Origin of the sequence: Arenibacter antarcticus (genome assembly GCF_041320605.1) — a bacterium.
In the GTDB taxonomy this organism is placed as follows: Bacteria; Bacteroidota; Bacteroidia; order Flavobacteriales; family Flavobacteriaceae; genus Arenibacter; species Arenibacter antarcticus.
This window is the reverse complement of the sequence record NZ_CP166679.1, coordinates 865,072-980,414: the sequence shown is the minus strand read 5'-3', so window position 1 is coordinate 980,414 and position 115,343 is coordinate 865,072. Positions and strand designations below refer to the sequence as shown.

The 115,343-nt window shown below is 39.7% G+C and carries 80 protein-coding genes (2 of these 80 only partly in view); 55 read left to right on the top strand and 25 right to left on the bottom strand.

Annotation, left to right across the window (positions count from 1 at the left end; all coding sequences use genetic code 11):
• The 3 genes from KCTC52924_RS04060 to KCTC52924_RS04050 all read right to left on the bottom strand — a co-directional run.
• Window positions 1–443, bottom strand: the 5' portion of a protein-coding gene (locus tag KCTC52924_RS04060; protein ID WP_251807059.1) for a PorP/SprF family type IX secretion system membrane protein. Its footprint begins 550 nt before the window's first position; 443 of the gene's 993 nt are visible here — the first part of the coding sequence; the start codon lies at window positions 441–443; its stop codon lies beyond the left edge, outside the window.
• A gap of 4 nt (window positions 444–447) precedes the next feature.
• On the bottom strand, window positions 448–7,434 hold the full coding sequence (locus KCTC52924_RS04055; protein ID WP_251807060.1) for a PKD domain-containing protein: 6,987 nt from the start codon (window positions 7,432–7,434) through the stop codon (window positions 448–450).
• A gap of 365 nt (window positions 7,435–7,799) precedes the next feature.
• Window positions 7,800–8,459 carry an RluA family pseudouridine synthase gene (locus KCTC52924_RS04050; RefSeq protein WP_251807061.1) on the bottom strand — a complete coding sequence of 220 codons (660 nt, stop codon included), beginning with the start codon at window positions 8,457–8,459 and terminating at the stop codon, window positions 7,800–7,802.
• Between the two features lie 304 nt (window positions 8,460–8,763).
• Here KCTC52924_RS04050 and KCTC52924_RS04045 point away from each other — a divergent pair, with 304 nt between their 5' ends.
• Window positions 8,764–9,600, top strand: coding sequence for a phosphatase PAP2 family protein (locus KCTC52924_RS04045; protein WP_251807062.1), 837 nt, complete (start codon window positions 8,764–8,766; stop codon window positions 9,598–9,600).
• A 105-nt stretch (window positions 9,601–9,705) separates the two neighbouring features.
• Here KCTC52924_RS04045 and KCTC52924_RS04040 read toward each other — a convergent pair whose 3' ends face one another.
• Window positions 9,706–9,849, bottom strand: coding sequence for a hypothetical protein (locus KCTC52924_RS04040; protein WP_370671507.1), 144 nt, complete (start codon window positions 9,847–9,849; stop codon window positions 9,706–9,708).
• A gap of 1,036 nt (window positions 9,850–10,885) precedes the next feature.
• Between KCTC52924_RS04040 and KCTC52924_RS04035 the strand changes: the two genes are divergently transcribed.
• The 21 genes from KCTC52924_RS04035 to KCTC52924_RS03935 all read left to right on the top strand — a co-directional run bounded on the left by KCTC52924_RS04035 (window position 10,886) and on the right by KCTC52924_RS03935 (window position 44,961).
• Complete coding sequence (locus tag KCTC52924_RS04035) at window positions 10,886–11,383, top strand: hypothetical protein (protein ID WP_251807066.1); 498 nt, start codon at window positions 10,886–10,888, stop codon at window positions 11,381–11,383.
• 463 nt (window positions 11,384–11,846) lie between these two features.
• Window positions 11,847–14,795, top strand: coding sequence for a TonB-dependent receptor (locus KCTC52924_RS04030; protein WP_251807067.1), 2,949 nt, complete (start codon window positions 11,847–11,849; stop codon window positions 14,793–14,795).
• Between the two features lie 18 nt (window positions 14,796–14,813).
• Complete coding sequence (locus KCTC52924_RS04025; RefSeq protein ID WP_251807068.1) at window positions 14,814–16,499, top strand: RagB/SusD family nutrient uptake outer membrane protein; 1,686 nt, start codon at window positions 14,814–14,816, stop codon at window positions 16,497–16,499.
• 280 nt (window positions 16,500–16,779) lie between these two features.
• Window positions 16,780–17,805: a LacI family DNA-binding transcriptional regulator gene (locus KCTC52924_RS04020; RefSeq protein WP_251807069.1), complete on the top strand. Its 1,026-nt coding sequence runs from the start codon at window positions 16,780–16,782 to the stop codon at window positions 17,803–17,805.
• Between the two features lie 143 nt (window positions 17,806–17,948).
• Window positions 17,949–18,890 (top strand): class II fructose-bisphosphate aldolase, encoded by a 942-nt coding sequence (locus KCTC52924_RS04015; RefSeq protein WP_251807070.1) that lies wholly within the window; start codon window positions 17,949–17,951, stop codon window positions 18,888–18,890.
• 10 nt (window positions 18,891–18,900) lie between these two features.
• On the top strand, window positions 18,901–19,782 hold the full coding sequence (gene iolB, locus KCTC52924_RS04010) for a 5-deoxy-glucuronate isomerase (protein WP_251807073.1): 882 nt from the start codon (window positions 18,901–18,903) through the stop codon (window positions 19,780–19,782).
• Window positions 19,783–19,785: 3 nt separating this feature from the next.
• On the top strand, window positions 19,786–20,799 hold the full coding sequence (gene iolC, locus KCTC52924_RS04005; protein ID WP_251807075.1) for a 5-dehydro-2-deoxygluconokinase: 1,014 nt from the start codon (window positions 19,786–19,788) through the stop codon (window positions 20,797–20,799).
• A gap of 10 nt (window positions 20,800–20,809) precedes the next feature.
• Window positions 20,810–22,669 (top strand): 3D-(3,5/4)-trihydroxycyclohexane-1,2-dione acylhydrolase (decyclizing), encoded by a 1,860-nt coding sequence (gene iolD / locus KCTC52924_RS04000; RefSeq protein ID WP_251807077.1) that lies wholly within the window; start codon window positions 20,810–20,812, stop codon window positions 22,667–22,669.
• 62 nt (window positions 22,670–22,731) lie between these two features.
• Window positions 22,732–24,327 carry a solute:sodium symporter family transporter gene (locus KCTC52924_RS03995; protein ID WP_251807079.1) on the top strand — a complete coding sequence of 532 codons (1,596 nt, stop codon included), beginning with the start codon at window positions 22,732–22,734 and terminating at the stop codon, window positions 24,325–24,327.
• A gap of 35 nt (window positions 24,328–24,362) precedes the next feature.
• Window positions 24,363–25,838: a CoA-acylating methylmalonate-semialdehyde dehydrogenase gene (locus KCTC52924_RS03990; RefSeq protein ID WP_251807081.1), complete on the top strand. Its 1,476-nt coding sequence runs from the start codon at window positions 24,363–24,365 to the stop codon at window positions 25,836–25,838.
• Between the two features lie 12 nt (window positions 25,839–25,850).
• A complete protein-coding gene (locus KCTC52924_RS03985) occupies window positions 25,851–26,756 on the top strand; it encodes a sugar phosphate isomerase/epimerase (RefSeq protein ID WP_251807083.1) in 906 nt (301 codons plus the stop codon).
• Window positions 26,757–26,799: 43 nt separating this feature from the next.
• Window positions 26,800–27,810: an inositol 2-dehydrogenase gene (gene iolG, locus KCTC52924_RS03980; protein WP_251807084.1), complete on the top strand. Its 1,011-nt coding sequence runs from the start codon at window positions 26,800–26,802 to the stop codon at window positions 27,808–27,810.
• 465 nt (window positions 27,811–28,275) lie between these two features.
• Complete coding sequence (locus tag KCTC52924_RS03975; protein ID WP_370671506.1) at window positions 28,276–31,716, top strand: SusC/RagA family TonB-linked outer membrane protein; 3,441 nt, start codon at window positions 28,276–28,278, stop codon at window positions 31,714–31,716.
• Window positions 31,717–31,729: 13 nt separating this feature from the next.
• Entirely contained in the window at window positions 31,730–33,211 is a 1,482-nt protein-coding gene (locus KCTC52924_RS03970) for a SusD/RagB family nutrient-binding outer membrane lipoprotein (protein WP_251807087.1), read from the top strand.
• 266 nt (window positions 33,212–33,477) lie between these two features.
• Entirely contained in the window at window positions 33,478–34,968 is a 1,491-nt protein-coding gene (locus KCTC52924_RS03965) for an amino acid permease (protein ID WP_251807088.1), read from the top strand.
• A 170-nt stretch (window positions 34,969–35,138) separates the two neighbouring features.
• A complete protein-coding gene (locus tag KCTC52924_RS03960; protein WP_251807089.1) occupies window positions 35,139–36,515 on the top strand; it encodes a glutamine synthetase family protein in 1,377 nt (458 codons plus the stop codon).
• Window positions 36,516–36,520: 5 nt separating this feature from the next.
• Window positions 36,521–37,906: an aldehyde dehydrogenase family protein gene (locus tag KCTC52924_RS03955; RefSeq protein WP_251807090.1), complete on the top strand. Its 1,386-nt coding sequence runs from the start codon at window positions 36,521–36,523 to the stop codon at window positions 37,904–37,906.
• Window positions 37,907–37,945: 39 nt separating this feature from the next.
• Window positions 37,946–39,118 carry an iron-containing alcohol dehydrogenase gene (locus tag KCTC52924_RS03950; RefSeq protein ID WP_251807091.1) on the top strand — a complete coding sequence of 391 codons (1,173 nt, stop codon included), beginning with the start codon at window positions 37,946–37,948 and terminating at the stop codon, window positions 39,116–39,118.
• Between the two features lie 2 nt (window positions 39,119–39,120).
• Window positions 39,121–39,918 (top strand): type 1 glutamine amidotransferase, encoded by a 798-nt coding sequence (locus tag KCTC52924_RS03945; RefSeq protein WP_251807093.1) that lies wholly within the window; start codon window positions 39,121–39,123, stop codon window positions 39,916–39,918.
• Window positions 39,919–40,250: 332 nt separating this feature from the next.
• Entirely contained in the window at window positions 40,251–43,394 is a 3,144-nt protein-coding gene (locus tag KCTC52924_RS03940) for a TonB-dependent receptor (protein WP_251807094.1), read from the top strand.
• Between the two features lie 25 nt (window positions 43,395–43,419).
• Window positions 43,420–44,961: a RagB/SusD family nutrient uptake outer membrane protein gene (locus KCTC52924_RS03935; protein ID WP_251807096.1), complete on the top strand. Its 1,542-nt coding sequence runs from the start codon at window positions 43,420–43,422 to the stop codon at window positions 44,959–44,961.
• Window positions 44,962–45,090: 129 nt separating this feature from the next.
• On the opposite strand, the gene KCTC52924_RS03930 is transcribed toward KCTC52924_RS03935, so the two are convergent.
• A complete protein-coding gene (locus tag KCTC52924_RS03930; RefSeq protein ID WP_251807097.1) occupies window positions 45,091–46,170 on the bottom strand; it encodes an AraC family transcriptional regulator in 1,080 nt (359 codons plus the stop codon).
• Window positions 46,171–46,726: 556 nt separating this feature from the next.
• Here KCTC52924_RS03930 and KCTC52924_RS03925 point away from each other — a divergent pair.
• The 5 genes from KCTC52924_RS03925 to uxaC all read left to right on the top strand — a co-directional run bounded on the left by KCTC52924_RS03925 (window position 46,727) and on the right by uxaC (window position 57,826).
• A complete protein-coding gene (locus KCTC52924_RS03925; RefSeq protein WP_251807098.1) occupies window positions 46,727–49,273 on the top strand; it encodes a phosphoenolpyruvate carboxylase in 2,547 nt (848 codons plus the stop codon).
• 365 nt (window positions 49,274–49,638) lie between these two features.
• Window positions 49,639–53,427, top strand: a complete 3,789-nt coding sequence (locus KCTC52924_RS03920; RefSeq protein WP_251807099.1) for a PAS domain S-box protein — start codon at window positions 49,639–49,641, stop codon at window positions 53,425–53,427.
• Complete coding sequence (locus KCTC52924_RS03915; RefSeq protein ID WP_251807100.1) at window positions 53,414–53,827, top strand: response regulator; 414 nt, start codon at window positions 53,414–53,416, stop codon at window positions 53,825–53,827. Before KCTC52924_RS03920 ends, KCTC52924_RS03915 begins: the two co-directional genes overlap by 14 nt.
• Window positions 53,828–54,053: 226 nt before the next feature.
• On the top strand, window positions 54,054–56,309 hold the full coding sequence (locus tag KCTC52924_RS03910) for a PVC-type heme-binding CxxCH protein (protein WP_251807102.1): 2,256 nt from the start codon (window positions 54,054–54,056) through the stop codon (window positions 56,307–56,309).
• Between the two features lie 110 nt (window positions 56,310–56,419).
• On the top strand, window positions 56,420–57,826 hold the full coding sequence (gene uxaC, locus KCTC52924_RS03905; protein ID WP_251807104.1) for a glucuronate isomerase: 1,407 nt from the start codon (window positions 56,420–56,422) through the stop codon (window positions 57,824–57,826).
• Between the two features lie 112 nt (window positions 57,827–57,938).
• On the opposite strand, the gene KCTC52924_RS03900 is transcribed toward uxaC, so the two are convergent.
• Together KCTC52924_RS03900 and KCTC52924_RS03895 are read right to left on the bottom strand one after the other, a co-directional pair.
• A complete protein-coding gene (locus KCTC52924_RS03900) occupies window positions 57,939–58,856 on the bottom strand; it encodes a ThuA domain-containing protein (RefSeq protein WP_251807105.1) in 918 nt (305 codons plus the stop codon).
• A 9-nt stretch (window positions 58,857–58,865) separates the two neighbouring features.
• Window positions 58,866–59,885 (bottom strand): LacI family DNA-binding transcriptional regulator, encoded by a 1,020-nt coding sequence (locus KCTC52924_RS03895; RefSeq protein WP_251807106.1) that lies wholly within the window; start codon window positions 59,883–59,885, stop codon window positions 58,866–58,868.
• Window positions 59,886–60,188: 303 nt separating this feature from the next.
• Between KCTC52924_RS03895 and KCTC52924_RS03890 the strand changes: the two genes are divergently transcribed.
• The 16 genes from KCTC52924_RS03890 (at window position 60,189) to KCTC52924_RS03815 (ending at window position 78,945) form a co-directional block, all read left to right on the top strand.
• Entirely contained in the window at window positions 60,189–61,415 is a 1,227-nt protein-coding gene (locus KCTC52924_RS03890) for a PmoA family protein (RefSeq protein ID WP_251807107.1), read from the top strand.
• A 63-nt stretch (window positions 61,416–61,478) separates the two neighbouring features.
• Entirely contained in the window at window positions 61,479–62,855 is a 1,377-nt protein-coding gene (locus tag KCTC52924_RS03885; protein ID WP_251807109.1) for a Gfo/Idh/MocA family protein, read from the top strand.
• A 199-nt stretch (window positions 62,856–63,054) separates the two neighbouring features.
• Window positions 63,055–64,434: a putative oxidoreductase C-terminal domain-containing protein gene (locus KCTC52924_RS03880; protein WP_251807110.1), complete on the top strand. Its 1,380-nt coding sequence runs from the start codon at window positions 63,055–63,057 to the stop codon at window positions 64,432–64,434.
• Between the two features lie 89 nt (window positions 64,435–64,523).
• The gene (locus tag KCTC52924_RS03875; protein WP_251807111.1) at window positions 64,524–65,342 is read left to right on the top strand and encodes an SDR family oxidoreductase; all 819 of its coding nucleotides are present in this window, start codon (window positions 64,524–64,526) and stop codon (window positions 65,340–65,342) included.
• 3 nt (window positions 65,343–65,345) lie between these two features.
• Window positions 65,346–66,554 (top strand): mannonate dehydratase, encoded by a 1,209-nt coding sequence (gene uxuA / locus KCTC52924_RS03870; RefSeq protein ID WP_251807112.1) that lies wholly within the window; start codon window positions 65,346–65,348, stop codon window positions 66,552–66,554.
• 157 nt (window positions 66,555–66,711) lie between these two features.
• Window positions 66,712–67,707 (top strand): TRAP transporter substrate-binding protein, encoded by a 996-nt coding sequence (locus KCTC52924_RS03865; RefSeq protein ID WP_251807114.1) that lies wholly within the window; start codon window positions 66,712–66,714, stop codon window positions 67,705–67,707.
• On the top strand, window positions 67,707–68,195 hold the full coding sequence (locus KCTC52924_RS03860; RefSeq protein ID WP_251807115.1) for a TRAP transporter small permease: 489 nt from the start codon (window positions 67,707–67,709) through the stop codon (window positions 68,193–68,195). The genes KCTC52924_RS03865 and KCTC52924_RS03860 overlap by 1 nt, the downstream gene beginning before the upstream one ends.
• Window positions 68,185–69,495 (top strand): TRAP transporter large permease, encoded by a 1,311-nt coding sequence (locus tag KCTC52924_RS03855; RefSeq protein ID WP_251807116.1) that lies wholly within the window; start codon window positions 68,185–68,187, stop codon window positions 69,493–69,495. Before KCTC52924_RS03860 ends, KCTC52924_RS03855 begins: the two co-directional genes overlap by 11 nt.
• A gap of 505 nt (window positions 69,496–70,000) precedes the next feature.
• Window positions 70,001–70,807, top strand: a complete 807-nt coding sequence (gene proC, locus KCTC52924_RS03850) for a pyrroline-5-carboxylate reductase (protein ID WP_251807118.1) — start codon at window positions 70,001–70,003, stop codon at window positions 70,805–70,807.
• Between the two features lies 1 nt (window position 70,808).
• Window positions 70,809–71,579: a glutamate 5-kinase gene (gene proB / locus KCTC52924_RS03845; protein WP_251807119.1), complete on the top strand. Its 771-nt coding sequence runs from the start codon at window positions 70,809–70,811 to the stop codon at window positions 71,577–71,579.
• Window positions 71,580–71,588: 9 nt separating this feature from the next.
• Window positions 71,589–72,809 (top strand): glutamate-5-semialdehyde dehydrogenase, encoded by a 1,221-nt coding sequence (locus KCTC52924_RS03840; RefSeq protein ID WP_353057485.1) that lies wholly within the window; start codon window positions 71,589–71,591, stop codon window positions 72,807–72,809.
• Between the two features lie 256 nt (window positions 72,810–73,065).
• Entirely contained in the window at window positions 73,066–73,593 is a 528-nt protein-coding gene (locus tag KCTC52924_RS03835) for a hypothetical protein (RefSeq protein ID WP_251807123.1), read from the top strand.
• A gap of 300 nt (window positions 73,594–73,893) precedes the next feature.
• Window positions 73,894–74,475, top strand: a complete 582-nt coding sequence (locus KCTC52924_RS03830) for a bifunctional precorrin-2 dehydrogenase/sirohydrochlorin ferrochelatase (protein WP_251807125.1) — start codon at window positions 73,894–73,896, stop codon at window positions 74,473–74,475.
• Between the two features lie 293 nt (window positions 74,476–74,768).
• A complete protein-coding gene (locus KCTC52924_RS03825) occupies window positions 74,769–76,256 on the top strand; it encodes a xylulokinase (RefSeq protein WP_251807126.1) in 1,488 nt (495 codons plus the stop codon).
• Between the two features lie 4 nt (window positions 76,257–76,260).
• Window positions 76,261–77,586 carry a xylose isomerase gene (gene xylA, locus KCTC52924_RS03820; protein WP_251807128.1) on the top strand — a complete coding sequence of 442 codons (1,326 nt, stop codon included), beginning with the start codon at window positions 76,261–76,263 and terminating at the stop codon, window positions 77,584–77,586.
• A 342-nt stretch (window positions 77,587–77,928) separates the two neighbouring features.
• Window positions 77,929–78,945, top strand: a complete 1,017-nt coding sequence (locus KCTC52924_RS03815; protein WP_251807130.1) for a LacI family DNA-binding transcriptional regulator — start codon at window positions 77,929–77,931, stop codon at window positions 78,943–78,945.
• A gap of 22 nt (window positions 78,946–78,967) precedes the next feature.
• On the opposite strand, the gene KCTC52924_RS03810 is transcribed toward KCTC52924_RS03815, so the two are convergent.
• The gene (locus KCTC52924_RS03810) at window positions 78,968–80,041 is read right to left on the bottom strand and encodes a phosphotransferase enzyme family protein (protein ID WP_251807132.1); all 1,074 of its coding nucleotides are present in this window, start codon (window positions 80,039–80,041) and stop codon (window positions 78,968–78,970) included.
• A gap of 12 nt (window positions 80,042–80,053) precedes the next feature.
• A complete protein-coding gene (locus KCTC52924_RS03805) occupies window positions 80,054–80,944 on the bottom strand; it encodes a sugar phosphate nucleotidyltransferase (protein WP_251807134.1) in 891 nt (296 codons plus the stop codon).
• 245 nt (window positions 80,945–81,189) lie between these two features.
• Between KCTC52924_RS03805 and hemN the strand changes: the two genes are divergently transcribed.
• Together hemN and KCTC52924_RS03795 are read left to right on the top strand one after the other, a co-directional pair.
• The gene (gene hemN, locus KCTC52924_RS03800) at window positions 81,190–82,551 is read left to right on the top strand and encodes an oxygen-independent coproporphyrinogen III oxidase (RefSeq protein WP_251807135.1); all 1,362 of its coding nucleotides are present in this window, start codon (window positions 81,190–81,192) and stop codon (window positions 82,549–82,551) included.
• 57 nt (window positions 82,552–82,608) lie between these two features.
• Complete coding sequence (locus KCTC52924_RS03795) at window positions 82,609–83,430, top strand: universal stress protein (protein ID WP_251807137.1); 822 nt, start codon at window positions 82,609–82,611, stop codon at window positions 83,428–83,430.
• Between the two features lie 175 nt (window positions 83,431–83,605).
• Here the strand turns inward: KCTC52924_RS03795 and KCTC52924_RS03790 are convergent, their stop codons facing one another.
• The 9 genes from KCTC52924_RS03790 to ccoS form a co-directional block, all read right to left on the bottom strand.
• The gene (locus KCTC52924_RS03790; protein WP_251807139.1) at window positions 83,606–84,520 is read right to left on the bottom strand and encodes a metallophosphoesterase; all 915 of its coding nucleotides are present in this window, start codon (window positions 84,518–84,520) and stop codon (window positions 83,606–83,608) included.
• 374 nt (window positions 84,521–84,894) lie between these two features.
• Complete coding sequence (locus KCTC52924_RS03785; protein ID WP_251807141.1) at window positions 84,895–85,764, bottom strand: PIG-L deacetylase family protein; 870 nt, start codon at window positions 85,762–85,764, stop codon at window positions 84,895–84,897.
• A 144-nt stretch (window positions 85,765–85,908) separates the two neighbouring features.
• Window positions 85,909–86,610, bottom strand: a complete 702-nt coding sequence (locus KCTC52924_RS03780; RefSeq protein WP_251807142.1) for a sulfite exporter TauE/SafE family protein — start codon at window positions 86,608–86,610, stop codon at window positions 85,909–85,911.
• A 39-nt stretch (window positions 86,611–86,649) separates the two neighbouring features.
• Entirely contained in the window at window positions 86,650–87,096 is a 447-nt protein-coding gene (locus KCTC52924_RS03775) for a FixH family protein (RefSeq protein WP_251807144.1), read from the bottom strand.
• 190 nt (window positions 87,097–87,286) lie between these two features.
• Window positions 87,287–88,705, bottom strand: coding sequence for a cytochrome c oxidase accessory protein CcoG (gene ccoG / locus KCTC52924_RS03770; RefSeq protein ID WP_251807146.1), 1,419 nt, complete (start codon window positions 88,703–88,705; stop codon window positions 87,287–87,289).
• A gap of 93 nt (window positions 88,706–88,798) precedes the next feature.
• A complete protein-coding gene (locus KCTC52924_RS03765; RefSeq protein ID WP_251807147.1) occupies window positions 88,799–89,680 on the bottom strand; it encodes a cbb3-type cytochrome c oxidase N-terminal domain-containing protein in 882 nt (293 codons plus the stop codon).
• 63 nt (window positions 89,681–89,743) lie between these two features.
• The gene (locus KCTC52924_RS03760; protein ID WP_251807148.1) at window positions 89,744–89,917 is read right to left on the bottom strand and encodes a CcoQ/FixQ family Cbb3-type cytochrome c oxidase assembly chaperone; all 174 of its coding nucleotides are present in this window, start codon (window positions 89,915–89,917) and stop codon (window positions 89,744–89,746) included.
• A 6-nt stretch (window positions 89,918–89,923) separates the two neighbouring features.
• A complete protein-coding gene (ccoN, locus tag KCTC52924_RS03755; protein ID WP_251807149.1) occupies window positions 89,924–92,122 on the bottom strand; it encodes a cytochrome-c oxidase, cbb3-type subunit I in 2,199 nt (732 codons plus the stop codon).
• 2 nt (window positions 92,123–92,124) lie between these two features.
• Complete coding sequence (ccoS, locus tag KCTC52924_RS03750) at window positions 92,125–92,334, bottom strand: cbb3-type cytochrome oxidase assembly protein CcoS (protein ID WP_251807150.1); 210 nt, start codon at window positions 92,332–92,334, stop codon at window positions 92,125–92,127.
• Between the two features lie 406 nt (window positions 92,335–92,740).
• Between ccoS and KCTC52924_RS03745 the strand changes: the two genes are divergently transcribed.
• Window positions 92,741–95,389, top strand: coding sequence for a c-type cytochrome (locus KCTC52924_RS03745; protein WP_251807151.1), 2,649 nt, complete (start codon window positions 92,741–92,743; stop codon window positions 95,387–95,389).
• Window positions 95,390–95,806: 417 nt separating this feature from the next.
• Here KCTC52924_RS03745 and KCTC52924_RS03740 read toward each other — a convergent pair whose 3' ends face one another.
• The gene (locus KCTC52924_RS03740; RefSeq protein WP_251807152.1) at window positions 95,807–98,185 is read right to left on the bottom strand and encodes a heavy metal translocating P-type ATPase metal-binding domain-containing protein; all 2,379 of its coding nucleotides are present in this window, start codon (window positions 98,183–98,185) and stop codon (window positions 95,807–95,809) included.
• A gap of 123 nt (window positions 98,186–98,308) precedes the next feature.
• On the opposite strand from KCTC52924_RS03740, the gene KCTC52924_RS03735 reads away from it, so the two are divergent.
• The gene (locus KCTC52924_RS03735) at window positions 98,309–98,995 is read left to right on the top strand and encodes a Crp/Fnr family transcriptional regulator (protein WP_251807153.1); all 687 of its coding nucleotides are present in this window, start codon (window positions 98,309–98,311) and stop codon (window positions 98,993–98,995) included.
• Between the two features lie 257 nt (window positions 98,996–99,252).
• Window positions 99,253–100,170, top strand: a complete 918-nt coding sequence (locus KCTC52924_RS03730) for a universal stress protein (protein ID WP_251807154.1) — start codon at window positions 99,253–99,255, stop codon at window positions 100,168–100,170.
• Here the strand turns inward: KCTC52924_RS03730 and KCTC52924_RS03725 are convergent.
• Complete coding sequence (locus tag KCTC52924_RS03725; protein ID WP_251807155.1) at window positions 100,157–100,375, bottom strand: hypothetical protein; 219 nt, start codon at window positions 100,373–100,375, stop codon at window positions 100,157–100,159. The two genes, KCTC52924_RS03730 and KCTC52924_RS03725, sit on opposite strands and share 14 nt — an antisense overlap.
• A 229-nt stretch (window positions 100,376–100,604) precedes the next feature.
• Between KCTC52924_RS03725 and KCTC52924_RS03720 the strand changes: the two genes are divergently transcribed.
• Together KCTC52924_RS03720 and KCTC52924_RS03715 are read left to right on the top strand one after the other, a co-directional pair.
• On the top strand, window positions 100,605–101,300 hold the full coding sequence (locus KCTC52924_RS03720) for an NrtR DNA-binding winged helix domain-containing protein (RefSeq protein WP_251807156.1): 696 nt from the start codon (window positions 100,605–100,607) through the stop codon (window positions 101,298–101,300).
• Between the two features lie 323 nt (window positions 101,301–101,623).
• Window positions 101,624–102,781 carry a homogentisate 1,2-dioxygenase gene (locus KCTC52924_RS03715; RefSeq protein WP_251807158.1) on the top strand — a complete coding sequence of 386 codons (1,158 nt, stop codon included), beginning with the start codon at window positions 101,624–101,626 and terminating at the stop codon, window positions 102,779–102,781.
• Window positions 102,782–102,797: 16 nt separating this feature from the next.
• Here KCTC52924_RS03715 and hutG read toward each other — a convergent pair whose 3' ends face one another.
• The 4 genes from hutG to hutH all read right to left on the bottom strand — a co-directional run bounded on the left by hutG (window position 102,798) and on the right by hutH (window position 108,971).
• The gene (hutG, locus tag KCTC52924_RS03710) at window positions 102,798–103,763 is read right to left on the bottom strand and encodes a formimidoylglutamase (RefSeq protein ID WP_251807160.1); all 966 of its coding nucleotides are present in this window, start codon (window positions 103,761–103,763) and stop codon (window positions 102,798–102,800) included.
• A gap of 307 nt (window positions 103,764–104,070) precedes the next feature.
• A complete protein-coding gene (locus tag KCTC52924_RS03705; protein ID WP_370671505.1) occupies window positions 104,071–106,083 on the bottom strand; it encodes a urocanate hydratase in 2,013 nt (670 codons plus the stop codon).
• 20 nt (window positions 106,084–106,103) lie between these two features.
• Entirely contained in the window at window positions 106,104–107,351 is a 1,248-nt protein-coding gene (gene hutI, locus KCTC52924_RS03700) for an imidazolonepropionase (RefSeq protein WP_251807162.1), read from the bottom strand.
• A gap of 39 nt (window positions 107,352–107,390) precedes the next feature.
• Window positions 107,391–108,971 carry a histidine ammonia-lyase gene (gene hutH, locus KCTC52924_RS03695; protein WP_251807163.1) on the bottom strand — a complete coding sequence of 527 codons (1,581 nt, stop codon included), beginning with the start codon at window positions 108,969–108,971 and terminating at the stop codon, window positions 107,391–107,393.
• Between the two features lie 78 nt (window positions 108,972–109,049).
• Here hutH and KCTC52924_RS03690 point away from each other — a divergent pair, with 78 nt between their 5' ends.
• Both KCTC52924_RS03690 and KCTC52924_RS03685 read left to right on the top strand, forming a co-directional pair.
• Entirely contained in the window at window positions 109,050–109,952 is a 903-nt protein-coding gene (locus KCTC52924_RS03690) for a LysR family transcriptional regulator (protein ID WP_251807166.1), read from the top strand.
• 53 nt (window positions 109,953–110,005) lie between these two features.
• Window positions 110,006–110,557 carry a nitroreductase gene (locus tag KCTC52924_RS03685; RefSeq protein ID WP_251807167.1) on the top strand — a complete coding sequence of 184 codons (552 nt, stop codon included), beginning with the start codon at window positions 110,006–110,008 and terminating at the stop codon, window positions 110,555–110,557.
• A 13-nt stretch (window positions 110,558–110,570) separates the two neighbouring features.
• Here the strand turns inward: KCTC52924_RS03685 and KCTC52924_RS03680 are convergent, their stop codons facing one another.
• Complete coding sequence (locus KCTC52924_RS03680; protein ID WP_251807169.1) at window positions 110,571–111,083, bottom strand: DUF456 domain-containing protein; 513 nt, start codon at window positions 111,081–111,083, stop codon at window positions 110,571–110,573.
• Window positions 111,084–111,556: 473 nt separating this feature from the next.
• Between KCTC52924_RS03680 and KCTC52924_RS03675 the strand changes: the two genes are divergently transcribed.
• The 3 genes from KCTC52924_RS03675 to KCTC52924_RS03665 form a co-directional block, all read left to right on the top strand.
• Entirely contained in the window at window positions 111,557–111,856 is a 300-nt protein-coding gene (locus tag KCTC52924_RS03675; RefSeq protein WP_251807172.1) for a GIY-YIG nuclease family protein, read from the top strand.
• 2,154 nt (window positions 111,857–114,010) lie between these two features.
• Window positions 114,011–114,373, top strand: a complete 363-nt coding sequence (locus tag KCTC52924_RS03670; RefSeq protein WP_251806464.1) for a BlaI/MecI/CopY family transcriptional regulator — start codon at window positions 114,011–114,013, stop codon at window positions 114,371–114,373.
• Window positions 114,370–115,343, top strand: the beginning of a protein-coding gene (locus tag KCTC52924_RS03665; RefSeq protein ID WP_251806465.1) for a M56 family metallopeptidase. Its footprint extends 1,207 nt past the window's final position; the window shows 974 of its 2,181 coding nt (coding positions 1–974); the start codon lies at window positions 114,370–114,372; the stop codon falls past the right edge of the window. The genes KCTC52924_RS03670 and KCTC52924_RS03665 overlap by 4 nt, the downstream gene beginning before the upstream one ends.

Sequence of the window (115,343 nt, the reverse complement as noted above, 5' to 3'; positions counted from 1 at the left end):
TTGATAGCACCAGTGCCTATATTAATTTGATCTGACAAAAGTAAATTTTGAAACCCATACGACTTCATCCCATAGCCCACCTCAATACCCGGCCTAAAATACCAATCCCTATTTAACTGTACCCGATACGCATAATTAGCATTCACTTGGGAAAGTCGGTATTTATTGGTGCTTTCGGTCTGATTTAGGACACTAATTCCATAGCCAGAGGTCATTGCATCGCTCCAAAAGTTTATAAAACCATATTGTGTATTGATCTTTAAATCGAGATTAGGCCATTGCGTACGGTGAATAATGCCAGCATAAGTAGTTTCCGTATAGCCAGAAAAACCAGGGTTAAGGGTTTCGGGCATTAAAAAATATTGGGTAAAAACAGGGTCCTGAGCCTTAACCGCAATGCTGAGTAATCCGACCGTTAAAAGAGTGATAATTTGTTTCCGCATACCGTTATTTTATGGTTATAAAACCACCTTCTTTTATAATAGTTTTATCGTAAAATGTCTTAGCTTTAACCTTATAATAGTAATTGCCGTTTTCTGTAGGACGATTTCTAACAGTACCGTCCCAGCCTTGGATATCATCACCGAATTCTGAATACACTAAACCGCCCCAAGTATTGTAAATCAATAGGCTTATTTCTTTTAACCCCTTAGATTTTGGTCTAAAGTAATCGTTAAGACCGTCGTTGTTGGGGGTGAAAGCATTAGGTATAATTAAAAGATATCCCTTATCTATAATCAAGCTGGTACTATATTTTTCCTCACACCCAAGCGGATAGCGAACAGTTTGAGTTACCATATAACTTCCTTCTGCCATATAGCTATGGGTGGGGGTTATTTCATTGGAATAATTCCCATCCCCAAAATCCCAACTAATAGTCTCATAATCGCCGGTGGCCTGGTTGTTAAAAGTAATGGGATCCATTATGGAATACTGCCCAAAGGTCTGGTAAGCATAAGAATCAGTATTAAAACCGGCATTACCCAATTTGGGGATTTCTACCTCAAAAGTATAGTTGGTCTTACACCCAGCGGCATCTTGTACCTCTAAGATTACCATCCCGTTGGTGTTGGTATGCATGTATTGGTTGTAAGCTCCCGTTTCAATGCTGTTAGACCAACTGTACTGGTAGGGGGGAACCCCTCCTGAGGCTTCTGCTATAAAATCTTGGCGGACCATTTTAGTATCACAGTCATAGGTAGTCTCTGTTGCAACGGTTACTTTTAAAGGAGAAGGTCTACTTATTGTGAAAATGGCACTCGTTTCACAACCACGTGCATCTACCACCTTTACCTGATAATCCCCTGGAGGCACTGCACTCAGGTCTTCCGAAGTTTCGCCGCTGCTCCATATAGTAGAGAAAGGTGCCGTTCCTCCGGTAATCATAAGGTTTATAGCGCCGCTATTAGGAGTATCACATTCCAAAGCATTTATAATCTGTGAAGAAAGCGCAAGGGGACCCGGCTCTATTAATGTAAATGTCTTAACAATCTCACAAGGTTTATCGTCCTTTATTCTAACCGTATACGTGCCTGGTCCTAAGTTGTTTCGCTGATTTCCTGCTGTAGGATTATCATCCCATTCTAGGCTAACGGGGGCTTCTCCTCCTACAATATTCAGGGTGATACTTCCATTATTAGCACCATAGCAGGATATCTCCTTTACTACAGGCCTAGTGGTGAAAATTGGCGCTTGAGGAATATCTACGACTATATCTTTACTACAATTACGGGCATCGGTGATGGTGATGGTATAGGTTCCTGCCGCTAAATTATCTTGGAAATTACCGGAGGCTAGCGTATTCCATTTTATATCATATGGCGCAGTTCCTCCATCGATGTCTAAGCTAATAGAAGCATCGTTGGATTCGTAACAACTAAGATCCGTAGTGGTGACTTTTACTGCAATGGCTTGTGGCTGACTTAAAGTAACCGAGAGATTTTCCATACAGCCTTGCTGATCTGTAACTACAAGGTGATAGGTGCCCGAGGCAAGATTGGATACATTTTTATCAGTACTATTAAATCCGTTGGGTCCAGTCCATCTATAGGTATACAGTTCTGTATTAGGGCCCAAAGGAAAAGGAGTTCCTCCTAGTGCCTCAATAGCTATACTCCCAGTTTTGGCACCATAACAATATATATTTGTGCTGTCTTCAAGGAATACCTCTAATAAAGGAGGTTCCGTTATCGTAAACTCTTGGGTGATTGCACTACAACCATTAGAATCACTTACGACCACTTTATACGCTCCTTGGCTCAAATTAGCAATGTCTTTACTCGTAGAAAAAGGTATATTGTCTTTTGTCCACTGAAAGGTATACGGCGTAGTTCCTCCTTGTATATGGAGACCTATACTTCCGTTATTTAACCCGAAACAGCTTATATCTCTATAAGAAATAGCATCAAACGCCAATACTTCAGGTTCAGTAACCTCATAAGATTCCACATAAGAACAACCTCCGTCATCTTCTATACTAAGGGTGTATGTCCCGACTTTCAAATTGCCAATTTCCGAGGTAGATGCCGTGTATCCCGCTGGACCAGTCCATAAAATTTTATAAGGAGCTCCTGTATTAAAAGGAATACCTACAGTGATGGTGGCGCTTAAAAAAGCATCATTAGTACTGTGACAACTCATATTTTTAGTAACCACATTGGCTGTAATTGCCGGATTTACGGTAATCACCACCTCAAAGGGAAGACCTTCACAGCGCCCCGATTTTGGGTATACCGTATAGGTTGCTGTAACGGGGTTTTCGGTAATATTGCTTAGGGTCTGAGTAATATTGTTTTGAGAGCCTTCGGAGGCTGAGGCCCCAACAATGGCTCCATCAGTACTGAAAACCGGAGCCGACCAGCTATAGGTAGTTCCTTGGGGAACAATTCCGTGGGTAGCATTTTCTGGTGTAATTTTAAAGGAAGCCCCACCACAAATAGTTTCGGTAAAATTCTGAATGTCAGGAATTGGAAGAATGCTGATTTTTGAAATCTCTGAAGTCACCTTAGCACAACTACCACTGGTAAAAACCAATTCGCAATAGTAATAAGTAGTGCCTACTGCACTTAGGTTTGGAGAAAAGCTTGCCGAAGTAGCACCCGCTATTAGTTTTCCATTACTACTGCTATCTACAGTATTACTATACCACTGGTATTGAGGCGTTCCAACCCCATTGGCAAAAGAAATTTTTAGATCATCTACGGTCTCGCCAAGGCAAAGTGTAGAAGATAGTGGTTGTTCCGTTAGGGTTGGCGCATCGTTTACCTGAATCATAGCCACAGTACTGCTTACGGCACACCCTGCACCGGCTGCCTGGGTTACTTCACAGTAATAATACGCAGTTCCTGAAACATTGGTGGAAGGAATAAAACTACTTTGTGTAGCTTGGTTAAGTAGCGTGCCTCCAGTATTGCTATGGCTTGTATTGCTATACCATTGATAGCTATAAGAGGTATGGACTCCTCCTGAAACCTCTATAGTTAAAGGAGCAGGGGTGGCATCTTGGCACAAGGTTTGGGTGGCCAAAGGTTGTTTGTCGATAATGGGATCGGGAACCACAGTAACTTGGGCCATTTCACTAACAATACTAGTACAACCACTGCCCTTAAAAGTGATAATACAATATAGATAATAGTCACCAGGACTGTTAAAAGAAGGCGGCTCATAGCTGCTAACTGTAGCACTTACTATTGGGCTGCCATTAGTAGTGTTGTTTTCAGTGTTTTGGTACCATAGGTATGTGGCCTCACCCGAACCTCCGCTATAAGCTACTTCCAATGGGTTCTCTAGTACGCCACCAACACACAATTGTTGTTGCGCCTTGGGTTGAGAAGTCACTATGGGCTGAGGGGTAACTTCTACCATCGCAGTTTGGGAGGTTATGGAGTTACAACCACCCTCCGATAAACTGATTATGCTGTAATAATAAGTAGTTCCCGGTTCGCTAGCCACAGGTTGGTAAGTTGGGTTAGTAGCTCCAGGAATTACAGCCCCTGTAGTGGTGTTGTTCTCTGAATTTTTATACCATTCATAACTGGCCGAGCCTAGCCCATTATTAAAACTTACTTCCAAAATAGTAGGACTCCCACCAACACAGACTGCACTACCTTGTGGTTGTTGGTCAATAATAGGGGATTCTTTTACTTCAATGGCAGCTACCTCACTATTTATGGCACACCCGGCACCGGCTGCCTGGGTTACTTCGCAATAATAATACACGGTTCCTGCAACATTGGTAGATGGGGTAAAGCTACTTAGTGTGGCATTGTTAAGCGGCGTACCAGTAGTGTTGCTATTGGTGGTATTGCTATACCATTGATAGCTATAAGAGGTATTGACTCCTCCAGAAACGTCTATGGTTAAAGGAGCAGGGTTGGCATCCTGACACAAGGTCTGGCTGGCCAAAGGTTGTTTGTTAATGACGGGATCTGGGACTACAGTCACCGATGCCACTTCACTGGTGACATTGCCGCATCCGCTTCCATCGAAACCAATTTCACAATAGTAGTAATAAGTGCCTACTGCTTCAAAAACGCTGGGTGTATAGCTATCGGAAGTAGCTCCAATAATTTTTTGGCCCCCACTGTTGCTATTATTGGTGTTTTTAAACCACTGAAACAAGGGAGTTCCCTCCCCGCCATTATAAGTCACCTGAAGTGCCTCCGTCAATGCTCCACCAATACACAATTCTTGGTTAGTCGCTGGTTGTCCTGTAATTACTGGTTGGGGCTGTATGGCCACCATCACTATATCACTTCTCTGGGCATCGCAGCTACCTTGGGCAAAGCTAATTTCACAAAAGTAGTACTTGGAAACTACCGCTGTAGTTGGTACCTCGTAGGTGCTACTGACTGCTCCGATAATTGGTTGCGCTCCTAGATAGTTTTCACTATCGTTTTCAAACCATTGGTATTGTACCGGGTAAATTGCATTGGCAACCCCAATTTCTAATATTGGACTAGGGCCATTTTGGCAAAGGGTTTCCCCTATGGGTTGCTGATTTATAGATGGACTAGGATTTACGGTTATAGAATAATCTACCGGTTGCCCAATACATCCTTCTCTTTCTGGAGTGATGGTATAAATTACCGAACCTACGGTATTATTGCTATTTGTTAAGGTTGCAGCTGGAATTTCACTTCCATTTCCCGAACTTTCATGTCCCGATATTCCAGATGTTGCTGTAGAGGTCCAGTTGAAGGTTGTAGTATCCGTGGATGATTCTAGTGCTATGGCTTCCATAGTATTGCCAGAACATATTTCCTGTTGTAGGGTGGTATTGGTAAGGGCGGGAATAGGGTTAATAATAAATTTTTCAGAGGTTGTTTCTGAACCACATGCGTTAGTAACGGTTAAAGACAGCTCGTATGCTCCCGGAGTATCATAGGTTATTTCGGGAGGGGTGGCCAGATTGGAGGTCGATGGATTTCCTCCTGGAAATTCCCATAGATAGGTGGTTTGGTCTATTAGAGGGCTACAGTGGTCTACCTCGGCTGTTGGCTTAATTACAGTAGTTCCACAGCTATCGGATATAGGGTTTATACTGACTTGAGGCGGGGCTGTAACTTGTACCTCCTTAACGTTTTTGAATTCCCCGCAAGAATTTTTAGCGGTTAGCCAAATGGTATAGGTGCCCGCGGTTTCAAAATTGAAAGTCGGGTTTTTGGAAGTTTTGTCGGTTCCGTTGGTAAAGTTCCAGATAGCCGGATCATTACCACAAAAATCATTCGAAAATTCTACCGACCATTCGTAGGTGGCTGGTTGGCATTGCCCATTATCGTCTGTTGTATTGGTTGTTTGGATCTCTAAAGGGCCACAACCAAGAGGGATGTCTATATTGAAGTCGGGTACCAAGGGAGCTTCAATACAAATTTCTTTTTCTATTTCTGTTTTCTGACACACCCCATTATCGGCGGTTAGCTTAACGGTATATGTCCCAGGAAGTTTATAATTATGTCGCCCATCTCCATTAGTAGCACCATCGGAAAATAGCTCTTCTACCGGGCTGCCGTCCCCATAGTCCCAAGTATACAAAATGGACTTATTACAACTTGCACCATAGCCTACCGAAGTGGTATTCTCCAGAATTGTTTCTGAATCGGTACAGCCCGCCGTTGGTACCATAAAATCGGCCTCTGGGGTTTGAAGCACTAGAATATTCGCAATTGTTCCCGTTGTTTCTTTACAGGCATTCCTAATCGTTATTTTTACAGTATACTCACCAGGACAAGAGGTTTCGGCATAGGAATGAAAAACGGGGTAATTTGCTGAATTATAGGGGTCTAGCGTATTGTAGAACTCTGAGTTCTGCATCTGCCTTTGGGTATATGTTGTAGATTTTCCATCGCCAAAATCTATTATATACTCAGTGTCTAAGGAATTAGCACCCCAATTGGAAATAAGGAATTCGATTACTTCGGTAGGAGCACAAATATTTTGTGTACCACCGGGGCTCGAAATCCCACCTGCTGGATTGGATACATTTTTAACCGTGTAGGTTTTTGTGCTTTCACAACCATTATCACCTGTAGCAGTTATAGTCATTTCAAAAGCTCCATAGCTGGTATAGGTGTGTTCCATAGGAAAACTTACATTTTCAGAACTACTGTTATCTCCCCAATCAATTTTATAAGAAGTGACACAATTCGATGTCGTTAAATTTTCTACTCCTATAGTGTAATTGGGATTGTTTGCTGAAATTTTTCCGCAATTGTTAAAATACTGTTCTGGAAAATAAGTGGTTACATCTTTAAAGTTAATTTCTGGTCTTTCCTTTACAGTAATTGTTCGCTGTTCACTTACGGCACAACCATTCTGATCTGTTACGGTTAAAGAGACCGTATACTCCTTCTGCCCACAGCCTAAACCGTTAAAGGTATGTTTCACATTTTGACCTGTAGCTGTTGTATTATCCCCGAAATTCCAAAAGTAAATAAGAGGCTCATCCCCGTCTACCAAAGCAGAGAAAATAACCTCTTCACCTGAGCAAACGTCTTGGTCAAAGGAAATTTCCGTAATCTGCGGTGCCGCCGTAATTTTAACGGTAACATCATCTTCATCAACTTGAAGCGTTTGAGGAGTTGGGGAAGTACTATCCTTTACCGATACTAAAGAATAAGTAAAGGACCCTAAGGAGCTGGTCTCAACAAAAATTGTATATTCAGGTTTGTGATGGGTTACAGTAAGTACCTCACCATTTACAGTATATACAATTTCGTAGGGAACTTCACCACCCTGAACAGTTATGGTCACCTTGGGACGGTTATCGTCTATACACACACTAGCTTCCCCAGATATAGAGGCTTCTAAAGTATTGGAGCTAACAAAAAGAGTCTTCAGTTTTGATACATCCGATAACTGAAATGTATTTGAAAACAATAGGGTATTGAACACCATGATAACACAAAGTGCACTTAAAAAGTAGGTTTTTCTCATGATTGTAACAGATCTACATACCATTCTAATTCAATGGGATATAATCACTGGGTAATTTGTATTGTACAATTTAATTTAGGGGCTACAAATTTACAGGAGTTTCTTTAGAAGCCGTCATATTTTGTTAAAAAAATTAAGATTTAACCCCTAAAAATGAGCGATTTCATTTTCTTTTTTTACAATGTTTTCAGTATGTTTTTATTAAATCTTACCTTTTTTTCGATGTTACCATCATTTAGTAACCGATTGTAGGCGTTAGGAATTGTGAGTATTACTTTGTTTATCACCCTTTTAGCAATCAGTAAGTCGAAACGGTAGCCCCTATTTAATAGGAGTTCCTTAAGCGGAGTAGCATTATAAAAGGACTAGAATTTCCAAAAATCATTTTTTGGAAATGGAGCTTCGAAGGTTTGCAATTCTTTAGGGCCAAATTCTTGAGAAGTTAATTTCCATGCGTGAAGGCAAACGGATAGCGGGACGTATTCTTGGTCTGATCCGTATTTTTCGTCTCCAATAATAGGGAGCCCTATATGTGCTAATTGAGCTCGTATTTGATGGAATCGGCCAGTTTTTGGTTTAATTTCTAAAAGATAACCAAAATCGTTTTTGCCAATCACTTTATAGGAAAGAATGCATTGTAGGGAGTCCTTGGATTTAGATTGGACTATATCGGCTCTTTTTTCTAGGTTGTTTTTAACGAGGAAATTAATTAAGCTTTCTTTGTCTTTTGGGGGCTTGTTTTTAACAATGGCCAAATAGGTTTTTTGAACTTTACGGCTACTAAATAGAGTATTAAATTCCACAAGAATACTTTTTTTCTTAGCAAAGATCAAGACGCCACTGGTAACGCGATCCAATCTGTGAATTACTCCAATATAGGGTTTTCGTTTATTTTTTAAAAGGTGGTTTAGAACTTGACTCTCAACTGTAGATTCCTCAAAAGGACTCTTCTCACTAATAAGTCCGGCCATTTTATTTACCACGATATAATCGTTGTTTTCATATACTATTTCAAGCTTCGGCATTAGTAGTTTTTTTAAATATTAAAATAGTATTAATATGTTAGTGTCCCTCCAATTCCCAAAGGTTTAGCCACTAAAATTAATTGTTGGCCTAGAAAACTGACCCTGCTCATTCCACTTTTATTTCTTTTTTGGAATAATGTATTGACGTAATTGGTGTCAAAAATAGTTTAATCTATTCACTTTAGTGCAGCTCGATTTAGCTACTAAAAATACTTACTTTTGTTAGAAGGATGGAACAAGGCGGTAATGAACAGTACAATCTAAAGGGATTGCTTTGTAATATCTAATTTTAATCTGTTGCTAAATGAATGGTATCCTATCTTTTAAGAGTTTGTTTTTTAGTCTTTTTTTTCTGCTTAATGCTTTTTTGGGAACTGCGCAGGATACATTAAGTACTAAGGAATTGCTAGTTGCTGATGCTAAAAGTGCTTTCGGGGGTTTAAAATATGCCTACTCACGTCCGCTACAATGGAAAAGTAAGGATTTTCTTAACGCAGGGGCCATAATATTGGGGAGTGCGGCATTGTATACCTTTGACGAGGATAGCTCCGATTGGTTTAGGAAGCAGGAAGATGATGTCCCCGGTTTGCTTAAAGAAACGGGGTATTACCTAGGTAAACCCTTGTACAATTATTCTATAAACGGTGGGGTGTATTTATTCGGTCTCTTTAGCAAGAATGAAGAAATACGACGGACGGGAGTACTCTTGCTTTCTGCTTCCGCAACCGTAGGGATAATTCAGAGCATAAGCAAAACTTTCGTAGGACGCGCAAGGCCTGTCGCTGGACTGGGAAAAGCGAGTTTTAAACCGTTTAGTAAGGAGGCGGGTTACCATAGTTTTCCCTCAGGACATACTATTTTGTCTTTTACTACCTTTTATGCCATAGGCAAGCAGTTTAATAACCCATGGGTCAAAGGCGGATTTTATACCCTTGGGATGATTTCCCCGGTGTCTAGATTGTGGAGTGGTGCCCACTGGCTTACCGATGTAGCCTTAAGTGTTGCGGTAAGCGTGGTAGTAGTGGATTCTATTGATAAATTCTTGAAAAATTCTGGGGAGGAAAATAAATTTTCCAAAAATAGGATTAGTTGGAACCTAGAAATGGGACCTGGTACCATAGGGTTTAGAGGTATATTTTAGAAGTGTGGTATGGTTTTCATTAGGTGAAAACGAAAGTCCGTAGGCTTGCTAAAGATCCCTAAGTTATAGAATGAAGGAGTAAGAGGGGGCTTCCCCGGTTTATGGCTAAACTTGGGGCTTATTAATTTTTTTCTGCATGATTTTATTTACTTCATGGGCAATCCCTCCAATGCCAATCAATAGGCAAAAAGCAATAGAGATAAGTGGATAATTATCCATAAAACGCATTATTGGTTCTAAAAATTCCATAACATTCATGTTCTCAATCAAATTTTTTTAAAAAAAAAGGACCAACAGTTTTCTGTTGGTTTATTGGGCAAAGATAAGGTAGAGAGGGGAATGTTGCTTTAAATTTTCTTAAATAAAGTTAACAGCGCTCCTAAATTTTGTTAAAGTTATAGGGGTGCCGTTTTTGTCTTGCTGCTACAGCAACTAGGCCGCTTTCACTAAGGTGAAGATACGCTGCCGGACGCCTTCCTTCGGCCAACGTTGAAACTCCTTGAATTACTAATAAAGGGAAAAGTAGGCTAAAACCCTGTATTGAAAGCTACTCGCCTGTCTTTCCTAATCCGTAGAATAGGTTTCAAAAGCTCCGAGATCCAGCTTTTTGTTTTTTAAAAAAGCCCGGAGTTTTGAAGCCGATTTTTAGATTTGATCTAAAAAATTCATAGGAGAAGGTGTCTTTTCTTTTGTTTCGTTTTCTTTGGACAAGCAAAGAAATCGGAGATTCACGAAAACCGATAAAAAAAATAAAAATCACCTTGAGTAAAATGAAAGAACAATCAAATGAAAACACTGTTAAATGTATTTGAAATGTAAAATTTGTATTTACACATAAATTGCATTTTTTTCCATAAACACAACAATTAGTCAAGATCCGATTTACCATTACCACAAACCACCCGTTACTTACTAGATAACTACCTTGGGGTATAAGATTTTTAAAGCCTTTAGGGCACAGTTTGGAGCTGTGAAAAATATAGAATTCTTCCTTTACAGATTAACCATAATTTTTGCATAAACACAATAATTGATCATGATCCATAGATAACTTATTAGTATATAGTTAATTGGGGTGTGAGTGTGGATCCATTTTTTAAGGGTTTGGGATCGTATCCCGTAAGAGCATCTTTTATCGCTTAAAATGCGCAGTAAGGACCAAAATGATTATCCCACCACTTTTTCTGTCCGTTTTACAACAAAAATAGTGTCCTGTTTAGCAAAGGTTTTAGATTTAGGGAAACCAATAGAATCTCCTTCAATAGGGATATGTAAACCACCAAACATGAAAAAAAGTATCACAATCCTCATTTTTTGTATCCTAGGAATGGGCCTTTATGGTCAAAGTGGAATGAAAATAGGAATTCATGGGGGCTTACCCATAAATGAATTTAAAGAAGAGGCGAGTATTGTGTTGGGGTTAGATGTAGGTTATAGATTTGCACTGGGAGAGGTGGTAGATTTTGGCGTAATGACCGGATTTGTACATGGATTTTCAGAAAAATATCATTTGGATTATGGAGCGGATTTACCCAGTATTCAGTTTGTTCCTTTGGCTGGTTCGGTGAGAATATGGCTCTCCAATTCCTTTTCCTTTGGAGCGGATGTTGGTCAGGCTTTAGGTATAAACGAGGGGAACAAAGGGGGATTCTACTACAGGCCTACCTTGGGATATTTAATGGGCGCACAGGCCGAAGCCCATGTTTCCTACACGGGAATAAAACTGGAAGAAAAATCTTGGAACACCATCAGTATTGGTATTATGTACACTTTTGACTTTTAACGGCACCTTGGGAAAGATCTTAAATTCCCAAATCTAATTTGGACACCCAGCATTGTAGTATTATGAAATGGTAAAGCCAATGTAAAGCTATCTAAATTGCCATTTTCATCTTGTTTTTAGTACTAGTTTTGACGCTAAATAAACAATAAAAAAGGAATATAAATGACGATTTATGTCAGTCATTGGCCATTTGATCGGGAGGCTTTTAGGTGGCAATACTTATTGCTGAATTCCAATGGCAATGTATTTTTATGGATTACTGGCAGACTTTAAGTGGGCAAGCTTAAGAAAAGAAACACTTTATAAAATCTTCAATGACTTGTATTAGGTCTCATAAATGTTAACGAATTAAGTAATAGCAACTTATGCAAACCTTTGCATAGAGTTTTATGATGGAATAATTCTGGGGCTTCCTTTTTTATTGTTAATTAGTTATTAAACACGCACTACTAAACCAACAATTATGAGGAAAATTAAATTTTTGATCCTATTTTTTGCGATGGTCATAACAATGACCTCATGGGCGCAGACAAAAGTTACTGGGACGGTATTCGATGACGGGAATGTTCCCTTACCAGGTGCAACCGTTTTAGAAAAAGGAACTTCGAATGGAACAACAACCGATTTTGATGGTAATTTCATTATTCAAGTGTCCAATGAAAACGCAATCCTTGCGGTATCTTTTTTAGGGTATGCCAGTAAAGAAATTTTACTCAACGGTCAGGCCAATGTGAGCGTAGTACTTCAAGAAGACTCATCCCAATTGGATGAGGTGGTGGTGGTAGGTTATGGAACGCAAAATATTAAGGATGTAACCGGTGCTGTTAAACGGGTGACTAGTGAAGACTTCAATAAAGGAGTGGTTAATAATGCGGGGCAACTTATTCAGGGTAAAGCTGCAGGTGTAAATGTCACCTCTTCAAGTGGGGAGCCTGGCAGTGGCCAGCGAATTGTTATTCGTGGACAGGGAACTATCCGTTCAGGGTCAGGACCATTATTTGTATTGGATGGTTTTCCACTTGGTTTGGCAGGTACAGGTTCAGGGGAAAGTCCTTTGAATTTTATAAATCCAGATGACATTGAATCCATTGATGTGCTAAAAGATGCTTCGGCAACAGCAATCTATGGTTCAAGGGGTGCTAACGGAGTGGTTATTATTACAACTAAAAGCGGTAAGGCCGGTGTTTCAAAAATATCACTTTCTACCAGTGTAGGTGTTTCTACACTTGCTCGTAAATTGGATGTATTCAGTGCTGATGAATTCCGTAAGCAAGTGGCGGCAATTCCTGGGAGTGAACTGATAGATGGAGGAGGCTCTACAGATTGGCAAGAGGAACTGACCCGGGCAGCGATTACGCAAAACTACAACCTAGTTTTATCTGGAGGCACCGATAAATTAAATTATTATGCTTCCTTAGGCCTTCAAGATCAGGAAGGGATCGTATATAATTCCGACCTAAAAAGAACAAGTGCCAGGATCAACGTAACCCAAAAATTATTGGATAATCGATTAAGAATTGATTATAATTTAAATACAACACTTACCGATCAATCCAGAAACAATAATTTAGGGTATTCCACCAATCCTACATTTAACGCGTATACTGCTGATGGGGAAATTAACAATCCGCTTAATTGGAACAATCCTTTATTGTCCAATAAATATAATGGAGACTTTTCTGAATCTCGAAGAATATTGATCAACATAGCACCTTCTTTCGAAATTTTGGATGGTCTAGTATACAAACTTAATTATGGCTATGAAAATAGATCTTCAGATAGGGATCAGCAAACTATCGCCAATAGTGATAGAAATGATTTAGGCTTTTTAAGACAGTCCTTTGGAAAATATGAAAATAACCTAATTGAGAACTACTTGACTTATACTTTTGATATTGGAAAGCACAACCTAAGTGTTCTAGGAGGTCACTCCTATCAAAAAACATTTGCAAGAAATAGTAGTTGGTCAATAGACGAATTTCCATCTGATACTGGTATAGACCCTCGTGACAACCCAGGTCTAGGTGGGGATACCAATATTACCGACCATAGACCTACTGGAAATACCTTTGAAGACGAATTACAGTCCTATTTTGGTAGGGCCAATTGGAGCTTTATGGACAGGTATCTCTTTACTGCAACGGTAAGAGCAGATGGATCCTCAAAATTTGGTAAAAACAACAAATATGGATTGTTCTCGTCTTTTGCAGGGTCTTGGAGAATAATTGAAGAAGACTTTATGAAGGGCTCCATCTTTAGCGATTTAAAATTGCGTGCAGGCTGGGGACAAACTGGTAACCAAGAAATTCCGGGGAAAATTACAAAAGCCTCCTTTAGAGTTAGTAACTCTAGTAATGTAAGTTATCCAATAGATCAGAATGGTGCTTATCCAGTGGGATCTGAGTATACTCGTTTTGCCAACCCAGACATTCAATGGGAGGTTTCAACCCAATCTAATGTGGGTATCGATTTTGGATTGTTCGATGGTAGTTTAACAGGTACGGTGGATTATTTCCATAAAGTCTCCGATAACATCTTATTGGAGGTTGTACCGGTAGATCCTATTGTACCAGCTCCAACCTATTGGACAAATGTTCCTGACATGACCATTACCAACAAAGGACTTGAAGTTGCACTTGATTATTCAAAACGCAATCCTGATGGCTTGTCATATGGCTTTGGAGGAAATGCCACTTTTATTGACAATTTAGTAGAGGATTCTCCTTTTACCATTGTAACTACAGGATCTGCATCTGGTCAAGGTCTTACGGATGCTACTATTAATGGGTTTGTAAGTGGGGAAGCCATAGGCGCATTTTATATGCAGACATTTATAGGAATTGGCGCTGATGGTCTTTCTCAATTTGCGGACACGGATGGGGATGGTGAGATAACCGAAAAAGATAGGACCATTGTTGGAAGCGCTTTGCCAGACTTGACTTATAATTTTTATGCAAATTTCAAGTATAAAGGATTTGATTTTAATGTGAATTTTAATGGAGTATCCGGGAATGAAATTTATGACCATACGGCAATGGGAAGTTTTTATAAAACCCTATTGAGCAAATCAAACAATACAACAGCTATAGCCATTCAATATCCTGAAGAAAGTATTATTAATTCAGCTGCCGTTTCCACACGTTATTTAAAGGACGGTTCTTATTTAAGATTGAATAATATGACCTTTGGATATTCGTTCGATACAAAATCCATGGCTTGGGCCTCAAACTGGCTTCAAGAATTTAGACTAAGTTTTACAGGTCAAAATCTATTTGTAATTACGGATTATGATGGGTATGATCCAGAAGTAAATACGGATAGTTCAGTTAATGGAACTCAATCCTCTGGTATAGATAAGTTCGCCTATCCAAAGGCAAGAACATTTGTTTTTGGTTTGAATGTATCCTTTTAATAAAAAATAAAATTAGATATGAAAAACAAGATAAAATTAGCATTGTTGTTTGGCAGCATATTATTGAATTGGAATTGTACGGATCTTGAAGAGAATGTTTTGGACGAATCTTTGAATCCTAGTACCGAAGGTATTGATGAAGCTGTTGCAGCTATAGCTCCTGTGTATGCAAATGCAAATAATGACATTTATAGGCACACTATATATTTTGCCATGCAGGAAATCTCTACAGATGAAGCAATATTGCCTTATAGAGGTGGTACCGACTGGGGCGATGGTGGAAAATTTTCAGATTTATACCGTCATGCTATGACTCCGGGGAATGCCATTATGAAGGACGTTTGGAACGGGGTCACCAAGCATATAGCCAGATCGGTAAGTGCAATAAATGCTTTGGCCCCTTTAACAGAAACAAACCCTCAGGCGGTGGTTTATTTGGCGGAAGCCAAGGCAATGAGAGCACTTTATAACCATATTTTATTAGACGCATTTGGTCTTGTGTTTGTTAAGGATAATATTGATGATCAATCGGTAATACTAAGAGGGAGTGAAGCGGTTGATTATTTAATAAGTGAACTGAAGGCAGTTGAACCGGAGCTGTCAACAACTACGGCAGTAGGGCCGGGTAGAATGACAAAAACAGGGGTGCAGGCATTATTGGCAAGAATTTATTTAAATGCTGCCGTATATAGAGATCCTTACGGAACACCTAATTTCAGCCCCGCAGATATGGATGCAGTAATTCAATATACCGACCAGGTAATTAATTCTGGTGAGCATACCCTTTCTGCAGAATATTTTGAAATCTTTGATGACGAAAACCATACCAACAAAGAACTGATTTTTGCTATCGACCAACGTCCAGATCTGGATGGTCATAATCGGATGGCTTATTTTTCTATGTCTGGAGACTTTTATCCGCTACCGGAATTTCCCAAAGCAAATGGAACCGATGGTCCTGCTATTACTTCGGATTTTTATCAAACTTGGGTAGATGCTTATGGCGATGTGGATCCAGCAGATGCTGATCCCCGATTTCATAAGGATAATTTAATAAATGAACCTGGATGTGTGAGTGCAGCAGATTTTGAAGCGGACAGAGGTATTTATAGGGGACTATTATACGGGTTGCAACATGATCAAAATGGAGATCCTTTTGAGCGATGTGAAGGTGATAAATATGTAGTTGATTTGGTGAAAAATCGTAGGTCAGATGTAGGTGATCCTGTTTTTCATACTTTAGAAGTTGATTTCACAACCAATAGCTCCCATAGTAATGGATATAGGGTAGAAAAATATGAATTCAGCAAAACTTCAGATTCTGGGAGAAATAAAGGACAGGCAGATTTAGTGGTCCTACGTTATGCGGATATATACCTAATGCGTGCAGAAGCGCAATTGCGGAAAGGAGATGCTGGCAGTGCTTTGGCCGATGTTAATTTCGTTAGGGCCTCCAGAACAGCAAGGCATACTGCTCCTGCACTGCTGACAATGGACCTCGATATTTTGTACCGTGAACGTGGCTTTGAATTTTATTGGGAATTTCAAAGGCGGACAGATATGATCCGTTTTGGGAAATATGAGGACTCATATACCGAAAAAACAAATTCTGATCCGCAAAAACGACTTATGCCAATTCCTCAAAGTGCCGTTGATGGCGCCTCTATTCTTGATGGTTATTTGATTCAAAATGCAGGATATTAAACAAGTTTTCGATTTATAATTTTATTAGTTTGAGATAAAAAGGCAGGTGTTCAAAACACCTGCCTTTTTATTTTCTTCAATTTCTTATTGCCAAATGTTTTTATTAGGAGTTCTTATCTTTTCCTTCTTACCTTGGGGTGGTATAAATTAGATCAATATTTTTTATTGTATTTTGTTTTGAAATGTACATCAGCCTTCAGTCAAATTGCTGCTTGGTTAGATATTAACCAAATAGGTTTGTAGTGTTAACCAAGGAAGGAGTAAAAAATAGCACCCCATTATGAACAAGAATCGCGTAACAATTACCGATATCGCAAGCGAACTCAATATTTCCCCTTCTACTGTTTCCAGGGCCTTAAAAGATCATCCCGGCTTAAGAAAGGAAACTAAGGATGCCGTTAGGGCATTGGCAGAGAAATGGGATTATCAGCCCAATTTATTGGCTCTGAGTCTCCTGCATAGAAAATCGAACACCATCGGCGTTATAGTGCCAGAAATTACCAGTCATTTTTTCTCAGCTATTATTACTGGAATACAGGACGTTGTGGGAAAATCGGATTATAATATTATGATCTGTTTGTCCAATGAATCCTATGATGAGGAGGTGGTTCTCGTTAAGAAATTAATGAATATGCAAATAGACGGGGTGTTGGTGTCAACTTCATCAGAGACGGAGAATTTTGATCATTTGCGCAAGCTTCAAAAAAATGGCATCCCCGTAGTAGTATTTGATAGGGATTGTCCCGGACTCGAAGCCGATAAGGTGTTGGTGGACGATTATTCAGGGGCCTTCCAAGCCGTAGAATACCTAATCGCTACCGGATGTAAAAATATAGCACACCTTGGTGGCCCCCTAAACTTGAGTACCACAGGGCATAGGCTAAACGGGTATTTGGATGCCTTAAAAAAGAATAATATGCCTATAAGGGAAGAGTATATTGTGCATGTTCCTGGATTCTCACATAAAGATGGATCTAAACCGGCCAAAAAATTGATCCAATTGGATAATCCGCCTGATGCAATTTTTGCAATGAACGATAATATTGCAATCTCTGCTATGCACGTAGCCAAAAAAATGGGACTAAGGATACCCGAAGATATTTCCATACTTGGCTTTGATGATGAACCCCATTCCTCCTTTTTTACTCCGCCTTTGTCTACTGTTTGGCAACCAGTTTATAGTATTGGCATGCTTTCCGCGAGAATTTTACTCAGCCATTTAAATAGCCCCGATACCGTTTTGGAATATCGCAAAGAAATCTTTATACCAGAACTCGTAATCCGCAGCTCTTCAAAAGCGAATTAACAAGGATGCAGGGCGGATAAGTTTGCCTTGTGTTATGCAAACCTTTGCATAGAGTTTTGAATGGGTTTTCTTCGGAGGGTCAATTATTTGTTGTTATTTGGAGAGGCAGTTATGGCTCTAATGGTCAATAAATAAGAATATAGATGCGGGTTTCTCCTAAAGTATTTTACGAAAATTGTTATGGCAAATACGCCATTCCCGCAGTAAATGTTTTTACGATGGAGCAGGTACATGCTCTATTTAGTGCCGGTGAAAAGGCCGATGCTCCTTTTATAGTACAACTTACCCCTGCCGCCAGGAATTACGCGGATCCAAGGATGTTGGAGGCTATGATAAAGGGGGCTGTAAAAATATATCCCAAAGTAAGTTATGCCGTTCATCTAGATCACGGGGATGAAACCCATGCGTTGGATGCCATCGCATCAGGTAACTATCAATCGGTAATGATCGATGCTTCCCATGAAGATTTCGTGACCAATGTGGCGAAAACAAGAACCGTAGTAAAGAAGGCTCATGCATCCAGCGTAGTGGTGGAAGCAGAGTTGGGAGTGCTTAGCGGGGTGGAGGACGATATGTCTGTCGCAGAGGAATTGGCAAAATATACCCAGCCGTCCCAAGTAGAGGAGTTTGTGGCGCTCACTGGTTGTGATAGTTTGGCCGTGGCCGTAGGGACCAGTCATGGGGCCTATAAATTTTCTGGAGGTAAAGGCATACAGTTTAACATATTGAAAGAGATTCAAAGTCGATTACCAAATTTCCCCATTGTATTGCACGGGGGGTCGGCGGTTAATTTAGTGGAAATAGACCGAATTAATAAAGCAGGTGGGGAATTAAGAGAGGATGCCTCCGGGGTCCCTGCTGATGAAATCGTACAATCTATCGCCTTTGGCGTGTGCAAAATCAATATTGCTACGGATACTAGACTTTTATGGACCCGAGTGCATAGGGAATTTTTCAGAGACATTCCAGAGCTTTTTGATCCAGTAATCCCAGGGAAGGTCTATATGGAAGAATATGAGAAATTTATGCTGGAGAAATTCGATCTGTTCAAAGCCACTGGAAAATCAAGTCAATTAAAACATTAAAAATAACACAATGGAACATCGGTCTTCTTTGCAGGTAAAAGCAAAATCCAATACACAAGTCTATCATCATATTACGCCAAAAACAGCAAATTGGAACTACCTTAATTTTGAGGCCAGGCTTATGAATAAAGGGGAAACTTGGCAACACAATACCCAAGATAATGAAATGGTGATCGTTCTATTGGGAGGGAATTTTAAGGTGGAAAGTGACCCAGGTAATTGGGAGACCAAAAACGGTAGAAAAGATGTTTTTAGTGGAATTGCCCACACACTTTACTTGTCTCGAAACACCACATTTACCTTAACGGCAATGAGCGATACTTTGGATATTGCCTATGGATGGTGCAAAACTAATGAGGATTTTCCGGCGAAATTTGTGACCCCGGAAGTAACCCCAGTAGTTATTTTCGGGGGAGACAATGCCACTAGGCAGTTTAATGACCTAGTTCCTCCAGGATTTGGTTGCAGCAAAATTGTAGTTCGTGAAGTATATACGCCTTCTGGAAATTGGAGTTCCTTTCCAGCTCATAAACACGATGAGCGAAGGTTGGACGATCAGGGAAATGTATTGGAACCCATCCAGGAGGAAACCTATTTTTATAAGTTCCAAAAACCGGAAGCCTATGCCATTCAACAAGTGTATACCAAAGACAGGTCTTTGGACGAGATTGTAAGGCCAAGACACAATGATGTGGTGATGATTCCCAAAGGATTCCACCCTGTGGTGGCAGAACACGGTTTTCATTGTTACTATCTAAATTTTTTAGCGGGTACTGACCAATGTCTCGCCAATACTACCGACCCCGACCATGAATGGATATATGATTCCTGGACCTCAAAAGATAAAAGATTGCCCTTGGTAACGGCTGAAATGAACAACACCAAAAATTGAAAAATGGACAAGAAAAAATTTGATGTCATCACTTTTGGGAGGTCGTCCATTGATCTGTATTCGCAAAATATAGGAGCTCCGTTCAGCGAAATTAAAGGATTTGATGCCTTTGTGGGAGGTTCTCCCCTAAATATTGCCGTAGGCTGTGCAAGATTGGGGGTTAACGCGAGTCTGTTGACAGCCGTTGGAAATGATAAGGTAGGCGATTTTATTCTCGATTTTTTAAATGAAGAAGGGGTAAATACCCAATTTATTCCAGTGAAAAATGGGACTAGGAGTAGTGCTGTTGTTTTGGGAATAGAACCTCCGGATAAATTCCCACTAGTTTATTATCGGGATAATGCTGCCGATAGTCAAGTTGATATAGATGATGTAGACAAGGCCCGCATACCCGAGCATAAAATATTATTGATAAACGGTACCGCGCTTAATGTAGAGCCTACAAGAAGTGCCACCTTTTACGCTACTGAAATTGCCAATAAGAATAAGGTAGATGTAGTGTTGGATCTCGACTTTAGAGCGGACCAATGGCATGATTATCGGGCATTTGGACTTACCGTTAGGGCAATTCTGCCTAGGGTAAAAATTGCGATTGGTACTGAAGAGGAAATTTTGGCAGCAACCATGAGCCATGCTTCCCAAGTTACGATTAAAGATCAGCAGATTTCTGCACCGGAAATTAAGGGGGATATATCGGCCTCCATAAAACAACTTCTTGCATCGGGGATAGAAACATTGATTGTAAAGCAAGGGGAAAAAGGGGCCACTATTTATCATAAGGATGGAGTGGCCCAGCAGGTAGACGGATTTCCTGTTGAGGTGCTAAATGTTTTGGGAGCGGGAGATGCTTTTGCAAGCGGATTTTTATATGGGATTCTTCAAGGTTGGGACCTATGGAAGGCGTGCCGAATGGGGAATGCCAGTGGGGCACAGCTAGTGACCAAAAAAGGATGTGCCAATTTTATGCCCACTTTAAAGGAATCTATGAGATTTATAGCTGAAAAAGGCGGATTTTAATAAAAAGATCATGAAAACAAAAAGACTTACTGTTAGCCAGGCAACTATAGAATATCTAAAAAATCAATATGTGGAACGCGATGGGGAACAAAATCGTTTTTTCGCGGGTTGTCTAGGTATTTTCGGACATGGGAATGTAGCAGGAATAGGACAGGCTTTACACCAAAACCCAGATTTCCCGTTTTATGTTTCCAGAAACGAACAGGGAATGGTACATACCGCAGCGGCCTTTGCCAAAGTGAAAAATAGATTGCAGACTTTTGTTTGTACCTCATCTATAGGTCCGGGAGCTACCAATATGATTACCGGTGCCGCCGCAGCTACGATCAATAGAATCCCGGTATTGCTGCTTCCAGGGGATATTTTTGCAACAAGACAGGTAGCTCCGGTATTGCAACAGCTGGAATCTGGCCATACACAGGACATTTCTGTTAACGATGCTTTTAAGCCTGTTTCCAAATATTGGGATAGAATTAATAGACCAGAACAACTTATTACGGCATTACCCGAAGTGATGCGGGTACTTACCTCCCCTTCGGAAACCGGTGCAGTTACCCTTTGCCTACCACAAGATGTTCAGGCGGAAGCCTATGATTTTCCAGAGGAAATGTTCAGGAAACGGGTGTGGTATATCGGAAGACCCATGCCCGATCAGAGACTCTTGGAAAGGGCCATTTCGCTAATTAAAAACAGCAAGCGCCCACTAATTATTGCAGGTGGTGGAGCCATTTATAGCGGGGCTACAGAAATCTTAAAAAAATTGGTCAATACCACTGGGATTCCCGTTGCAGAAACCTTTGCAGGCAAAGGATCCCTGGATTTTAATGAACCGCAGAACTTAGGTGCAGTGGGCGTAACCGGCACCCCAGGAGCAATTGCCATTGCCAAGGAGGCCGATGTGGTTATCGGTATTGGAACCCGATATAGCGATTTCACCACTATTTCCAAATCGGCTTTTCAAGACCCAGAGGTGCAATTTATAAATATCAATATTTCTGAATTCGACTCCTTTAAACACGGGGCTCTTCCATTGGTAGGGGATGCCAAGGCTATATTAGAAGTTATGGAAAGAGAGCTCTCCCAATTTAAGGTCGATAAAGAATATCGCCAAAAAGTGGAGGAGTACACTAAAAGTTGGGACAGTTTTGTTTCGGAAATTTATGCAGAGAAAAATGAGATTCCGGCTTTTCAAGGAGAAGTAATAGGCGCAGTGAATACCTTTTCCGATGCAGAAGATATTGTGGTCTGTGCAGCAGGTAGCCTACCCGGAGACCTTCATAAACTATGGCGCACCAGAGATCCTAAAGGGTTTCACCTAGAATATGGGTATTCCTGTATGGGCTATGAGATTGCAGGCGGTCTGGGAGCAAAAATGGCGAGGCCAAATAGCGAAATCTATGTAATGGTCGGTGACGGAAGCTACCTAATGATGTCCCAAGAAATAGTTACCTCTATACAAGAGAAACAAAAACTGACCATCATTCTATTGAACAACGACGGGTATTCTAGCATTGGAAGCTTATCCAGTTCCTTGGGTAGTGAAGGATTTGGGACCTATTACCGATACAGAAACGAGGATACCCATCAGTTAGATGGGGAGCTGTTGCCTGTAGATTATGCTGCCAATGCTGCAAGTATGGGTGCCCATGTTATTAAAACTAAAAACTTGAAGGAATTTAATGCCGCCCTAAAAAAAGCCAAAACCATAGAAACAACGACCTTAATTTATATAGAGGTGGATAGGAAAAAGGCAGTTCCGGGATTTGCCTGGTGGGATGTTGCCGTAGCAGAAGTATCGGAGAAAGATGCCGTTAAGCAGTCCCTAAAATCATACAGGGAGAATAAGAAGTCACAAAAATATTATTTGTAGAATTTAACAACCAAACAACCAAACAACCAAACAACCAAACAACCAAGCAACCCACCCACTCTATGGATACCAATCTGATGATTATTTTAAGCTCTTTCCTCCTTTTTACTGGAGGGGTTGCCTTCTTTACCTGGTATAGTCTCAGGAAAACCGACTTGGCCTCCTTAGATGGTTATTACTTGGGCGGTAGAAGTTTAACGGGTGTAGTGATCGCAGGGTCTATGTTGCTCACTAATATTTCCTCAGAGCACCTTATAGGGATGAACGGGAATTCTTATGTGAACGGTTTTATTGTAATTGCTTGGGAAGTTACCTCGTCCATAGCCTTAGTTATAGCCGCAATATTTTTTGTTCCCAAGTACCTGAAAATGGGCTTGACAACCATTCCACAGTTTTTGGAAAAAAGATTTGATGGCGCAACTAGGACCATGGTAGCAGCCATTCTTATTTTCTCCTTTGTGGTAACGCTGTTGCCCATTGTGCTCTATTCTGGGGCTATTGGTATAGAGAGCCTATTTGGGGTGTCTGAAGCTTTGGGAGTAGACAAAACGGAGGGCCTTTGGATTACCGTAGTGGTGATAGGAGTAATTGGATCCATATATGCCATTTTTGGTGGTTTAAAAGCAGTGGCCTATTCGGATACCATAAATGGAATTGGACTTTTGTTAGGGGGCTTATTGATACCAATTTTAGCCCTGATGGCAATTGGAGACAATAATATTGTGGACGGATTGGTAAAAGTATACAAATATGCCCCTGAGAAGTTTAATGTAGTGGGAGCCCGAGATTCTGTTTTGCCTTTTGAAGTATTATTTACAGGCTTAATTATTAATCAGCTTTATTTCTGGGGGATGAATCAAACAATCATCCAAAGGGCACTAGGCGCAAAAAATCTAAAAGAGGCCCAAAAAGGATTGTTGTTGACCGGACTTTTTAAAATTCTGATTCCCTTGGTAATTATACTCCCGGGAGTAATTTGCTACTACTACTTTCAAGACACCTATTTTGACCAGCAAGATTCCGTTTATCCCCAATTGGTAAAAAAAGTATTGCCTGTGTGGTTAATCGGGTTTTTTGCCGCGGTAATCTTGGGAGCAGTTCTAAGTACTTTTAATTCTGTACTGAATTCGGTGGCTACTTTGTTCAGTATGGATATTTACAAGAAGCATATTGCAAAAAATGTCAGTGATATTAAACTGGTGAGAATTGGGAAGCTTACTTCTGCAATATTGGCCGTAATAGCCATTTTTGCAGCCCCAATGGTGGCAAATGCTTCGGACGGATTGTATCAATTGCTACAGGAGTTGAACGGAATTTTCTTTATTCCCATCGCGTCCATTCTTTTAGCAGGCTTCTTTATGAAAAAAGTGTCCGCCACAGGAGCAAAATCGGCGCTGATATTCGGACTGTGTTTTTACACATTTATGACATGGGGCTATACGAGCCACGGGATTCATTTTGTACATCTCTGGGGAATAGAATTTGTATTGAATGTCGCCATTATGTATGCAGTTTCCCATTTTTATCCCAATTCCAATACTTACGAAATTACAGATGTTGGGGCAGTGAACCTAACTGCTTGGAAGTACACTGTTCCTGTGTCTATTGGTTTGTGTGCTGTTACCGTTCTAATTTATGTGTTGTTGTGGAACAACTAAATATTGATGATATCTAATTTTAAAATACTAGGAAAATGAACATATTAAAAAATTATATCGATGGAGTTTGGACCTCAAGTGACTCCAAGGAAACAAGAGAAGTGGTGAACCCTGCAACACAGGAGGTTTTGGCAAAGGTACCCTATGGTGCTGGTACCGTTAAGGATGTGGATCTGGCCGTGCATGCTGCTTCCAAGGCGTATAAGGAATGGAGTAAGGTTCCTGTACTTAAACGGGTGCAGGTATTGTACAAATTAAAAACTTTGATGGAAGAAAATACGGAATCCTTGGCCGAAACCATTACCAAGGAATCCGGAAAGACGTATGGGGAATCGGTCGGAGAAATCCAAAGGGCCATAGAGAATATTGAGGTTGCTTGTGGGACTCCAATGTTGATCGCCGGGGACGTAATAGAAGATATCGCCACAGGAATAGATGAAATGATGATAAGGCAGCCTTTGGGAGTGGCAGCCTGTATTACTCCTTTCAATTTTCCAAGTATGATCGTTTTTTGGTTCCTTCCTTATGCCATAGCTACAGGGAATGCCTTTGTCGTAAAACCTTCGGAGAAAGTGCCGCTGACTATGATGAAGATTTTCGAATTGATCGATCAATTAGACCTTCCAAAAGGACTCGTTAGTTTGGTTCATGGAGGCAAGGATTCTGTAGATGCTATTTTGGAGCATCCAGCGGTAAAAGCCATAAGTTTCGTAGGGAGTACCCCAGTAGCCAGATATATTTATTCCAAGGGAACCGCAAACGGAAAAAGAGTTCAGGCACAGGGCGGGGCTAAAAATCCTGTAGTAATACTACCCGATGCCGATATAGAAATGTCTGCAAAAATCATTGCGGATTCCGTTTATGGCTGTGCTGGCCAAAGGTGTTTGGCGGCCTCCACCATAATAACCGTCGACGATCATAAAAGAGAAATAAAGGATGCCCTTTATGAAGCGGTAAAATCCCGGACCACTGGGTATGGCCTAGATAAGGATATAAATATGGGACCGGTCATTACTCCTGAGAGCAAAAAAAGAATCCAAGGTCTAATTCAGAAAGGGATTGATGAAGGGGCCAAATTGCTTTTAGATGGTAGAAATACCAGTATTTCCGGATATGAGAACGGAAATTTCCTAACCCCTACCATTTTAGAAAATGTGGCCTTGGATAAAGAGCTCATTAAAACAGAGATTTTTGGTCCAGTGATGAGCTTGATATCGATGAAAAATATTGATGAGGCACTACAATTTGTTAACAGTGGAAGTTATGGAAATATGGCTTGTTTGTTTACGGGAAGTGGGGCCAATGCCAGAAAATTCAGGAACGAGGCCGATGCAGGGAATATTGGTATAAACATAGGTGTAGCCGCTCCAATGGCACAATTCCCTTTTAGCGGATGGAAGGACAGCTTTTTTGGGGATCTGCACGGGCAAGGGAAACACGCTATTGAATTCTTTACCCAGACCAAAGTAATCATTGAAAGATGGCCGAATATTTGGTCTAGAAAATTTTAATTGGAAAATAGGATGATGAAAATCGCGAATGCTCCTTGTTCATGGGGAGCCCTGGAATTTGATCTAGAGGAGAAATCTGAAGAAATAGGTTTTAAACAGGTTTTGGATGAAATAAAGGAAACTGGATATATAGGAACTGAACTTGGGGACTGGGGGTTTATGCCCACAGATCCAAGTAAATTAAAAGCGGAACTACACAACAGGAAACTGTCGCTTTTAGGAGCCTTCGTTCCTGTTGCTTTGGTCGACGAGACCATGCACAACAAAGGGGTAGATACGGCACTAAAAGTAGCTCAGCTGATGCATAATGCCGGATATAAAGATGCCTTTGTGGTATTGGCGGATGATAATGGATCTGTAGCCGAGCGGACTAAAAATGCGGGGAGGATAACCCCTAAAATGGGACTCACTAAAGCGCAATGGCGCGTATATGCTTTAGGGGCGGAAAAGATTGCCAAGGCCGTTAAGGAGGCTTATGGAATCCGCACCGTTTTTCACCATCACTGTGCTGGGTATGTTGAAACTCCAGAAGAAATAGATCAATTGATGGCCATGACCGATCCTAAATTGCTAGGACTGTGTTTGGATATGGGACATTATGCGTTTGGTGGAGGTGATCCAGTAGAGGCTCTAAAAAAGTATGGAGAAAGGATATGGCATGTACACTTTAAAGATTATAGTCCAGTTGCAGCCAAGGCCTCAGAAGCTGTTGATGGCGATTATTTTGATGCTATTAAGCGAGGGGTGTTTTGTGAACTGGGGAAAGGAAATGTAGATTTTAAAGCTGTAGTAAGTCTGTTAAAGGAAAAAGGATACAAAGATTGGATCGTAGTGGAACAGGACGTATTGCCAGGGATGGGCAATCCCAAAGAATGTGCCCAAGCCAATAGGAATTATTTAAAAACCTTAGGGCTCTAATTGAAGGAAAATTGAAGAAATAATCATAAATAAAATTAAACCTATGACGAAAGTTAAATTTGCCTTGGCAGGGATGGGGAGAATTGGGAAGATTCATTTGGAGAACCTGCTTCAGATGGAACAGGTTGAGGTGGTTGCAGTAATGGATCCAATGGAAGAATGTAGGGAATATGCCAGGGAAAGGAATATTTCTAATATAACAAAGACCTTCGAGGACCTGTTGACCATTACCCCATTCGATGCTGTTATCATCTGTTCGCCCACGGATACCCATGCCAATTATGTTGAATTGGCAGCAAAAGCGGGGGTCCATGTGTTCTGTGAAAAACCTTTGGACCTTTCCTTGCAGCGAGTAATGGAAGTTCTTGATGTCGTAGAAAAAGCAAATATTAAATTGATGCTGGGTTTTAACCGCAGATTTGATAAAGAATTTAGAAAGGTACATGAGCTGGTAAAGGAAGGAGCCGTAGGACAACCCCATTTGGTGAAAATTACTAGTCGAGATCCTGGAGCACCCCCTATAAGTTATATAGAAAAGTCTGGAGGTCTTTTTCTGGATATGACCATCCATGATTTTGATATGGCCAGATATGTGGTGGGTAAGGAAGTGATTGAGGTCTATGCGAAAGGGGCGGTTCTTATAGATCCATCCATTGGAGAGGCCGGCGATATAGATACCGCAGTAGTTACTTTGACCTATGAGGATGGAACTATGGCCATTATAGACAATAGTAGGAAGGCGGCCTATGGTTATGATCAACGGATAGAAGTGTTTGGATCTGAGGGCATGGTGCAGGCCAATAATAATTTTATGGATTCCCATCGTCTTTATACAAATAAAGGTATTCAGGCAGCCCTGCCCTTGCATTTTTTCTTAGAAAGGTATGCAGCAGCTTATAAAACGGAAATGCTCGATTTTGTGAACAGCCTAAAAAATGGAGCGCTAGTCCCGGTTGGTGGTAAAGATGGACTTATGTCTTTACAAATTGGCTTGGCAGCCATAAAATCTATCAAGGAAAATAGGCCGGTTCGGATTGATGAAGTAGCGATTTAATACATTCTTAATTATGGTTGTACTAAATCAATATTATTTTAAAATAACTGATTATAAATTCCGATTAAAACTTAAAATTTTGTTAAATTGTAAGATATTATAAAATATAATTAAAAATTAAACCAAGAATTATTTACGGCAAGTTTTGAGGTTGAAGCCATTGATTACGTGTTTATAGCGGTCAATGAGACCTGCAAAATGGACTTTAAAATTAACGAAGGACAAATAACAATTAACTAAACAAACCAACTGCTAATGAAGTAGACTTTCTAAGATTTAAGTAAATCACATTCTTGGGCTAACCACCTATTTTATAGGATGTGACACAAAGAATTCGGAATGTGAACTAACACTTCCTAATAAAATGTGATTAAAGTTATTAACCACCAAAACCATTTTAAAAATATGAAAAACCAAATTAAGTTGGGGAGGGAATCCCATTTTCGGCTACACTATCATTTAAAAATGAAACTTTTTACACTGTTACTGTTGACTGTTTCGATTTTTCAAATTCATGCCATCGAACCCTATGGTCCGAAGACCAAAATCACTTTGAATCTTGAGAATGTAAGTCTCGAAAATGCATTGAACAAAATTGAGTCGCTTACAGAATTCAAATTCACATACAATAATAAGGAGGTGAATTATAAAAAAATTGTCTCTGTAAGTGCTGATAAAGAATTGGTAACTACAATTTTGGAAAGACTTTTTTTAAAGATGGACATTACCTATGAGGTATTGGATAAACAGATTGTTCTTAAGCCTGAAAAAAATGATTCTTCCAAGACCAATGATGATGTGAGAAAAATAGATGCTTATCAGCAGTTTAACGTTGATGGCACCATCTTGGATAGTAATGGCAATCCTTTGCCAGGGGCAAACGTTCTGGAAAAAGGAACCACCAACGGGACACAATCCGATTTTAATGGTAATTTTTCTATAAATGTTAGTAGTCAGAATGCTATTCTAGTGATATCCTATATTGGATATACAGGTAAGGAATTCGCTGTAAATAGTCAATCAAATGTTTCGATTAGCCTAGAAGAAAGTGCTACGGGCTTAAACGAAGTTGTGGTAACGGCATTGGGCATTACCAGAGCTGAGAAGAAGATTGGTTACGCCACCCAAAAAATGGATGTAGAGATTATTGAGGAAATAAATGCTCCCAACGTGGGAAATTTATTTACTGGTCAGGTAGCCGGATTAACTGTAAGCAATCCCACCGGTTTGTTTCAAAAGCCGTCTTTTTCCCTTAGGGGCAAATCACCCTTAATTGTTATAGATGGTATAGCTGTTGAAACCGATTTTTATGATGTTTCTGCCAATAATATAGCCAATATAAACGTCTTAAAAGGAACAACGGCCTCGGCACTTTACGGATCTAGAGGTAGAAATGGTGCCATATTAATAACGACCAAGAATGCCAAAGTAGATGGTTTAGAAATTTCGGTTTCCCATAATACTATGGTTTCTGCTGGCTTTACTGTTTTTCCAGAAACGCAAAGTGAGTATGGTAATGGCTCTAATGGAAAATATGAATTCTGGGATGGTAAGGATGGTGGTATTTCCGATGGGGATATGATCTGGGGTCCTAAGTTTGAACCTGGAGTTATGGTCTCTCAATGGAACAGTCCTATATTGGACAATGTTTCTGGTGAATCTATTCCTTGGTGGGGTGATGTCTATGGAACTCAATATGATGATAAATCACGTTATTCCAGAGTGCCGACCCCTTGGCAATATCATGATAACCTTAAGGATTTCATGGGAACAGGATATATTTCCAGCACTGATTTTTCTATTGCAAGCAAGTCCGAAAAAGGGTCGTTCCGTTTGTCCGGAAATTATTCCGACCAAAAGGATAGAGTGCCCAATTCGGGACTTAAAACAGGAGGGTTGACTTTTAAATCGACGACCAACCTTTCCAAATCACTTACTTTGGATAGTAAATTATCCTATAATAAAGTGTATTCCCCTAACTATCCTAGGCATGGATACGGTCCAAAAAACCATATGTATACCATTCTAATTTGGATGGGAGATGATGTTAACGGTAAAGAATTAAGAGATCATATGTATATTCCTGGACAGGAAGGATATAGGCAAGCCAACTATAACTACGCTTGGTATAATAACGTTTATTTTGCTGCCAACGAATTGAATCAAAAATACGATGCAGACTTGATCAATGCCCAGATGGTGTTGAAATACAATATAGCCGAAGGGCTTAATTTGCAAGGAAGAGCTTCAGCTGTAATGCAAGATATTTTTGAGGATAGACAAAGCCCTAAGACTTATTTAAACTATGGAGACGCTAGGGAAGGGGATTACAAAACGTGGAATTCGAAAAGATTGACTGTAGATTATGATATCTTGGCCTCCTATACAAAATCCTTGACCGAAGATATTTCCTTCGATGTTAACGCCGGTGCTTCTACATTTTATAGAAAATACCACCAAGAATATAACTCTACTGATGGCCTTGTTGTTCCATTTGTGTATAGTCTTAATAATACTAGTGGAAATATTGCTGGGACCACCTATTACGAGGAAAGAGCAACCAATAGTGTCTATGCTACTTTGGGGTTAGATCTTTATGATGCAGTATTTTTAACCGCAGCTGCGAGAAACGACTGGTCTTCCACTTTGCCGAAGGAAAACCGTTCTTATTTTTATCCATCGGTTTCTTTAAGTACAGTGATTTCCAATTATTTAACCATGCCAAAAGCCGTGGATTATTTAAAGCTATATGGGTCATGGGCAAAAGTGTCTAGTGATTTAAACCCGTATAGTATATCATCATACTATACCAATAGTGGGGTGTTTGGAGGAAATATAAGATTGCAATATCCCAACGGATTGGTAAATTCCAATATAGAGCCCGAAAGTTCAAACTCGTTTGAGCTTGGTTTAAGTTCAGCATTTTTAAAGAATAGGATTGGTTTAGATCTAACTTATTACAATGTAGTAGACACCAATCAAATTATAGATTTGCCTATTTCCAACACCTCGGGATTTGAAAACAGAAAGGTAAATGGTAATGAATATACGACCAATGGTTTTGAAATGGTCCTTAATGCCAAGCCAATAATTACGGATAACTTCTCCTGGAACGTAACGGCCAACTGGAGTAGACAGGTTAAGAAACTTACGGAGATATATGAGGACAATACCACTTATAATAACCTTAGGCTAAACGATAGGGCAGATAGTTATTATGCTACAGTGTGGCAAAAGTCGGCTGATGGCGATTTAATTTTAGGGACTAATGGAATGCCTATTAGAGATAGTTACCCACAGCTTTTGGGACATAATGATCCCAGTTGGACCTTGGGTCTGCAAAATAGTTTTAAATATAAAAAGTTAACTGTTAATGTTGGTATAGACGGTGTTTGGGGTGGTTTAATCCGTTCATTGACCGTTGAGAAAATGTGGTGGGGTGGTAAGCACCCTTATTCTACCGAATTTAGAGATGCAGAATACGCTGCCGGGGTACCAGTTTATGTTCCGGAGGGGGTACAGGTTACAGGTGGTGACTTGGTGCAGGACGTAAATGGGGAGGTAATTTCAGATACTAGGACATACGCCCAAAATACAACTGCGGTTAGCTGGCAATCCTGGTCTCAGCAATATCCCTACAGAGCAGCTGTGACTTACAAGGAAAATAAAAAGTTTGCCAATATTTTTGACAGAAGCTTTTTTAAATTGAGAACGCTATCCTTCAAATATGATTTTACCGATTTGGCCAACATCAATGGGGTTAAGAACTTAGATGTGACCTTTAGTGGATACAACCTGTTGGAATGGAAGAAAGCTGATATTATTGATCCAGATTTTGGGAACGATAACAACTTACAAGATCCTTCCACGAGATACATAGGTATAGGCGTTAATGTTAAATTTTAGAAAAAGACAAAAAATGAAAAAAATAGGAATTTTATTCAGCCTAACTGTATTGATGGCACTTACAGGATGTCAAGATCTTGCAGATTTAAACGAGAACCCCAATAATGTTAGTGAAACACATCCACAACTATTATTGACCAATATTGCAGCTAATGCTTTTAGCGTAAATGGTACAGGGTCCTTATATGCTACACGAATTTTGGTGCAAACCGATGGTGAAAACAGCAATCAAATTTATAGCTGGGACCGCGCTAGTTTTAATGATTATAATATGCTCGGGGAAGTTACTAAAATGATGCAGGAGGCAGAGCGGATTGAAAGTGATGAATACATAGCCTTGGCCAAATTTTTTAGAGCATATTACTTCTACAACCTTAGTCTTACATTTGGGGATATCCCTTATAGTGAAGCTCTTATGGGAGAAGTGGAAGAGAAATATCTGCCTAAGTACGATACCCAAAAGGAGATTTTTGTTGGAATCCTAAATGAGTTGTCAGAAGCCAATGATCTTTTGGAAGGCAATACAAACATTATCGCTGGAGATGTTATTTTTGGAGGTAATACGGCTAAATGGCAAAAACTTGTTAATTCTTTTAGGCTAAAAGTCCTTATGACCTTGTCTAAAAAAGAAGGGGATGCGGACTTGAACGTACAAAGTACCTTTGCCAGTATATACAATAGCCAGCCCATAATGGTTTCCAACGAGGACAATGGTCAGTTGGTCTTTCTAGATGAGGAAGGAAGTAGATATTCAGAATTTAACTCCAGTAGTTATGGGTCAGGAATGTATATGTCCTCTACCTTTATAGAAAGGTTACAGGATAGACAAGATCCACGATTATTTATTTATTGTGGACAGACTAAAAATGCCAAGGAAGCCGGACTCGAAATTGATGATTTCTCAGCCTATGAAGGCGGTGATCCTTTAGCGCCTTATGCTGAGGTAAATGACAAGGCTGCAGCAGGTGATGTCTCCAAAGTAAATTTGAGATATACGACAGATCCTACAACCGAGCCTCACAATTTAATGGGGTATTGGGAATTGGAGTTTGTATTGGCCGAAGCCTCCGTACGCGGATGGATAACCACTGATGCAAAGGAGCATTATGAAAATGGGGTAAAATCTTCATTTAGTTTTTATAACGATTTTGCTAAGAATTTTGAATCCTATGTAGAGCCTGCGGATGCGGATGCGTATCTTTTGGGAACTGAAGTTGCTTTCGATAATGCGCTTTCCACCGAGGTTAAGCTAGAGCTTATTTTAACCCAGAAGTATTTTACTTCCTTTTTGCAATCAGGATGGAGAGCTTATTTTGACCATTTAAGGACAGGATACCCCACCTTCTCTTATTTGCCAGGTGCTACTCCTCCTACCCGATGGATGTACCCAAATTCAGAGTATCTCAACAATACTGCAAACGTATCCGCAGCCATTGAAAGACAGTTTGGGACGGGGAATGATAATATTCGTGTAATACCATGGTGGTTGGAATAATTTCTGACACCATATAAATTTGAATACCTATAGGGAAACTAGGTCATAGGGAAATTTTAAGTGTCTATAGTGGATGTCACCATTAAGAATTAAAAGGACAATTACGTTTATGTAGAATTTAATAGATCATAGGGATCCTTTCCCTATGGTCTTTTGATTAAATTATATTTCTATTCCCAAAAATAAGAGGTGATATATTTCTTATTTCATAGAATATAAGCTTGAAATTTTAGATATACAACCAAACCAAAACCAAGTAAATAGTTATGAGTAAAGGAGTTAAGTATAAGAAAATGGATAAATCCTATTTTGAATCCAGGGAACTAAAGCGTCATGCTGGGGTCTGGTCGCTATGGGCCTTAGGAGTAGGGGCAGTTATTTCTGGGCATTTCTCCGGATGGAACCTGGGATTGGCCTCCGGCGGGTGGGGAGGTATGTTTGTCGCCGCTTGTATTGTAGCGGTAATGTACGTTGGTCTTACCCAGAGTGTTGCCGAGATGTCTCCCGCCCTGCCACATACTGGGGGAGCATATTCTTTTGCAAGATCGGCCATGGGACCCTGGGGTGGATTTTTCACAGGACTGGTAGAAAATTTGGAGTTTATCCTTACACCAGCCGTTATCGTTTTTTTTCTCAGTAACTATATGCAGGGAATCTTTGGTACTGACCCAGATATGCTGCCTTTTTGGTGGTTTGGATTCTATACTGTCTTTACCTTATTGAATATTGTAGGTGTAGAACTTTCTTTTCGATTTACCGTGGCCCTAACCTTACTGGCTCTGGGATGCTTGGTTGTATTTTGGGTGTCATCTATCGGTAGTGCCGATTTCACGACGTACGCGTTGGACATAAAAATGGGTGCCGATGGTAATGCCGAGCATTTACCAGGAGGAGGTGGCTCCTTATTCCCTATGGGATGGGAAGGAGCGCTCAAGGCTATGCCTTTTGCAGTATGGCTGTTTTTGGCTATTGAGCAATTGCCCTTAGCTGCCGAAGAATCTGTGGATCCCAAAAAAGATATGCCCAAGGGACTGACTTATGGGATTATCACGTTGATCATTTCAGCCTTTTTAATTATTTGGCTCAATGCCTCTATACCTTTGGGGTCTTTTGCCCTTTCTCAATCTGGAGAACCCTTATTGGACGGATTTAAAGTACTGTATGGGGATAATATAGCTAAGCTCTTGGCCTTGGTCGCATCAATTGGCCTATTGGCATCTTTCCATACTATAATTTTTGCTTTTGGTAGACAAATCTATTCCTTGTCCAGGGCAGGATATTTTCCGGTAATGCTATCCTTGACACATAGTAAAAGAAAAACACCCTATACCGCTTTGATTCTGGGCTCGTTAATTGGATTTGTGGTTTTAATGGTCACTAAATTTCTGGCCGGTAATGAAAGCGAGGTTTTTATTGGAGGTGCTTTGCTTAACATTGCGGTCTTTAGCGCCATGTTATCCTATATTCTTCAGTGTGGTTCCTTTTTGTTATTAAGGAAGAATAAGCCAGATCTGGAAAGACCTTATGTTAGCCCATTTGGGAAATTCGGCGCCTGGACCACTATTTTTCTCGCCAGTCTAATCATTTATTTTCAACTGCAAGATCAATCTTATAGAACTGCCGTTTTTATATCCATGGCTTATTTGGTAATAGGCTTGGTTTACTTTGGGATTAAAGGTAGGCACCGATTGATACTCTCTCCTGAGGAAGAATTTGCCTTAGAACACGAAACTAAAAAGTCATTGGTAATTAAATAAGTTTTGTGACGTTAATTGGACATAAATAAATAATTTTATAGAAGAGGTGGGATTAGAATATGTATTCGCAAATGCTCATAAACTACTTATAAATATACAAGGGAGAGAGGTTAACAACTGTTCCTGATAGGTATAGAACCACCTTTTTAAAACCAACTAAATACAACCAGATGCATAAGGATGAACATAAAATGACCATAGAATCGGTTAAAAGTTATATTAAAGAACATCAAATTGAAAATATAAAGTTGGCCGTTGTCGATGTTGATGGCGTTCTCCGAGGGAAATACGTACATTCAAAAAAGTTTCTTTCCGCATTGGATAAGGGATTTGGATTTTGCAGTGTTGTCTTTGGTTGGGATTCCAATGATGTTTTATATAAGAATGATTCCTTTACCGGTTGGGCAGATGGCTTTACAGATGCAAAAGCTACAATAGATGCGTCCAGTATGAGGATTTTACCGACGGAAGATTACAAGTCCGTCATTTTGTTAGTAGATTTTTCGGAGAGCAAAGCCGCCAGTGTTTGTCCTAGATCCATACTTCGTAAAACCTTGGATAGATTGGAGAAGATTGGATTTAAGGCCAGTGCATCCTTTGAGTTTGAATTTTTCTTATTCACTGAAACCCCGAAATCCATTCGCGATAAAAATTACCATAATTTGGAACCTATGACGCCTGGAAATTTTGGATATTCCATATTGCGGAGTTCTACCCACGCCAATTATTATCATGAAATAATGGAGCTTTCCCAACAGATGGGTATGCCTTTGGAAGGACTCCATACCGAGACGGGTGCGGGGGTGCTTGAAGGTGCACTTGAATATTCCGAAGCGTTAAGGGCAGCTGATAATGGTGCTTTGTTTAAAAACTTTGTGAAGGTTTGGGCACAGCAACATAATTTAATGGCCTGTTTCATGGCCAAGTGGTCTTCAAATTATCCAGGGCAATCTGGACACATCCATATTTCATTGCAAAATAGGGACGGCTCATCTGCATTTTATGATGATAGTAAGTCCGAAGGCATCTCCGATGTTATGCGATGGTTTATTGGGGGACAACAAAAATTAATGCCCGAATTATTGGCCATGGTGGCCTCTACATGCAATAGTTATACGCGTCTTATTCCAGGTTTTTGGGCTCCTACAGCTGCTTCCTGGGGTATGGACAATAGAACATGTGCCCTTAGGGCCATCACGGGATCGGAAAAATGCCAAAGAGTGGAATATAGGGTGTCTGCCGCTGATATTAATCCATACTTGGCACTTGCTGCTGCTATTGGTTCTGGCTTGTGGGGCATAGAGCATAAAATAGAACCTACCAAGGCGGTAAAAGGAAACGCCTACGATGTAGATTTCTCTCAGGAGCTTCAGTTGCCTAGGACCTTATCCCATGCTGCCGAAAAACTTAAGAATTCTAAAATTGCTCGAGACTTGTTTGGCGATATGTTTGTAGATCATTATTCCTATACCCGACTTTGGGAAGATCAACAGCAGCTTGGAGCTATAACAGACTGGCAATTAAAACGTTATTTCGAAATAATATAAAAAAAATGATACATACTATATCACCGATAGACGGATCTATCTATTATACAGCCGAGGAACATGGTCCTAAAGATATTGAGCAGGCGTTAAATTTGGCCGAAAGTGCTTTTCCTATATGGGCCGATCTATCTATTGCTGAACGTGCAACGTATATAACATTGTTCGTTGATGCCATTGTTCAGGACAAAAATGATATTGCTCTTGAAATAACCTGGCAAATGGGGAGGCCCTTGGGGCAATCCCCCGGAGAAATAAAGGGCTTTGCGGACCGAGCTCATTATATGATAAAAGTGGCGGAAGAAGCTTTAAGCGACTATAGGTTAATTGATAAAGACAATCCAGATAAAAGATGGGTAGAGCGTGTTCCAATCGGCGTCGTGAGTGTGTTGAGCCCTTGGAACTATCCTTTTTTGACCTCTGTAAATGCAATTGTCCCAGCTTTAATGGCGGGGAATGTGGTGATTTTAAAACATTCATTCCAAACTCCTTTAGTGGCGGAAAGATATGCTGAAGCCGCAGCCAAGGCCGGATTGCCAAAAGGAGTTTTTCAAATAGTGCACTTGAACCATAAAAATACGGCTCAATTAGTTGGCGATGGTAGAATTAAGGGGGTATACTTTACGGGTTCTGTGAAAGGTGGAATAGCAATTCAAAATTCATTATTGAACAAATTTATTCCCTGTGGTCTGGAACTGGGTGGAAAAGATCCTGCTTATGTAATGGCCGATGCCAATGTAGAACATAGTGTAGAAAATTTGGTGGACGGAGCATTCTTTAATAGTGGTCAATCTTGTTGTGGAATAGAAAGGATTTATGTGCACGAGTCCCTTTACGATAAGTTTGTGGATGGATTTGTAGCCGCTACAAAACAGTACAAGTTAGGGAATCCTTTGCACGCGGAAACCAATCTGGGGCCAATGGTAAAGACCGATGCTGCCAATTACGTAAGAAAACAAATAGCGCAGGCAATGGCTAAAGGTGCAAAGTCGTTGGTACCCGAATCTTTGTTCGCGGCATCTAAAAAAGACAGTCCCTATTTGTCCCCTCATGTACTGGTGAATGTAGATCATAGCATGGAAGTAATGACCGAGGAAAGCTTTGGACCAGTGGTAGGGATAATGAAGGTTAAGAACGATGAGGAAGCAATACGATTAATGAATGATTCCCAATACGGACTTACCGCTTCTTTATGGGGCACCGACATGGATAGGGCTATTAGTTTGGGAAAGAAAATTGAAACAGGTACTGTGTTTATGAACCGCTGCGATTATTTGGACCCAGCCTTAGCATGGACAGGGGTTAAAAATTCTGGCTCTGGCGTTACCTTATCAAAAATGGGCTACGACCATGTTACTCGGGTAAAGTCATTTAATTTTCGAAAAGGGGAATAAAATTTATAAATCAATTTATTGAATTAAAAATAAGAAGTAATGCAGTTAGCAAATACAAATTGGAATTATCCTACCACAATCTGGTTTGGAAATGGTAGGATAAATGAAATAGCACAGGCATGCCAAAAACTGGGAATCAAAAATCCTTTATTTGTGACCGATGATGGTCTGGTGAAATTGGATATAGTAGAAAAAACTATAAACATATTAAAAAAGGAAGGGTTTAGTTTTACGGTATACAGTGATGTACAAGGAAATCCTACCGAAAAAAATGTGGTAAATGGAGTGGCCCACTACATAAAGAATAATCATGATGGGGTCATTGCTTTTGGGGGTGGTTCTGCTATTGATGCCGCCAAGACAATCGCTTTTATGTCTGGACAGACAAGGTCTCTTTGGGATTTTGAAGATGTGGGCGACAATTGGAGTTATGCCGACCTCTCCGGAATTGCTCCCATTATAGCGGTCCCAACTACTGCCGGGACAGGTTCTGAGGTGGGTAGGGCATCGGTGATTTTGGATGAAAAATTACACACTAAAAAGATCATTTTTCATCCTAAAATGTTGCCGGGAATAGTGATATCCGATCCCGAATTGACCTTGGACCTGCCTTCACACATCACCGCCTGGACAGGGGTAGATGCTATGGTACATGCTATTGAGGCCTATTGTGCTCCGGGATATCATCCAATGGCGGAAGGTATTGCTATTGAAGCCATCCGTATAATTGCCAACTATTTGCCGATTGCAGTGAAGGACGGAAACAACCTAGAGGCTCGTGGACAAATGCTGGTAGCTGCCTCTATGGGAGCAACGGCCTTTCAAAAAGGACTGGGTTCCGTGCATTCCGTGGCCCATCAATTGGGAGCCATTTACAATAAACAACACGGCTTGCTCAATGCCATCATATTGCCATATGCCTTAAAACAGAATAAGGCGGTTATAGAGGATAAAATGGTGCATTTAAGCAAAGTGCTGGGATTGGAAAAGTGGGGTACAGATGCAATTATCAACTATATAATCAGTCTGAGAAAAGAACTGAATATTCCACATACACTTAAAGAAATCGACATTAATGCTGATAATGCTATTGAAATTGGGGAGATGGCCTATAAAGACCCGTCCACTCCTTCCAATGCTAAGCCAGTAAATGCAAAGGATCTGGAACAGCTTTTTAGGGCTGCGGTATCAGGAAATCTAAATGGATTGTAAGCGTGAAACTATTAATAGTAGAAGGGAATAACGAACAAACACGCCTGCAAAGGGAAGCCTTTGGGATAAGGCCCTATCATCTGATCTTTCAGGAAATGCTAAAGGTTTTGGTTCCTAGGGCGCAGACAGATTTTGCTTTTCCAGCAGATGTGGCAAGTGAATTGCCCACGATATCACAATTGGAAAAATATGATGGTGTGCTGTGGACTGGCAGCTCTCTTAGTGTTTTAGATGATATTCCAGATGTTCAACGGCAATTGAATTTTGCCGATGAGGTTTTTAAAAGCGGCGTACCCTTTTACGGTAGTTGTTGGGGCATGCAGATAGCCACGGTTGTCGCTGGGGGCAAAGTGGCGTTGAGCAAGAAGGGTTTGGAGTTTGGAGTCTCCAAGCCAATAGAAATCACCCCTATTGGAAGGAAAAGTCCATTTTTATCGCACCGTAAGAAGCCGTACTCGGCCCTTTGTATCCATTATGATGAAGTGGCACAAGTACCTGAGAATGCCCTTATTTTGGCTAGTAATTCCCATTCGAAGGTGCAGGCCATGAGCTTCGACTTTAAAAAGGGATCGTTTTTTGGAGTGCAATACCATCCTGAATTTAATACTTCGGAAATGGCGCTGATCGCTACCTTTCTATCCCAAAAATTAATCGATAGTAAGGCTTTTGGATCTATGGAAGACGTTCAGGAATTTTGTTTACTACTGAGAGAGCAGAATGGAATACCAAAAGAAATTATCGATTATCAACTCCATACTCAAGAAATTATGGCTTGGTTGAAGCATTATTTATCAAAATAGTAAAAATGGCGCTGAACAACGGTTTGGGATACCCCAATGGATAGCTGTTTATTTTTTCACTGAAAATCACTTTAAATTCTTTATTTATATTTCTGAAACCTTATTCATGGAGTGATTATGACTATCATCTACCCTAATAGGTTGTTTATTTCTGTTAACCTAACAAGAACCCTAAAATTCATGAATTTTAGGGTTCTTTTCGTTAGAAGCTAGTGCTGTTTATTTTCGTTGGGATACATTTAATACTTCGTGTAACAGGTATTCTAAGAGCCTTGTTTTAATTTTTGGCTTTTAGCGCCATACATTAATTAACCAACTAAATTCAACTCTTTATGAAGATTAAACTAGGTAAATGCCTTTTGCTTGTTGGAGCATTTTTATGTTTTGGGATGGCAGCGGCACAAACGGTTACTGGAAGTGTTTCGGACCAATCCGAAGCCTTGCCAGGGGCGAATGTATTGGTAAAAGGAACGACCAATGGGACCCAAACAGATTTTGATGGTAATTATAGCTTGGACAATGTTAATAGCAATGCGGTATTAGTTTTTAGTTATATAGGGTATAAAACGTTAGAACTACCTGTTAATGGACAATCTACCATAAATGCGGTAATGGAAGTGGATGCTAGTGAATTGGATGAGGTAGTACTGATCGGGTACGGTAGTCAGCGGAAATCCGATCTTACGGGAGCCGTTGGTCAGGTAGGAGCAGAACAGTTGCAGGAGCGTCCGGCTACCTCCCTTAATGAAGCATTGTCCGGGAAGATTGCAGGGGTACAGGTAAACACCAATTCGGGTCGTCCGGGTGGTAAGTCGAATATTAGGGTTAGAGGGTTTAGTTCTATAAACTCTTCAAACAACCCGCTATATGTCATAGATGGAGTGCAGCTACCACAAGGTAATCAGGCTCAGTTTAGTTCAGCTATAGATTATTTAAATCCTAATGATGTAGTATCTATAGAAGTGTTGAAGGATGCTTCCTCAACGGCTATATATGGTGCACGTGGTGCTAACGGTGTTATACTTGTGACCACTAAAAGAGGTCGCGCAGGACAGGGTAGGGTTACTTACGATGTGGATTATAGCGTAAATCAATATGGTCCTAATAGGGCGAAGGCTTTAAATTCCGAACAGTATGCCATGATAGAACAACTTTCTTGGGAGAATACACAAAAATTTGACCCTGACGGATGGGCCGCTGGGGAATATGCCCAATACGAGCCTCGACTAAAAAGAGCTAATCCCAATGTGGCTTATCTGTTCGATAGTAATGGTAAGGCAATCTATGATACCGATTGGTCTAAGGAAGTAGTGCAACATAAATTATCGCAAAACCATCAATTGGGTTTCTCAGGGGGTAATGAAAGAACAACCTATGCCATCTCACTTGGAATTAGAGATGACCAAGGTCTTTTCAAAAATACCTACCTGAAGCGTTATTCAGGAAGGTTTTCTATTGATGATCAGATTAAGACTTGGTTAAAAATCGGAGGTTCTCTAAGCTATAATAACCAGACAGAGAATTTGGCAGATACCAATGACCAAGTACCACGTAGAATGGTTGAGGATTATCCGTTTTACCCTGTTAAGCATACAGGAGGACCATTGGAAGGGTTGTATGCCAATAACAGGGACTATCCCTTTGCGGAGGGTACCCGTAATTCGGTGAACTGGCTTGTTAATAATGAATACATTTTAAATACTCAAACAACGGCTGGAAGTTTTTATACCAATCTTAACTTTACGAAAGAATTGGAAATGAGAACGGTTATTGGGACCAATATACTTACCCAGGAAAACAATGAATTCCGAAATAGTGTTCTAGATAATAATGCGGTAGCCAGAGCACAATCAAGTAACGAAAAGCAAACCTTCTGGTCCATTGAAAACTACTTGACCTATACAAAGAAAATCAATGATAACAATTCATTGACCGCCTTGCTAGGTTTATCTTGGCAACAGTCCAATCAATTCTTTGTCAACGCAGATTCTAGAAATTTCCCTACTGATTTTTTTAAATTCAACAACTTAGGGGCAGGATCAGATAATATAGCGGTACAATCTTTTGCAGACAGGGAAGCCTTAAATTCTTATTTTGGAAGGGTGAACTATAACCTTATGGGCAAGTACCTGTTCACCGTGACGGGTAGGGCCGATGGTTCTTCGAAATTTGGAGACAACAATAAATTTTCCTTTTTCCCATCCGCAGCTGTTGCATGGAGGATTTCGGATGAGGATTTTCTTGTGGATAACGATCTGATTTCCAACCTAAAACTTAGAACAAGTTATGGGGTTACAGGTAACTCCGAAATTCCACCCTATTCTTCCTTATCACTATTGAGTTCCAATTATGCTGCCATTTGGGGCGATAACCGAGTGGGTGGAACTGGGTTAAACCGTTTGGCAAATCCGGATTTGAAATGGGAAAAGACCGCGCAGTACGATGTTGGTTTAGAATTAGGCCTCTTCGATAATAGAATTAGCTTGGAAGCTGATTATTACTACAGGAAAACTACCGATATGCTCTTGGATGCCCCTGTACCACAATCAAGTGGGTATGCCACCATAAGACGGAATGTTGGTTCCATGGAGAACAAGGGTCTTGAACTTGGGTTGTCTACCAAAAACATAGTAACCCCTGATCTAACCTGGACTTCCTCATTCAACATATCCATGAATAGGAACAAGGTGCTTTCCTTGGCCACACCCTCCGATATCTTTGGTGTAGGTGGTCCTGGAATAACTAACGAAACCAGTATTATTAGGGTAGGTGAACCAGTAGGTGCTTTCTGGGGCCTTACCCGTTTGGGAACTTGGGGTACCGACGAAGCTGCAGAAGCTGCAAAATTTAGGAGTTATAGAAACGGACTCACCATCTTACCAGGTGATATAAAATACAAGGATTTCAATGGGGATTATATCATTAATGATGAGGATAGGTCCATTATAGGTAATGGCTACCCAACAGCTTGGGGGTCGTTTACAAATTACGTTTCCTATAAAAATATAGATCTCACCTTGGAACTTCAATATTCTTGGGGTAACGATGTAATGGATATGAACCTTCACTCAAGTGAGGACAGACAAGCGCTAGCCAATAGTTATACTACGGTATTAAATGCTTGGACTCCGGACAATCAGAATACAATGATCGCCCAGGTTAGGGATACCCGTGCAGGTTATGTAACCAATGTGGATTCTCATTGGGTAAAGGATGGCTCATTTGTCCGTGGTAAGAACATTATGCTAGGATATACTTTCAGTCAAGCGTTAGTAGATCGTATTCATTTAAATAGATTGAGACTGTACGCTTCGGCACAGAATTTCTTTTTGTTGGTGAACGACGAGCTTCTCGGTGATCCAGAGGTGACCCCCATTCGTGGTGGTGAGGGCAATAATGTATTCTCACAAGGGATGAAGTGGCATGAATATCCTAAATCGACAACATTCGTAATTGGTTTGCAAGTCGGTCTGTAATTAATAAAATTTAAAATAAGATACTATGAAATTTGATATAACAAAACACATTGGAAAGTTTTGCCTCTGTTCGCTAATGTTGTTAACAACAGCGGGTTGTTCCGATTTTCTGGATGAATCCGACCCGTCCAACCTTACGCCCGACAGCTTTTATACTACAGCCAAACATGCTGAATCGGCTATAGCTGCGGTATATGCAGATGCTAGGTTCGTAGGAGATGGCGCAGGTATTTTCTCGTCCAACTGGCAATTGTTAGAAGCAGTTACTGGAACTTCTACCACTCAAACGGCACAGAATTCAGATTTAAACAACTTGTATTCCTTATCCTATGATGCAAATACGCTACATATCAGAAATTGGTGGCGTGGGGCATACAAGGTGATAGCCAATGCCAATCTGGTACTTGAAAACGTACCTGGTATTGAAATGGAAGCGGCACAAAAGAACAAAGTATTGGGAGAAGCACGGTTTTTTAGGGCTTGGGCTTATTTTTACGTCGTTAGACTTTGGGGTGATGTTCCTTTGATTACCCTGCCTCAAAGTGCTAATTCCGAAGATTTTAATCCTACTCGTAGCCCCCAGAAAGCAGTTTATGATCAAATTGTAGCCGATTTGGTGGAGGCCGAAGGTGCTGGGTTACCATGGACTGATGAGAGTGGTAGGGTGTCCCAAGCTGCTGTTAAGTCCTTATTGGCCAAAGTATATCTTACCATGGCCGGAAATCCACTTAATGAAACCGCACGCTATGCGGATGCAGCTAGTAAAGCTAAAGAGGTGATAGACAATGCGGGCCCTATAGATCTTTTTAATACCTATGGTAAAATTCATGATGAAAGCTTGGGGAATAAGGTAGAGCATGTCTTTAGTCTTCAATATAATGATGAAGTGTCTGGAAACCCTATGGGAAACATGTTTCCTAATTTCCAACCGGTAACTTATCGCGGACCATCTGGAACAGGAAGTACAGTGCCCGAAATTGAATTTTATAACTCCTACGAGGCCGGCGACCTTAGGGCAGTAGACCGTGAAGGATGGTTTTATACCAGTTACTATACCAATGGGGATGGTGTGTTGTTCGACTTAGGAGCCCCTTTTATCTTTAAACATTTTAATGTGACGGCAAACGGTACTTTAGGTGTACCTGGAACGGCTAAAGACAACCTAAATATGCCCATCATTCGCTTTGCCGAAGTATTATTGCTATACGCTGAGGCCTCCAACGAAGCCACAGGACCCAATCAGGCCGCTGTAGATGCACTGACTCGGATAAGAGATCGCGCACAGTTGACTACCCCTGCCTTGGGGGCATTTACCCAAGCATCATTGCGGGAAGCTATTTGGAAAGAAAGATGGCATGAACTCAGCTATGAACAGATAACATGGTTCGATATGATTCGTATCAGAAAAGTACTGAACAGTACCACAGGCGGGTTCGATGATTTTGTTGGGCATATAAACCTAAGCTCCGATCAGGCGCTGCAAGAGAAGCATTTATTATTTCCACTACCAGAACAGGAAATGATTAACAATCCAAATTTAACACCACAAAATCCAGGGTATAATTAAAAAAGCCATTTCTTAAATAAAGAAGCTTTTTAGAGGTATTGAACAATTTAGTTTGGTTGATTATTTTTACAGTTGTTTAGAATGCAGTGTTTGTAAACGGGATACTGCATTCTATTTCTAAAAGAAAATTCACCTATGATTCTCCTTTAATTGAAGGGAATTGTTCAGTTCGTTTATGAATTTGGAAGGAAGAATACCCATTCTCTTTTTAAATGCCGCATTAAAAGTATTCAGATTATTATAACCTAAGGATACGGCGATATAACTTAATTTACTGTTCCTGTATTCTTCGTCCTTGAGTAATTTGGGCAAAAGGTGGTTTATTCGCAACTCATTGATATAGTTGTTGAAATTCAATTTTTTTTCCTGATTGATCACCTGTGAGAGGTATTTGGGATTGGTTTTTAATTGTTCCGATAACAAGTGTAAACTGCAATTGGGATCTATGAAAAATGTTTCTTTTTCCAATTTCTCCAGTTTAGTCATAATTATATCCTTAACATCCTCGTCTATTAGGGTTTGAGTTTTATGTAAATTGGGGTCGGTGCCATTGGTATTCCTATTGTTTTCGGTTTTTGGATAACTAGAAATATGTTTTTGCATTATTAATTGAACTTTGGCAAGTTCAATGGTGCGCATAATCAATAAATTGTTTTTGTGCCGTACCTTAAGATAAGAATAAACGGCGAGGTTGCTTATGATAAACAAAAGGACGAGCACTATGATAATGGAATTCAATTTGTCGTTTTGAGCCTCGTTTTTCAATTCTAGGATTTTTTTTTCCTGGATAATTTCCTTAATGTTTTTTTTGGTTTCTAAAAGCAGAATTTTTTGTTCCGTCTCTTTAGTGAAACGGGAGTCGCTCATGGTCTTGTTTAAGGCACTATATTCATCAGCTTTGGGCTGTTGGTGTTTGCTAGAATATAGGTCGCTCAGGAGGGGGCTATTGTGTTTATTAAGATCGAAAGCTTTAATTTCTTTAGCAGCTTCGATGCTCCTTCCATAATTAAGTAGTGCATTTGTAGTATCCTTCATTTTTAAACGCAACTCGGACTTTAAGGTGAATGCAGGCGGTATCTGGAATAGATATTTGTTTTTATAGATCATTTCCGAGGCATTAATAGAATCCATTTGAGATTGCGGTGCCCGTATAAAGGCACTGCAAAGAAAAATGGTAAGTAGCAAGGTTATTTTTGATAAGGTATGCATGCCTGGATTTATTTAGGTGCTCCTAGGATTATTTGTCTGATAGTAAATACGAGGTGGGGATAACAAGTAGTTGTCGGAATACTAAAATAAAATATCCTTTAACACTTTAGGAAGGAAAAGAAATTCCTCTTTTAAAAATAGTAAGATAGTGATAATAATGTGGTTAAGGCGATAATTCTTATGCAAAGGTTTGCATTTTAAGGTTTAGATTGGAATTGAGAAATTGTTGTAGGTGCAGAATTTTTGCCAACCTTACTATATTCCTAAATTTCAAAGCGCCTTTTCCAAGCGGAGAAGGCGCTATTACGAGAACACTTTAGAAAAATGAAAAAATCGCTTTTGTGTTATAAGGGTCAATCTAAGTTGAGCGATGGTGTTTTTAAAATTTATATTGGGAATCGGGTTAATTTTAAAGCATCCCTTATTAAATTTGTTGTTTAGATAACAATTGGCACATATTGAATAAAAATATGCCGATATTTATTTTTTTAAAATTGATTTGGTCATCATTGCACAAATTTGGACCATAGAAATACAATAATACTTAAGGATACATATGCATCAATCGGAAAGATTAGAGGAGTTTAAAAAATCGGTCAACAATAAATTCAATATTTACAATAGCCTATTTCTTAATTTACCCTATCAGAATATAGAAAATGTGGGAATGTTGATTCCCTTATTGCTAGATCAGGCGGATCGTGGATTAAAATCTGGAAAGAATCCAGAGGAGATTTTGGATACGTTTTTTCAGAAATATGCCAACCTTGGTTCTGAGCGGGAAAGGATAGATTTTATGTTCCGCATCATACAGTACGTGGAAAGGCAGGTAGTATTGTACGACAGTGTAGAGGATGCCGCTTTCCCTGAACTGCAGAAGCACAGTAATTCCCTTACTATTAGGGATTATTTTCAGTTGGTGGACAAGAATAAAAAATGGGAGAAGGTGTCGGAAAAATTATCCACCTTTAGTGCCCGTATCGTATTAACTGCACACCCCACGCAGTTCTATACCCCTGCGGTCTTGGATATTATTAGCAATCTTAGGAGCTTAATTTTAGATAACAAAATTAACGATATAGACCTTGTTCTGCAGCAATTGGGACTTACTTCTTTGATAAATGCCAAGAAACCGACCCCTTTAGATGAGGCGAAAAATATTATATATTTCCTTAGGAATGTATATTACGAAGCTATTGGTAACCTTTATGCCTATATCAAGGAGAATATTGGGGATGTGGAATTTAACAACCATAATATAATGAAATTGGGCTTTTGGCCCGGTGGGGATAGGGACGGTAACCCTTTTGTTACTTCTAGTATCACCAAGGATGTGGCCAACGAACTGCGAACCACCCTAATGAAATGCTATTACCACGATCTAAAGAATTTACAGCAAAAACTAACTTTTAGGGAGCTTCAGGACGAACTTGGCCTTTTAAGAGATCGGCTGTACAAGACCATGTTCCATGCCGATAAGTATTTGGAATATGATGAAATTTTAGCCCCCTTGCAAAAGGTGAGAACCATTTTGGTGGAGAAATACCATAATCTGTACCTTAAGGATCTAGATCATATGATCGACAAGGTGAAAATATTTAAAACGCATTTTGCAACTTTGGATATTAGGCAAGATCATAGCGTGCATTATCAAGTAGTAGAGACGATATTAAAGGCTAACGGAGTTATTCGTGAAAATTTAGAGGAACTAACTAAAGAGGCATTAATAGATGTTCTTCTAAATAAAGATATAGACCTACAACAGCAAGATTTTGAATTGGATATTGTTCAGGAAACCATCCAGAACATCCTTCAATTAAGGTCTATACAGGAAAAAAATGGAGAGGAAGGCTGTAACCGCTATGTAATTAGTAATTCGGAAGATGTGTTCTCTGTTCTCTTTGTATTTGGACTATTTAGATGGTGTGGTTGGGACGCTAAGAAAATAACCTTTGATATTATCCCACTTTTCGAGACCATGAAGGGAATGGAAAGTTCAGGTGAAACCATGGAGGAATTATTCAATATTCCCTTGTACCGTGCTCATGTGGATCAGCGCAAACTAAAACAGACCATAATGCTCGGTTTTTCTGATGGTACCAAGGACGGTGGATATGTTAAGGCAAATTGGGAGATCTTTAAAACCAAAGAGAAATTGTCTACAATTTGTGAAGAAAGAAACATTAAAGCGATATTCTTTGATGGTAGAGGAGGTCCACCAGCAAGAGGTGGTGGAAAAACACATCGTTTTTATGCGGCACAGACAAAAGAAATTGCCAATAACGAGATTCAGCTTACCATTCAGGGGCAGACCATAACCAGTACTTATGGCACCAAAGAACAGTTCATACACAATTGTGAGCAATTACTTACAGCAGGACTCTCCAATAACCTTTTTGGGGAGGAGAATGTTATATCAACAGCGTCTAGGGAATTGTTGGAGCAGTTATCGGATCTTAGTTTTGAAAAGTACGATGCGCTCAAAAACCATGACAAGTTTATTTCTTATTTAGAGAATAAGAGTACTTTAAAATATTATCAAAAAGCAAATATTGGAAGTAGACCAGGGAAACGCGGTCACAAGAAAAAGTTAGAGCTTTCAGATTTAAGGGCAATCTCTTTTGTTGGGTCGTGGAGCCAGTTAAAACAAAACGTTCCAGGATACTTTGGTATTGGAACGGCCATAAAAACGATAAAGGACCAGGGCAAATTAGAAGATCTAAAGCAATTGTTTCAGGATGTGCCCTTGTTTAGGGCCCTAATGATGAATAGCATGATGTCATTGGCAAAATGCTATTTTGAATTGACCAGTTATATGAAAGATGATAAGGAGTACGGGGAGTTTTGGACGATCCTCTACGAGGAATACTTGCTTTCCAAGGAAATGCTATTGCTTATTTCTGACTCCAAAATTCTAATGGAAAAGGAACCCATCTCTAGAGAATCGGTAAAAATTAGGGAAAATATTGTGCTGCCATTGTTGGTCATACAACAATATGCCCTTCAGAAAATGAGCAAGGATTCAGAATTTAATGATCTGTATGAAAAGATAGTGATCAGGTCCTTATACGGTAATATTAACGCAAGTCGAAATTCGGCATAACTATCGGTTGTATTACATTGTAAATTACTTTTAATAAAGGCTCCAGAAATTTCATTTTGGAGCCTTTATTTGTTTTTCAACAGGTTTGTCTCTATAACTCAGGCGAAGGGCCATATGTAATATAAATTCATCTTCATGGTGTGGAGAAGCTATTTTTCTGATTTATAAAGATATTTTGTCTAAATATAGTTATCCCTTTTAATGGTGTCGATATTATGATTGCCAATATTTGATGGAGCTCAACGATTAAATATAACTGGTTGTCGATAAGGATAACTAAAGGTATACTGGATTATTATAATTGAAACTATTTTGATTAAAATTCAATATATTTATGAACATAGGTTTATTTTTATGATGCGCATATGAATGGTTTACAAGAGGAGTTTAATGCCTTGACAGAGAATGAAAGTCTGTTTTTTAATTTAATGGGCCAGGATATTCTTGATGGATTGTGGTATTGGAATCTTGAGAATCCAAAACATGGGTTTTTAAATACTAAATTATGGCAACTGCTAGGTTTTGATCCAGTACCTACACAGCAACAAACATTTGATTGGTATTCCTTAATAAACCAAGAAAATCTACAAATCATTATTGATGCCTATCATAGCCATCTTTCCGATCCAAAAACATATCCTTTTAACGTAGATATAGAATGCAAACACAAAGCGGGCCATACCATAGCCTTAAATTTAAAAGGGGCTATCGTATATGATGAATTCACCAAAACTAATCGCTTATTAGGCATTGCAATCTGCTTGGATAAATATGTGGAAAGTGGAAAACAGCTCAAGCAGAAAAAGGAACGCTTCAAAAATGTCATTAAAGGTGCAAACCTTGGAATTTGGGAAGGTAATCTAAATACAGGTGAGGTAATTTGTAATGAAAGGTGGGCAGAGATGATAGGTTATACCTTGGCCGAGTTACCTCCGATTACCATTGAGGTATTCTATGACTTCGTGCACCCTGATGATAAAAAGGCAATTCAACTTTGCCTAGATAATCATATTGAAAAAAGGGAATTGTATGAACTTGAGTTTCGTATGCGACATAAAGACGGACAATGGATCTGGGTTTTATGTAAAGGTGAAATTACAAAATACGATGATAAGGGGTATCCTAAGGTAGTTTCTGGGATGCATTATGATATTACCCATAGGAAGACAAGTGAACTACTTCTTACTAAATATAAAGACCTCTTGGAACGGTCCAATGAGGCAGCTAATATTGGCCATTGGGAAGTAGACCTTCAGCGAAATAGTATTTTTTGGAGTAAAATGACCAGACAAATACATGGGGTGACAGCAGATTTTAAGCCCACATTAGAACGTGGATTAGAGTTTATTGTGGACGATGAAAGTCGGGCTCATATTCAAACACTTTTTGAGGAAGCGACTCTTAGGCCCATGGAATTTAAAGAGTTGATAAAGATAAAACCGAACAATGGGGATGTAAAATGGGTTTGCCTATCAGGTTTGTCAGAGTTTCTAAATGGACAGTGTATTAGGTTATATGGCCTTTTACAAGATGTAGATCAGATAGAGAAGTCACAACTAAAAGTTATATTAAAGGAAGAGCAGTTTAGGCAGACTTTTAACCACTCCGCGGTAGGAATGGCTTTTTTGAGTAAGGAAAATAGACTATTGCAGGCAAATGCCAGTTTTTGTAATATTTTGGGTTACTCCGAAGCAGAATTGCAGCAAATAGATCTGGCTGCAATTTCCCATTCCGGGGACTTAGAACTAAATAGGGGGTGTATTGAAAAATTGTTGCAAGGTAAACGTCAACATTTAAGGATGGATTACAGGTTTATTCATAAGAAGGGATCTGTTATCTGGACAAATACCACCCTGTCTGTCATATATAATGAAGAAGGTGAGGTTATACATTATATTTCACAAGTGCTGGATATTACGGAACGCAAACAGAATGAAATGGTATTGCAGCATAATGCAGCTCTAATAGGGCGAATTAATGATGCAGCACAAATAGGAATCTGGGAGTTAGATATGGCAACAAATACCGCTCAATGGAGCTCCTTGATCAAAGAAATGGCAGGTGTGCCAGAAGATTATTCCCCTGCTCTAGATGATATATTTTCCTATTTTAAGGAAGGAGAAAATCGTGAAATAATGAGGAATGCCATGAAATTGGCGATGGAAGAAGGGGAAGATTTTAATCATGTTTTACAAGTAGTCAATACTGCCGGAAGAACATTTTGGTCTCGAATTATAGGGATATCCGATTTTAAAAATGGTAAATGCACAAAGTTGTACGGGTTTTTTCAGGATGTGGATAAGGAAACGCAGGCAGCACACGAATTGGCCGTAAAAGAAGAAGAGTTGCGCCTCACCTTTGAACATTCCCCTTTTGGAATGGCCGTTATCGATTTAAAGGGAAAATTGCAAAAATCGAATATTAGGACAACAGCTATTCTTGGCTATTCTGAAGAGGAGTTACGTAAATTGTCTTTTTTTGATATTACCCATCCTGACGATTTAGAGGAGACTGAGAACTTAATGTCCCAGCTTATGGATAGGAAAAGGGATTTCTATACCCTAGAGAAGCGGTACATCCATAAAAAAGGACATATTATTTGGGCTCATGTTTCATTATCGGCCGTAAAGAATGAAAAAGGGGAGTACCTTCATTTTGTCTCCCAAATAGAGGATATTACGGAGCGTAAGAAAAACGAGCTTCTTTTATTGAATTATAAAGACCGACTAGAACAGTCTCACATAATTGGGAAATTGGGATCTTGGGAAATAGACCCCGAAACAAAAATGGTAGAATGGAGCGATAATCTAAAACGAATATTGGAGGCAGATAATTACCAGCCACACTCTCTCGATTTTTCTATTCTCAATTTCGTACAGGAAAAGGATCGTAAAGCCTTAACCAATGCCATTCAATATGCTATTGATTATGGGGAGAAGTTCGACTTTGAGATAGAGATAATTACCATGGTAAAAAATTTAAAGTGGATGCGAATGATCGGTGTGCCCGAATTTAAAAATGGTAGATGCGTTCGCTTGGCAGGGCTTATACAGGATATAAATGAAAGCAAAATAATGCAGTTAAATCTTGGTTTTAGCGAGGAAATATTTAGACGGACTTTTGAAGATGCCGCAATCGGGATGATGGTAATTAATTTGGAAGGAGAATTGCAAAAGGTAAATCCTAGGATCTGTGAGATTTTAGGATATTCAGAAATGGATCTCCTCAAAAAATCTATTTTCCAACTAACCCATCCCGAGGAAAGAGAAACAACCTTTAATTTGTTTGAGGAGATAGCGGTAGGCAAGCGGGAAAATTTTAGAATAGAGAAGCGATATATCCATGCCGATGGCAAATACGTATGGGTCCAGATTGCTTTGGCCGCTGTTAGAAATGATTCGGGCGAGTTTACGCACTTGGTATCTCAGATTCAGGATATTTCGGATAAAAAAATGCTGACAGATAATCTTTCCGAGCATAATAATAGATTGATCAATTTTGCACATATAGTTTCCCACAACCTAAGGTCCCATACAAGTAATATTTCAATGCTCCTAGATTTGGCACAGCAGGATTATCCCAGAGTGGTTAAAAATGAATATTATAAGAATGTAAAACAGGTTTCGGAAAATATGAATGAAACTATTAATCACTTAAATGAAATAGTCGAAATAAACTCAAAAGTGAGTTCTACTCTAAGTTTTCAAAACCTGTTGAAAAATGTGAAAAATGCGGTTAAGTCAACAGAACCCTTGGCCAAACAATCAGGTTCAGCTATAGAAATCCACGTCGATAAAGATCTTAAAGTGCTTGTGGTCCATGCTTATTTAGAAAGCGTAATCCTTAATTTGTTAACCAATGCCATGAAATACAGGTCTTTAGATCGAGCTCATAAAATAATTATTTCTGCTGGCATAGATGGTGATTTTGTCTTTTTAAGTATTAAGGACAATGGGTTGGGGATCGATTTAGAACGATATGGTTCCAAGATATTTGGGATGTACAAGACCTTTCATGAACATCCAGATGCTCGAGGGATAGGGTTATTTTTATGTAAGAATCAGGTGGAGGCTATGGGGGGTAAAATAGAAGTAGAAAGCGAAGTAGATAAGGGGGCGAATTTTACAACTTATTTTAGGCATGAAAACAATTAAGCAAGCCTGCATAATAGATGACGATACTATATTTGTCTTTGGCATTAAAATAATGCTCAAGAAAAATAATTACTGCTCCAATGTGGTGGTGTATAAAAATGGGAAAGAGGCCCTTGAGAATATGGTGCTTGCAAATAGTACTATTACAAATTTGCCCGACCTTATATTTTTAGATATTAATATGCCCGTAATGGATGGCTGGGAATTTTTGGATGAGTTCAGTAAATTTCCCAAGGCCAGTGAGGTGGCCATCTTTGTGCTGAGTTCCTCCATAGATGCTAGGGATCTGGAAAGGGCCAAATCATATGAGGTGGTCAGGGATTTTATTGAAAAACCCCTTTCAAATACAAAATTAAAGAATTTGATCCATCAATTGGAGACAGATGATAGCCGCCTTTAAAATTAATAAATCCATTCCCACAACCTCTATGTCCATAAATTAAAAATCGGATGACTCTTTTATTCCCTTTATAGCTTAAAAATATTTTATTAGGTTAGCATTTTCAAAGGTACTGTGCTATTTTAGTGTTCTTTAATTTATTGGTGCTTTTATAGCTTGTTGATAGAGCCTTGTTTACTAGTAAGTAAATTGTTCTATTCCGGCAGGATACCTATAAAAAAGTACTATGTCATTACTATTTATGGGATTAACACGATATTTTTTTTTGCTGCTGCTTATTGTTTCTTGTAGCCCTTCTTTTGATGAGCCAGTGGTTTTGTTGGAAGATTATACCATAGAAGATGGATTTGCTTTAGAGGTTGTTGCCTCAGAACCGCTTTTGGTGGCCCCCGTTGCCATGGATTTTGATGATAAAGGGCGAATTTGGGTGGCCGAAATGCCCGGATTTATGCGGAATTTGGAGGGCACAGGGGAAGCACTTCGCACTGGGTCTATCAAGATTTTGGAGGATTTGGATAGGGATGGGGTTATGGACCATGCCAAACCTTTTTTGGATAGCCTAGTGATGCCACGCGCATTGGCCTTAGTTTATGGGGGACTATTGTATGTGGAATCACCCAATTTATGGTATGTGGAAATTGAAAATGATAAACCTAAAAACAAGGTGTTGGTAGATTCGTTGTATGCAACCGTAGGCAACCCAGAGCATCAGCCCAATGGTCTAATGATGAATGTGGACAATTGGATCTACAATGCAAAATCGAACTTTAGATATCAGCGAAAAAATGGTGTTTGGAAAAAGGAACCCACAACCCTAAGAGGACAATGGGGAATTTCCCATGATAATTTTGGCCGACTCTATTACAACAATAATTCCACCCAATTAATGGGAGATCATGTGTTGCCCAATAGATTGGTTCGAAATAAATTTATGGTTCCAAAATATGGGGTGGATCAGGTACTGACCAAAGATCAACGCGTTTACCCACTACATGCCGCATCGGTTAATAGGGGTTATGAGAAAGGTGTTCTGGATCAGGATAGTTTATTGACCAGAGTAACTGCTGCCTGTGGCCCTTTGGTGTATAGAGGAGGGATGTTCCCTGATGATTATGATCAAAACGTATTTGTATGCATCCCTGAGATAAATGCAATTAAAAGAAATATCATTTCATTTAAGGACGGTCTTGTAGAGGCCAATCAGGCATGGCAGGGTAAAGAATTTTTGGCTTCTACCGATGAAGGGTTCCGTCCTGTAAACCTTTCCAACGGACCAGATGGTAATATGTATGTGGTAGATATGCATCGAGGGGTTATTCAGCATTATGCTTTTTTAAGTCCTTACTTAAAAAAAATATCGGCCCAAAAGCAATTGGATACTATTGTGGATTACGGTAGGATACTGAGAATTAAAAATTCCAATGTACCAGAAAGGGAAGCTATAGATCTTAGTGTATTATCAGGGAAGGAACTTGTTACAGCCTTATTGGATAGCAATGGATGGATTCGCGATCGCGCCCAACAATTATTAATCCATAAAGGCAAACTAGAGGTCGTTCCCGAAATACAGAAATTGGCTATAGATAGCAATAATCCTTTGGGCCAAATACACGCTTTGTATGTCTTGCATGGCTTAGATGCCTTAACCTTTAACTTTTTATACAAAGTGGTACAAGATTCTAGTGCTGAGGTGGTGGCACATGGGCTTGTTTTAATGGAAAACTTTGTGGAAAAGGAAAATCTGTCCAAGGCCCATGATATTTTTAAGAAGTTGCTTGGTCGCAATGAGGGAATGATAGATCTATACTTATCATCAACTATTGGGGTTTGGGCAGATTTGGATCAGGAATTATTTTTTCCTGTTGTATATCAATTGGTTCAAAATTATCACGACAATGAAATAGTCCAGGAGGCTATTGTAAGCGGTGCTGAATCTATTTTAGAGCCACTGGATATTTATCTAAAGAAGAGGAGAGATAATGAGAATTCGGGAGAACTCACCTTGTTAGCGACAAGTATAGATCGTAAAAATAATGATAAGCCTAATTTTATCTTTTCTCAAAAAATAGCAAAAGCAGATTCAAGGACCAATGGAGCAACCCTGTTCAGGCAGATATGTGCATCTTGCCATTCCCCCAGTGGAGAGGGAATTACTGGATTGGCGCCATCGCTGGTTGGTTCCGAGTATATTTCCACACATTTAGAACAGTTAGGCTTAATAATGCTCCACGGTTTAAAAGGGCCATTGCTAATACATGGGGAATTATACGATTTGGATCATCAAATGCCTGGTCTTATGAATAATAGGGATATATCCGATCAAGATATTGCTGATATAATTTCATACATAACCAATGCCTTTTCCAATCGGTCCCGCTCTTTGAAAGCTGCGAAAATTAAATCGCTTCGCGATCAAAAGTCGAAAAGCGGTATGGAGTACACCGAGGCAGAATTAAAAGAATTGATTCAACCCGCTCCCTAAGGAAAATGGCTGATTTTACCACTTTTACTTGTGGATGTTTTATCTTGTGGATGTTAAATATAGTATAGCAATTACCAGACGTACCATAATAACCTAAATGCATTTAAATCATGAAGAATTTTCTAGATGAAAACTTTCTATTGCAAAGCGATTTTGCCGAGCGGCTATATCACGATTATGCCAAAAGTTTGCCTATCATAGATTATCACAACCATTTATCTCCTAAGGAAATAGCGGTAAACCATCAGTTTGAAACTATTAGTGAAGCTTGGTTGGCAGGAGATCATTATAAATGGAGGGCAATGCGAAGTATGGGGGTCAATGAGAAATATATTACGGGAAATGCTACCGATAAAGAAAAGTTTGTTCAGTGGGCCAATATCGTCCCTTATACCGTAAGGAATCCTTTATACCATTGGACACATTTGGAATTACAGCGTTATTTTGGTATCCACGAATTGTTGGGGCCTAGTACGGCAGAAGATATTTATGAAAGAGCCAATGCTAAATTGAAACAAGAATCGCATTACACCTTGGGGTTGTTGCAGCAGCAGAACGTAGAATCTTTGTGTACTACAGATGAGCCAATATCTTCTTTGGAACATCATAAAAGTATTTTAGAGCAAGGAATTTCCCCTAAAGTCTATCCAACATTTAGACCAGATAAAACTTTTGCGATAGAGGGAGGTAAGGCCTATTTGCAGTATATGGACCAATTGGGGGAAGCCTCCGGAGTAACGATCAACAGTTATGAGGATTTGTTGGCTGCTTTGGAGAATAGGATCCATTATTTTCATGAACGCGGCTGCAGGTTGGCGGACCATGGGTTGGAGCAATTGTATTTCTTTAAAGAGGGCGCCTTCAACGTGAAAAATATATTTTTAAAGGCTAAGGATGCTATTGCTCTTTCTCAAGAGGAAGTGCACTATTTTAAAGCACAAGTGTTATTATTTTTGGGGACAAAGTATCATGAAATGGGGTGGGTGCAACAGTTTCACCTTGGAGCCATACGCGATAATAACAAAAGATTATTGACCCAATTGGGTCCAGACACGGGATTTGATTCCATAGGCGATTTTTCCCAAGCCAGGGCTTTAAGTGGGTTTTTAAACAAACTGGATAGTTCCGATCAGTTGGCGAAAACCATAATCTATAATCTTAATCCCTCAGATAATCCAGTTATAGCCACTATGGTGGGAAATTTTAACGATGGTTCGGTAAAAGGAAAGGTGCAATTTGGATCTGGCTGGTGGTTTTTAGATCAAAAAAACGGTATGGAAGAACAGATGGATACCTTGTCCAATATGGGGCTATTGAGCTGTTTTGTAGGAATGCTGACCGATTCTAGAAGCTTTTTGTCCTTTACCAGGCATGAATATTTTAGAAGAATATTGTGCAATCTAATCGCAAAGGATGTGGTTAAGGGCGAATTGCCCGCCGATGAAAAATGGTTGGGCAAGATTGTTTCGGATATCTCCTATTATAACGCCAAAACCTATTTTGATTTTAATAAATAATTCACGTTACAGGAAGCCCTTATAGAGCGACTAGATATGGAATACAACAATAAATGCGCATCTATTTAGGATGCGCATTTTTTATAAATAAATTTTTTTTGAGAACAATAGGTTAGGGTTTACCTATAGGACTGTCATCAACCTTTAAGTCTCCTACAACATACTGCATGCCATCCAAGAAGAACTGGAGTAATTCTGGATTCTCCATGCTTTGGGCATTATGGGATGGGGAGCTGTAAAATACTCTCCCCTTCCCATGTCGCTTTATCCAAGAGACATAAATGGTGTTATTGCTAACCGCCTCTTTTACGCCTTCCAGTTGGTCCGCTTCTATATACAAAAGGGGTCGAAAATTGTAATCGAAATAGGCGTTCTTAAAAAAATAGGGTTCGTCTACATGCGTAAGGCCCTTACCTTTGAAAGCCTCGACCAATGGATGGTTGGGGTCTACTTCCTTTAGGTGCATTTTTTGTTGTTTGGGGTGATAATCAAAACTTCCGCCGGTCATTTTACTGAATTCTATAGAAATGTTCTGTACAGTAATCGCTCCGTGTAATATCATTAGACCCCCTCCCTTTGCCACATAATCCATTAGATTTTGTTCGTATTCAGCTGCCAACTTTACAATAGCGTCTTCAGAAAGGCTGCTGTTCTTTTTTAAAAGGTCCCAGAACAAATCGCGCTTAGGTCCTGCTGGATTGGAATTGTTCAATATAATGGCATCATATTTTTTAAGATTTTTTCTATCGAAGCTGTTGATGTCATAGGCAATGTGAACCTCGAATGCGCCTGTTTTTTTAGCTAATATTTTTAGCATTTCATTGTTGTGTGGTGCCGTCCAATGATAAAATCCAGTGTGCTGCGAAAAGACAAGTACTTTCTTTGTGTTTGCTTTTACGCGTGGAGCGGAAGGGGCGCTACTCTCTATTTTTGCAAGCCATTGGTCTGTTACTGGAAAAGATTCTATGCTCTGGGCCCAGATGGTTCCAATAAAGAGAAGGGTCAAGCTGCTTAAAATTGTTTTTTTCATGAGTTGTATTTATGATTTATAAGTTGATTCCCGCTTAATTAATTTGTGCCTTAGAGTGATGGAATTGGCAGATTGAAAATTGATACTGCCGTTTAATTGACTAATTACACTCTGGCCTGCCAAGACGCCCATTTCGTACCCAGGGTAGGCAATGGTACTTAAGCTGGGCGTCACCAATTCCGAGATGGGGTCATTATTAAAACCGACTATTTTTATGTCTTCCGGAATTTTATATCCTGCCGTGATTAATGCCTTAATAAGGTGTGCTGCAAAATTATCATTGGCCACGAAAAGTCCGTCCACAGAATGTTCTAAAGTCCTAATGTGTTGTACTACTGAGTCCACATCCCCGGAACTAAGGTCGGATTCCAAGACGGGATTGTTATTTAACGGCAATTGGTGTTTAGTAAGAGCCTCCTTGAACCCTTCTAGTCGCTCCGAGTATACATTGCGTTTTAAGTTTCCCCCTATATAAAGTAGGTTTTTGCAACCCTGTTGGATCAAATGCTCTGTAGCTTCATATCCTGCCAATCTATTGTCGATTATAAAGGTAGAGGAGTTGGGTAAATTGTGTACCCGATCTAAAAATAATAATGGAATTTTATGGTGTATAAAAGGTGTGAAATGATCATAGTTGGAAGTGTCATATGCCAACGATACCAGTAAGGCATCAACCCCACTATTGTATAAGGTCTTGGCATTTAATTTTTCCTTCTCCATAGATTCCAAGGATTGACTAATAATTAAATTGTAGCCAGCTTCATTGACTGTTTTTTCTATGCCCGCTAATATGGTAGACATAAAGTTGGAGTTAAGTTTGGGTACTATGACGCCTATGGTATTGGTCTGTTGCTTGCTGAGGTTGGCGGCAAATTTATTGGTCTTATACCCCATTTCATTGGCTTTAGCGACCACTCGCGCTTTGGTTTTGTCACTTATGGAAGGATGGTTATTTAGGCTTCTGCTCACCGTTCCAGCGGAAACACCTAGGGTTTTGGCTAAATCGTATATAGTAATTTTTTTATTCATGTGAGTATTTGTTGCGCAAATGTTGCGATAAAAGTAAGTAATAATTTTATATCATAAGCTTGGTGTAATATTATATCATTAATGTTATTAGGTCTTTTCAGTGTTTTTTGAATATTTAGTTGATGTTGAGGTCGCAATTTGTTGTAGCGTTTTTGTTGCAATCGGTTGCATAATTAATCTTGATTAATTAGATTTGATGTTAAAGCGATGATAATTTACAGTTTAGATCAGAAAAACCAGATGATTGTTGCAATATAAAAGTTTACTTTATGTAAATTTTATTTACCAAACCAAACCAAACCAATGAAATGTATTTTTTACTGCTATGTGCTAATTTTGTCTTCGGCGTGTTCGGAACAGGGAAGTTATAAGTTTCAAATCGCCGGAAGTGAGGGGGCCTCTGTGGTTACCCCTATTGCATTGAATGTTGAGGCCTTGGGGAATGGTGATTTGGATTGGGAAGAGGATTTAGTGCTATCCTATGAAGACCGTAAAGTTCCATTTCAAATCGATATAAATAAAAAAAAGCTTTGGTTTATCCATTCGTCCAATAATAACAGTTCTTATGAAATAGTAAAGGAAGAAGGAAAGGACTATAGTTCTGAAGGGGTGAAAATAGATAAGAATAATGGTAATCTTCATTTGTCAAAAGCTTCCATTCCCTTGCTTACCTATAGGTATGGAATGACTTATCCGCCAGAAGGAGTAGATTCCATTTTTAGGAAATCCGGATACATTCATCCTTTGCTTTCTCCCTCGGGAGACACCCTTTCTCGTATTCAACCTCCAGATCATTATCATCATTATGGTATATGGGGCCCTTGGACGCATACACAGATAGAGGGAGAGCGGGTCGATTTTTGGAATTTAGCAGAGCGACAAGGGACCGTACTTTTTAAGGATTTTAATGATACTTATTCTGGACCAGTCTATGGCGGTTTCAATGCCCATCAAGAACATATTAACTTAAAAGCTTCGGAGGATAAGCGAATTGCTTTAAACGAAGACCTAGAGGTTAAGGTATGGGACTTGGGTAGGTCAGATCGATATATGGTAGATTACACCAGCACTTTTAGCACCCCATTAAATTCTGGAATCTTGTTTGAAGCCTATCGCTACGGGGGTGGCCTTGGAATGCGTTTTACCGAACGTTGGCATAGGGATAATTGCACGGTACTTACTTCTGAGGGTAATGACCGACTCACAGCAGACGGGACTAACGCCCGTTGGTGTATGGTAACGGGGGAAGCTGCCGATGGTAAAGGGACCAATGGCATTTTGTTTTTGAGCTACCCAGAAAATAGGTCGCACCCAGAACCTATGCGCGTTTGGCCTATTGATGGCAATGGTGGCCGTGGGGATATGTTCTTCGAATTTTGCCCTATTCGCCATGAAGAATGGCAGATAGAACCTAATAAGGAATATGAGTTAAAATATAGAATGGTGGTTTTTGATGGTAAACTTACGGCCGATGAAGCGGAATCGTATTGGAAGAGTTTTGCCGTGATGCCTAAAATAATTAAAGAGTAAATAATAAAGCGAGGCGATAAGCTAAGCTTTCCACTGAATAGTTAATTAATAAAAAACCAAAAAATGCAAAGAAGAAAGTTTATTAATAAATCACTGTTGACCACGGCTGCCGTGGTTGGATTCCCAACTATTGTACCAGCAAGCGTATTCGGGAAAAATGCCCCCAGTAACAAAATAAATATAGGACAAATCGGTTGTGGAAGAATAGCTCGTGGTCATGATATTCAGGATACCATCCGTTACGATCAAACCCGATTTGTAGGGGTCTGTGATGTTGATTCCAATAGGGCTTTGGATGCCCAGCAATTGATAAATACCTACTACAAAGAAAAAACCGGGAAGAATAATTACGTTGATGTAAAAAAATATGACGATTACCGTGAAATGCTTCTTAACAAAGATATAGATGCGGTAATTATAAGTACCCCCGATCATTGGCATTCCCAACCTGCAATGGAAGCGGCCTTGGCGGGGAAAGATATCTACCTGCAAAAACCTACTTCCTTAACCTTACGAGAGGGACAACAATTACGTGAGGCGGTTGAGAAATCCAACGTCATCTTGCAAGTAGGTACCCAACAGCGTTCTATGGCGCAGTTTCGGGTAGCGGCAGAATTGGTACGTAACGGGAGGATCGGAAAAATCCATACCGTAAAAATAGGATTACCTGGAGATCCATCCGGACCGGAAGCTGCTCCTATGCCCATCCCTTCAAATCTCAATTTTGACGCATGGCTGGGGTCTACGCCAGATGTTCCCTATACCGAAATTGGGGTGCATCCACAACAGGGATATAGTAGGCCGGGTTGGTTACGGCAGAGGAGTTACGGCGCTGGGATGATCACCGGTTGGGGACAACACCATTATGATTCCGCGGCGTGGGGTATGGATACTGAGCTAACAGGCCCCATATCCGTGGAGGCCTTGGCCGAATTTCCGAAATCAGGATTGTGGAATGTACATGGCGATTTCTTTGTAAAACAGGAATATAAAAATGGGATAACCGTATATACCAGTGGAGGCTATACCAACGGTATTCGCTATGAGGGTACGGATGGTTGGATCTTTGTATCACGTGGCAATTATATTGCGTCAGCATCAGATCCAGTGGATAAAGAAAAGAGTAGTAAAGCCTTGGATGCTTCCGATCCAAAAATATTGGAATCTATAATAGGTGAAAATGAAATCCACCTTTACAAAAGCGATGATCAGCACGGGAACTGGTTAGATTGCATAAAAACAAGAAAGGAACCTATTTCTCCAATAGAAAAGGGTCATAAAGCCTGTGCAGTTTGTTTGATAAGTGATATTGCGATGCAATTTGATCGAAAACTGGAATGGGACAATGAGAAGGAATTGTTTGTCAATGACGATGAAGCAAACGCCATGTTGAGTAGGGAGCAAAGAGCACCCTATGGAACCAACTATATTAAAGTTTAATAGATAGAATTATTGGCTTGTGAGCTTAATTTATAATTCAGGATTTCGGGCACCAATGTTACTTGGGTTTGCGCTTTAGCCCAACTATTGGAGTCGAAAAAAGTCGGGCCTATTTATGAAGTGCCAAGGTTAATAGAATTAATGGGTTATTTTAGTGGGGACATTATCAATTAATACCGTTTTAAATTAGTAATTAAAAATGAAGAAATTAGTAGTTATTCTTTTGCTTTCTATGTGCTTTTCTTGTGCTGAAAATTCCAAAAAAGTAAAGAACGATCAAATGGAAGATAAGGGAAAAGTAAAATTAATGACTCTGGATCCCGGACACTTCCATGCCGCCTTGGTACAAAAAATCATGTATCCAGAGGTAGATTCCACAATTTATGTTTTTGCACCCAAGGGGCCGGAGGTAGATGACTTCTTAAATAAAATTGAATCCTATAATTCAAGATCCGAAGCACCTACCCACTGGAAGGTGGAAACTTCCTTTGGGAATGATTATTTGGAAAATATGATTGCCAAAAAGCCAGGGAATGTCATGATAGTAGCGGGTAAAAACTCGAAAAAAATAGATTATATCCTTGCAGCTGTAAAAGCTGGAATCAACGTGTATGCGGATAAACCATTGGTCATCAATCCAGAAGGATTCCAGAAATTAGAGGAAGCCTTTAAGGTTGCCGAGGAAAAGGGGGTGTTGATCTATGATATAATGACCGAACGCTTTGAGGTTACTACTGATATGCAGCGACTATTGTCTGCCGTGCCGAATGTTTTTGGGGAATTAATGGAGGGGACTCCATTGGAACCTGCTATTAGCAAGGAAAGTGTGCATCATTTTTTTAAATATGTGTCCGGAGAACCATTGGTAAGACCCGCCTGGTTTTTTGATGTAAATGAAGAAGGGGAGGGCATTGTGGATGTGACCACCCATTTGGTAGATTTGGTGCAATGGGAGCTTTTTCCAGAACAAGTGATAAAGAGGACCGATATAGAAATGATTAGTGCCAAACGATGGTCAACGGATCTTTCGTTGGAAGAGTTTAGCAAGGTTACCGGATTGGATGCTTTTCCCGATTACCTAAAAAAAGACATTGAAGGAGATAAGTTAAAAGTCTACTGTAACGGAGAAATGGTGTATAAGATCAAAGGAAAATATGCCAAGGTTTCAGTGATATGGAACTATAAAGCACCGGAAGGGACTGGGGATACCCATTACAGTATTATGAGGGGGACCAAGAGCGACCTAGTCATTAAACAGGGGCCAGAAGAAAATTTTAAACCTACACTGTATATCCAACTAAAAGAAGACGGAGATTTTAAATCTGAAATTGCAGCTGCTTTGCAGGGGGATATTGCATCCATATATCCTGGAATCACATCAGAAAAAATAAATGATACCCTTTGGAAGATCCACATTCCTGAAAAATATAAAATTGGTCATGAAGCACATTTTGCACAGGTTACCCAAAATTATTTACGATATTTAAAGCAGGGAAATTTACCCGAATGGGAGGTGCCAAACATGTTGACGAAATATTACACCACCATAGAGGGTTATAAAATGGCGAAGGAAGAATAGAAATTATTCATCTAATCTAAATGAGTATCGATATATAATATATGCTATCAATTATTAAAATACATAATAGCAAAAAAAAATTTAATTTTATGAGTCAAATATTTACACTAGAAAATAAAATTTATGCCTTGTCTGGAGGAACTGGCACTTTGGGGGGATCTATATCCACCTATCTTGTGGAAAATGGAGCTAAAGTGATATTGTTGGGGCGTTCTCAAGATAAATTAGAAGAAAAATGCAAGGAATTGAATTCCCTTCATTTAGATAGTGCCCATTTTTACGTAGTGGATGTAATGAGCGAAAAGGGATTGACAGATTTGCGTGATAAAATAGTATCCCAGTTTGGGAAGTTGGACGGTTTAATAAATCTCGCTGGAGGTAATATTCCAGGGGCCACCTTAAAACCAGAGCAGACTATTTACGATATAGAAATTGGAGATACGCAAAAAGTGGTAGATATTAACCTAATGGGAACGGTGTTGCCAACAATTGTGCTAAGCAAGATTATGGCCGATCAGGGGCATGGATCTATCATAAATATATCTTCCATGGCCGCCAAACAAACTATTTCCAGAGTACTGGGCTATTCCTTAGCTAAGGCGGGCATAGACATTTTCACGAAGTGGATGGCCAATGAACTTGCTTCAAAGTTTAGCGATAAGATTCGCGTTAATGCCATTGCTCCAGGTTTTTTCATCGGAAATCAGAATAGGCGCCTATTGACCAACGAAGATGGGTCGTTCACGGACCGGGGAGAAAAAATTATCACCAATACCCCTATGGCTCGCTTTGGGGATGCCTCAGAACTAAATGGGATGGTTCATTATCTGCTCAGCGATGCTTCCTCCTTTGTCACTGGAGCCATTTATGATATTGATGGTGGTTTTAGTTCTTTTTCTGGGGTGTAAACTATGAAATATTTAAAAAGTACATTACGGTGGTTTGGCCCCCAATTTGGGGTGTCCCTACAAGATATTCGAGAACTTGGGGCAGTGGGGGTAGTAACTGCTTGCCATGATATTCCCATTGGAGAAGTCTGGTCTGTAGAAGCCATTAAATCCGTTAAGGCCGAGATAGAATCCCATGGGCTAGAGTGGTCGGTGGTAGAAAGCGTAAATATCCATAAGGCTATTAAGTATGGGTTGCCGGACCGCGATAATTATATCCAGAAGTATATAGATACCCTTAAGAATTTGTCCGCCAACAATATTAAAACGGTCTGCTACAATTTTATGCAGCTGATTGATTGGACTCGAACCAATTTAAGTTATAAACTCCCGAATGGTGCCATAAGCTTATTGTACGATCCCATTGCCGTTGCTGCTTTTGATCTTTTTATCCTAAAACGGGAGAATGCGAGGGAATTTTATAATGTGGAAACCTATTCAAAAGCAGAAGTCTACTTTAACTCTTTAAGTACTCAACAAACAACATTACTGATTAATGCTATCTTGGCGGGAATGCCCGGCTCCAAAGAAGCCATACCTATTTCCGTGTTTAAATCTACCTTAGAAGAGGTGAGTGGAATAGAAAAACCTGATTTAAGGGAGAATCTGGCCTATTTTTTAAAAGCAATTATTCCGGAGGCGGAAAAATTGGGGATTAAAATGGCCCTTCACCCAGATGATCCGCCGTTCCCCGTTTTTGGAATTCCTAGGATTGCCTCTACCTATGAGGATCTGAAATTTATTGTGGATTGTGTTTCCTCTCCAAGTAATGGTATAACCTTTTGTTCAGGATCATTGGGCGCGATCGCTTCTAATGATCTGTTGAAAATTATAGCGGACTTTGGATCAAAGATTCATTTTTTACATTTAAGGAACGTGACCCGTAAGGCCGATGGCAGTTTTTATGAAGCCGCCCATTTAGACGGCTCCATACCTATGGAGAAGATTATGAAAGCTCTAATTAAGGAGCAGCAAAGAAGACATCGTAGCGGAATAGGCGAAGTAGCCATTCCCGTTAGACCGGATCACGGCCATGTGTTATTGGACGATAAAAAAAGAATGGGCGATTTTTATCCCGGTTATTCCCTTATTGGTAGGGGAATTGGTATGGCACAGCTTTATGGTTTAGAGAAAGGATTAAGGGAAACGTTGTTGTTAGAGGATGAAACCTAGTGCATAAATAAAGCAAACCATGCGAGAAAAAAAATAGAAAAATATTTTCAGTATTTCAAAAAAAGAGGGCTAGCTGTTCTATTAAAGAGGGTTTTAGTGATTTTATAGAATTAAAACGCTAAGGTTGTTATCTTTAGAAAAGTAATAATAAAAATATATGCGGGAATTTAAAAACGTAAAACGAAAATTATTGGGAGTGATATGGGCTGTGGCTTGCCTTTTTATTATCTCTTGTTCTGAAAGGGCCTCTCATAAAACATTATTTTTCGCGCATTCCCTTCCTATTACCCATCCAGTGCATAAAGGAATTCTTTCCATGCAAGAGACCCTTAAGGAGAAGTCTGGGGGAAAACTTCAGATTAAAATTTTTCCTGATGGCCAATTGGGATCGGAAAGAGAGATGTTAGAGCTTTTACAGATAGGAAGTGTCGCCATGACCAAGGTAAGCGCTGCCTCTATGTCCAGTTTTGCGCCGGAATACAAAGTGTTAGGGATTCCTTACTTGTTTAGGGATTCGGACCATATGTTCAGTGTTTTAGAAGGAGAGGTAGGCAAGAAAATTTTGGAAGGCGGTAGCGAATACCTACTTCGGGGACTCTGTTTTTATGATGCTGGAGCTAGAAGTTTCTACACCTTGGACGGTTTTATAAAGACACCGGAGGATCTAAAGGGAAAAAAAATAAGGGTAATGAACGATCAAATGGCTGTAAATATGGTCAATGATCTTGGAGGATCTGCTACGCCTATGGCTTACGGGGAACTATATACCGCCCTGCAGCAACGGGTGGTAGATGGTGCCGAAAATAACATACCTTCCTTTGTAACTTCCAACCACTATGAAATATGTAAATTCTATACCGTTGATGAACATACCATGACCCCCGATGTTGTAGTGGTGGGAACTAAATTTTGGGATACCCTGAGCGATATAGAAAAAGAATGGTTGCAAGCCGCTGCTGATGAAAGTGTTGCAAAACAAAAGGTGTTTTGGAGAGAGACGGTCAAAGAAAATATGGAAGTCTTAAAGAATGCCAATGTAGAGATCTATACCCCCGATAAAAGTCCCTTTATATCCAAAACAAAACCCATCTTGGAAGAGCTGATGAAAGACCCCATAATGAAAAAAATAATCGACCAAATTAATGACTATTAATGCAGACCACCTATAAAATTTTAAACAAGACCATTGAGGGAATGCTTGTGCTTATATTTAGTTTATTGGTACTAGATGTAGTATGGCAAGTGATTTCTAGATACGTAGTAGGGCAATCCAGTTCTTTTACCGAAGAATTTGCCCGCTTTTCTCTAATCTGGTTAACTGTGCTAGGCGCGGCTTATATAAACGGACAAAGGGAAGGGCATCTTTCCATGGATTTTTTACTGACCAAACTCCCTCAAAAGCGACAGCATAAAAGAAATAAGGTCATTCAGATCTTTATGGCCATTTTCGCCCTTGGAGTGATGGTGATCGGCGGTGGAAATTTGGTCTATATCACCCTAAAATTGGGGCAATTGTCACCTGCCTTATTAGTTCCCCTGGGGTTTGTCTATGCTATAGTACCCATTTGTGGTCTCATCATAATATTCTTTTCCATTTATCATATCAAAATAACCTTTAACCCCAACCACAATGAGTATTGAGACCATAAGTATCCTGGTATTATTTGTCAGCTTTATGGGGCTGTTGGCCTATGGGGTTCCCGTGGCTTATTCTATTGGAATAGCCACTACTCTTACCTTATTGATCAATATTCCCTATTTGCCGGCCACTACTACCATAAGTCAAAGAATGACCACGGGTATCGATAATTTTGCCCTTTTGGCCATTCCGTTTTTTATTTTGGCGGGGGAGATAATGAACAGGGGGGGCATTGCCAATCGGTTGATTGAGTTTGCTAAATCACTGATCGGAAGCCTTCCAGGAGGTCTCGCCTATGTAAATATCATTTCTGCAATGTTATTTGGAGCCATATCGGGATCCGCTATTGCAGCTGCCTCTGCAATAGGAAGTACATTGACAGAAAAAATGGTAAAAGACGGTTATCCAAGGGAGTTCAGTGCAGCCGTAAATATTAGTTCCTCTACGACCGGCCTGTTGATTCCACCTAGTAATGTATTGATCATTTTTGCTTTGGCTAGTGGTGGTACCGCTTCAGTGGCTGCCTTATTTATTGCTGGTTATATTCCTGGTATATTGGTAGGGCTGGCTATTATGGGCGTAGTTTATGTCTATGCGTTAAGGAAAGGATTACCAAAGGAGAAGCGTGTCAGTTTTAAAAAGTTGTTTCGCGATTTTAAAAATGCCATATTAAGCCTAACCCTATTAGTTATTGTGGTTGGAGGTATAGTAGCTGGGATTTTTACGGCTACGGAAGCGGCTGCCATTGCCGTGGTTTACGCTGTTTTACTGGGTTTTATTAATCGGGAACTTAAATTTTCCGATTTTAGGCCTATCCTATTGCGTAGTGCCAGGACTACAGCTATTGTTATGTTTCTGATAGCTACTTCCATGGCCATGTCCTGGTTGTTTTCATTCGAATCCATTCCACAATCCTTAACAGGCTTTTTATTGGAATCGGTGAAAAACCCTTTATTGGTGCTACTTTTTATCAATATTACCTTGTTGGTAGTGGGTACCTTTATGGATATGACCCCAGCCGTTCTTATTTTTACCCCTATTTTTCTACCTGTGGTGATGGCCTTGGGCATGCATCCAGTGCAATTTGGAATGGTAATAGTCTTAAATTTATGTATTGGAATATGTACACCACCTGTAGGAACCTTATTGTTTGTGGGTAGCGGGGTGGCCAAAGTACCGGTGGTTAAAGTAATTAAACCGCTAATGCCACTGCTGGGGGCAATGGTAGGTGTTTTAATGATGCTCACCTATTTTCCGGAGTTATCCTTATGGTTGCCAAGGGCATTTGGATTGATTGATTAAGGTGATGAAGGAAAATGTGTATCAGTATATCTCCTCCTTTCTCACTGAAAAGAAATCGACTTTCCCTACCTAAGCGTTTTCTTGTAGTTAAGAAGTATACCCCTTATATAAGGATGGAATGGTCGTACTGCAGTGTCAAAATCGGGTCCATTTAATTTTTCGTTCCCTATTCTAGTTGTGTTGTGGAAAGCTGGTTTACATGCAATTTACGGCAAATCACCCCTTGGTTTTGTGCCAGAATTAGAATATTAGCTCAATAAAATCTTAGTAATTGCCATTATGTCGGCATATAGAATTCGATTATGGTGTCTGATTTGAATATTCCTTTAAATTTATCTCTATTTTACATAATTCCTCTTCCCAATCAGAGTGGTAGCTACGCCCAGCGTATAGATTTTTCCTATGTGAATGAAGTTACTACAGATAAAATCTATCGCTAAGCCTAGGGTTTCGCATCATTTTTGTGCATTATGGTAGTGTAAATAGTATTAACTAAAATTATTACATGAGAGTATTAGTAATTGGGGCGGGTAACATGGGGTTGACCTATGCGGAGTCTATGTCAAAATCAAAACTTCTAAAAAAGAGAAATTTAATGATCTTGGATAATTCCCCGGAAAAAACCACGTCTTTAAAAAAGATTTCACATTTCGAGGTTTATGATAATTTGGAAGAATGTCTTCCAAAAGCAGATTTAATTTTTCTTGCGGTGAAACCTTTCCATAGTGAAGACCTTTTTAAGAAAATAAAAAAACTGATAAATAAAGAGCAGATAATAATCTCGATAATGGCGGGGGTTACCATAAATACTATGCAGGAAGCTCTGGGAGTGCAAAAGATTGTTAGAGCCATGCCAAACCTCCCGGCACAGATCGGAAAAGGGGTCACCTCCTATACCGCCTCCAAGGAGGTTTCCAGGATAGAGCTTTTGACCATTGAAAGTTTATTGGATACTACCGGAAAATCTATTTTTGTGAGTTCCGAAAACTTTATTGATGCTTCCACTGGAATTTCAGGAAGTGGTCCGGCATATGTTTTTTATTTTATGCAAAGTATGATGGAAGCAGCCTTGAAAATGGGCTTTTCCGCAAATGATAGCAAGGTTTTGGTAAGCAAGACCTTTGAGGGGGCGGTAGAGCTCTTTAACCAGTCGGACCTTTCTCCCAATTCATGGATGGAAAGAGTGGCCTCTAAAGGAGGGACCACTAGGGCCGCATTAGATTCTATGGAAGATAATAATGTAAAGGAACTTATAAAAGAAGCAGCTTATTCCGCCTTTAATAGAGCGGTCGAACTAGGAAAAGAAAAATAAAATGTATAATCAAAGAGTAGTTATTAAAGTAGGTACCAATGTAATGACTAATAAGGACAATAGGATAGTGAAGCCTGTCCTTGATCATTTGGTATGGCAGATAGCAGAATTGTACGAACGTAATATAATGTCCATTCTAGTGTCTTCTGGTTCCGTAATAGCGGGAATGGAAGTGATGGGAGAAAGCACATTAACCGATACGGCAACAAGACGGCAGGTTTTTTCTGCCATTGGACAACCAAGGATGATGCGCCATTATTATAATATTTTTCAAGATTATGGAATGAAATGCGCCCAGGTTTTGGCAACTAAACGCGATTTTAACCCAGGAAACCACAGGGATAATATGGTGAATTGCTATGAGGGATTATTATCCGAAGGAGTGGTGCCAATCGCTAATGAGGATGATGCCGTTTCCCTTACCAAATCCATGTTCTCCGATAACGATGAGCTTGCCAGTCTGGTTGCTGAGCTTACCAAGGCAGATAAGTTGATCATCCTTACAGATACGGATGGTCTCTATTCGGGACATCCCGATGCAAAGGGCACCGAGGTCATAAAAAACGTTAGCGTAGATCAAGATGTGGAGAAATATATTCAGACCATTGCCAAGGGCGAAGCCGAAGGTAAGGGAGGTATGGGTTCCAAATTAAATATCGCAAAACAGACCGCCTCCAAAAATATACCCACTTATATTGCAAACGGTAAAAGAAAAAGAGTGATATTGGATATTATGGAAGGAAAAAGTGTGGGGACCAAGATTACGTTATAAGGGAAAGAAATTAAAAAATATACCTATAAAATGAAATTGTTAAATACAGAAATTAAAAATAAGGTATTACAGTCCATGATGCGGATATTGGATGGCAGTAAAAATGAAATTATAGCTGCAAATAAAAAAGACCTAGATCTTTTTGATAAATCCGATAGAGCCATGTACGATCGACTCATAGTAGACGAAAAAAAAGTAGATAGCATGATTGGGGCCATTGATGAGATTCTCCAACAAGAGGATCCAGTGGGTAAGATTAAATCGGAGCGGGTGCTAGAAAATGGACTTAAGATCCAAAACAAAACCGCACCCTTCGGAACCATTATGATTATTTATGAGTCCAGACCGGATGTAACCATAGAAGCGGCGGTCTTGGCATTTAAAGCCAATAATAAAATATTGCTGAAAGGCGGTAAGGAAGCCATTCATAGTAATTTGGCCCTAGAAGCATGTTGGCATCAAGCCTTGGAAGAAAACGGGCTAGATAAAGATTGGATCAAATTACTCCATATGAACAGGGAGGAAACGCAGGAGTTTTTAAGAAATCCTACGGAAAAATTAGACTTGATCGTACCACGTGGTGGTGAGCGTTTGATTGCCTTTGTGAAGGAACATGCCAAATGTGCGGTATTGGTGAGCGGACGTGGAAACAATTTTTTATATGTGGACCAGACGGCCGATTGGGCAAATAGTATTAAAGTCATCCTCAATGCCAAAATCGAAAAGATTTCGGCCTGCAACGCCTTGGATAAAATTTTGGTGAATGCCAATATCGACGATTATGCCACTAAAATGAAAGAGCTGAACGAAGTCTTAAATTCACACGGTGTCTCTGTTTTGGTCGATAAATCAGCTTCCAATATTCTTAAAGACAATGAACAAATTAAGGATGAAGCCATCTGGTATGAAGAGTTCTTGGCTATGAAATGTGTTGTTGGTTCAGTTGGAAATATGGAGGAGGCCATTGGTCTTATCAATAAATACTCCGGGGGCCATTCGGCAACCATTATGACCAAAGATCAAGATATGGCCGGGGAGTTTATGGACCAAGTGGATAGTGCTGCAGTGTATCACAATGCCTCCACACGGTTTACCGATGGCGGACAAATGGGTGTAGGTGCAGAATTGGCCATCAGTACGGATAAGTTGCATCACAGGGGGCCATTGGGCTTGGAGCAACTAGTGACTAATAAGTACTACGTGTACGGAAATGGACAAATAAGAGACTAAGACTCCTAGGAGTAATTCTTGTCTTTATGTAATTTAACGGCAGCTTCGCAGACACAATAGTGTTTGTGGAGCTGTCTATTTTTTTTATAAAACCACTATGAACTTTTAAAATCTTTTTGTAACGGCTGGGCTATAAATAGTGACGTAATAATTCTATAGGCATAGTGTTTTCTAGATGTTACAATATCGGCTTAAATTTTTGTTATCTTCGCCGTAAATTCCCGTATTTACTGGATTTCAACCTAAAAATAGAACAATGAGGAAGTCGTTTATTTATATTGTTATAGCACTATTTACCAGCTCAATGGCCATTGCGCAAGAATTTAACCAGGGATCCAATGTAATCAACGTCGGGTTTGGGTTTGGAGGACATTTTGAACCCTTTGGTTCACCTAGCCAAAATCCTTCCATAAGCGCTAGTTATGAGCATGGAGTATGGGATGTTCCCGGTCCTGGAGTGGTTAGTTTAGGAGGGTATCTAGGTCATAAATCCTATAAATATGACAATGACGATAAGTGGAACTATACCATAATAGGGGTTAGAGGAGCTTATCATTTTAATGGTTTGGAGGTAGAAAATCTAGATGTTTATGGTGGCGCTATGCTGTCTTATAATATCCTGTCCTACGATACGAGCTATAGCGCAAAGGGTACTTATGGAAACGAATTGGGAGCAACCGCCTTTGTTGGGGGTAGATGGTATTTTACGGATAATTTTGGAGCCTTTGCGGAAGTTGGTTTTGGAGTTTCTAATTTAACCTTAGGGATTTCTTTCCGACTTTAATGTGATTGCTTGATGCTATAAAACGGGTCTAGCTTCTGAAGAATTCACCCAAATCTTAAGAGTTATTTTCCATTTGTACGCTATCTTTGGGGAAAGGGACAATTTGATGGAAGTAAGATGGTGAAGTTAATTATCCCATTTACGCACTAAGTGAGATTTGAATGCGCCCACGCTTGCGTCCAAATTTCAATGATAGTTTTCATTCCATACCTCATGGGTTCGCCTAGAGGGAATTGACTGATTTTTTGAATGTGCCCTTATTTTAATTTAGAAGCCTAAACCCCTTCTTAGAGATTTACTATGGAAAGGAACGAATTATACCCTATTTTTTTAAAGGTTTCCCAGCTTAACATACTAATTATTGGGGGGGGGAATGTTGGATTAGAAAAACTGACCTTTATGTTGAAATCGAGCCCCCATGCTACAGTAGAAATGGTTGCACCCCATTTTTTGGATGCAACTTTGGAACTCGCACAAAATCATCAGGTAAAAATAACCAAGGACTCCTATAACAATAGCTATTTGCAAGGCAGGCATATGGTGATCGCTACAACCGATAAGACAGAAGTGAATCAACAGATATATCATGATTGTCGGGAAAGGCATATTTTGGTGAATGTTGCGGATAATCCTCCTTATTGTGATTTTTATATGGGCGGTATCGTTACCAAAGGCAATGTAAAAGTTGCCATCTCCACCAATGGAAAATCCCCTACCACTGCCAAGCGTCTACGGCAATTCTTTGAGGATGTAATTCCGGAAAATATAGATGACCTGGTGAAAAATCTGAACGAATTTCGAAAAACGATTAAAGGTGATTTCGAAGAAAAAGTGGAAACCCTAAATGAATTTACGAAAGGCCTAGTCAACAAAAAAAAATAATATCGTATCGGTTGATGCCTGCAAATCTATTCATGAGTTTTTGGAATAACGCTATACACTTCCCTATTTTACGAAACCGTTTTCGAAAAGTTTTGCACTCTCACTAAAACAATGCAACAGTCTGAATTATAAGTAATTGACTTCATTTTAATGAGGATTCACTAAATGGTGGCATTTGATTTTTTTTATTCCCAACCACCCAAATAGTACTCATTGAACTAGTTTTTGATATATTTGAGAGACCCTATTGGGTTTTGCCAAATTGGGAGCTTTTCCCTTAAAAAAAGTGATTTATGTATTATTTGGGATTGGATATTGGAAGCTCTTCCATTAAAGTGGCCTTAGTTGAAATCGCTAATGGCAAACAAGTAGGGGTGGTACAGGAGCCTGAATCTGAAATGGATATTATTGCCTTAAAAAACGGATGGGCTGAGCAGGATCCCAAAGATTGGTGGAGGCATGTCTGTGCGGGAATTAAAAACATAAAGGCAAAATTCAATATTCATCAAGATCAGATTAAAGGAATAGGGATAGCCTATCAGATGCACGGATTGGTATTGCTAGACAAGCAGGGTAAACCAGTTAGAAACGCTATTATCTGGTGCGATAGCAGGGCCGTGGAAATAGGGCGGAAAGCCTATGCAACTATAGGGGAAGAAAACTGTAAGTCGCGCTTACTAAACTCCCCCGCGAATTTTACGGCTTCTAAATTAAAATGGGTACAGGAGAATGAAGCTGATTTATACAGTAGAGCCCATAAATTAATGCTGCCCGGCGATTATATTGCCTATTGTTTCTCTAGAATAATGAATACTACTATTTCCGGACTATCCGAAGGAATCTTATGGGATTTTAAGGAGGATTCAGTTGCCAATTTGTTACTGGAGCATTATGGTATTCCCAACTCTTTTATTCCGGACATTGTGGATACCTTTAGTCTCCAGTGCACGGTAGATGAGCAAGGAGCTCTGGAAAGTGGCTTGGCGAAAGGAACTCCTATATTGTATAGAGCAGGTGACCAACCTAATAATGCCTTGTCCCTAAATGTATTTAACCCTGGGGAAGTAGCGGCAACAGGGGGAACTTCGGGCGTGGTATATGCCGTTACGGATAGCCTTTCTGGCAAGGAGAGTACTAGAGTGAACAATTTTGCCCATGTAAACTACAACAAAAGCACAGCCCGAATTGGTAAATTGTTAAATATTAATGGAGCAGGTATACAGTACCGATGGCTATTGAACAATTTAGAGGTTGGCTCTTATGAGGAGATGAATGCCTTGGCTAAGGAAATTCCTGTCGGTTCGGATGGGGTTTGCTTAATTCCCTTTGGAAACGGGGCAGAGCGAATGCTGAACAATAGGGATATAGGCTCTAGATTATTGAATATAAATCTCAATAATCATCATAAAGGACATATCTGTAGGGCAGCCTTAGAAGGCGTCGCATTTTCCTTTGCCTATGGCATGGAAATCTTAAGATCGGACGGGATTGAGATTCAAACAATGCGTGCCGGGAATGATAATCTGTTCAGGTCGGAAATTTTCTCTAATACCTTGGCCAGCTTGGTAGATCAAGAAATAGAGATCTATGATACCACCGGAGCAATCGGTGCAGCACGAGCGGCAGGTATATATGAGGGTGGATTTGAGAAATTTAGCACTTATATTACCAACAATGACCATATACACACCTTTAAACCTAGTAAGGAGAAGGCCTCATACGTGAAGGCATTTAATATTTGGAAGGAAGAACTGGAAATGAGTATTAACAGTAAAAAATAAGAAGATGGCATTTATCGGAAACAAGGAATATTTTAAAGGTATTGGGGATATTAAATTTGAAGGGAGAGAATCTGACAACCCCCTGGCTTTTAAATACTACAATCCAGAACAGGTGGTTGCAGGAAAGACCATGCGTGAACATTTTAAATTTGCTATTGCCTATTGGCATACCTTCTGCGGGCAGGGAGGAGATCCTTTTGGACCAGGGACCCAGCGTTTTGAGTGGGATCAAGCAAAGGACCCAATACAAGCTGCTAAGGATAAAGCCGATGCCGCTTTCGAATTTATTAGTAAAATGGGGTTCGATTATTTCTGCTTTCACGATTTTGACCTTATCCAAGAAGGGGCCACCTTCTCAGAATCCGAAAAACGTTTGAGTATTATTACCGATTACATAAAGGAAAAGAAAACTGCTTCGGGCATAAAATTACTATGGGGTACTGCCAATTGTTTTTCCAATCCCCGATATATGAACGGGGCTGCAACCAATCCAGATTTTAATGTGGTTGCACGGGCAGGGGGACAGATAAAATTAGCTTTGGATGCTACAATAGCCCTAGATGGGGAAAACTATGTCTTCTGGGGCGGAAGGGAAGGGTATATGTCACTTTTAAATACCGATATGGGAAGGGAGTTGGATCATATGGCCCAATTTTTAACTATGGCTAGGGATTATGCCCGTTCCCAAGGATTTAAAGGCACCTTTTTTATTGAGCCCAAGCCTATGGAACCCACCAAACATCAATACGATTTTGACACGGCTACCGCGATAGGATTTTTACGGGAATATGGCCTGGATAAAGATTTTAAAATAAATATCGAGGTAAATCACGCCACCTTAGCACAGCATACCTTTCAGCACGAGTTGGCCGTAGCTGCTAAAGCAGGAATGTTGGGAAGTGTAGATGCCAATAGAGGGGATTATCAGAATGGATGGGATACAGATCAATTTCCCAACAATATCCAAGAAACCACAGAAGCCATGTTGGTTTTTCTAAAGGCTGGTGGCCTACAAGGTGGCGGTGTGAATTTTGATGCCAAAATAAGAAGGAATTCCACTGATTTGGACGATATTTTTCATGCCCATATAGGAGGAGCTGATACCTTTGCACGAGCCTTGTTAACAGCAGATAGGATCCTTACTTCTTCCTCATATGATAAAATGCGTCAAGAGCGATATAGTTCTTTTGATACAGGAAAAGGCAAGGAGTTTGAAAATGGGAAACTCAGTCTTACGGATTTATACGGTTTGGCCCAAGAAAATGGAGAGCTAACATTAAAAAGTGGAAAACAAGAGCTGTTCGAAAATATTATCAACCAATATATTTAAAGGTTAGGGTATTTCAATTTTGACAAAATGATAATTGGGGTTCTTGCTCCTCCCTTTGGTTAAAGGAAGACGTAGGGATTAGCAGTCCAAGCATATGCTGATACCTCGGGATACTTAATCGCGCATAATCTCCCCGTCCAACGCCTTGGACACCCCTCTTTTTAAAAGAGGGGTGCTTTTGTAGGGATAACCTAGAATCGGTATTGACAGAAATAAGAGGGGATTTTAAGTAAAAGTTAATACTATAAAAAGCACCTCCCTTACCTAACGAGTGGTATAGGGCTTAACTACTATTGGCAACATTGATATGGCTTAGTCTAATTTGGGCTATATTGTAATCGTATGAAGAAAATGACCTTAAAAGAGATAGCTCAAGTTTTTAATGTTTCCATTTCTACAGTCTCTAAGGCCATTAATGATAGTCATGAAATTAGCTATGGGCTAAAGACTAAGATTCAACAGTACGCCAAGGAAAATAAATATCGGCCCAATAAGCTGGCTCTAAATTTACGTCAGAAGAAAACCAAGACCATTGGAGTGGTAGTGCCAAATATCCTGAATTATTTTTTCACCCAGGTTTTTTCTGGGATAGAAAAAGTGGCGAATGAAAAAGGGTATAATCTGTTGAGTTGTATCAGTGATGAATCTTATGAAAAAGAGGTGAAAACACTGGAGTTTTTAGGAGGTGGTACCGTAGATGGTATCATTGTCTCCATGGCAGAGGAAACACAGTTCAAAAGCAAGATGGACCATTTTCAAAATTTATTGGACGAGCATATTCCCTTGGTGATGTTCGATAGGGTTTCTGATGATGTTTTGTGTGACAAGGTTGTGGTGGACGATTATGAGGCAGGGTATCGCACTGCTAAATACTTTCTAAACTTAGGTTGTACTACCCTTGCCGTAGTGTCTGCAATTGACCAATCTAGCGTAGGTAGGTTACGGGTAGATGGATATAAAAAAGCCCTTAGTGAAGCTGATATCCCTTTTGACGACCGCTTAATACTTCGGCTGGGTAAAAAGGACGATCTAGAGCTATTGATGTCCCTTTTATTGAACTACAAACAGATAGATGGCATTATGGCTCTGGATGAGATTACCGCCGTTGAGGTTTTAAGAATAGTAAAGGCCAGAGGGTATAAGGTGCAGGAGGATATTTCCGTAATCGGTTTTACCAATGGTAAATTGTCACGTTATGTGACCCCATCTCTTACCGCCGTCAGCCAACATGGAACCTACCTAGGAGAAACAGCGGCAAATACTCTGATAGAAAGAATGGAAGGTAGAACCGGGAAGGATTTCTCCACCCGAATCATCAAAACAAGTTTAGTAGTACGCGATTCTACCAAAAAATTATAAGCTAGTAGCACCGCGACATGATTTAGTTAAGGGGTGTTAGCTTTTTCTTTATCACCTGATCCATATAATCTACTTCCTGCAGCGCTTTGTTCGTGAAATGAAACAGGCTTAGGCAACGGTCTAAATTTTGATTTTCATAAGAAACCTTGTAGTAAATATTATCGTTCAGATAATCTGTAAGTGCTCTTAATCCGTGAATAAAGGGCATAAATACTGCTCCCCAGGCCAAAGTATTTAATTCTTCGTGATGCAAAAAAGGACCGTTTGCTCCTAGACCGTCAACAAAAGCTTCGAACAAGAGGCGATCAAAGGTAATTTTACGATGATCCTGTTCATCTTCAATAGCCTGATTGGCAACCGTTCTTATGGCATCACCAAAATCGTAGTAAAAATATCCTTTCATTATGGTATCCAAGTCAATTAGGCAAAGGGCCTTATTGCTTTCCTTGGAAAAAAGAATGTTGTTTAATTTGGTGTCGTTATGGCAGATCCTTTGAGGAAGCTTGGAATTGTCAATTACCTTTAACTTTTCCAGAGTGTCCTTGGCAAAGGAAATGGCCGATTTGGCGATTTCCAATTTTTCTGGTTTGGCAGATTTTAAGGAAGCGTTAAACTGATCCTCACGTAAAGAAAGGTCATGAAATTGTGGAATGGTATCCACATAATTATCCAAAGGAGCCTTGGCTAAAAGTTGGTGAAATTTTCCAACCACCTTACCCGCCTCATAGGCTATGTTAACATCCGTTGCATTATCGTAAGCCGTGGTGTTGTTGATATAAGTCATCAATCTCCAGAACCCTTTTTCTTTTTCTTCAAAATAGGGGTCCCCTGCCTGGGTTTTCAATAAGGCAATGGGGGTGTATTCAGTATCGATGAGGTAGCTGAAGGCATTTGCAATATTCCCCATTAGCCCCTTTATATCCTTAAAAACATTATGGTTAACCCGTTGTAAAATGTACAATGGTCCATTCTGGTCCAGTACCAGATAGGTATCGTTAATATACCCCTGGTTTATATCCTGGAATTGATAGTTTTTTTGGTCTATTTTAAAGTTGCCCAATACATTATTGAGCATAGTATCCTTGACTGCTATCATCAATTAATTGTTTTAAATAGTATCCCAAATTGGAGATGGATATTCATTTTTAGCGGTCATTTGTTGTAATTCTGAAACGGCAGTTTCCTTGTCACTGGCGTAAGTAACCCCAAACCACTGACTGTCAGAAGGAAGTACATCTACATCTATAAGGTCCTGATTAATCATTTCCTTGATAGCGAAAGGAAGGTATATTTCCCCTTTTGCGATATTGTCGTTATTATTTATAAAGTCGGTCAAATATCCGGTGATAAAGGAAAATATGGAAGGTTGACATACCCAGAAGTTCATGCTTACCAATTCTTCTCCGTTAAATTTGGCTCCTGTATCCAAATCTGTAATGGTATCCTCGGTTTTTTGTAATTGGATATGCTCGTGAATGGCAGTCAGTTTGTTGTTTTCTGATTTGCAAACACCCCTCGATACTGAACCATGTTCAGATAAGGTATTTTTTAAGGTATAGGCGACCAATCCGTAGGTAGACTCCTTTTTATTGGATGTTATAAAATCTGATGCACTTTTAAACGCATTTTTTCCGTAATAATCGTCTGCATTTATAATGGCGAAGGGGCCTGAAATTACGTTCCTTGCAGTCCATACAGCGTGTGCGGTACCCCAAGGCTTCACTCTTTCCCCAGTATAGGTTACCCCTTGTGGTAAATCGTTGATCTCTTGGGCAAGAACATCCAGCTTAATGTTTTTAGGCAATCTCGGGGAAAGATATTCCTTAAGATAGTCTACATTTTCTTTTTTTGTTATGGCAACAATATGTTCAAAGCCGTTCTTAAGGGCGTCATAAATACTGAATTCCATCAGGAACTCCTCTTTTGGACCCAATGTATCAAATTGTTTAAGTTTTCCATATCTGCTACCGCTACCGGCAGCCATTAAAAGTAATGTCATAATTGGCTGTTTTTAAGACTGCAAAAATATGGATTTTAATATAATTTTGATAGCAGAACAGTTTATTAAAAAAAAAGTCGGTTAGAAAACCACTTTTATAACAATTTGGTGGTATTTGTTATTAGCATAATTAGATCGGTAGACTATTTCCACATCTAGAGTAGTATGTGAAACCTGATATGGGTCATATTTTAAATGGTTTTTGAAAGCTAATTTTGTGATATTCATCAACTAATGATCAGCGCATGGCCAATTTAATTCAGAAATACAATATACCTGGACCTCGATATACTAGTTATCCAACGGTGCCCTATTGGGATTTGGAAGGTTTCTCAGGTAAAAAATGGGAGTCTTCCTTGGTTAAAAGTTTTATAAAGAGTAATAGTTCCGAAGGAATCAGTCTTTATATTCATTTACCTTTTTGTGAGAGTTTATGTACATTTTGTGGATGCCATAAAAGGATAACCAAACGCCATGAGGTAGAAAGTCCCTATATAACCAATGTGTTAAAGGAATGGGAGCTCTATTGTAAGTTGCTGCCTGAAAAACCAAAGGTGAAGGAGCTTCACTTAGGAGGAGGTACTCCAACATTTTTTTCTCCTGATAATTTAACCCGACTGATCAAAGGGATTTTTAAGACTGCCGATAAAGCTGATAATTACGAGTTTAGTTTTGAGGGTCACCCCAATAATACGACAAAGGAACACTTGCAAGCACTTTACGATGTTGGTTTTAGACGCGTGAGTTATGGGGTGCAGGATTATAATATGAAGGTGCAGATTGCAATTCATAGGATTCAACCTTTTGTAAATGTAAAAAATGCCACAGAATGGGCTAGGGAAATTGGATATACTTCTGTAGGGCACGATATTATTTTTGGATTGCCTTTTCAGACAGAGGCCCATGTAGAGGAGACCATCATGCGGACCAAGGAGCTAATGCCCGACCGACTGGCTTTCTATAGTTATGCCCATGTCCCATGGCTAAAAGGAAACGGACAGAGAGGTTTCCAAGATTCCGATCTGCCCACCCCGGATGAAAAACGTAATCAATATGAAAAAGGGAAGTCCCTATTGGCAGAGGTAGGCTACTCCGAAATTGGAATGGATCATTTTGCCATAAAATCCGATTCTTTGTATAAAGCTATGGACAACGGGAGCTTACATAGGAATTTTATGGGATATACCAGCTCCAAAACCCGAGTAATGATTAGCCTAGGCGTATCCAGTATTAGTGATAGCTGGGATGGCTTTGCGCAAAATGTAAAAGGCTTGGAGGAATACGAACACCTTGTAGATAATAATATTATCCCCATTTATAAAGGACATATATTAACGGAAGAAGACAAAATCATCCGTAGCCATATATTAAATTTAATGTGTAGATTTAATACTTCTTGGGAGACCAATGAAAAAGTATTCCCAGAACTGTTAGGGGTAAAGGAAAGACTGGTGGAGATGGAGAAGGACGGACTTTTGGAAATACACGCTACACGGATTGTTGTAACCGAGAAAGGAAGGCCATTTGTGCGTAATATTTGTATGGCTTTTGACCTTTTGTTGCACAGAAAAGCCCCGGAAACCAGATTGTTTTCCATGACAATTTAGGGGTTATGATAGGGAATGGGAAACTTTGTTGATTATTAATGTTTAAAACATGTCTTTATGAAAAAAATCATTGTACCAGTCGATTTTTCTGGACCTTCTGAAATTGCCCTTAAAACAGCGGCATCCATTGCTAAAAAATTCGGTTCTGAAATTTTTGTGCTACATATGTTGGAAATGTCCGATGCCTATATGACCTATAGCGAAGAAATACACCAGCAGCAGGCCTTGTTTTTAATAAGAATGACGGAAAAGAGATTCGGTGAGTTTTTGAATAAACCATATCTAAAAGGTATAAAAGTGACTCCCATTGTAAAGCATTATAAGGTGTATAGCGAAGTAAACGCTATAGCTGAAAAGCATAATGCAGATCTTATTGTTATGGGTTCACATGGATCGGATGGGCTAAAAGAAATATTTGTGGGGTCTAATGCGGAAAAAATGGTCAGAAATGCCAATATTCCTGTTTTGATCATTAAAGATGAAATATTGAATTTCGAGGTGAGAAGATTTGTTTTTGCCTGTGATTTTGAGCTTGAAAATCTCCCTGCCTTCCATAAGGCGAAAACCTTGGCAGATAAACTTTCAGCAGAACTTATCTTAGTGAATATAAATACCCCTGGGGATAACTTTTTAAGTACTAAGGATGCCTTTAGGAAAATTAATCAATTTTTGCACGAAGCTAAAGCCAGTTTGGAGGTAGAGATTTACAACGACTATGCTGTAGAAAGAGGAATATTGGCCTTTAGTGAAAGTAGAAATGCAGATATAATTGGACTTCCCACCCACGGGAGAAAGGGAATTAGTCGCTTTTTTATGGGGAGTATTGGAGAAGACCTTGCCAATCATTCCAAGATTCCTGTAATGACTTTTAAATTATAAGGGTTAAATTTCTTCCATGGACAAAAATGGTGTCCAACAAACATAATTCTAAAAGGTATTGTCCAAAACAAAGGCGACTGACCCTAAATAAAAAAATATGGTCCTATTTTTTGCAACAGCAATCTATGGGGTCATAGTTTTTATATGCAAGTGGTGCTATCTTACAGCACTGAAACTACCTGCTGGTGGTAAGTATTCTATTAACTTCTCTCCCGAAACCTATTATTTCCAGATAATCGGAGTGGATGTTTATCACGCTATATGAATTTTCATCGGTGTCTACCATTCCTTGCAAAGTAAGATAGTGGATTCCATTCTTCACTCCGTAGTTACCCTCATGATTATGTCCATTGATGTAAGCCTTCACATGTGGATAGCTTTCTAGAATGTCAATAACTTCATCGGCATTCCAAAGATTGTGTTTGTTTAGTGGATATACTGGAAAATGACAGTATAGCACCACTTTTTCTTGATCTTGTAACGACTTATCCAAGACAGATCTCAGCCATTGTAGCTGGGTTGGTCCTATTGCCCCATTCCATTTAGGGGATTCAATTTGGTTTTGCCTATAATACTTCTCTGCAATTTTGTATCCATCGCTCTCGGCTGGATAGGCATGAAAGCTAATGTCATTTCCATCTAACACTATAAAACGCCAGTCCTTAATTTTAAAATCATAGTAGGGGGAGGGCATGCCTAGCTTTTTGTAGACAGCGCTCTTCTTATCATCCACTACAGAAAAATCGTGGTTGCCAAGCACATGATATTTAGGCATGTTCAGATGGTTGTAGATTGGACCTACAACATCAAAACTTTCCCAATCCCGATCTATAAAATCACCCAGATGCACCGTATAGGCTAAATCCATGGTATTTAAATGCACAACACATTCCTTTAGTTTCTGCTCTGATTTCGCGTATTTCCTTATTCCAGTTCCTTGTTCGTGGTGATATTGGCAATCGGCGATTACTCCAATAGAAAATTGGGACTTGCTTGTTTCGGGTAGTTTAGTTGGATTTTGTTGACCATAGTTGGAGTGAAAAGTCAGCTGAGCAATGACCAACACCCCTAAAAATTTCCATACTTCCATTTTTGTTCAACGATCTTTAGTGCTAATGTTTTTATTTCTTTTGGGGCAGGCAGCCTCTGCCAACTATTATGTATTTTATCTGTATAACTGTTCTAGGGGAATCTAATATAGTGGTCTAAAAATACATTAATTTATTTTAGTAAAGTTCCCAAGAAATTGGGGTTTTTGCCCCATAGGCAATGACTCCGAATTGTACGAACTAACATTTTGTATTTTAGTAAGCGAGGATGCGCATTTTTACGATGAGAATATATCTTCCTAGTAGTGGTCCTTTACCGGTTTGGGAGGTAGCGATGAAGTTTTGAAATAAGTATATAACGAAAATACCAAAAGGATACTTGACTAGTTAAGAATCACTATAGTTGCGTTCTCGACTATTTTTTAAGCATAGGGAATAGCCTCATTATTTCCTCATCGGTGGGTTGCTTTCCGTACTCGCATATTTCAAATCCTTCTATGTGTTTAGCGTTGGAGGCTTTATTTCCGTACCATTTTTCTGCACATTTCAAAAATGCATCATTGGGAGCCTTAGATCTCCAATTGGCCAACATTTCCAGTCTGTCCTTATCCTCCTTGGGTACTTTTTCTAAATTGCCGGCGGTCCAGGGAAGCCATTCAAAGAACTGGGATTTATGTGCTGACATGGCATATATCTTTTGGTCAAAAACCTCATCAATAATAACTGCGATATCGGGTTCGAAAGGGCTAGGCTTTTGAAAACCATCTTCGGAGTATAGGAAAACCGGATTTTTTTTGAGTGGTGGTACTTCTGGGGCTACATTGGGAACAATGACCATATAGGCTGCATCTTGTACCAACACGCCAGTATACCTGTGGTCCGGATGGTAGTCATTTGGCCGTGGGGCAATAACCACATCGGCATTCCATTTTCTAATTTCTCGTATCACTTTTAAACGATTTTCCAAAGTAGGCATCAATTCCCCATCATGGTTGTCCAATACTGCGTACGCTACTCCAAATCTTTTTCCTGCTTCCTTGGCCTCTGCAATCCTAACCCTGGCAAGTTCTCCACCGCCCATGGCATAATGACCAGCGTCACCATTGGTCAGGGATACAAACTTTACATTGTGGCCCATTTTGGCCAGTAATATGGCCGTGCCACCCGTGTCAATATCACAATCATCGGGATGTGCTCCAAAAACAATTACGTTGATCTTTTCACCTTGTGAAAATAAAAGGCTTGCATTTAAAATAAGATAACAGATCAGTAGGGCTTTCTTCATTTTAAGTGGTTTAAGGTTTGGTTGCTACTGGCCATAGTGCAGTTAAATTGTAAAAGTCTATGAACAGGGTATTTCTAAGCACTAGAAAATTACACTATTTTCACAACTATCACAAATTTGATTTACAGCTATTGGAAGGGGCTTTTAATGGCACTCCACCTCGCTTGAGACTACTTCTGTGACTGGTGCTGGGGAGATATAGGGAATGCCGAGTCCCATTCCTCTTAGTATAAAAAGAAGACCAATTAATACTACAAATACAGGGATTAGGCGTTGAACAGATTTTTTGGCCTTACCTTTTATCATGCTACCAAAATAGACGGCGGTCGTCATTAAGGGGATTGTACCCAATCCAAATAATATCATAAATAGGGCGCCTAACCATGGGTTGGCAGTGGCAATACTGCCAAATAGGGCCATATATACCAAGCCACATGGCAAAAACCCGTTTAGGAAACCAATGGTTATAAAGGTATCTGCACTTTTCTTTTTCAACTCTTTGCCCATTTTATTTTTCAGTTTGGACAAGAGACCATAAATAGGTTTAGAAAGATTGTATTTGCTGAAAGTTTTATAAGGAATAAGAATTATAGCGATCATTAGTACCCCTATAATAATGGAGAGCTTTTGCTGTAGCCCAAAAACATATAGACCTTTGCCTAAAAATCCAAAGACCAGTCCTATAATACCGTAGGCGGTTAATCTCCCAAAATGGTATAGAAAAACCTGTAGCAATTTCTTCCCCGGTCTGTTATGATCTACAGGAAGCATAAAAGCAATGGGGCCGCACATGCCAACGCAGTGAAAGCTCCCCATTAGTCCTAATATAAGAGCGGATGCTAACATGGTTTGTTTTTTATTTTTCTAGTAGAATTATAGGAGTTTTTAATGAGTAATTTTCTCCTTGTACATATACGCTTCGCCATTGTATTCCCATGAAACTTTAAGGTCCCATCTGCCGTCCACTAAACGATTTTCGGGTATAATTAAATGGTTGTTAGACAAACTAATGGGAAAATCAAAGTCCAATTGTTTGTTAGATGGTCTATAAAGGGACACAGTTCCTTTAATAGTTGCTTGATCCAGATCTTTTGGAAATTCTAATTTTATGCCTGCTGGTGTTCTTACCATGTTAAGATTGACATTGTTTTCGTTAGCGTTGATTTCGGCGTCCAATTCCTTTTGAAATCCAATTTCGGCTTTGTAATAATCTTCCCTGACCAAATCGTGATTCGTACTATCGTCCATACCCATTCGCACTACAAAAAATAGGATAAAACTTATGAATCCTATAAATGCTAGTACAATTCCTGTTCCCCAATTAATTTTCATTTGTAGATATTTATTGATTTTTAACGGTCATATGCGAACTTGACGGCAGTCAGGTTCGCATATCTTCATTCGTATTTGAGACCAGATTTTGGTCATGCTGATTTCAAGGTTACCTAATTACTTTTCTCTCCATAATTTGGGAGGTGATTGTTATCCCCGTTTTAGGGTTAATGGTGTCCATACGGTTTACTTATTTATAGCTTCTTGGTGCCATAAATCTTGCAGTGGTCGTTTCAATTTTATTCTCCCCGCTATAGACTCCAATCATTAACTTGTTTTTATCGCCTTCCAAGGCGGAATTGTTTATTTCGATGAACAAGGTCCCTTCGATCAATTCTTGAGCGGGAACCGTAAAGTTATTATGCCTAACAAGCTTAATGGTTCCTTTATGCGATAATAGTTTAAAGCTAACATCGGCAATATCCATACTGGTTTTGTTTACCAATTTAAATGTATATACGTTGCTAATAATATTCCCTTCCTTATGCTCGTACAATTGCCCTGGAAGTCCTAATATATTGGCTTCCAGATCATTTCTTAAAAAAAGCATCCCAATCAGTAAACCGGTAAGGATGACCAATACGGCAGTATAACCTTTGAGTCGGGGCGTAAACTTAAACTTGGCCTTTTTCTCAATATTATCCTCACTGGCGAAGCGTATCAAACCTTTAGGTAGATCTACTTTCTCCATTATATCGTCGCAGGCATCAATACAAGCGGTGCAGTTAACACATTCTAGTTGGGTCCCATTTCTTATATCTATACCAGTGGGGCAAACATTTACACATTGGAAACAATCAATACAGTCTCCGTGGCCAATAGCTTCCCGATCTTCCCCTTTTCTAAATTTTTTTCTGCCCTTTTCACTCTCTCCGCGTTTGTGATCGTAGGCCACAACAATAGATTTGTTGTCTAGCAACACTCCTTGCATACGGCCATAGGGGCAGGCAATAATACAGACTTGTTCCCTAAACCAAGCGAAGATAAAATAAAATACTGCGGTAAAGATCAGAAGAGAGGCCATGGTGCTCAAATGTTGCGTGGGCCCTTGTTTAATATACTGTATCAGCTGATCGCTTCCTATCAAATAGGCGAGAAATACGTTGGCGATGATAAAGGAAATCACGAAAAAAATAAACCACTTCAGGGTGCGTTTTCTGATTTTATCTGCGTTCCAGGCTTGTTTTTCCAACCTAATTTGTGCACCTCGGTCACCATCGATCCAGTATTCTATCCTTCTAAATACCATTTCCATAAAAATGGTCTGAGGACATATCCAACCACAGAAAATTCGGCCAAAAGCAACAGTGAACAGGGAAATAAAAACAACTCCAATAATCATGGAGATCACAAACAAGTAAAAATCTTGGGGCCAGAACGGAAATCCAAAGATGTTAAACCTGCGTTCCAAGACATTGAACATTAGAAATTGGTTGCCATTTATTTTTATAAATGGACCCAATAATAAAAATATCAAGAGAAAATAGCTTACATACTTTCTATATTCATACAGCCTACCGCTGGGTTTTTTTGGAAATACCCAAGCCCTTTTTCCCTCTGCATTTATAGTTCCTATAGAATCCCTAAAATTGTCTTGGTCCTGCGCCATCTTTGTAAAAATGTATTATAATTTTGGATACCTCATCCAATCTGTTATTACAATCTACTCCAAGAACCTGTTTAGAAAAATTCTTGAAATGTTTTATTTACTCTCTACCCAAACTTCACCTTCGGCATCTTTGGGATTCGCCGGTGTTGTACCCTCTAATTCCTCAAGAATATAACTGGCTACTTGGGCCATTTCCGCGGGTTTAAGGATTTGCTTCCAGGCCACCATTCCCTTGCCAGCGCGGCCGCCTTCTGAAATGGTATGGAAAACATTTTTAATTCCTCCTCCTAGTATCCAATATTCATCCGTTAGGTTTGGTCCAATTCCCCCGCCTCCATCTGCCATATGGCAAGCCACACAATTGGCGGTGTAAAGCGCTTCGCCAGCTTTAATGTCCGAGGCATCGGTTAGTAATTCTACCGTATTCGCATCTACAAGGCCTTTGGCGGTTTTCTTATAGTTTTCAATTTCCAATTGGGCTTCTGCAACGGCCCTTTCGTACTCCATATCCTGATTTTCTCCGTTAAAAACATGGTAACGTGCTAGATATACAACGGCAAAGACAATGGAAGCATAAAACAGATATACCCACCATGGCGGAAGATCATTGTCTAGCTCCCGAATTCCATCATAATTATGGTCTAGGATTATTTCCCCCTCCTCTGCTACCGCTTTTTCACCAATCATATCTTCACGTAGCTTCTTGGCCCATTTCCATTCCCACTGTTTGGAACTGGTTTCCAAATACCGCTCTTGTGCCTCTGGGGACAAGGTTTGGAACATCACATTTTCTACGGACTTTATGATAAGCTCTATCCCTACCAATAAAAATAGAACGACTCCCATAAAGATCAATGTTATAGGATGTTCAATAAATGCCGGTTTGTCTCCCGAGTCTACGAAGTATTCCATCAATCCGAAGATTAAAAAGAAAACTAGCGGAATTCTGATCCACCAAGGTGAGTGATTTTTCATTTTAACTGTTTTTAATTGGTTTGCTATGGTTGTAATTGTTGTTTTGTTCCTTTAACTAATTTTTTATTCCTCTTCTTTTAACGGCAGTTCGCTAACTTCCTTGATGTGTTCTTTGGATGCCGTAAATACCCACCAGAAAAGGACGGTAAAAAAGACAAAGAAAATCAGTAGTGATATCATGGGGTAGATAGCTACCCCATCAATACTTTCCATATAACCTTTTACGAATTTGAACATAACTTTCTAATTTTGGGAGATTTCCTCGTTGGTTTCCTTGATTTTAATATCGGTTCCCAGACGCTGTAAGTAGGCGATCATCGCTACAATTTCTCGGTCTTTCATTTCTATAAAATCTTCCCCATTTTCCGCAGCATACTTTTTGTCCTCCTCGTAGCTCGATGCAAAATCAGGGTCGCTATATAGGTTTTTTTCTATTTGAGTCGCCTGTTGGTCCATATGTTCATAAGCGTTGGTTATTTCATCTTCACTATAGGGTACCCCCAAAGTAACCATAACTTCCATCTTTTTTTGTATATCGCTTTTGTCAAGTTCATCTCTAACCAACCAAGCATAAGCAGGCATTATGGAGCCAGAGGATGTGCTTTGTGGATCGTACATATGGTTTAAGTGCCAGCTGTCCGAATATTTTCCGCCCACCCTTAAAAGATCGGGACCGGTACGTTTACTTCCCCATAGGAAAGGATGGTCGTACACAAATTCCCCTGCTTTTGAGTATTCGCCATATCGTTCCACTTCACTTCGGAAGGGCCTTACCATTTGAGAGTGGCAGCCTACGCAACCTTCCCTAATATAAAGGTCTCTACCTTCTAATTCCAAGGGGGTATATGGTTTTACACTGGTGATGGTGGGAATATTTGATTTCACCAAAATAGTAGGTACAATTTGAATGATTCCCCCAATTAAGATGGCTACTGTAGCCAGAATAGTCAACTGAATGGGCTTGCGTTCTAACCAAGTATGAAAGGTCTCACCTGCAGTCCTTTTCTTGGAAACTCTTGTTAGGGCCGCAGCCTCTGCCAATTCGTCCTCTACCTCGCTACCTGACCTTATTGTTATAACAACATTGTAGATCATTACCATGGCCCCCACTATATACATGGAGCCTCCAATAGCACGCATCCAATACATCGGCATTATCTGGGTTACGGTTTCCAGGAAGTTTCCGTACACCAAAGTACCATCAGGATTAAATTCCTTCCACATTAATGCCTGGGTAAATCCAGCAACATACATGGGCAATGTATATAATATGATTCCCAAAGTACCCAACCAAAAGTGAAAGTTGGCTAAGGGAACAGAATATAGTCTTGTTTTAAACATCCTTGGTACTAACCAATAGATCATACCAAAAGTTAGGAAGCCGTTCCATGCCAATGCACCCACGTGTACGTGTGCAATAATCCAATCGCTAAAGTGGGCAATGGCATTTACATTCTTTAAGGATAACAAGGGGCCTTCAAAAGTAGCCATCCCGTATCCCGTAATAGCGACTACCATAAACTTAAGAACAGGGTCTGTCCTCACTTTGTCCCATGCTCCTCGAAGGGTCAATAATCCGTTAATCATACCACCCCAAGATGGCGCAAGTAACATAATGGAGAAGGCTACCCCTAGATTTTGTGCCCATTCCGGTAAGGAAGAATACAAAAGGTGGTGTGGACCTGCCCAGATGTAAATAAATATCAAGGACCAAAAATGGACAATAGAAAGTCTATAGGAGTAAATTGGTCTATTGGCCGCTTTTGGAATAAAGTAATACATTAATCCCAAAAATGGAGTGGTCAGGAAGAATGCCACCGCATTGTGACCGTACCACCATTGCACCAGCGCATCCTGTACACCAGCATACACCGAATAACTTTTAAAGGCGCTTACTGGAATAGATAAACTATTAAATATATGAAGTACGGCAACAGTTACAAAGGTGGCGAGATAGAACCAGATGGCAACATATAAGTGTCGCTGTCTTCTTCTTAGCATGGTGCCAATTAGATTCCAGCCGAAGGCAACCCAGACCACAGCAATTGCCACATCTATTGGCCATTCTAGTTCTGCGTATTCCTTGGAGGAAGTATATCCCAAAGGCAACGTAATGGCGGCTGCTACTATAATTGCCTGCCATCCCCAAAAGTTAAATTTGCTCAAACCATCACTGAACATCCTTGCCTTTAACAAACGCTGTGTGGAATAGTAGACACCTGCAAAAATGGCATTTCCCACGAAAGCAAAAATCACGGCATTGGTATGTAGTGGTCGTAAGCGCCCAAAACTTAACCAGGATATTCCATCCGTAATGTTTGGGAAAAGAAACATAAAGGCGAGCAAGAGCCCGACTGACATTCCCACAATTCCCCAGAACATAGTAGCATAAAGGAATTTTTTTACGATCTTATTATCGTAATAGAATTGTTGTACTTCCATAATTACAATTTTTGACTTTCAATAATTTGGTTAGATTTTTCTTTTGGGTCTTTTTTTGAAGCGCCCTTTACCAGTTCGTCCTCAAACAGCATACGAACAGAAGGGGTATAGGAATCGTCATACTGACCACTCCTTACAGAGACTATAAATGCAATGAAAAAAACTAGGGCCACTAAAATGCTTAGCGCCAATAATAGATAAATAACACTCATACCTGCCTGAATTTCGCCGTAAAATTATACATGCTGTTTTTGTAATTATATGACATTTCTCAGTTTTCAACAAGTTAACGTAGTGTATTGTTTGTTAATAAGGCTTGTGTAAACTTTTAAATAGGATGTAATTCGCTGTAAACGTATGCATTAGTTATGAAGATCGCCTAGAGAAAAAATAGTTTCTAAAATAAAATCACTAAATTTTATTTTAGAATTATAATGTAAACGAAACGTTCAATGGGGATTAAGTTAGGAAAATATATTTTATGTTCGAATAATTCAATTAATGAAAGGGTTTTTGCGAAAGATTTTTAGTTTTGCGACTTCTTGTTGAAAACTTGGTAAATATTAGCCGGAGTTCATTTTAAGAGTATGTGATTTTAATATATTAATAGCGTAAACTATGTTTCAAAAAATTGGAATTTTATTATTGTTGGGGCTGCTTGTTGTCAGTTGTGGAGAGGATAAGGTCCCATGTGCCCTAAGTAGTGAAGTGATTGATTATCCCATGGCAGATTCTTTGGCACAGGCTTTTAACTGGCCAAAGGATTTAAAAATAACCGGATTTGCCGGTCCAGATCTTACTCCTAGTCCGGCTTGTATGGCGGTGGCAGCTACAGGTGAAGTCTTTGTAGGAGTAGATATGATGGGCTCGCTTGGGAAGGATATGGGAAAAGGATTTATCAAACGTTTGGTAGATTGCAATCATGACGGAGTAATGGATTCCTATACCAAATTTGCGGAAGTAGATAATCCAAGGGGAATATTGCCTATTGGAAATCAGTTATTTGTACTTCATACCACCTTTACTGAGGAAACGGGAAAGGCCAATAATATGGACTTGATCGTTTTTGAGGATCTGGATAATGACGGCGTGGCCGATGGCCCTGCGAAAGTATTGATCCAGAACCTGAGTAATTCTAAATACCTTCAGGAAAGAGGTACCGATCATGCTACCAACGGAATTCAAATGGGAATTGATGGGTGGATCTATATCGCAGTGGGCGACTTTGGATTCCATAACGCTACAGACCGTGAGGGTACTCAGCTAACTATGTTGGGCGGAGGAGTACTTCGTGTACGCCCCGATGGCACCGAAATGGAAGTGTATACCCATGGCTTGAGAAATATTTATGACGTAGCAATTGATCCCTTCATGAATATCTTTACGAGAGGAAATACCAATGATGGTGGGGGATGGAATATTCGATTTGCACATCACATACAAACTGGGGAATACGGTTACCCTATGCTTTTTAAACATTTTACGGAAGAAATTATCCCTGCCTTGGTAGATGTTGGAGGCGGATCTGGAACAGGGGCATTGTTTATGAACGATAATCGTTGGCCAGAAAAATACAACAATGTACCCATGATGGCAGATTGGGGAAGAAGCTTCCTATATATGCATAGGGTTACAGAAGACAACATCAGTTTTACCCAAAAAGAAGAGGAGTTTATAAGACTTCCACAGATAACGGATCTAGATGTAGACGCCGCTGGGGTTATGTACCTATCCGCTTGGGATGGTGCAGGGTATTCTGGAAGCCCGGATAAAGGGTATATCGTAAGGGTAACACCGGAAAATTTGGAATATGAGGCCTTTCCACAAGTGGAAAATATCTTTTGGACCAAGAATTTGGTGGACTTGTTAAAATCAGGAAACGCTAAATCTAGATTAAGTGCGCAATACGAATTGATTAAAAGAGGCAAGGGAGCAAGTGCTGTTTTAAATTTAGCAAAGGATAAATCATTATCCTTGGAAGTGCGCACCGCAGCTATCTTTACCTATGCTCAATTGGCTGGAGAAAATGGAATAGATAAATTGGTGTCGCTTACCAATGACCCGGAGGTTCAGGAATTTGCCTTAAGAGCATTGGCAGACCGTTTGGGAGCAGTGGAAAATGTTCCATCAGAGCCCTTTATAACGGCATTAGAATCTGGTACAGACCGAGTGAAGGCTGCAGCTATTGTAGGTTTGGGAAGACTGGGCAGAAAGGAGCTTGCACAACACTTATTGGATGTTCCGGTTCCTAATTCCTTTAGAGCACCAACCTTGGGAAGTGAAGGGCCACACGCCACACCTAATTCAGAGATTTTAGCGCCTCACTTGGCCGTAAAATCCCTTGTTGCGTTAAATGCGGAGGATGCAATTGTAGAAGCTTTAAATACTAACAATAAGGACTTGGCGCTATGGGCCATGCGTTATATGCATTCCCCAAAGGTAGTAGACGGGCTTATCAAAGCCTACGGCGAAACCGACGAGGAAGTACTTAGGGAGAAAATAAGCAATACTTTGGCTCGACTTTTTCATCAGGAAGCCCCTTATGATACCTCTTGGTGGTGGAGCACAAGACCAGATACACACGGCCCCTATTATAAGACCGTAAACTGGGATTACACCCCAGTAATACGCGCTTTCCTTACCCAAGAATGGGAAAAAGCAGCAGAGGATAAGAAGGAGTTGTATGCCGAGCTTAATAGTAAATACAGATTGGGGATAGAGGAGTTTGGAATCTTGGAGAAAAGAGAACCAAAAGAAGATTTGCCAATAGTGGACTTCGATAAAATTAAAAATAAAAAAGGACAGGTAGGCGAAGCTTCTATAGAAGATATCATGATCGCACTTAAGCAAATTAAGGGCGACCCAGCAAGTGGAAAAGAAATCTATGCAAGTCAAGGTTGCTTTGCGTGTCACAGTATTAGCACCAGTGAGGTGATGAAAGGACCCTTTATGGGGCAGATCGGTTCTATTATGAATAGGGAGCAGATAGCAGAGTCCATTTTAAAGCCAAACGCATCCATATCCCAAGGGTTCTCAACGGTAAGGATAGCGACTAAGAGTGGAGACATCCATGTAGGATTTGTAACCGAGGAATCGGCTAGCGACCTAACTATACGTAATATTGCCGGGATAGCTACAGAACTTAAGGTGAATGATATTGCCGAAAGAGAAGAGCTATCAACCTCTATGATGCCACCAGGATTAGTGAATTCACTTAGTTATGAGGAATTCGCCTCCCTAATCGCATTTCTGGAGCAGCAGAAATAAGAGATTTATTTTGGTCATAACATAGGTGTAGGCCGACTTATTTGAGGAAAAAGGAAGCAATCTTTAGAGATTGCTTCCTTTTTTTTTGGATGCTAGTCAGAAATCATAGCAGGTCGAATTTTTTGGCGTTCCCCTATCGGGTCGCTCTTTCCGCTATATCTTTTTTGGATGTTTTTACAAATGCTTATTTGTGCATTAAATGGGCATTGTCTACAATACCTACAAGGTTTGCGAAACCTTGCAAGATTAGGAGCAATCGGGTTAAAAGCCAAAAAAGGATGCCGCTGCAATAGCTAACGCGGAAAATCAGTTAGCAGTATTTAGTGACCTGTACGTCTCTGATATAAGGTAACCCCTTAAAAGTGCAACACTATTCTAGAGCCCATACCCGAGATAAAAAACACTTTTAAAAATTACTTATTTATCCAATTTTCTTCCCAATAGGTTGGTAGATACCGTTGTAAAAGCTACAATGCTGATAGAGCTTAATGGCATTAAAATTGCCGCTATTACGGGCTCTAATTGACCGGTAACCGCAAAATAGAGTCCAACCACATTGTACATCAAAGAGAGAAGGAAACTTAGCTTTATAATTTTAATGGCTTTTCGGGATGCTAAAATATATAGGTATAGATGCTTAAAGTTTTTAGCATCTAAAATTCCGTCACAGGCAGGGGAGAATACATTTATGTTTTCTGAAATGGCAATACCTACATCGCTTTGTGCCAAGGCCCCTGCGTCGTTTAGACCATCTCCAACCATTAAAACCTTTTTGTGCTGTTCCTGAAGCCTACTTATGAATTCCAGTTTATTTTCCGGCTTTTGGTTAAAGTACAATGCAGTTCCTTTGGGCAGCAATTTGGAGAGGGTAGCTCTTTCGCCATCGTTATCTCCCGAAAGTATGGCCAATTCCATATCGGTGGACATGTCTTTGAAAATTTTTTCGACTCCCTCTCTATAGTGGTTCTGAAAAATATATCGGCCCTTGTATTGATCGTTGGCGCTAATATGTACGGCAGTATTTTCGGTAGGATTATTTAGGTTGCTACCCACAAAGGAGGGAGAGCCAATTTTTATTTTATCATGTACAGTAGTGCCTGTTATTCCTTGCCCCAATTGCTCCTCATAATCCGTTAACGTAATGATGTCGTGGTCTGCCAAAAGTTCGTAAAGTTTTCTACTTAAGGGGTGGTTAGAGGACCGCAAGGTGTTCTTAAGCAAGGATTCCTCCTCTAATGTCAATTCCATCCCTTCGTAATGAACCTGGCTATCAGCTGCAGTGGTTATAGTTCCTGTTTTATCGAAAATTCCAGTGTCTATCTGTGCTAATTGCTCTATGGACTTCGTGTCCTTTAGGTAAAATTTATGGCGTCCAAAGATTCGCAGCATATTTCCCAAAGTAAATGGTGCGGCTAAGGCTATGGCGCATGGGCACGCAATAATAAGTACTGCGGTAAACACATTAATTATCTTCCCTGGGTCTAGAAATAACCAAACGGCCGAAGATACAAAGGCTATAGTAAGTACTGCAATAGTAAATCGCTTGCCAATACGGTCGGTCAACGTTTTAAAACTGCTCGATTTGTCTTCTTGGAAAACGGCATTGCTCCAAAGCTGTGTAAGGTAGCTTTGTGAAACGGATTTTACGGCTTCAATTTCAATGGCACTGCCCAATTGCTTGCCTCCAGCAAAAATTTTATCGCCAGAATTTTTATGGACAGGCTCAGATTCCCCGGTAACAAAACTGTAATCTATTTTTGCACTGCCGCTCATCAATATAGCATCAACAGGAATTATTTCACCACTGCGTATCAGAATTCGGTCGCCTTTTTCCAGATCATAGACCTGTACGTTTTCTTCCTTATTCTCTTTGGTAATTCGCGTAATTGCAATAGGGAAATAGGATTTATAATCGCGTTCAAAGGATAGGTAGGAGTATGTCTTTTGCTGAAAGAACTTGCCCAGAAGCAAGAAAAACACCAATCCGGTAAGACTGTCGAAGAAACCGGAACCCCAATCAAATATTATTTCAACAGTACTCCTGATAAAAAGGACCAAGATTCCCAATGCAATTGGGACATCAATATTAAGGAAACGCGACCTTAAACCTTTGTATGCCGAAATAAAAAAATCTTGTCCAGAATAAAAAACCACAGGTAGGGAGAATGCGAACATCAGCCATCTAAAAACGACTTTAAATTGTTCCAGCCAATACTCTCCAACATCAAAATATTCAGGGAAAGAAAGGAACATCACATTGCCAAATGCAAACCCTGCAATACCTAATTTATAGATTAGACTCCTGTCTTTAATCTTTTTAACGTTATCAAAATCCTTTAAGGAAATATAGGGTTCATACCCAATCCTTGCCAAAAGTAGTACTACGTCTTTTAGGGGTGTTTTTTCCGAATTATAGTTGACTCTTACTGTCTTTTCAGGAAAGTCTACCTGGGAACTTGAAATTCCCGGAGCCAATCTATTTAGGTTTTCCAATATCCAAATACAAGAGCTACAATGTATATGTGGTATTTGTAAATTTACGATTTGAAGACCATTGTCGTTAAATTCGATAAGTTTTTCCTGGATCTTTTCAGACTCAAGAAAATCAAATTTCCCTTCCATTTCGTTGGGTGTGGTCCCTGCAGCAGATTGTAGGTCATAATAATAGGATAGGTCATTGTTGGAGAAAATCTCGTAAACTGTTTTGCAGCCATTGCAACAAAAACTTCTATCATCATAGTTTATAGTAGTGTTCCCACAAGTATCACCACAATGGTAACAAGTTGGCGTATCCATATCATGTTTGCTTTATCCCCAACTGCAAAGATGGTTACCTCGGCAGCGGCAAAACATGACAATCGTCAGTTTTGGCCTAAATAATAATTCCTAAATTTGTTGCGTCAGGTAAAATCTTAGTATATGAGTAGATGTGAAAATTGTATTATTCGCGAATTTAATTCTTTGCGGGCAATGAGCAAGGAAGAATTAAAAAAGGTCTCGGACACTAAAACTACCAAGATACTTAAAAAAGGCGAAACCATATTTGAGGAGGGGGAAAAGCTAAACGGCGTTTATTGTGTGCGGGAAGGAGTTTCTAAACTTTCCAAGTTAAGTCCAAATGGTAAAGATCAAATTGTAAAGTTGGCGACCAAGGGTTCTGTCTTGGGGCAACGTTCTGTTATAGCCGAAGAATTATCCAATCTTAGCGCTACTGCAATTAATGATATGGAAGTTTGTTTTATACCTAAGGATGCTATTGTGGACACTTTAAATAGTAATCCCAATTTTGCTGTTGAGGTATTACGGCATATGGCACACGATTTAAAGGAAGCCGATGATGTTATTGTAAATATGTCCCAAAAAACGGTAAAACAACGGGTTGCAGAAGCCTTTATTTATCTAGACGATAATTTTGGGGTGGATAATGAAGGATTTTTGGCTCTTACCCTATCGAGGGAGGATATTGCCAATGTAGTGGGAACAGCTACAGAATCTGCTATCAGGATTATTTCAGAATTTAAAAAGATGGGTCTGATCAAAGCTTCCGGAAAGAAAATAGGCATTATTAACCCTAAAGGACTTGCCGATCTTATAGTGGGGATGTAGGTTAATAGCGAATAAATCATATAGATTTTTCTCCAGTACACCTACCTTATTTGCCTACTATAATTCCTTATTTTATCTCATCTCCTATTTATCGGTTCCGATATATCCGTGCTACGGATTTGTTTGTACTACCAATCTAACGACCAGGTATAATCCCTATGTAATATGATAAAAGTCATAGATATAGCGGCTTAGTTCCGTTAATTTTACCTCATAATAGATTGTTGGATCAACGCGTATTTAAAACCTAAAAGGAATTGAAAAAGATATTATTACCAACGGATTTTTCTGCAAATGCTTGGAATGCTACCAAGTATGCAATTTCCCTTTATAAGGACGAAGAATGTACATTTTATGTGCTGAATACTTATACACCTACTATTGCTCATAGCAGATTTATGGCCTCTGCCGTTACTGGAAAAGCTTGTGAGGATGTGGTAAAATGTAATTCGGAAAAAGGATTAAAGCAACTTTTGGAGAGGATTGAGAAAGAATTTCCCAATGCCAAACATAAGTTCGTTCCCATTTCTTCCTTTAGTTTATTGGTAGATGAGGTTAAGAATATAATTGAAGCCAAAAACATTGATCTGGTAATAACCGGGACCAAAGGAGCTACAGGCTTAGAGGAGGTTTTTATGGGCAGCAATTCGGTTAGGATCATTAAATCTGTCAAGAATTGCCCAGTATTGGCAATTCCCCAATATTTTAAATTTAAAACTCCTTCAGAAATTGCCTTTGCAACAGATTTCAATAGATTTTATACTACATCAGAACTACAGCCACTACTGGAGATGGCAAAATCTTTTAAGGCAGCAATACGTATAGTGCACGTACAATACGAAATTAAATCCTTAACGGAAGTTCAGCAATTTAATCTGAATATGTTGCGGAAGTACTTAAAAGAAGTGGAACATTATGTTCATACCGTTTCAGAATTAAACTCCGTTTCCAAGACTTTGGAGGTTTTTTCCAATGAACTGGGAATTCACTTGTTGGCCATGTTAAATTACCAACATAGTTATATGGAGAAAATGACCAGGGAGCCGGTAATAAAACGTATGGCCTTTCATACCCAAATCCCGTTATTGGTCATTCCAGAATTAGGTATGGGAACCCCACCACATAGTAAACACAAAAAACAAGGATCCGTTACCGATACCCTCATGGATCAATAGGATGATCCTCATAAAAGTCTTCGAATGTTTTTTCAGTAGTATAATTGTCGGTCAGTACTTTATAGACCATATAGATAACCATAATCTGTCCTATTACCGTAAGGTAAAAGACCCAATTAAAGGGGAAGTTCATAGCGCCCATTATCGCCAGCATGACCAATACTGCTGTTGTGGTCATCACCCAAACTATAGCCGTATTTCTCATTTTTATTCTTAATTTACTCAAAATAGATAGTATTCCTTGTTAAGGGAATACTAAAAATAGGGGGTAAGTGCTGGTGTTGGACTGTCTTTTAAGTAAAAAACTCCTTTACCTCGTATAGGTAGGAATTAAATGAGGGTCAGGTTTATTGACAACCAAAATTATAAAATAATTAGTTTACTGTTAAAGTCTTATTTTTGATATTCATCAAGTAAACTATTGAATTCAACTATTGGACACAAAAATCAGCTATACCGGACATCCTAAAATTCTAGTGGCAACGGACTGCATTGTTTTTGGTTTTGACGAGGGAGTGTTAAAAATTTTAGTCTTTAAGCGAAGGATAGAACCGTTTAAAGGGGAATGGTCTTTAATTGGTAATTTTGTGGAGGAAGAAGAAAGTGTAACCGAGGCGGCCAGGCGAGTATTGTATCAATTCACAGGGCTGGAGAATATTTTTCTGAAAGAGCTGAAGGTGTATAGCGATGTAAAACGCGATTCCGGTGCCCGGTGTATTTCTATTGCACAGTACGCCCTAATTAGGATTCATGATTATGATAAGGGGCAGGTTGAAGGTCATGGGGCCAAATGGTTTGCCATGAATGAGCTACCAGGTCTGGTTTTAGACCACAATAACATGATTTCAGATGCGTTGGATCACCTTAGGCAAAAGGCGACCAGGAAGCCCATTGGTTTTGAACTGTTGCCTGAAAAATTCACTATTCCACAACTCCAGATATTATATGAATCTATCTTCCAAAAAAAATTGGACGATCGGAATTTCAGGAAGAAAGTATTGTCCTTTGATCTCCTTATTAAATTGGATGAGAAAGATAAGTCTACCTCTAAAAAAGGAGCATTTTTATACCGGTTCGATTATAGGAAATATAAAAAATTGGAAAAGTCAGGGTTTAATTTTGTGCTTTAGCATTTGTAAGACAGGGAGTTATTGATGCGAAGAAATAAGATGCTACAAAAGGGATTTATAATGAAACCTTTCCTATCTTTGTAATGTTGTGTTGTGTCCCAGTGAGAATTGGGACTTAGGTTGAAATTGTTGAGATCTACTGGATGTATTTCCAGTACAACAATAACCGATGAAAGGCTTTCCATTTTGGGGGGCTTTTTTTATTTTAGGACAGTCTGTCCTCCTCTTTATTTAAGCTCCTAATATTTTCAATACGCTGTAATTTATTGTATTTTTAATACAGAATACCTTGGAAAGGGGTTCCTAACAATAAACCTACAGCAATGCCATTATACCATAAGCTAGGTAATATTCCTCAGAAAAGACATACCATCTTTAAGAAGCCCGATGGAGGCCTGCATTATGAGCAGCTTTTTGGAACTATAGGTTTTGAAGGGATGTCCTCCTTAATGTATCACCTGCACCGACCTACGATGGTAAAGGAGGTGGGCAAAACATTGGATATCTCCCCGAGGGCCACGGTAGACCACAATATAAAATCGCGATTGCTAAAAGGCTTTGAGATTAAACCCGCAGATGATTTCTTGGATAGTAGAAAAGTGGTCTTATTCAATTCCGATGTACAATTAACATTGGCTTCTCCCAAAAAATCCATGACCGAATACTTTTATAAGAATGCGGATGCCGATGAATTGTTGTTTGTGCACAAGGGAAGTGGCACTTTAAAGACCATGTTGGGAGAGATTAATTTTAAATATGGCGATTACCTTATAATTCCGAGGGGAATGATCTATCAAATACATTTTGAGACCGAGGAAAATAGGTTGTTCATTACGGAATCCTATCACCCAATATACACCCCTAAAAGATATCGGAATTGGTTTGGTCAACACTTGGAACATGCACCGTTTTGCGAGCGCGATTTTAAGCTCCCTTCTAATTTGCAAACACATGATGAGCTAGGGAATTTTCTGTTAAAAGTTAAAAAACAAGGACAGTTGCATCATTTGGTATATGCCTCGCACCCTTTTGATGTAGTTGGATGGGACGGTTATAACTATCCCTATGGCTTCTCTATCCATAATTTTGAACCTATTACTGGCCGAATACACCAACCGCCCCCAGTGCATCAGACTTTTGAGACCTCAGCCTTTGTGGTCTGTTCCTTTGTGCCAAGGTTGTACGATTATCACCCCCAGTCCATTCCGGCTCCATACAATCATTCCAATATAGATTCTGATGAGGTTTTGTATTATGTGGAGGGAGATTTTATGAGTAGAAAGAATATAGATCAGGGATATATTTCCTTGCATCCCGCGGGAATACCTCATGGGCCACATCCAGGTACCTATGAGGCCAGTATAGGAAAATCCAGAACAGAAGAATTGGCAGTAATGGTAGATACTTTTAAACCCTTACAACTCACTCAGGCCGCTATGGAGATTGATGATGGTAACTATTACCAATCGTGGTTGGAATAGGGTCTTGAGCTGCTTATTATTGATGCAATACAAAGTGGATTAAGGAAGCAGCCAATTTTGCTGTTTGATCGTCTATATCGTAGGTAGGATTCATTTCTGCAATATCTAAACTGATCATTTTTTCAGAATCCCTAATAATTTCCAAACATTCCATAACTATTTCTGGCGAGAACCCCATTGGCGATGGCGCACTGACCCCAGGAGCGTAGGCAGAGGAAAATCCGTCTAGATCAATGGTAGTGCATAAATAATCTGCCTCTTTTATAAATCGCTCTAATTTAATTTTGATGTTGGCTAAATGGTGCAGATTGAAATTTTTATTTTCAATAACGCCCACGTTTAAATTCTTTGCGGTATCAAAAAGAGATTTTATATTGGCATCCTTACGAATGCCAAGGCACAAATATTTTAACTTCGTATTTTCCGCACTTAGGTCCTGTGCAATTTGATAAAAAGGTGTGCCAGAATTATTCCCTGATTTGTTGGAGCGTAGGTCAAAGTGTGCATCAAAATTGACGATGCCAATAGTTTTGTTCTTGCTTCGAGAAGCAAGTTGATTTTTAATTCCGTTAAAATGCCCGTAAGCAATATCGTGTCCGCCTCCTAAAAGAATAGGAAAGGTATTTAGTTCCAATAATCGAGAAACTGTTTCTGCTAGGGAGCTTTGGGCAGCTTCCATATTGGCGTTTATACATTGAATGTTGCCCATTTCAAAAAGTGCGGTATCGTCACTTAGATGGTTTGGCATTTTTGCCAATTGCTTCCGGATAGCATCGGGTCCCTCCGAAGCACCGATCCGACCTTGATTTCTTTTTACCCCTTCATCACATACATAACCTAAAATAGCAAAGGTTTGGTCGGTAAATTTGGAGAGACCGTCTTCTTTTAAATTAATATGACGCACCTTTTCATGGAGGTAGAGTTCTTTGTCGGAGGTTCTTCCGGTCCAGATCTCAGGGTTTGTAGGGATATAGTTTTTCATAAGAATGAAAGTGCTAAATGGAATTTCTTTTGCAATTGAATATAATAATTATTTATTGGATTGACTAAAGCCATAATGGATCATTATTTTTTATCCTCAGGCTAAAGCTAGTGGCAATTCAATATAGATTAATATTGATGTATTCGCCAAATGGACGCTAAGGATTTAGGGTAAGACAATGATACTTTACTGTTTTATTTTTATGCTATTGAATTTAATGCTTATCAAGGATTGTTTTGAATAGCCTCCAGATTTATCTGGGGGATTTAGATGGAAATAGTCGAGTGGCTTTAACCAAACCTGTTGCTTATTTAAACAATCCCTCCAACAAATCATCTGCTACTATATTGGGTAAAGTCACTTTTAGTTGCGGACTGCGTTCCATCTCTCTTTTTATAGCGAACATGGCCTCTTTATTACGGGCCCAACTTCTTCTTGAAATCCCATTATTTACATCATAGAACAACATATTCTTCAATTTTCTGGAGGCTTCTAGAGATCCATCCAGCACCATTCCAAATCCACCGTTGATGACCTCGCCCCAGCCTACTCCGCCACCATTGTGGATAGAAACCCAGGTAGCTCCCCTAAAACTGTCTCCAATTACATTGTGCATTGCCATATCAGCTGTGAATTTACTCCCATCATAGATGTTGCTGGTCTCCCTAAATGGGGAATCGGTACCACTTACATCATGGTGGTCGCGTCCCAATACAACGGGTGCGGTAATTTCCTTGGAGGCTATGGCCCTATTAAAAGCTTCTGCTATTTTGGCCCTTCCCTCAGCATCTGCGTACAAGATTCTGGCCTTTGAGCCTACAACCAGATTGTTGCTTTCGGCCTCTTTGATCCATTTTATGTTGTCTTGTACCTGCTGTTGTATCTCTGGCGGAGCCGTGACTTTAATTTCTTCCATCACCCTTAAGGCAATGGCATCTGTTTTTTGTAGGTCGGACTTCTCGCCAGAAGTACAGACCCACCTAAATGGTCCAAATCCGTAATCGAAACACATAGGTCCCAGAATATCCTGAACATAGGAAGGATATTTAAAATCGATTTTATTATCAGCCATGATAGCTGCACCAGCACGGGAGGCTTCTAGTAGAAAGGCATTGCCGTAATCAAAGAAATAGGTGCCTTTGGCGGTATGTTTATTTATGGCTTTCACTTGCCTTCGTAAAGAGGTTTGTACCTTTTCCCTAAAAGTTTCCGGGTCTTTGCTCATCATGGAATTTGCCGCTTCAAAACTGAGTCCGGCCGGGTAATACCCTCCCGACCATGGATTGTGCAGGGAGGTCTGGTCGGAACCTAGGTGAATAGCTATTTCTTCTTCATAAAACTTTTCCCAAACCTCCACTATATTGCCAATATACGCTAGGGATACTACTTCCTTTTTAGCAATAGCCCTCTTTGCCCGTGTGGTTAATTGGTCTATATCTTTTATAAGTTCATCTACCCACCCTTGCTGGTGTCTTTTTTCTGCGGCGGCTGGATTGACTTCTGCGCAAATGGTGATACAACCTGCAATATTCCCTGCCTTTGGTTGTGCCCCACTCATACCACCAAGTCCGGCAGTAAGGAATATTTTTCCCGCAGGAGTTTCTTTGGTATTAAGCACTTTTCTAAAGGCGTTCAGCAGGGTGATAGCGGTACCATGAACAATTCCTTGTGGGCCAATATACATATAGGAACCGGCTGTCATCTGCCCGTATTGGGTAACGCCGAGCGCATTGTATTTCTCCCAATCGTCCGGTTTGGAATAGTTGGGAATCATCATTCCGTTGGTCACGACCACTCTTGGTGCATCTTTGGAGGAAGGAAACAATCCCATAGGGTGGCCAGAATAAATGTGTAAGGTCTGCTCCTCGGTCATACTGGACAAATACTGCATCGTTAACAGGTATTGTGCCCAGTTCTGAAAAACGGCCCCATTGCCCCCGTAGGTAATCAGTTCCTCGGGATGCTGCGCTACAGCAGGGTCGAGGTTATTTTGGATCATCAACATAATGCTGGCGGCCTGTGGTGTTTGCGCAGGATATTCGCTGATCGGTCGTGCAAATAGGGGGTAGTCTGGTTTAAAGCGATGCATATAGATCCTACCAAGGGTATTTAGTTCCGCTACAAACTCTATGACAAGCTCTGGATGCCATACTGCAGGAAAATAGCGCAATGCATTTCTAATGGCTAGTTTTTTTTCTTCCTTAGAAAGTATGTCCTTGCGTTTAGGTGCGGTATTGGCAATTTTTGGATAGGTTTTTTTGAGAGGTAATTCCTTGGGAATTCCTTGAAGTACCTGATTTCTAAAAGTATCTTTTATCACGGGTGCAGTATTTTTAAGGGTTAAAGGCCAACCACTAGTGTTCCTTTTTTAAATACCATTTTGGGTTGTAGCATACCCTGCTGGTACAATATTTCCTTGTAATTAGTAGTTGGGAATGCTATGAAATCTGCTAGTAATCCAGTTTCAATTTTTCCTCGGTCTTTTAATCCCAAGGCTGCCGCAGCTCTATAGGTAATTCCCGATAGCACTTCGGTATTGGTGAGCTTTTCAAAAGTCCCTAAGACTGCTGCCTGCATTAGCAGATTGCCCATAGGGGCAGAACCCGGATTCCAATCGCTTGCAATGGCGACACTGGCTCCGGCATCTAATAATTGGCGGGCAGGGGTGTAGTTACATCCCAAGCCCATAGAGGCTCCGGGTAGGGCAGTGGCGATTACATTACTATTGGCCAAAAGTTGAATTTCGGTTTCCGTACTTGCCTCTAAGTGGTCGGCACTAATGGCCCCGTACTTTACGGCTACCGCACTTCCTCCTGTTGAGAATTGATCTGCATGAACCGTAATATCGAATCCCATCTCTTTTGCCTTTTCAAAATAGGTGGCAATAGTGGCTTCAGAATAGGCCCCTTCCTCCAAAAACGCATCGATTCTATGGGTCAGATTTTCTTTTTTTAAAATTGGAAAAAGTGTGGTGCTTATTTCCGATAGGTATTCTTCCGGGGTGCCCTTAAAATCTTTGGGTACCATATGTGCAGCCAAACAAGTAGGAATAAGATCGGCATCAATAGCCTTATTGGCGGTGGCAATGGCAATGAGCATTTTTAATTCCTCCTCTACCGACAGCCCGTACCCGCTTTTCACTTCTATGGTAGTCACTCCTTGCTGCAAATGTCTATTGGCTCGTTTTATTATGCCTTTAACGAGATTCGCGGAACTCGATTTTCTTGTTTGGGTAACCGTATCCCATATCCCACCACCAGATTTGGCAATTTCTAAATAGGTTTTACCAGCATTTCTAAGGGAATAGTCGTTTGCCCTACTTCCCCCAAAACAGATGTGGGTATGGGCATCTATTAATCCTGGCAGACCTACCATATCAGAATCAATCTTTATGATTTCAGCGCTTAAATCATGGGCTTCTTTTTCTAGGTCTAAAAACGATCCTACAGAATAAATTTTTTCGTCCTTGGTAATAATGCCCCCATTTTCTATAATCGATAATTGGTGATCCTGTAAGGCACCCTTTATCGGTAGTCCGGACATGGTTAGGAGTTGCTTAAATGGACCTATAAGTGTAAATTTTTTCATGTTTAAATTTTTGATTTGGCTGCCCTTTGCCTATTTATTTTAAAAATGCTCAAACTCTCCCTCAAACGGACTGTTCGGTAAAAACTTGTTCTGTTTCATTACCTTCTGTACGATGCGGATGAGGGTTTTATTCTCAATTAGTTCGATTCCTTTTTCAATATCATCGGAAAAAATTCGGTCCTTATCTGCAAAGGCTACTTTTTTACGGACTTCCTTATGGACTTCATCCAGAATAATGCCCGATTTCATTGGTTTTCTGAATTCGAATGCCTGAGCTGCGGTCAGCAGTTCTATGGCCAATATTTTTTCTACATTTCCCAAAACCTGCAGGGCCTTCCTTCCGCTGATGGATCCCATACTAACATGGTCTTCCTGCCCTAAGGAGGTAGGAATGCTGTCTGCGCTGGCAGGAAAACAAAGTCCCTTATTTTCACTTGCTAAAGCTGCCGTGGTGTACTGTAGTATCATGTAACCTGAATTGATTCCGGTATCTTCCATCAGTAATTTTGGGACTCCGGGACTATTCCCTTCCAGGGCCAGGTAAATTCTACGATCTGAAATATTTCCTAGTTCGGAGGCTGCTAAGCAAGCATAATCGAGCACCATGGCCAAGGGCTGACCATGAAAACTGCCCCCACTGATCGTTAATTCCTCATCTATGATAATGGGATTATCGGTAACGGAATTTAGTTCTATTTCCAATAATTCCTTAAGGTGCAACCACGCATTTCTAGAGGCGCCGTGCACCTGTGGGATGCATCGCAGGGAATAGGGGTCCTGAACCTTTTCGCAATTTACGTGGTCCATCAAAATTTCTGAATCCTTTAATAAAAACCGGATGTTTGCAGCAACATGGTCATTCCCTTTAAAGGGACGCAGCTGATGCAATTCTTTAAAAAATGGTTTTACACTTCCCTGTAGGCCTTCGATCATCATGGCGCCTATGATATCTGCTTGAGTAAGACAGGCCTGCATTTTTTCGACCACTTTCACGGCATGGGCAGCAATAAATTGGGTGCCATTAATTAGCGCTAGGCCTTCCTTTGGTCCCAATTCCAGTGGCTGGAGTTCTGCATTCTTGAGGAGCTCCGCAGTCGTCATCACTTCCCCTTTATAATTTACTTTACCCAATCCGATCAAGGGTAAGAACAGATGGGAAAGGGGCGCCAGATCCCCTGATGCCCCAACGGAACCTTGGGAAGGGACTATTGGAACAGCATTATTATCCACATGCCATAATATTCTGTCCAAAGTAGTTTCTGCGATGCCAGAATACCCTTTGGCCAAAGAATGGATCTTTAGAATCAACATCAGTTTGGCAATTTCGGTTGCTATAGGCGGTCCAACCCCAACACTATGACTTTTTAAAATATTGGTCTGTAATATTTTAACCTCCGATTTGGATATTTTGGTGGTGCACAAAGGACCAAAGCCAGTGTTTATTCCGTAAACAGGCTCCCCTTTTTCTACAATATTAGCTACAACATCGCAGCTAGACTTTATGCTTTTTCTAGCAATGGTGGAAATTTCTCCCTTGGTAGTTCCCCTTGCTATGGAAAGTGCCATTCCGGCGGTGAGATACCCTTCCCCGAATAGAAATACTTTTTTTGAACTGGACATGGATAAGTTTTTATATTTATAAAATTATTGATTAAGTTTGATAATTGCCAATACCAATAAGTTACATAATTAATAACCATGGGTTATCAAATAGAAATACGACATTTCAAATATTTTTTAGCGGTAGCAGATGAATTGCATTATCGGAAAGCCGCGGAAAAACTGTGTATTTCACAGCCTGGCTTAAGTAGGCAGATAAAGCAGATGGAGGAGATTCTGAAGGTGAAACTATTTATTAGGAGTAAAAGGAAAGTAGCGCTTACCGCTGCAGGGGAATACCTAAAAGGGGAAATTGAATTTATTTTAAATCATCTTGAGGTTACGAAAAAGCAGTTGAAATATATAAGTCAGGGCGATTTTGGAGAGGTACGGATTGGATTTTTGGGCTCTGCCATGCAAGAAGTAATTCCCGATTTGTTACTCAAGCTTAAGGATAAGTTTCCAGGTATCCGTACCAGTTTGGAGGAGGTTTCCAACAATGCACAGATTAATTCCTTGCTAAAGGATAAATTGGATATGGGTTTTGTTCGCTTGTCCCGGGTTCCAGATGGCTTTAATATTAAACCAGTATACGAGGATACCTTTTCTGTGGTTTTGCCAGAACGATATCCATTGCTGACTAGGGATTTTGAAGATGTTGGTCAATTATCAGAAGAGAATTTTATACTGTTCTCTCAGGATTATAGTCCGTTGTACTTCGATACTATAATGAGTATATGTGAAGATGCTGGTTTTACCCCTAAGGTATCCCATAAATCGGTACATGCACAGACGATTTTTAAGTTGGTAGAGAACAATTTAGGAGTGGCCATAGTTCCTACCTCCTTGCAATTCGGGTTTCAGATGAAAGTGAAATTTATAGAATTGAAGAAAATCCCTCAGAAAGCAATATTATCGGTGGTCTGGAAAGAGGACAATAGGAATCCAGCTTTGAGGCATTGTGTTAATTTATTGTTGGAGCAGGCATCGAATGCCAATTGATAATGTAATTTTAGAACCTTTTAATAGATAGTTACTTTTAAATAATAGGAATTATGATTTTTGATGTAATTAAGGAAAGACGGTCGGTTTTCCCGGCACAGTATATAGATACTCCAATTTCTAAAGAAGATATCTCAAAAGTATTGGAAGCAGCCAATTGTGCACCTACCCATAAAAAAACGGAACCATGGCGATTTAAGGTCTTGCAGGGAGAGGCTAAGGATAAATTGGGATTATTTTTGTCCCTAAAGTATATGGAAACGGACCCCAAGCCTAAACAATTTAAGGTAGAAAAATTGATTTCCAATCCAAAAAAAGCGGGTGCCATAATTGCAATCTGCATGCAGCGCGATCCCAAAGAAAGCTTGCCAGAATGGGAAGAGGTGGCGGCAACCGCCATGGCGGTTCAGAATATGTGGCTCTGCTGCACCCATTTGGGTATTGGATGTTATTGGAGCTCCCCTGGATTAATACAGTATATGGACGATTTTTTTGATTTGAACGAGGGTGAAAAATGTCTTGGATTTTTCTATATGGGTAATTACGAGGGAGAAATCCCCGAGGTTGATAGAGGTTCTTGGGAAGAAAAAGTGACTTGGATGTAGTGACTAGACGTATTTAAAAAAACGGAAACAAGGTCGATTTATATTCCCAAGCCTTATAGATAAATAATCCTAGGTATACCATTGTGACCATAAATTTGATAAAGGTGCCGGTCAGGAAACCTAGAAAAGATCCAAAAGCAGCCTTCAGGGCTGTTTTTTGGTCTGCTTTATTGATCAATTCCCCTACAAATGCACCCAGAAACGGCCAGATGATAATTCCAAAGAATCCGAGTACCGGAAAGATCAGGGCAATTAATAGTCCAATAGTGGTTCCTATCATTCCCCATTTACTGCCTCCAAATTTTTTGGTTCCCCATACGGGAATAATATAATCCAGCGCGAAAACTAGAAGCGCTATGCACAGGGTAATGCCCAAAAACACCCAATCCTCTGGTACCGCCTTGGTAAGGTGCAGTAGGAGTAAACCAATCCAACTTACCGGTGTTCCTGGTAAAACGGGAAGAAAACTTCCTAGAATTCCTACAAACATTAAAATAAATCCAAGAATTAGCAATACTATATCCATTGGTAATTAGTGATATTTTTAGAAAAGATGCGCTTTTGTTGTGGCTAAGATAGGGATGAAAATTAATTTTTCAATCCAATATAGTATTCCCTTTTAAGTTAGTTTAGCAGATTCTTCATGCTTTTTCTCCTTTTGGGTGTGCAAGGTTTAGTCACTTCGACAGAGTCCCTTTTTTCGGGACGACGAGAAGTCGCACTGGATAATCTTTTGGACATCCTAGTTTTGTCTTTTAGTAGGGTATTAGCATCTTGCATTACCATCTAGTTTTCGTTTAGCTACTTGTGCGATTTAGCTCATAACATTTTTATTTTAGGGGTATTCGTGAACCTTCGGTTTCTCCCTTTCGGTCGAAATGACTGTTTTTGTCATTTTTATATAAAGTGTTTTACGCTTTGTTTTATGGTCTCATCATCCACAAAATGATCAATTGGAATAAAATACTATATTAGAGTAACCTCAATCCAAGCTTTAAATTGTTTTACAATCACTTTGTATATATAACCACTAGCGAATACCGTACAACGCTATATGTAGGGGTGACTAACAATATCCAACGTAGGCTGTCCCAACACTATTTTGATAGTCAAAATTCCAAAAAATCCTTTGCTGGAAAATATAACTGTATTTACTTGGTATATTATGAAGGTTTTGAAAACCCAAATGATGCTATTGCCCGAGAAAAGGAAATTAAAAAGTGGCGTAGGGAAAAGAAAAATAGTATTATTTCCACTTTTAATCCTAAATGGGAAACCCTCAATAATCAGATCTTTTAACTGGTATAGAAATTAATCTCTAGCTTGTCTTTATAATTACGTCTTCTAAACGACCAATAGTCACTTCGACAGAGTCCTTTTTCGGGACGACGAGAAGTCGCACAAGATAGGTTTTTGGACATCCTAGTCTTGTCTTTTAGTAGGGTAGTTTCATCTTGCATTACTATCTAGTTTTCGTTTAGCTACTTGTGTGATTTCTCTCTGTCGATCGAAATGACTGTTGAGGTCACTTCGATATGAGGTGCTTTTCGCACCGATTGAGAAGTCACACAAGAATGGCTTTAGGGTATCTTAGTTTAGTCATATCCAATATAGTTACATCCTTCATTTCATTAAAGTTATCGTTTAGCTACTTGTGCGATTTAGCTCATGATATTTTTATTTTAAGGGTATTCGTGAACCTTCGGTTTCTCCATACTGGTCGAAATGACTGTTGAGGTCACTTCGATATGAGGTGCTTTTCGCACCGATTGAGAAGTCACACAAGAATGGCTTTAGGGTATCTTAGTTTAGTCATATCCAATATAGTTACATCCTTCATTTCATTAAAGTTATCGTTTAGCTACTTGTGCGATTTAGCTCATGATATTTTTATTTTAAGGGTATTCGTGAACCTTCGGTTTCTCCATACTGGTCGAAATGACTGTTGAGGTCACTTCGATATGAGGTGCTTTTCGCACCGATTGAGAAGTCACACAAGAATGGCTTTAGGGTATCTTAGTTTAGTCATATCCAATATAGTTACATCCTTCATTTCATTGAAGCTTTCGTTTAGCTACTTGTGCGATTTCTCTCTGTCGATCGAAATGACTGTTGAGGTCACTTCGATATGAGGTGCTTTTCGCACCGATTGAGAAGTCACACAAGAATGGCTTTAGGGTATCTTAGTTTAGTCATATCCAATATAGTTACATCCTTCATTTCATTGAAGCTTTCGTTTAGCTACTTGTGCGATTTCTCTCTGTCGATCGAAATGACTGTTGAGGTCACTTCGATATGAGGTGCTTTTCGCACCGATTGAGAAGTCACACAAGAATGGCTTTAGGGTATCTTAGTTTAGTCATATCCAATATAGTTACATCCTTCATTTCATTGAAGCTTTCGTTTAGCTACTTGTGCGATTTCTCTCTGTCGATCGAAATGACTGTTGAGGTCACTTCGATATGAGGTGCTTTTCGCACCGATTGAGAAGTCACACAAGAATGGCTTTAGGGTATCTTAGTTTAGTCATATCCAATATAGTTACATCCTTCATTTCATTAAAGCTTTCGTTTAGCTACTTGTGCGATTTAGCTCATGATATTTTTATTTTAAGGGTATTCGTGAACCTTCGGTTTCTCCATACTGGTCGAAATGACTGTTGAGGTCACTTCGATATGAGGTGCTTTTCGCACCGATTGAGAAGTCACACAAGAATGGCTTTAGGGTATCTTAGTTTAGTCATATCCAATATAGTTACATCCTTCATTTCATTGAAGCTTTCGTTTAGCTACTTGTGCGATTTCTCTCTGTCGATCGAAATGACTGTTGAGGTCACTTCGATATGAGGTGCTTTTCGCACCGATTGAGAAGTCACACAAGAATGGCTTTAGGGTATCTTAGTTTGGTCATATCCAATATAGTTACATCCTTCATTTCATTAAAGTTATCGTTTAGCTACTTGTGCGATTTAGCTCATGATATTTTTATTTTAAGGGTATTCGTGAACCTTCGGTTTCTCCATACTGGTCGAAATGACTGTTGAGGTCACTTCGATATGAGGTGCTTTTCGCACCGATTGAGAAGTCACACAAGAATGGCTTTAGGGTATCTTAGTTTAGTCATATCCAATATAGTTACATCCTTCATTTCATTGAAGTTATCGTTTAGCTACTTGTGCGATTTAGCTCATGATATTTTTATTTTAGGGGTATTCGTGAACCTTCGGTTTCTCCCTTTCTGTCGAAATGACCGTGTTAGTCACTTCGACAGAGTCCTTTTTTCAGGACGACGAGAAGTCGCACATATTACTTCTTTTAAGGGAGGGACTATCTATGAATTAGGACACCTTTCTTAAACAAAATCACTTCAACATAAAATTTAACAACTAAATAGTTAGTTTAAACTAAGGTTTTAGTTATATTTGATTTGCAGTTAAACTAAAAAGTTAGTTATATGAGACAGTTGACCAAGGCCGAAGAGGAGGTAATGCAAGTTTTATGGCAGTTGCAAAAATGTAATGTAGCAGCAATCATAGACGAATTACCAGAACCTAAGCCGGCATATAATACAGTGTCTACTATTGTCCGAATACTAGAGAGCAAAGGCTTCGTAGACCACGAGAAGGAGGGAAGGGGACATTTATATTTTCCTTTGGTAAAGAAATCAGATTACGGGAACCAATCCATTAATAAATTAGTGGATGGCTATTTTCAAGGATCTTTTAAAAGTATGGTCTCTTTCTTTATGAAAAAGAACGATATGAGCTTATTGGAGTTGGAATCCATTATGAAGGAAATTAAAAAGGAGAAGGAATGATACAATATATCCTAGAATGCATGGTGTTTCAGCTATTATTTTTAATAGTGTACGACCTATTTTTAAAAAGGGAAACCTTTTTTCAATGGAACCGGGCCTACCTTCTAGGTTCCTTTGTACTTTCCTTATTGCTCCCCTGGATTAAGATTGAAGCGCTAAAATCCACCGTATCTCAAGAATCTTTTGTTTACCCAGAATATCTGTGGGGCATGGATATGTCCTCAGGGTTTGTGGGGGCAGCTAAGCCCACGGCTTCCTTTCACCTTTCCATCACCGAAATGGTTTTGTATGCAGGAATGCTCATAGCAGCAGTGTTGTTTTGCTTTAAACTGTATCAACTTTATCGACTTAAAAGAAAGGGAGAAATCCGATACTTTGAAAATTTCACCAGAATAATGATGCACAATAGTCAAATGGCCTTTTCATTTTTCAGGTCCATTTTCATAGGGGACAAAGTGTTGGAAAAAGATCATGATAGTATCATTCAGCACGAGTTGGTGCATATAGAACATCGCCACTCCTTGGATTTATTGTTCTTTGAGCTCATGCGCATTATAGGCTGGTTTAATCCCTTGGTCTATGTCTATCAAAACCGGGTTTCCGAAGTGCACGAGTTCATCGCCGATGCAAAAGTTGCCAAGACCCATAAATCAGAGCAGTATCAGTTGCTATTGTCACAGGTCTTTCAGACCCAAAACATTTCATTTATCAATCATTTTTATAAAAGTTCATTAATCAAAAAACGAATCGTCATGTTACAAAAAACACAATCAAAACAAATCTGGAGGTTAAAGTATTTATTAATGCTGCCCTTGGTATTGGGGATGTTGGTCTACACTTCTATGGAGGGTAAAGCTTCCTCTACTATTCGCCCAGATCTAGACCTTGAAACCATCGGAATTAACTACCAAGATCCAATTGATGTCCCTTTTGCCGTAGCAGAAAAGGTGCCCGTTTTTCCCGGTTGTGA

Coding starts and splice junctions, on each gene's coding strand:
- KCTC52924_RS03875 (WP_251807111.1), top strand. CDS start 64,524: ATGAGTCAAATATTTACACTAGAAAATAAAATTTATGCCTTGTCTGGA.
- uxaC (WP_251807104.1), top strand. CDS start 56,420: ATGAAGAATTTTCTAGATGAAAACTTTCTATTGCAAAGCGATTTTGCC.
- KCTC52924_RS03715 (WP_251807158.1), top strand. CDS start 101,624: ATGCCATTATACCATAAGCTAGGTAATATTCCTCAGAAAAGACATACC.
- KCTC52924_RS03900 (WP_251807105.1), bottom strand. CDS start 58,856: ATGAAAAAAACAATTTTAAGCAGCTTGACCCTTCTCTTTATTGGAACC.
- hutI (WP_251807162.1), bottom strand. CDS start 107,351: ATGAAAAAATTTACACTTATAGGTCCATTTAAGCAACTCCTAACCATG.
- KCTC52924_RS03925 (WP_251807098.1), top strand. CDS start 46,727: ATGCATCAATCGGAAAGATTAGAGGAGTTTAAAAAATCGGTCAACAAT.
- KCTC52924_RS03960 (WP_251807089.1), top strand. CDS start 35,139: ATGCATAAGGATGAACATAAAATGACCATAGAATCGGTTAAAAGTTAT.
- KCTC52924_RS03805 (WP_251807134.1), bottom strand. CDS start 80,944: ATGACATTACTTTTAATGGCTGCCGGTAGCGGTAGCAGATATGGAAAA.
- KCTC52924_RS03930 (WP_251807097.1), bottom strand. CDS start 46,170: ATGCATACCTTATCAAAAATAACCTTGCTACTTACCATTTTTCTTTGC.
- KCTC52924_RS03865 (WP_251807114.1), top strand. CDS start 66,712: ATGCGGGAATTTAAAAACGTAAAACGAAAATTATTGGGAGTGATATGG.
- iolG (WP_251807084.1), top strand. CDS start 26,800: ATGACGAAAGTTAAATTTGCCTTGGCAGGGATGGGGAGAATTGGGAAG.
- KCTC52924_RS03760 (WP_251807148.1), bottom strand. CDS start 89,917: ATGTTCAAATTCGTAAAAGGTTATATGGAAAGTATTGATGGGGTAGCT.
- KCTC52924_RS03910 (WP_251807102.1), top strand. CDS start 54,054: ATGTCATTACTATTTATGGGATTAACACGATATTTTTTTTTGCTGCTG.
- KCTC52924_RS03780 (WP_251807142.1), bottom strand. CDS start 86,610: ATGTTAGCATCCGCTCTTATATTAGGACTAATGGGGAGCTTTCACTGC.
- KCTC52924_RS03955 (WP_251807090.1), top strand. CDS start 36,521: ATGATACATACTATATCACCGATAGACGGATCTATCTATTATACAGCC.
- KCTC52924_RS03895 (WP_251807106.1), bottom strand. CDS start 59,885: ATGAATAAAAAAATTACTATATACGATTTAGCCAAAACCCTAGGTGTT.
- KCTC52924_RS04045 (WP_251807062.1), top strand. CDS start 8,764: ATGAATGGTATCCTATCTTTTAAGAGTTTGTTTTTTAGTCTTTTTTTT.
- KCTC52924_RS03990 (WP_251807081.1), top strand. CDS start 24,363: ATGAACATATTAAAAAATTATATCGATGGAGTTTGGACCTCAAGTGAC.
- KCTC52924_RS03880 (WP_251807110.1), top strand. CDS start 63,055: ATGAAGAAATTAGTAGTTATTCTTTTGCTTTCTATGTGCTTTTCTTGT.
- KCTC52924_RS04040 (WP_370671507.1), bottom strand. CDS start 9,849: ATGGAATTTTTAGAACCAATAATGCGTTTTATGGATAATTATCCACTT.
- KCTC52924_RS03740 (WP_251807152.1), bottom strand. CDS start 98,185: ATGGATACGCCAACTTGTTACCATTGTGGTGATACTTGTGGGAACACT.
- KCTC52924_RS04020 (WP_251807069.1), top strand. CDS start 16,780: ATGAACAAGAATCGCGTAACAATTACCGATATCGCAAGCGAACTCAAT.
- KCTC52924_RS03795 (WP_251807137.1), top strand. CDS start 82,609: ATGAAAAAAATCATTGTACCAGTCGATTTTTCTGGACCTTCTGAAATT.
- KCTC52924_RS03935 (WP_251807096.1), top strand. CDS start 43,420: ATGAAATTTGATATAACAAAACACATTGGAAAGTTTTGCCTCTGTTCG.
- iolB (WP_251807073.1), top strand. CDS start 18,901: ATGGAACATCGGTCTTCTTTGCAGGTAAAAGCAAAATCCAATACACAA.
- KCTC52924_RS03890 (WP_251807107.1), top strand. CDS start 60,189: ATGAAATGTATTTTTTACTGCTATGTGCTAATTTTGTCTTCGGCGTGT.
- KCTC52924_RS03815 (WP_251807130.1), top strand. CDS start 77,929: ATGAAGAAAATGACCTTAAAAGAGATAGCTCAAGTTTTTAATGTTTCC.
- KCTC52924_RS03970 (WP_251807087.1), top strand. CDS start 31,730: ATGAAAAAAATAGGAATTTTATTCAGCCTAACTGTATTGATGGCACTT.
- KCTC52924_RS03830 (WP_251807125.1), top strand. CDS start 73,894: ATGGAAAGGAACGAATTATACCCTATTTTTTTAAAGGTTTCCCAGCTT.
- KCTC52924_RS03950 (WP_251807091.1), top strand. CDS start 37,946: ATGCAGTTAGCAAATACAAATTGGAATTATCCTACCACAATCTGGTTT.
- KCTC52924_RS03775 (WP_251807144.1), bottom strand. CDS start 87,096: ATGAAAATTAATTGGGGAACAGGAATTGTACTAGCATTTATAGGATTC.
- KCTC52924_RS03860 (WP_251807115.1), top strand. CDS start 67,707: ATGCAGACCACCTATAAAATTTTAAACAAGACCATTGAGGGAATGCTT.
- KCTC52924_RS03920 (WP_251807099.1), top strand. CDS start 49,639: ATGAATGGTTTACAAGAGGAGTTTAATGCCTTGACAGAGAATGAAAGT.
- proB (WP_251807119.1), top strand. CDS start 70,809: ATGTATAATCAAAGAGTAGTTATTAAAGTAGGTACCAATGTAATGACT.
- KCTC52924_RS03915 (WP_251807100.1), top strand. CDS start 53,414: ATGAAAACAATTAAGCAAGCCTGCATAATAGATGACGATACTATATTT.
- KCTC52924_RS03835 (WP_251807123.1), top strand. CDS start 73,066: ATGAGGAAGTCGTTTATTTATATTGTTATAGCACTATTTACCAGCTCA.
- iolD (WP_251807077.1), top strand. CDS start 20,810: ATGAAAACAAAAAGACTTACTGTTAGCCAGGCAACTATAGAATATCTA.
- KCTC52924_RS03745 (WP_251807151.1), top strand. CDS start 92,741: ATGTTTCAAAAAATTGGAATTTTATTATTGTTGGGGCTGCTTGTTGTC.
- KCTC52924_RS03685 (WP_251807167.1), top strand. CDS start 110,006: ATGATTTTTGATGTAATTAAGGAAAGACGGTCGGTTTTCCCGGCACAG.
- KCTC52924_RS04055 (WP_251807060.1), bottom strand. CDS start 7,434: ATGAGAAAAACCTACTTTTTAAGTGCACTTTGTGTTATCATGGTGTTC.
- KCTC52924_RS03725 (WP_251807155.1), bottom strand. CDS start 100,375: ATGAGAAATACGGCTATAGTTTGGGTGATGACCACAACAGCAGTATTG.
- hemN (WP_251807135.1), top strand. CDS start 81,190: ATGGCCAATTTAATTCAGAAATACAATATACCTGGACCTCGATATACT.
- KCTC52924_RS03995 (WP_251807079.1), top strand. CDS start 22,732: ATGGATACCAATCTGATGATTATTTTAAGCTCTTTCCTCCTTTTTACT.
- xylA (WP_251807128.1), top strand. CDS start 76,261: ATGGCATTTATCGGAAACAAGGAATATTTTAAAGGTATTGGGGATATT.
- KCTC52924_RS03810 (WP_251807132.1), bottom strand. CDS start 80,041: ATGATAGCAGTCAAGGATACTATGCTCAATAATGTATTGGGCAACTTT.
- KCTC52924_RS03785 (WP_251807141.1), bottom strand. CDS start 85,764: ATGAAGAAAGCCCTACTGATCTGTTATCTTATTTTAAATGCAAGCCTT.
- ccoG (WP_251807146.1), bottom strand. CDS start 88,705: ATGGCGCAGGACCAAGACAATTTTAGGGATTCTATAGGAACTATAAAT.
- KCTC52924_RS03690 (WP_251807166.1), top strand. CDS start 109,050: ATGGGTTATCAAATAGAAATACGACATTTCAAATATTTTTTAGCGGTA.
- hutH (WP_251807163.1), bottom strand. CDS start 108,971: ATGTCCAGTTCAAAAAAAGTATTTCTATTCGGGGAAGGGTATCTCACC.
- KCTC52924_RS03680 (WP_251807169.1), bottom strand. CDS start 111,083: ATGGATATAGTATTGCTAATTCTTGGATTTATTTTAATGTTTGTAGGA.
- KCTC52924_RS03975 (WP_370671506.1), top strand. CDS start 28,276: ATGAAACTTTTTACACTGTTACTGTTGACTGTTTCGATTTTTCAAATT.
- KCTC52924_RS03790 (WP_251807139.1), bottom strand. CDS start 84,520: ATGGAAGTATGGAAATTTTTAGGGGTGTTGGTCATTGCTCAGCTGACT.
- KCTC52924_RS03735 (WP_251807153.1), top strand. CDS start 98,309: ATGAGTAGATGTGAAAATTGTATTATTCGCGAATTTAATTCTTTGCGG.
- uxuA (WP_251807112.1), top strand. CDS start 65,346: ATGAAATATTTAAAAAGTACATTACGGTGGTTTGGCCCCCAATTTGGG.
- KCTC52924_RS04035 (WP_251807066.1), top strand. CDS start 10,886: ATGAAAAAAAGTATCACAATCCTCATTTTTTGTATCCTAGGAATGGGC.
- proC (WP_251807118.1), top strand. CDS start 70,001: ATGAGAGTATTAGTAATTGGGGCGGGTAACATGGGGTTGACCTATGCG.
- KCTC52924_RS04030 (WP_251807067.1), top strand. CDS start 11,847: ATGAGGAAAATTAAATTTTTGATCCTATTTTTTGCGATGGTCATAACA.
- KCTC52924_RS03765 (WP_251807147.1), bottom strand. CDS start 89,680: ATGAAAAATCACTCACCTTGGTGGATCAGAATTCCGCTAGTTTTCTTT.
- KCTC52924_RS04025 (WP_251807068.1), top strand. CDS start 14,814: ATGAAAAACAAGATAAAATTAGCATTGTTGTTTGGCAGCATATTATTG.
- KCTC52924_RS03670 (WP_251806464.1), top strand. CDS start 114,011: ATGAGACAGTTGACCAAGGCCGAAGAGGAGGTAATGCAAGTTTTATGG.
- KCTC52924_RS03885 (WP_251807109.1), top strand. CDS start 61,479: ATGCAAAGAAGAAAGTTTATTAATAAATCACTGTTGACCACGGCTGCC.
- KCTC52924_RS03940 (WP_251807094.1), top strand. CDS start 40,251: ATGAAGATTAAACTAGGTAAATGCCTTTTGCTTGTTGGAGCATTTTTA.
- KCTC52924_RS04015 (WP_251807070.1), top strand. CDS start 17,949: ATGCGGGTTTCTCCTAAAGTATTTTACGAAAATTGTTATGGCAAATAC.
- ccoS (WP_251807150.1), bottom strand. CDS start 92,334: ATGAGTGTTATTTATCTATTATTGGCGCTAAGCATTTTAGTGGCCCTA.
- hutG (WP_251807160.1), bottom strand. CDS start 103,763: ATGAAAAACTATATCCCTACAAACCCTGAGATCTGGACCGGAAGAACC.
- KCTC52924_RS03985 (WP_251807083.1), top strand. CDS start 25,851: ATGATGAAAATCGCGAATGCTCCTTGTTCATGGGGAGCCCTGGAATTT.
- KCTC52924_RS03825 (WP_251807126.1), top strand. CDS start 74,769: ATGTATTATTTGGGATTGGATATTGGAAGCTCTTCCATTAAAGTGGCC.
- ccoN (WP_251807149.1), bottom strand. CDS start 92,122: ATGGAAGTACAACAATTCTATTACGATAATAAGATCGTAAAAAAATTC.
- KCTC52924_RS03855 (WP_251807116.1), top strand. CDS start 68,185: ATGAGTATTGAGACCATAAGTATCCTGGTATTATTTGTCAGCTTTATG.
- iolC (WP_251807075.1), top strand. CDS start 19,786: ATGGACAAGAAAAAATTTGATGTCATCACTTTTGGGAGGTCGTCCATT.
- KCTC52924_RS03965 (WP_251807088.1), top strand. CDS start 33,478: ATGAGTAAAGGAGTTAAGTATAAGAAAATGGATAAATCCTATTTTGAA.
- KCTC52924_RS04050 (WP_251807061.1), bottom strand. CDS start 8,459: ATGCCGAAGCTTGAAATAGTATATGAAAACAACGATTATATCGTGGTA.